The following is a 115,343-nucleotide window of genomic DNA, read 5'->3' on the forward strand; positions in this document are numbered from 1 at the left end:
GTCGAAACCGGCTATTATTTTGGCCGACGAACCAACCGGCAACCTGGACAGCAAAACTAGCCTTGATGTTATGGGACTTATAAAGGTTTCCAGCCAACAGTTCGGCCAAACGATCGTAATGATAACACACAACGAGGAAATTGCCCAAATGGCCGACCGTATTATCCGCATTGAGGACGGTAAAATGGTTAGCGGTGGCAACAGATGATCAAAGTCAATAGTAATAAAGCAATCCGTAATCTATCGACTAATATTTTGAAGGCGAATAAAACCCGCAACATCATAGCGATTATCGCTATCGCCTTAACCTCGTTGTTATTTACCACCCTGTTCACTATGGGACTCGGCACGGCGGAAAGCCTGCAGCGGGCAATGATGCGGCAGGCAGGCGGAGATGGTCATGCCTCACTCAAATATCTAAACGAGGAGGAATTTAATCAGATCAAGGACCACCCTCTTATTAAGGAGCTGGCTTATGACCGCTTACTAAGCAAAAAAGTAACAAACGGGGAATTGTTAAAGCGTCATGCGGAGTTTTGGTATTATGACGATATTGGTCTGAAATTCGGATTTATTGAGCTTGAAGGCGGGCATAATCCGGTAGCAGAAAATGAAGTCATCATGGACTCCAAGACTGCGGAGTTACTAGACGTTCCCCTGAAAGTGGGGACACCATTAATCCTGAAGCTTGAGATACATGGCAAAGAGGTTCAGCGTGACTTTGTGCTCTCAGGCTGGTGGAAAAGTGACCCCGTGTTTAACGTGGGGCAAATCTTTGCTTCCAGAGCTTATGTAGATGCCAATTCCGAAGAATTGCGCAGTACATATAAGCAGGACTTTGATCAAACCGGAGTTATCAATGCTCTGTTAAAATTCGATAACAGCTTTGATCTCCGGGGAAAACTTGACAAAGTGATAACGGAAAGCGGTTTTTCCCTTGATAAAAATGCATCGAACTATCTCGACGGTAATGTTAACTGGTCATATCTCTCCACTAATTTCGCCATGGACACGGGAACCATCCTTGCACTAACTGCCGCTCTCCTGTTGATAATGTTGACCGGCTACTTGATTATTTATAACATATTCCAGATATCAGTCATGCGCGATATCCGCTTCTACGGACTTCTAAAGACTATCGGAACAAGCAGTAGGCAAATCCGCCGGATCATTCGCAGGCAGGCATTATTCCTCTCCTTGCTCGGGGTCCCTATCGGCTTACTCATAGGTTTTGTTGTCGGGAAATCACTTGTACCTTTACTTACGGAAAGATCAATGCACGCAAATGCTGAGATATCTGTATCCCCGAGCCCATGGATTTTTATCGGTTCCGCTCTGTTCGCAGTTATTACCGTCATCATCAGTACGTTAAAACCAGGCAGAATTGCCGCGAATGTTTCTCCTGTCGAGGCTGTAAGATACACAGATGGAAGTGCTAAGAGAACGAGTGGCGCCCACCTGAGGAAGTCAACCAATGGCGCTAAAATGCCTCTCATGGCTCGTGCCAACCTAGGGCGCAATAAGAAGCGGACAGCTCTGGTGGTGATCAGCCTTTCTTTAAGTCTGATCCTCCTGAATACTACATTCACGTTATCTCAGAGTATGGACATGGACAAATACTTATCAAAATTTAATGATACTGACTTTCTTATGGGGCATGCTGAATATTTTCAAGAACACTTCACCGGTTCTGATAACGCGACCACGGAAAGTTATATTCAAGCCGTACAGGCACAACCAGGTTTTAAAGAAGGCGGCCGCTTGTATAGTGGCAGTGATGTACTCACTATCGAGCATAAGGACAATAGTGAGGGGTATGAAGCAGATGCTCGCGGCAACTTACCTACAGTGGCTTATGGATTGGAAGAATTACCTCTTCACCGGCTGCAGTTGGTTGATGGCGAGCTGGATTTTAACAAGCTCGCTTCAGGAAAGTACATTCTGGAAGGAGTGCCGGCGGATGATAATAACAAGCCTGAGATGGAATACACTGAATATCAAGTGGGTGATAAGGTAACCCTTCATAACTATATGGGTTCAGTCAATAATCCCCAGGCTCAAGAATATACCAGTCATGAATTCACCGTACTTGGTCATGTAAGCATGAAAAGCACGAATTCTGGTACAAGTGCCGCATCCTACGCTAGCTTCTACCTGCCTGCGGATATCTATAAATCACTTGTGCATCAGCCTGCTGTGATGAGTTACGCCTTTAATGTATCCAGCGGTCACGAGGACACGATGGAAAGCTTTTTGAAGAAGTACACTGAAACTACTGAACTGACGATGCATTACAGATCCAAATCTATTGTAATGAATGAATTCACAGGTATGCAAAATACAGTAGTAGTGATTGGCGGAACACTTAGCTTAATTATTGGTTTAATTGGTGTGCTGAATTTTGCTAATGCGATATTAACTAGTATTTTGACCCGACGCCAGGAATTTGCCATCTTGCAAAGCATTGGTATGACCAATAAACAATTGAAAACAATGCTTATCTATGAAGGACTATACTATGTGCTTGGTACCAGTGTATGCACAATCTTATTAGGAAGTTTATCCTCACTCTTGATTGCAAAACCCTTCACTCATTTAATGTGGTTTATGAGTTATAAATTCATTATCTGGCCCTTGCTCGCTGTACTGCCTATTCTATTATTACTTGGAATCTGTATTCCACTCACCAGCTATTCTCTGAGCGGCAGGAAAAGTATTGTGGAACGGCTTCGGACAGCTGAATAACTAGCTAATTTCTCTTATTATTTTTTTATCTTAATACAAACAATCTATCATTCACTCTCATAAACTGTATTAGCCAAATGAGAGGATAGGTGAAATATATGAGTATTCAATTTTTAGATATGCGTATTGCCCAAGATAGCACGTCTGATACACCAGCGTTAGGGCTAAGTTCATCTTCTTTTCCCTACACTTTTGGAGATATCGGATTACAGACAACAAGTGTTTCCCCTGAAAATGTTAGCTTGGTCCGGGTGACACTAAATGCGTATGCCCGGCTAACGTTATCCGCTTCTTCAAGTTCAACTGTCGTCCCTAATGCTACCTTTACCATACTGCGAAACGGTACTCCGATCTTTTCTACCGTCTACCAAAAGCCAGCTACGCAATTTGAGACTATCTATGAAATGAGCGGACTGACCGCCGTTGACTACCCTCCTGCTGCAGATGTACTTTCAGGTCAAATCAGATATACCATTTATGTAGTCACTAATTATGGCATCACTTTAGGCGCAAGATGCTTCAGTGGGAGCGCAGTAGCAGGTAATGGGTAAAATGATCTTTTAGTTTGTATCCCCGGAGACTACGGGGATATTTTATTTAGTCACATCAATAATCTTATCTATCTTGATCCAATCCCAATCATCCTCTGAGACCCGCAGCTTTATACCGCGGCGCTCCTTGTCTACTCTCATAAAGCTCATCACAATCCCCCGGTACAATGGCAGCATATTTCTCCTTTAGAATAATCGTCTGACATGAGTAGCTTCTGCGCAGCATGGTTCAATTGTGCAAAAAAAGAACGTCCGCTATGGACGTTCTCTAATTTTCTTTATTCGTCTACACCATTCCAGCTAATTACGCATTACACTTTCTGTTTTACGCTCTTGACTTGCATGTAATGTTTTCATTGCAAATCTTGCTATCGGCTGCGCAACCAACAGTTCAATCCAAAATGCTATCCCAAAGTTTCTTGGCCAGATGTGAAGGAAGTTTTTAAACGGTTCTAGGCTTATTTGTTTGGTCCCAACCCATGTGCCGATAATCGATAATACAATAGATAACACTGTGACATTCAATAAAGTATTCAATAGAACCCTAGCATTAAATCCATCGGTTTGTCCCATGAATTTTGGCATTACTTTCCCAACCACTGGTCCTGCAACTAATCTTACCAATAAAACTACGATTATCCACATGAACGGAATAATCTTTAGTGTATCTATATACACTTCCTTACTGAAACCAAGTTCCAATCCCACAATAATAGGAGCAATAGTATTTACTGAAATAATTGAAATAATCAATAAAAATAGTATACCTTCTTTTGCGTCTCTAGGCAGTCTTGTGTCTCCATGCATGGTTTGTCATCTCCGTGAATAATATTTCAGATGGCAGACGTATCATGAGACATATATTTTCGGTCAATAAAAAACCGATATCTCTACACACTGATCTAATAATCATAACATTTTCCTCAAATGAATGTAAGACGTTCTACTTAAAATGTATTAAATCCCCCTGCTGGTTAGTTCAATAATAAGCATTCGCAGTATGGTTATTTAATTATCCCTCGTACATTTCGTCAGTGGATATTGTGGGGATGGATCATTTTATTTTTTATTGCCGGGTATAAATTCGGCTGGTTTAATTGGGGTTGATACGACCTTCATCAGTATTCAGAAATGCTTCAGCATTTTTGAACTTGTCTATCCTGCGGATTTCCCACTACTCCTTGAAGGCGATACAGAGCAGCACTCCTAATACTTTCCGTTTAGTCATATACCTCATATACTCCGGCCTCAAATGGACCGACGGTTGCTGAGCATGATTCTTAATGCAATGCCTTAATATCCCTCCCTAGGGCTATGACAGCCCTCTATTAAACTCAAATAAATACCGTCCTGTGGACGAACCTTTTTACATAGCTTCATGCCAAAGTTTCTTGATGCCTGAATCTCACAAAATGCAAGCTTTGATAATACGATCTCTATCCCTTTACCAGCCAATACCCCTGTAGTCATCGGGCAGGTTGGCCTCGAAGTAACTGCTGCAAGTGGAACTATACGAGTACAATTTTCAGGAATTGCCGAGCTCGCATTTTCAGATACTCCACATTTGACTCAGTCATTGCCTTCTCCATTGTAAGAAGTGCAGAAGTTTCGCCGGTCTTTTACGCCTTATACTCCGTAAGTGTCTCTGAAGCAAACCCAAATGCTGTACAGGTCATTAATATTACCGCAGCAGATTTTGATGTTCCCTTTCCACCGTCAAATGAATTAGTTTATACCCTATTTCTTTTTTGCACAGCAGATGCGACTCGGATAGGTATCGAGAGCTTTAATGCCGTTGCCTACTCAGATTAAGCAGTCTCTTTCCCACTCGTGAACCTGGGTACGGTTAATGACTTAGGTTACTTATAATGTTCTGAACACTACTTAATACCTTGCTAATAAAGGTTTTATTAAATGTATTTTATTCTTTCTATTATATGTGGGCGTTTTGTGGGCACTATTGTGTGCATATATTATGATGTCACTTCCCATTATAAGGAGAGTGAACTATAGATTCTATAACCCCGCCAGTATACTGACGGGGCTTTGATTATGCAGACCGACAAACTCTTTTTAAATATGCACAAGCATTTAATCCTTCCTCTCATAAAATATGGCATCTACTAAGAGAGGTTAGGTGAATAAGATGAGTATTCAGTTTTTGGATATGCGCATCTCACAGGATAGTGTAGTGGATACACCAGGTATTAATTTGGTCCGTTCGGGTGCGATTTTCGGTGACATTGGACTTCAAACCTCAAATGTTACACCTGCAAATGCAAGCTTGGTAAGGGTCACTTTAAATGCTTATGTAAGGCTTAGTGTTGATGTTAGCGTTATAGTTCAGAATGATGTTACTTTTAGCGTCTACCGCAATAATACATTAATCTTTAGTACAACGTACCCGGGAAACATCAATAATACAGTGACACAATACGAAATGGTAGGAATAACCGCTGTTGACTTTCCGCCGGCTAGTGATGTGCTCACAGGCCAAATTCAATATACCATTTTAGCATCTGCCATTAGGACTGCAACTCTAGGAGCAAGAAGTTTCAGTGGAATTGCAGTAGCAGGTAATGGATAATGATCGTTCAAAGTAGTGTCCCCGGAAATTTCGGGGATTATTTTTTTATCACATTATTTAAGATGATCCTTTAACACTTCTCCGAGCTCAGTTGTATACTTGTTCAGCCGCAGGCTAATCTCAGTCCGCATAACATCACGAGTTATGCCAAAACGTTCCTGATAGCCTCTATTATAGATTATACTGTAAGTGATGAAATCGTCCTGAGTATCCTCCACGACTTTAATGTTCCGTTGCTTCAGCGCTTGCCGCAGTTGGTAGACCTCCTGAATGATTCGCTTTTGAATATACCTGCCGGTTAAAATATACGACCTGCTGAGTAAATTACCAGAATGTTCGACCTCTTTCAGGCTTTTGGCAACCAACGTGTCTATGTAAGGGAGCAGTATAAGATCCCGGACCATTTCCCTTTCTTCATTTGTGAGCATTTTCCCGTCAGTGTTTACGCTCATAACTATCGCCTCCTAGCTCTAGTATATGCGAACATACGTTCTTTATCCTACAGTAAGATATTCAATAGTTGGGATAAAAAAGAAAACGCCTTTGTTCACTCACTTTATTGCAGATATAGACATATATGTTTAGACAATCCTTGTTAAGTTTTGTAAAGTGTCTATCTATAATACATATTAGGGGTGTAATAATTGAGAAGATTAAAACTATTGTTAGTGTTAGTATTAATGTTTGCGGCTTTACCTATGCGGGAGGCTTTTGCTAATTCTGATGGTTTGTTACGGGGTAAATTAATGAATCTTGGAGCAGACAAGTCTAGCATTTCACTATCATTGGATAACTTTACGGATGGAAGAGAAGATTATGGCGCTTCCGTAGGTGCAAGTGGTTCAAGCACAGATACTCTATGGTATGAGTTTTCTACACCTGCAGAAATATCATCATACCAATTCTTAGCATACCAAGTAAGCATTAAAAAAAATGTTGGATACCGTTTAGAATTATTTGATTCATCAGGGATTTTACTTTGGAGTACCGAAAACGTAATTGCTACTGGTGTAAAAACTGACATCGCTAGGTTTACAGATGTTAAAAAGTTAGTTTATACAAATACGAGCGCCGAACCAAATTCAGTTTTTGAAATTGAGGTTTTCGGTGGTTCCACACCTACAACGCCCACAACTCCAGAACAACCAACTGGTGATAGAGCGATACTTGTAATAACTTTAGTTACCGGGACAGAAAAAGAGTATGATCTTCCAATGAATGAAGTTAACTCCTTTTTAACTTGGTTTGATGCCCGTGATGCAGGTAGAGGCCCTGGGATGTATGCAATTGATAAACATAGCAACAACAAAGGCCCCTTCAAAAAGCGTAAAGATTATGTCGTATTTGATAAAATACTTACCTATGAAGTAAGTGAGTACACAGCAGCAGAATAAACAAAAAAAGTCCGCCGACCGATAAGGTTGACGGGCTTTCAATTTTCCGAAAGAGATGCATTTAGATAAAGCACGTACTAAGAATAATAACCAACAAGATAAACAGAACCAGAATTGCAGTGGTAGAAGTAAAGCCACCATATCCCCCAGCAAATTCACCCATTACAGTCTCCCCTTTGTAATTGAATAAAATTTAGAATATACAGGCTTTTGTAATGATGACCAACAAGATAAAGAGTACCAAGATTGCACCTGTCGACGTAAAAGGACTTATACATTTAACTTCTTTTTCATGTTCACAGCCATATCCTCCAACAACTCCACTCATTCGTTATTCCTCCTCTGCAATTGGATACAACTTATAATATGTGGGATTTTTATCTGTGCTTGGGTAAATAGGAATCAAATTATGGGGGAATGAACACAAAACTGGCTTGTTGCGGAGTCCAGTGTTTACAGAGTATTTTTATATAAACAGAAAAAAAGCTCGCCGACCAGTTAAGGTTGACGGGCTTTTGAAACTCATCCAATCGATATACCAGAATAGGTAACCGGTCCAGTAACACTGGCAGTATTCAGTAAAATATTGAGACTGTTATTGGCCACGCCTAAAGAATATGCATGATACCCTTCTGGAACGCTTCTATCCAAATATGAAATAGTAATAGGTTGAATTGCTGAAATCGAAAGTCCACTAGCTCCCACATTGAAAATAGGTTGTCCATCTCTGTACAAAGTGAAAATCACACTTGGAACACCCAATGTCGTTTGAAAACCAATAGTTGCATCCAGTTGAACACTTCCACTTGCTACGGTAGCTAGTCCAAACTCAGCTAAGATTAAATTTTGAGCCGGCGCGAGAATGGGAATGGATACCGTTTGGCTTCCTGTTGTCGCAGTACTACTTCCTACATCTATGATTTGTGCCATGTTAAACCACCTCCTCTTTATTTATACTCATAGAGTATGCAAAGAGAGGAATTTTGATTGGACAGACAATGATAACTTCAACCTATTTTATGTATGCTCTAAATTCAAATCGTTCACGCATAAACCAACTGCCGGCAATCTTAATCGTCTCTGGGGAATACCCCCCAACGATGCCGCCATAATCCATCAAATGGCCTGTTGGGTCCGGATCTTCCCGGTACCAGACTGAGGCCTTGGATTGCGCAAGGGCAGCAGTCAGGAAGTCTGTATTGTTCTCCATGACTTTGTATGTGTTGTTCAATTAAGTCACCCTCTATTTCAAAACGAAAACTGAGTAAATGAGACTATTAAAAGTATAATACCAATAATCGAAGATAAGGCAGCCATTTTATCTTTAGTTTTAAAATAAGAAGCCCCTCCATTAAAAATCAATGATCCGCACATCCCCATTATTGTCCATGACATTGTCACTTGATCCCTGTTACCGAAAAATGTTATTGCCAGAATTATTGTTACTGCACTAAATAAAATACCAACCACTCTTAGTACTTTTAGCAAAACACTCACCTCCATAAAAGTAAAACCTGCTCATTGGCAGGGTTAGTACTTGAATTCATTATAAACTATACACATTATATATAGAACATTATGTATATGCACTCTATATCACTGGTAAGGAAAATTTTCCTGAACTCAAAGAAATACCCCACCATTGCTGGCAGGGTACGGTGCTTCCGTTAAATCTATTTTATCGTGACTGTACTACTTCTTGGTAGAATATTCGCTTACTTCAAAGGTTAATATCTTATCGAAGATCACATATTCAGTACGCTTAGCAAATGGACCTTGTTAGAGTGTTTATCAATCGCGAACTTGGCAGGACCCGAACCGGCATCTTTAGTATCGTACCATTTTAGGGAGGCATTCACTTCTTCTATTGAGAGGTCGAATTCCTTCTCTATACCTGTTGTTAAAGTACTAAGCGTGATATATGCCGCCTCTACCCTCTCTCTATGGCTGGCGGTGAGCAAATCCGACACCGGACATATCCGCCTGCATTTACCTCTATAGCCTTTGGGGCGGCAGGGTTATTACAATAGTCCGGTGCTTCATACAAGCCTCTTCTTCCGTGTCCCTTTCTTCCCTGTCATACACTCCATCAGGTATACAAGCATGTAATAAGTGTCGCCCGGTACAACCGACGGTATGATTAACTGTTTGACTTTCTCCTGAATCTTCTTCTTGGTGGACATTTTCACTTTGCTCATACAACTTATCATCGTGCTTATGTAAGAAATGAATGGGTAAGAACTGTGCTGTCAATAACATCCGCTGTACTGGGATTTTTTGTTATCCGTTAAATTAATAAGGATAAGGAAAAGAATTCAATAGCATTTTTCTTTGCGCGCCCCGTAACAGCTGTGCATGATTACCTGATCGCCCGATTCAGTCCGGTCTTCTTCACCTTTGATTGTTTTGGCATGTCGTGTTCTCTCCTTATAGGGGCTATGCCCTTTCGAAACTAAATTAGATAAGTCGCGTATAATTGGTAAATAATTGTATTTGGAGTGTGACATATGGATAAAAATAAAAAGTCTTACGGCTTGGGAGTAGGAATCTGCTTTGCTGTTGCTTTTGGATTTGCTTTCCACAACATCGCATTAGGTATCGGATTAGGAATTGTTTTTGGTGTTGCCTTGTCTCAATCGGGAAGACCTAAGACTCCTAAAGATAAGTGAGTTCACCCCTCCCTTGAGCTATGATAGCCCCAATTAACCTACAAAATGTTTGTCATCATGCGGACGAATTAGTTTGAGTAACTGCATAGCATATCTCAAAAAACAATTGGAGGTATGTTATATGGTTCGTACACTTGACGCACGATCTTCGCAAAATGGAAATGGTAATGTTTATTACGAAGCCCTCCCCACTGATCCAACTATTTTTGGACAAGTAGGTCTAAACATAGTGAATCCGGGCGGGATAATACGAGTACAATTAGTTGGATCTTTTGTTGTATCTCCTATTTCTACGCTTACAGGAAGAACATTTATTTATGTCAAATTGGTTAGAGGATACAATTATGATGACCCTCGAGTTTACTTATCTTCCTGGGCTATACAAATAGAAGACAGCTTTACTAACAAAAATTTAAGTTTTTCCTGTTGTGATTACGTTACTTCTGCCCCACCGAACAACCAACTTGTTTATACATTATTTGTAAATTCAACAATTTCGTCTTTCGTTAGAAAAGGTCCTGAGAATTTAAATGCAATCGCTTTTTGTGACGAGTAACCTTTTTTTATTTTTGGATACCCCAGTGGTACGGGATTAGGCGGTCCTGGCTATAATTGACTACGAGGACTGCTTAATGATTTAGCCAAAGCCTTGACCTCTCCCTGCCAGCGGTCATATGCCTCTCTCCCAGGCCCTAAACTCTGTACACATGCAGGTCGGAGTGGGCAACGCCCGCAATTGGATGTGTAATTGTCATCGCATAATTGTATATAAAGTTTGGTATTTGAGCTTCCTGTCGAGACAAAAGTTGATAACGAAGTCTATTTTGCCCCAAACCGCCGGCTTCTCCAAGATTGTGGTTTGCTCTCATGTCTACTTTATAGCCATATTACCTCTGCTTAGAATACGAGGAACATTTTCCATATGAATGAAAGCTGGTAGTTTTCCGCTGTGTCTAAGCATGCGTGGAGAATCAATTCTATTCCGGGGCTGAAATGAAAACTGTTCAAGAGAGTTTAGGCCACGGGAATGTGCAAATAACTTCTGATATTTATGCCCACATCTCAAAAAAATCGAATCCGATCACACGGTAAGGTTTGATTTACAGCTTCAAAATATCCTAGAATAAATATTCGCGGTAATTTTGTGGTAACCCATCTTCTCCAAGAGAAATCGCCCTTCTTCCCACAAAAAAAGAAAAGCCCTCAACGCTTACGCGTCAAGGGCTGCTGTATTCTAGTAAAGAGTCATGTACTGGTCTCTTTCCCACTCGTGAACCTGGGTGCGATAGATATCCCACTCGATTTCTTTCAGCTCATAGAAGTGAGCCAGTGCATGTTCGCCGAGGGCTTCGGTGATGACATGGCTGCGGATCATTTCGTTCAGCGCTTCCTTCAGATCGGATGGCAAGCTAGGGATGCCTTCTTCAATCCGCTCTTCTTCGGACATCACATAGATGTTACGGTCGATTGGAGCCGGAAGATCCAGTTGGCGTTTGATGCCGTCAAGACCTGCCTTCAACATTACAGCAAGTGCAAGGTAAGGGTTAGCTGCCGGATCCGGATTGCGGACCTCGATGCGAGTGCTCAGCCCTCTGGAAGCAGGGATACGGATCATCGGGCTGCGGTTGCTGGCGGACCATGCTACGTAGCAAGGGGCTTCATAACCGGGAACCAGACGTTTGTAAGAGTTCACTGTCGGGTTCGTGATTGCAGCAAACGCACGGGCATGCTTCAGAATACCTGCCATGTAGTAACGGGCTGTCTTGCTCAGGCCAAGTGTGTCGCTCTCATCGTAGAACACATTCTCTTTGCCTTTGAACAGGGATTGGTGAGCGTGCATACCGGATCCGTTCATACCAAAAAGTGGTTTAGGCATAAAAGTAGCATGCAGGCCGTGCTGGCGGGCTACCGTCTTCACGACAAGCTTAAAGGTTTGAATTTGGTCAGCAGCTTTGATGGCATCAGCATATTTGAAGTCAATTTCATGCTGGCCGGAAGCAACTTCATGGTGGGAAGCTTCAATTTCAAAGCCCATCTCTTCAAGAGTCAAAACGATTTCGCGGCGGCAGTTCTCTCCAAGATCCATCGGCGCCAAATCGAAATATCCGCCTTGGTCATTCAATTCCGTAGTCGGGTTCCCTCTCTCATCAGTTTTGAAGAGGAAAAACTCAGGTTCAGGACCAACGTTCATCGCGGTATAACCCATTTCTTCAGCTTCTTCCAGACAACGCTTCAGAATACCACGCGGGTCTCCGGCAAACGGTGTTCCGTCAGGCATGTACACATCACAAATCAGACGGGCAACCCGGCTGTCCGTCACCCAAGGGAAGATTACCCATGTGCTGAGGTCAGGATAGAGATACATGTCGGATTCTTCAATCCGTACATAACCTTCAATGGAGGAACCATCGAACATCATTTTATTGTCGAGCGCCTTTTCGAGCTGGCTAACAGGAATCTCTACATTTTTGATCGTTCCGAGCAGGTCGGTAAATTGCAGGCGAATAAAACGGACGTTTTCTTCCTTGGCGATGCGCATAATATCCTCTTTAGAAAAGCTCACTATACCCTCTCCCTTTCATGTCTCTTTATGTTATTTATTAAAAAACCGGGAAAGTTCGCCTTGAATAAGAGAGACTTGTCCCGGTCTTTTACCGGAAACCAGTTCCTGCTTCAGCAAACGATGAAGCTGTGAATCGGACAACTCTCTACGTCTAACCTCTGTATCAGGGGTAATAACCGTAGCTTCTTCGGATTCCTTCGTGACTGGGTTCATCACCTGCTTGATGCCGGCAATGTTAACACCCTTCTCGATTAATGCTTTGATTTCCAACAGGCGTTCCACATCATTGAATGAGAACAAACGCTGATTGCCGGAGGTACGAGCGGGCACAATCAGACTGTGCTGCTCATAATAACGAATTTGTCTGGCAGATAAATCGGTTAGCTTCATTACAATACCTATAGGAAATAGTGCCATATTTCTGCGGATTTCATCACCCATGACTCATCCAACCTTCCAATGATCTTTTTCTCATCTCATTGTACATTTCCTGGTTTCGCGTGTCAATGGTGTGTGAGTTTTTCTTACAGAAGATTTCTATCCCGCATACTTTGCAGCGCCATCAACACACCGTACTTCACATGAGAATAGGTTAATCCGCCTTGCATATAGCCAATATAGGGCGCCCGGATCGGCGCATCCGCAGATAACTCCAAGCTGCCACCCTGAATGAACGTTCCTGCCGCCATAATGACAGGATGTTCATAACCGGGCATATCCCAAGGCTCAGGCACGACATGGCTGTCAACGGCTGCAGCACGTTGAATCCCCTGCACAAAGGCAATCAGATGCTCCGGCCCGTCAAAAGCAACCGCCTGGATCAGGTCCGTACGCGGTTCATCCCAGGCTGGTTTGGTCGTAAACCCGCAGCGCTGAAAGACAGCAGCTGCAAAGATACTCCCTTTGAGCGCTTGCCCCACTGTGTGTGGAGCCATAAAGAGCCCTTGGTAGAGTCCGCGTGTTGTTCCCAGCATCGCGCCTACTTCTCCGCCTATCCCCGGTGCTGTGAGCCTGTAGGCCGCCAGCTCAACAAGATCGCTGCGTCCGCAAATATATCCGCCTGTCTCAGCGATACCCCCACCCGGATTCTTGATAAGTGAACCTGCGACGAGGTCGGCTCCCACCTGGGGAGGCTCAAGCTCTTCCGTAAATTCTCCATAACAGTTGTCTACGAATACGATGACATCCGGTTTCAACGTTTTCACTTTTGTTACCATATCGCCGATTTCAGCGACCGTAAAGGAAGAACGCCAATCATAGCCCCGGGATCTTTGGATTCCGATAACTTTTGTTTGGTCATTTATAGCGAGCGCTACTTCGTCCCAATCCACTTTCCCTTCGGCAGTTAAAGCGGTCTCACGGTAGCCTATACCAAAATCGGCCAAAGAGCCTGTCCCGTCACCGGGCTTGCCAACTACTTTATGCAACGTATCGTATGGGCGTCCTGTGATGTACAGCAATTCGTCTCCTGGACGCAGTACGCCAAAAAGCGCCGTAGAGATGGTATGCGTACCAGAAGCAAAATGAGGCCGAACCAGCGCCGCCTCCGCACCGAATACCTCAGCATACACAAGATCCAGCACTTCACGGCCCCGGTCATTATAGGCATAGCCGGTAGAACCGGCAAAGTGAAAATCGCTCACCTGCTGCCGCTGGAACGCCTCAATAACCTTCCACTGATTGTGATCCACTATCCGGTCCAGCTTTTTTACCGCACTTTCAATTTCAAGTTCTGCAGCCTCCGCCGCATGTAAAATATCCTCTGCAAAAACAGCCATTTCCCCTTGTTCTCCCCTTACATTACATTTACTTAACATCAAGAATTAACCCCACACAGTAGGATTCGGCTTCGAAGACCGAAGGAGATATCCATGCTTTGTGGGGACACTCAATGCATTCCTTAATTTATTTTGAGACTTGCTCAAAATGATGGTTTATTCCTGCACTACGAACTCCGCTAACTTGTAGCCCCATTTCTCATAATCCTCTTTGTTTAAGCGGACATTGTAGAGCACATCATTCTCGTCGTACTGCTGCTCCAACACCTCGCCTACACGGTAGAGCAATGAAGACAGGTCGCCACGGTCACCTGGAATCCGGAAGGTTAGAGTATCCCCTGCCAGCGAATCTTCAATGATCTCCCGGATCAGGGTTAGATCTTCAGGGTTAAAAGCACTGATCTTTAAATATCCCGGACCTGCAGGAAGCATCTCCAGCTGTTCCGGCTGACAGATATCGCTTTTGTTGAACAATGTAATTTGCGGCTTCCCGGCAGCACCCAGATCCGTGAGTATGGCTTGGACAACCTCCATTTGTTCCTCACGCATTGGAGAAGAAGCGTCGACTACATGCAGCACCAGATTCGCTTCATTCACTTCCTCCAGAGTGGCACGGAAGGACGCCACCAGATCATGCGGCAGATTCTGAATGAATCCAACCGTATCTGTTAACACAACCTCTTTGCCTGACGGAAGCTGCAGTACACGTGAAGTCGGGTCAAGTGTGGCAAACAGCTGATTCTCAATATATACATCTGCATCCGTGAGCTGCTTCAACAGCGTCGATTTGCCTGCATTTGTATATCCGACAAGGGCCACCTGTACGGCACCGCTCTTGCGGCGGCGTTCTCGATGCAGCTCACGGGTCTTCACCACTTCGTCGAGCTGGCGCTTCAGCTCATCAATCCGGTTGCGGATATGCCGGCGGTCCGTCTCCAGCTTGCTTTCCCCTGGTCCTCTTGTGCCGATACCGCCGCCGAGTCTGGATAGGTTCTTGCCCTGCCCGGAGAGGCGCGGCAGCAGATAGGAGAGCTGTGCCAGCTCTACCTGAATAATACCTTCCCGCGTCTTCGCCCGTCCGGCAAAGATATCCAGGATCAGCTGGGTGCGGTCGATAATTTTCAGATCCAGAGCTTCCTCCAGATTGCGCACCTGCGCTCCGGACAGCTCCTGGTCAAAGATTGCCGTATTTGCACCGAAACCATCTGCAGCCATCCGCAGCTCTTCTACCTTCCCCTTGCCGATGAACCATTTGGAATCAGGAGTTTCCTTGTTCTGGCGCAGCACGTCCAGCACTTCGACACCGGCTGTCTCCGCTAGCTGCACCAATTCTTGCAGGGAAAGCTCCGGGTCAATGCCGGTGCGCTTAATTTTGTCCGTCACCAAACTGACTAATATTGCCCGGTCCTGGATATCTGTTTGTGTATCATGTGTTGTCGTCATGCATTCAATGCTCCTTATCTCCATACCCCACTGAGGTATATCATCCGTTAATCATATTTTGTTTTACAGCTTAAAATCTTCAGTCCGCAGTGTCATCAGCTCCTGCTTGCCGGGGCTGTTGCTCTCGTACTGGTTCAGCAAGCGTACTGCTTGTGCACGCACGGCTTTCTCAATCGAATTGCGCACAAAGCGCGCATTGCTAAAGGCATGAAGGCTCTCCGTCTTCTCCACCAGCAAATGCTGCTTTAACTTGAGTATCGCCTGCGGCATCAAAATATAATCGCGCTCTTTGGCCATAAGTTCGGCAATCTGCAGCAGCTGATCAATCGTATAGTCGGGAAATTCAACCTGAATGGGAAATCTTGAAGGCAGCCCCGGATTGCTCATCAGAAAATAATCGATCTCGCCGGAATACCCGGCCAGGATCAGCACAAACTGGCTGCGGTGATCCTCCATGGATTTTACCAGCGTATCGATGGCTTCCTTTCCAAAATCTTTATCGCCACCGCGGGCAAGACTGTAGGCTTCATCAATAAATAGGATGCCCCCGAGCGCCTTTTTCACCAGGTCACGCGTCTTCTGGGCGGTATGTCCAATATATTCGCCGACGAGATCCGCTCGCTCTACCTCGATCAGATGCCCTTTGCTTAATACACCCATCCGCTGGAACAGCTTGGCGACAATCCTCGCTACCGTCGTTTTACCGGTTCCGGGATTGCCCTTGAAGACCATATGGTAAGCCTGGCCGCCACTGGCAAGCCCAGCCTCGCTACGCATCTGGGCGATCTGCAGAAGCGCATATATCTCAAATACAAGCTCCTTGATATTATCCAAGCCAACAAGACCATCAAGTTCCCGGCTTAACTCCTGGAACAGTCCGCTATGGCCGTGATTTTTGGGGAGCGCGGCTCCACTGCTGCTGTCGCTCACCGCACTGCTCATCGGAGGGGGATCTTGATTCCGCAGCACAATATTGATTTGCCTTGACGGTCTGCCTTCCTCCCGCCCGCTTGCTGCCGCTACGCGTCCGTTCACCTTATTCACCTCATTATCCAGGGCTGACTGCTCTAAGTAAGTCTATTCCGGTACATGAGGTCTTATTAGCAGTTTCAGGATTTTTATACTTGGCAAATGATTTACAGAAATAACTGCTGCAGCTTCCATTTGGTGTAGGCCAGGATTTCACGGGATTTATACTTGGCCATCGACATTACCTTTGACTCGGTAAGCCCCAGCTCAGGTGCAGCATAGCCCAATTCTCTGGCAATTTCCTGCGCCCGCCGTCCATGGAAAGTATGCGTAATAATAACGGAAGACGTCATCCCCTCACGCTTCATAATTTCCTGGCTGAACAGCAGATTCTCGTACGTGCTGGTAGATTTGTTCTCCATAAGGATATCTTCTTCCGGCACCCCTTGCTCCACCAGATAATTCCGCATCCCTTGACCTTCGGTAAATTTGTAGTCCGGATCGTCCAGCCCCCCCGAAACAATAAAGGTGCTGAACATTCCCTCCCGGTAGAGCTTTAGCCCGTAATCCAGCCGTTCCTTCAGGCCGGGGCTTGGCTTATCCCCCCACATGGACATGCCGAGAATAATCCCTGCATCCGCTTTCGCCATAGGTGATGTTGTAGCCGCACTGTTAATGTTATTAAACACAACCGCACACCATAGGAGGCCTGCTGCCACAATCGTTATACCTGCAATAAACAAGTTGCGCTTACGCCGGGAACGGCGTTTTCTGGACACTTTGCGTATTGGGGATGAACCTCTTTGGTAAACGTACCATTCCATTTTTTATTTCCTCCTGAATTCTCCGTGATGGAACAATTCGGCACGATGCTTCAGTGAGAGAGAGAAATAAGGAAAGGCGTGCGCGTCAATACTGCGTAGAATGCTCTTGGCTGTTGCCCAGGCCAGATTATAGTCGCTGTCCGTAATGTCTTCCCTTTCCAGCGCTTCCTCAAGTTCATCCTCATCCAGCAAAAACACCTCTCCGTTCCAAAGCACCACAACGTCCAGGTACAAATCATCAAACCATGGAACGCCTTGATCCGTGACGCCTTGAACTTTGCAGGTGTCAATGTACCATTGTACGATATTCTGTCGTTCGTCGAACATAGCCGTCACAATATAGTGGCTATCCTTGGGAAAATATTGCAGCCAAGAATATCCTTTGTCCGCTATGCGGTATGTATGCCTTCCATAGCTCTTCCACAGTGGTTCCTTCAGCCCGTAAATCGTATAAAGAGTGATATAACCGCTGAATTCCCGGGTTTCCACATAGCGGCAGGCGAAATGTCGGCGCGTAATCCGGCGCCAGTTGGCCCGGTCTCCGAATTTACGTTTCATATGAATTACCCTCTCAAGAAATGGTGTCTTCAGCTTAACACATTTAAGAGACACACTCAAAACATCCCGTAAAAAAACAGAACTGCCGGCAACGTAATCAAAGGTTACAGCTTCTGGATTAAAGCAAATATTTAAAGGTCCATTCAAAAAAAAGGACTATCCTTTCCCATCTTGGATGGGTAAAGGATAGTCCTTTGGATCAAAGACAATCTCCATTGTTATTGAGGAGATTGGCCCTCATTTGAAAATCCGTTCTCCGGAACTGTTCCCGCCTCAGTACTGTTATCCGTACCAGCATTTCCTGAACCGGAGGTTTCAACAGGTGTAATAGTTGGCAGCGGGGTTGGTGGAAGCGGAGTAGCCGTTGCTTCCGGCGGGGTTACAGCTCCACCCCCATTACCGTTGCCACCTCCATTGCCATTGCCATTGCCGTTCCCATTACCATTTCCATTCCCGTTGCCGTTCCCATTGTTTCCACCGGGATTGCCGTTGCCTTCGCCGTTTCCGTTACCCTGTCCGTTGCCTTGATCATCTGTCGGAAGATTCGGATCAGGCGTTGCTTCCGGTTCTGGTGTCTGCAGTTCATCCTGAACCATTACGGTAACGGTGCCCGATGGCTCGCTCTCCACATCCAGTTCGGGATAATAAGCTGTTACATAATATTCGTAAGTCAGCCCAGGCATGGCGCTAATATCACCCATTGTGAGTGACTTTGTGCTGAGAAGTGAAGTGAACTCCGTCTCCGAGGTTTCCCGGCGGTAAATCCGGTATTCCACTCCTGCAACCTGAGCCGCTTCCCAGCCAAGGTTCACGGTCAATGTTGAAGGATCATATTCAGCGGATAGACCCGTGACAGGCTGTACCGTTTCCGGAGTAGCCGTTGGTTCAGGCGCACTCGCACCTTCCGGTTTAGGGAAAGATTTTTCCGGAATCCCCTCCAGAGCCTTCTCCATAACTTTACCCCAGAACGCCGCTGCAAGCGGACTGCTGTTCTTGAGCAGATGTGTCTTGCTCGGCTTGTCATATCCCATCCACACTGCTGCGGTCCATTCCGGTGTATAACCGACAAACCACACGTCACGGTTGGATTTGATCCCGTCGTACCCGCTCTGGGTAGTACCGGTCTTGCCGGCAACCGGACGGTTGATTTTCGCTTTTTTACCTGTACCGTCCTGTACAACTTCCTGCATCATTTGGGTCATTTGGTAAGCTGTATCCTTATTCATCACCCGCTCAGGCTTTGTATTGGCCTTATAGACCGTGTCCCCGTCACTGTTGGCAATCGATTTAATCGAATACGCCTCACGCAGTTCACCGCCGCTGGCAAAAGCACTGTATGCCTGAGCCATTTCCAGCGTATTGGTTCCTTTGCTCATCCCGCCGAGGGCGAGTGACAGGTTCTTGTCTTCATCGCTGAGGCTGATCCCCAGCTTCTTCGCAAACTGGAAGCCGGTATCCACACCAATCTCATTCAGCAGCCAGACCGCCGGGATGTTTTCCGACTTTGTTATCGCCTGACTCATGCTGATCGTTGATGAGTAGCCATGTAGATTTCTCGGACAGTATTTGCCGAAGCACTGCTTTTCATTGCTGAGCATTGAGGAGCTTGAGAATTTCCCCGACTCCAGAGCAGGAGCGTAAGAAACCAATGGTTTGAAGGAGGAGCCCGGAGAACGCCGGCTGCCGTTAACACGGCTGTAGCCCTTCTTCTCATAATTCCGTCCGCCCATCAGCGCAACGATGCTGCCATTCTCCTGATTGATGATGGTCATCGAACCCTGCACCAGTTCCTCATCCACACTTTTTTCGAAATTGTCGCTATCGGCAAAAGCCTCTTCTACCGTCTGCTGGGCGTTTTTATCCATCGTTGTATAAATTTTGTATCCGCCGATGTTGAGATCATCTTCGGTTAATCCAAACTTGTCTTCCGCCTCGTCTATAGCATAATCAATAAAGGCCTGATAGCGCTGTTTGCTTTCGGGCGGCTTATAGTTGTAGTTGACCGCAGCGGCTTCATCCCGCTCCTGTTCAGTAATTTTCCCCTGTTCATACATCAGCTGGAGCACTACGCCGCGGCGTTCCTTGGACAGCTCTGGATTACGCAGCGGATTGTAACGTGACGGCCCTTTCGGCATGGCAGCCAAAGTGGCGATTTGCCACAGCTTGAGTTCGTCAAGATTACTTTTGCCAAAATAACGGATAGATGCTGCCTTGATGCCGTAGACTGTGCCACCAAAGTTAATCCGGTTCAGGTACAACGTAATAATCTCATTTTTGGTTCTCTCATTCTCAAGTGCTACAGCAATGGAAACCTCGGTCGCTTTGCGGAAAAACGTTTTATCGCGTGTCAGGAAGATATTCTTCGCAAGCTGCTGGGTGATCGTACTGCCGCCTTCAACCATGCTGCGTGCTGCGATATCTTTGACGGCCGCGCGGCCGATCGACCATAAATCCACACCTTTGTGTTCAAAAAAACGTTTATCTTCTGTAGCAACAAAAGCCTCGATCAGTTGTTTAGGAATATCTTCATACTCTACCGGATCACTCTTTTCGAGTGACAGCTCGCCGATCAAATTCGCATTGCGGTCAAAAATCTGTGTCGGCGGGTTCACTGTTAATTTGTCCTGGTTCTCATTCAGCAGTTTCTGGCCGTTCAACATAATAAACAGGTAGCCGCCAAGCGCACAAAAAATCGCCAGCGCCGTTGCAAAAAATAAACTCCACAGTACGCGTTTCTTGGTTAGAAACTTCTTCTTTTTCTTAGGCTTCCCTTTGGGACTCGCAGGGGTGGTGCCCCTGTCTCTATTGCGGTTCGTCCTGGAAAAATCGTCTCTAGACATGCTGCCTCCTGACTCCCTTTCGGAAACATCTTGAAATTGTATACACGAATGAAAAGAACAACCTTCACAGGTTGCTCTCTCGCACTCTCTATTCAAACGCTTTATAAACAAAAAGGTTTCACTACAAGGTTGTAAAAAATGTTATTCTTCGCTTCCACTGTCCTGCATCAGCGATACGCTGCGCTGTGGCGTAAAGGTGGAAATGGCATGCTTGTACACCATTTGCTGGCGTCCGTCACTGTCGATGACAATTGTGAAATTGTCAAATGCTTTGATGATTCCCCGGATTTGAAAGCCGTTGGTCAAATATACTGTGGCAGGGATATTCTCTTTACGCAGCTGGTTCAAGAACGTATCTTGGATGTTAATGGACTTGTTCATATGACGTACCCCCAATGGTTCAATTAGATTGTTCAGAAGTATATTCAAGACCTGAGAGAAACTTTCCTGCTATTATAGCACGTATTTTTGCAAAATTCTCTGAAAAGTTTTGCTCGTTGAAATCGTCGATCCACTGGATTTCCTTCATGTGGCGAAACCATGACAATTGTCGTTTGGCGAATCGGCGGGTATCGCGTTTCAGCAGTGTCACAGCCTCGTCCAGCGTCGTTTCTCCCGCGAGATAAGCGGCAATTTCCTTGTAGCCCAATCCCTGCATGGACACAAGAGTTCTGCTGTAGCCGTGATCCAGCAGTCCTTTCACCTCGGCGACGAGACCTTCCGCCAGCATCTGATCAATTCGGTCTTCAATACGTTTATATAGTATTTTCCGGTCCATTGTCAAACCTATGAGGCATAACTCATATGGAGACTCCTTCTTCTGAGCCTCATGGGACGCCGAAAGCGTAACTTTTGTCTGGTGATGAATTTCCAGCGCACGGATGATTCTGCGGCGGTCATTCGGATGCAATCTGGAAGCGCTGGCAGGGTCCACAGCCGCCAGTCTGGCGTGCAGGGCTTCTGCTCCATGCTCCTCGGCAAAGGCGTCCTGCTCGCTGCGGAACGCCTCATCCGCCACGGCCTCAGAGAAACGGAAACCGTAACACAGGGATTCAATATACAGTCCCGTTCCGCCCACAATAAATGGAAGCTTCCCCCTGGTGCTGATCTCCTCGATCAGCCGGACGCCCTGCACCTGAAATTCAGCGGCAGAATAGGCATCTTGCGGATCATGGATATCAATTAAATGATGCGGAATCCCCTTCATCTCCGCTGGTGTGATCTTGGCTGTGCCGATATCCATTCCGCGGTAGACCTGCATGGAATCACCGGAGATGATCTCTGCACCGTACGTCTCCGCGAGCTCCAGGCTAAGCCTTGTTTTGCCGACTGCGGTCGGCCCCAGCAGTACCAGAACCTTATGTTTAGTCTCAGTTGTCAATGTGTATCACCCCGTACGATGTTTTGGAGCTGCTGCGCAGCTGTTCGGTAAAGCCCAGCCGTGAGAATTCGCCGCTTAAGGCCTTCTCTTTGAGCAGGACAGCCTTGCGTGCTACTCTGACTGCCTCAGCGACACTCTCCCCGGTCAATGCTGCTGTGTTAGCGAAACGGCGCAAGGGGGATATTGCCGCAGAATCCGTCAAGGGAACCCGGAACATCGGGTCGAAGTAAACGATATCGACACTATTGTCCGGCTGTTCCCGCAAGTACCCCAGATGTTCGCTGTGCACAACCTGGATGCGGCGCAACGCTTCGTTTACTTTCTGCTGGCCGGAAATGTACTGGCTCATGCCTTCAAGCAGCAGCGCATACAGCGGCAAGGAGCTTTCCAGCGCAGTCACCACAGAATCTTCTCCGCCATGGACGGCAAACAGCAGAGAATCGCTGCCAAGACCCGCCGTGCAATCCAGCACGCTGTCTCCCGGCAGCATTCCGGCAGCTTCCAGCATGGGATCAGATTCGCCCTTCAGAATGCGTTTCGCCCGGACAAAGCCCATACTGGGATGAAACTCCATCGGTGGCAGACCCGGCGAGATCAGCCGTACCGCCTCCTGCAGAACTACCAGAATCTCCTCGTCCCCGTAACGTTCCGCCAGCTTTGGCATGGAGAACCTAGCCCTAAGCACATAAGGTGCACCTGTGCGCTCGGCAAGCTGCTGAGCCCGCAGCACAATTTCCGGTATCGGGTCAAAACCCGTTGTTATAATCATGATGCCTCCGATCTGGTACGCATTAGAGCGCTAAAAATAGAAATGAACAGATTGCAGATCAAGAGCTGTAAGTGAGCTGGCTTACCTCATATGCAGTGCAGCTGCACTTACATGACACGTTTGAACAGCTTCTCCAGGTCATAGGAAGAGAAAGAAACCACGATCGGCCGTCCATGCGGACATGTATATGGCTGGCGGCAAGCTGCCAGCCTGGACAGCAGAGCCTCTACCTCCTGTTCTGTAAGCTTCTGGTTGGCCTTGATGGACGCCTTGCAGGAGCAGAGAATGGAGGATTTCTCACGCAGTTTGGCCAGGTCGATGTAACGTTCGCTCAGCACCCATTCCGCCATTTCCTCAATGACCGCCTTCTCATCTCCCTCAGGGAACCAGTAAGGCAAGGAACGTACCAGAAAAGTCTGCCCTCCGAAATGCTCAAGAAATACACCTGCCTGTTCGAACCAATGCAGCCTTTCACTAAGCTGGCGGCTCTCCGAAGGGGTGAATTCCAAGGTGATCGGCAGGAGAAGCTCCTGCGAAGCATCCTCGGGACGACCGAATTTCTCATAATAATATTCATAATTAATCCGTTCATGTGCCGCATGCTGGTCAATCAGATAAAGCCCGCTGTCATTCTGGGCAATAAGATATGTCCCGTGATGCTGGCCGATATAGTTCAGCTCAGGGAACTGAGGGAGCGCAGGATCTTCACTGCCGGTTGGAGCGTACAGCTCCTCTGCTGAAGGCATCCCTCCCCGGGGCGGCATTGCCCCGGCAGGCTGGCGGTAGCTGCCGCCAGCCCCTTCACGCGGCAATGAAGAAGTACTGCCGCTGTATGCCGCAGCAGACTCCCGGGCCACCGGCATTGCGCTCTGAGGCTCTCCCGTCCGCTGCTGTGCGTTGCCGGAGTAGCGTTCTCCTGCTGCAGCCCCGTTGCCGAAGGGAGAAGCACTGCTGATTCCACTGTTCCAGGCGTCCGGTCTCTCTACAGGACGGTTAGCATCCGATGTACCCGCTTGCTGCAGATCACTCTGCGGAGCAACACCGGAGGGCATATCACTTTGCGGACCAGCGGTCCGCGGGTCTGGACCGTCTTGATCATTGCGGGCCATGCCTGGCAAACCATCGGCTGGCTGAGGTATGGCTCCTTTCGGAAAGGCAAACTGCTCCTGGATAAAGGAACTGCTGCCCTTGGCGCCTATTATCTCTTTGCCCGGCCGCGGAATCAGACTCTGGCCCAGCAGAACCTTGCGGATCTCCTGCTCAACAAATGCGTACAGTTCGATCTCCTTACTGAACCGCACCTCCAATTTCGCCGGGTGTACATTGACGTCGACGAGTGACGGATGCATGTCCAGCTGCAATACGAGCAGCGGATAGCGGTTAATCGGCAGCAGCGTGTGATAAGCCCGCATAATAGCCGCATTCAGCCCGTTGCTGCGGATGTATCTTCCGCCTACAATCGTGGTGACCGCATTACGGTTGGAGCGGGTCCACTCCGGCCTGCTGACAAAGCCGGTAATCCGGTAATCCGGATCTTCTGCTGAGATCGGCAGCATCGCCTTGGCCGCTGATGTACCGTAAACGGCAGCAATCACCTGCAACAGATCGCCGTTGCCAAGTGTATGCAGCAGCTGATTGCCATTGTGATGCAACGTAAAGGAGATGGACGGATGAGCCAAAGCCATCCGGTACATCGCATCCGAAATATGCCCCAGCTCGGTTTGGATGCTCTTCATATATTTCAGCCTTGCCGGTGTGTTGAAAAATAATTCCCTTACTGCAAGATCGCTTCCCTTACCGGAAGGTGTATCCTCATTGCGGATTAGCTTCCCGCCTTCGATATCAATCAATCTGCCTTTACCATCATCACTGCTGGCAGTCAGAAGGGATACCTTCGAGACAGCGGCGATACTGGGCAGAGCCTCGCCGCGGAAGCCAAGGCTCGTGATCAGGAACAGATCACGTCCATTTGCAATCTTGCTGGTCGCATGCCGGTAGAAGGCTGTCTCGCAGTCCTCAGGCTCAATACCTGAGCCGTTGTCTTTGACGCGGATGCTCTGCAGTCCGCCCTCTTCAACAGAAACCTCAATTCGGGTGCTGCCGGCATCAATCGCGTTCTCCACCAGCTCCTTTACAACGGAAGCCGGCCGCTCCACAACCTCACCCGCTGCAATCTGGTTGGCAATATGCTCGTCCAGTACATGAATTTTAGCCATTTTGTATTCACCTCGCCAATAGTGATGTTTGTTCTTCGCTAGAATTACGCTTTCTTGGAAATACCCTAAATTACAGTTCCTTGGCTTTTTGCTTAAGCTCATTCAGCAGGCCCATTGCCTGCAGAGGGGTCATATTCATCAGATCTGCACCCTGAACAGCGGCAACCAGCTCTTTCAGTAGCGGATTTTCTTTAACAGGTGCAGGTGCGGAAGCCGCTCCACCTTTACGGTTCCTGCGCGGCTCTTCTTCCCCAAAGATCGACAGTTGTACGACTTCAGCGTCTGCTGCATCCGGCAGGGAGGCCAGCGAGACGGCAGCTTCGGTGTAAGCTGATCCGCCTGATGTGCTCACGACGGCTGCATTGCCCGCATGCATGTAGGCAGCATCATCTCCTGATGGCAATACATCCGTGTCTTGCGTTCGGCTTGCAGATAGTCCGCTTGCCTGTTCCTTCACACCGTGACGGCTCTCATAAGCAGTCCCGTATTGCAGCGCAGGCGAGCCCGGAGGCGCAGACTGCTCAATGCTCTGGAGCAGACCGTATGCCCGGTCAATAATACCTTCCGGCAATCCGGCCAGCCGGGCGCAATAGATGCCATAGCTGCTGTCGGCAGCTCCCGGCACAAGCTTGCGCAGGAAGTTCACTTTGTCTCCACTCTCTTGCACGGCCATAGAATAATTCTTCAGCCCTTGCAGGCTCTGCTCCAAATGGGCCAGCTCATGAAAATGCGTCGAGACCAGTGCTTTGCAGGCAATGGTATCATGCACGTATTCAATTACCGCCTGGGCAATCGCCATGCCCTCGCTTGTCGAGGTGCCCCGGCCCAGCTCGTCAATAATAATAAGGCTGCGCGATGTTGCTTTCTCAGTCATGACCTGAATATCAGCCATCTCCACCATAAAGGTGCTCTGTCCGCCAATCAGGTCATCCGCCGCTCCAATCCGTGTAAAGATCCGGTCTATCAGCGGAACCTCCGCGCTTTCTGCCGGAACGAAGCAGCCGATTTGGGCTAGAATGCAGATCAGTGCCACCTGGCGCATGTAGGTGCTTTTGCCAGCCATGTTAGGGCCGGTGATGAGCAATATATTGCCTTCATTCTTGCTCAGTGTACTGCCGTTTGCTATAAATGCAGAATCTTTCAGCACCGCTTCTACTACCGGATGCCGTCCACCTGTAAGACGCAGGTCATAACCGTCGGATAGCTTGGGTTTTACAAACCGGTGCTCGGCGCTGACCGCAGCAAGACATTGATACACATCTATTTCTGCAACCTTCTCTGCCAAGGCCTGCAGCCGGGGGATTTGTGACCCGATACGGTCCCGCAGCTCGGTAAACAGGCTGTATTCGAGATCGGTCATTTTGTCCTGGGCTTCGAGAATCAGTGCTTCTTTCTCTTTCAGCTCAGGGGTAACATAACGCTCTGCATTCGCCAAGGTCTGCTTGCGTTCATATCTTCCTTCCGGCAAGGAAGCAAGATTGGAGCGGGTAATTTCTATATAATAGCCGAAAATTTTGTTGTAGCCGATCTTCAGCGACTTGATGCCTGTAGCCTGGCGCTCCTTCGCCTCCAGCTCGACGATCCAGCGTTTGCCGCTGCTGCTCGCTTCCCGCAGCTCGTCCAGGCGCTCATGATAGCCTGTCCGGATAATTCCCCCGTCCCGCACAGATACCGGCGCATCCTCGGTAATTGCCCGCTCGATATCCTCACGCAGCTCTGCACATTCATCCATGGTGGAACCGATCTCTCTCAGGGTCTCTGAACCCGATGTCAGACACATATCTTTCAGGGCCGGTATTTGCGCCAGTGACTGCTTCAGGGCATTCATGTCGCGTCCGTTGGCACTGCCGAAGGCGATGCGCCCGACGAGCCGCTCCAGATCATAGATTTCTTTCAGCGCCCCGCGCAAATCCTCACGGACAATAAACTGGTTATAGAGATAATCCACAGCCTCCAGACGACGCTCAATCGGGGCCCGCTGCAGGAGCGGCTTGTCGATTCTGCGGCGCAGGAGACGCCCGCCCATCGAGGTTTCGGTGCGGTCCAGCAACCAGAGCAGCGAACCTTTTTTGGAGCGCTCGCGCACCGTTTCAGTGAGTTCCAGATTGCGGCGTGTGAACGGATCCAGAATCATATAGTTGCCAGGCTCATACGGCGAAATCTGGCTTAGCTGTCCCAGGGAACGCCGCTGGGTTTCACTCAAATAGGAAATCAGCATCGCCAGACATTTGCCCCGCTCACTCTCCAGACGCACCCAGGCCGCTTCGCCGAACTGGCGGCGGGCCAATTCCTCTTCGCGTTTCTCCCAAGGAGTGTACACGACCGGCTTCGCCAGCAGTGAGGCCTCACTGCGCAAACTCTCGAGCAGGTTAGCATCTCCGATAATCTCGGCTGGCTCATAAATGCCGATCTCGTCACGCAGCCATTCCGAACCTGAGAGAACGGAAGTGACATACAGCTCACCCGTTGTCAAATCGCAGGCAGCCAGAGCCATCATCCCGTCCTGCTCGGTCACGCAAACGAGGTAGTTGTTACTTTTGTCCGTAATAATTTTGCCGTCCATTACTGTACCCGGGGTGACTACGCGGACAATATCCCGGCGCACCATGCCCTTTGTTACAGCGGGATCATCCAGCTGCTCGCAAATCGCAACCTTGTAGCCCTTTTCGATCAAACGCTGTATGTAACCTTCCGCGGCATGGTATGGCACTCCGCACATCGGAATGCGCTCTTCGCCCCCACCCTCACGGCCGGTTAAAGTAATCTCAAGCTCTTTCGAAGCCAGAACCGCATCCTCGAAGAACATTTCATAAAAATCGCCCAGCCGGAAAAAAAGGAAAGCGTCCTTTGCCCCTTCCTTTACCTTTAAATACTGTTCTATCATCGGCGTATATTTTGCCATCATTGACCTCCATACCTATCTTCTGTGTTCTCTATTATAACAGAAACCTGCAAGGCAAAGTCACCCCGGGAAGTCACAATAAGCGAACACTAAGAGAACACCAGAGCTGGAACGCTGCCTGCATCGGATGCATTACAGATATTGTTAATTATAGCCATTGAAGATCAACATGACCATATGATGTGCTTTTTCAATAATTTGCTGTAAAATTATAAAGGAATTATTATACATTACTGAAACTGAAGGAGGTACAAGCTTGATACGCAAACTGAATGAAGCCGACCGGGAGGATTTGATGGAACTGGTAGGCAAAAATCCGGCTATCAATTTATACATTATCGGAGACGTGGAAAATTTCGGGTTCGAGCAGGATTTCATGGAGCTTTGGGGAGAAAGCGACTCCGTAGACGGGCCGTTAAAGGCGGTGATACTGCGTTTCTACGGAAGTTATTTGCCATATTCAGAGGGGCCTTTTGATGCGGAGGGTTTTGCGGAACTGCTGCGCAGAAACAAAAACGCCGAAATGATCTCAGGCTCTTTAGAGGTCGTGCGGACACTCAGTAAATGGTTGAATATCCGGCAGGAAAAAGAGATGCTTTTCGCCGAGCTGACAGAGATGAATGAGGAAATCCGTACAGCGGCATCCGCTCCTGTGCCCATCCAAAAAGCCACGACACAGGATGTGGATGCCATTTGTACATTGACGGATGTTATTTCAGAGTTCACCAGCAGTCCGGAGGACGCGCGTAAAACCCTGCATAAAACGCTGGAAAGCGGAACCGGCCGCACCTACTTCGTGGAACAGAACGGGGAAGTAATTGCAACCGCGTCAACCGCGGCGGAAAATTCGCGGTCAGCGATGATAGTCGCCGTAGCCACCCATCCGGAATACAGAGGACAAAAATTAGCTTCACGGGTAGTCGCACAGCTTTGTGCCGATATTCTGGCCGAGGGAAAATCGCTATGCCTTTTCTATAACAATCCTCAAGCAGGCTTAATCTACAAAAAGCTCGGCTTCCGCGATATCGACAAATGGTCCATGACTTATTTACATAAAGAAAATCAACTTACAGGCGCAGGTATATAAGCCTCAGGGCGACAGAATTCCCAACCGACTACCGCTGATTCCTCATGGACTCTTTCCCGGTCCACAGCGGACGGATATCCCGCGATTCATCCCAGGTCTGTTCCGCGGAGATGCAGCGGAACAGCGGTTCTACGTAAGGGGCGGCGCGCGCGTAGCCGTCCAGTGCGCGAAGCTGGGCCTGCAATGGAGCCCAGGCGGCGCGCAGCGGATCTTTGCTGCCGCTGTAATAGGCGGCATGCAGCTCTTCCCGGTCCAGCGGGCGCTGCGTCAGGTCTTCATAGCGGCTCACGATCAGGTGAGCCAGGAAGACCGCGCCTTTGGCGATGACCGGGGACACCAGGAAGCTCGGCAAGGTCCGGTATTCAAAGCCGCCATGCGGCTGAATACGGAAATCGCCGAGCACCCCGTAACGCGGACGCCGCGCCGCAGCCCGGGCGTCCTCCAGCAGCAGCAGCGGCAACGCCAGATAGTTGTCGAGCGCGCGCAGCAGCGGCGCCGTCAGCCGGACGCCGCTGAAGTGCAGGTGGCCGCCGAGGGCCCAGCCCCGCAGCGGCATGCCTCCCGCCCGCCAGCGGAGCGAGCGGTCGGATACCATCCGGTCCGCCGTGGCTGCGGCGGACATCAGCTGCGCCAGCAGTGCGCGCGGTTCCCCGCGCGGCGCAGGGCGCAGCTCGGCGACCGGGAACATGCCGCGCGTTCCCGGAGGTCCGGCGTCGCAGCCCGCGACGCCGTCTACGGGCAGGAACCGCGACGCGGGCACGACGCGGCCGGAGGTTTCCCGGAGCAGGAGAAACTCCGGGTCCATGCCCATCAGCATGCCTGGACGGCCAGGCAGCTCCCGGGCCAGGTCGCGGGCCAGCGCCAGCGACGCTGTACAGTAAGGCTCCGGCAGCGGCTTGCCGGCAGGTTCTGCGAGCGGGAGGATTTGTTCCACAAGGTATCTCCTTCCGCCCATAGCCTTTAGCCGGACTTCACCGCTGTCCAGCCCCAGGCTGTATAAAGCTCTAACAGCAATTCCCCTCACCAGTCCGGCAGTTCCGCGCCGCTCCGGGCCGGGACTGTAATGCGCCTGTTCACCGAGTATTCCGTAATCTCCGGGATTTCCAGGGTCTCCATGATCTCCATGGTTATCAATTTCACCCTCATCTAGCAAGCTAACACCGGTACCCCCGGACACACTATCTCCACCGATTGAGGTAGCTGGGCGGGAATTCCCCGCTGCAGCACTCATGGCCCGGCCGGTACCCAGTGGTGTGATCTCAAGCACTGCCAGATTGAATACCTTAACCAAGTATTGCTGTTTGTGTCTGTCCATATCAGGACCCTTCTTATATGTATGGCCATTTGCAACAGCTATTCTTCCGGCTTGCCCTGCATCCCTCTCCAAGCGATTCCCGCCGGCAGACAGAGCAGCCTCCAGTCCACAGCGCCGCAGCCGGAGCTCTTGTTGCTCCGGAGTTAGCTGCAGGTACTCCTTTAACCCTTCATTCACGCTGGCTCCTCCCTAGTGGTTCGTTCCCCTAACTTTAGATCTTCCAGTTCTTGATGCTGAAAAATAAATAAAAAATAAAAAGGAGGGCATTCGCCCTCTCGCCGCCGCCCTCACTACATATAATGGATTATAACCCACCCGATATTCAGTTGGCGGCGGCGCATTCCTTCCTTACAGCTCATCATCCAGGGCGTCAGGATCCAGATCATCGAAATCAAAGCTTTCACCGTCGAAATCGTAATCCTTGTCTTCCGGATCATCCGTTTGATCAGTGACAAACACGCGAACCTTGGTCTCAGCCACCAGTTCCGCTTCGAATTCCCGCTCTACGCGAAGTGTCACACTGCCGCCGCCCGGAGAGACACCGGCTTCCACACAATTTGGTTCCTGCGTTGCCTCCGCAGAGACCTCTACCGTGGAAGCACGGTGTCTCGGATCCAGATACGACAGCGGAATGAGCTCCACGTAGGAGACCGTTTCCTTGGCTACCTCGGTCTGCTTGTTTTTGTCGTACGAATACCAGATGTTCACATCGTAAGTACCGATTACTTCGATTCCGTTTCCGGCGGCAACCGCTTCGTACTGGTGGTTAATAATCCAAGCCCCCAGAATACTTGTCGGATGATGTGGCGGAGTCACGGTATGAGTTGCGGTAGAGAACTTACGACCTTTGCCGCAAATTGCCTTCGTAATGATCTCCCTTGTTTGACGTTTATGACTTAATGACATCTTTAAACCTCCTCCATACAATCATTCACTATCAAGTGTATGCACGTTCTGGGCATTTGTTGATTGTTAGAGTAGAAATAAATTTGGGTAAGCCCTCCATGCGCCCCGTTATAAGATTCATAGTTCATTTTATTGCAATAATCCCCTGGTTATGAGTACATAGCAAAAAACGGACAGCCCACAGGCAACCGTAGACCTTCCGTCAAGTCGTAACTCCACTCCTGCTATTGGAGCCCGTTATTCTTCTTACCAGAAAGGCAAAGACACCCGCAGCAACCGCCTGCGGGTGTCTTCATACGAGGTGTTATAACGGTATTACCCGCATAATCCCCAAATCTCGGTGCCTGCTGAGATCAATGAAATCCTCATCAATATTAACCAATGGCCGCAGCGGATCATGCGCGAGAATCATGATGATTTTGCCTATCCGCCCATCCGAGAGCACTACTTCATTGCCTATCATTGACTGCATCAGCTTATTGATAAAGACACTGCAAATATAAGGATCAAGCTTGCCGTAGACATTATCCTCCATCTGCCTCAAAACCTCATATAAAGGCGAGGCCTTCCGGTAGTAGCGGTCAGAAGTCATCGCATGGAAAATATCCACCACAGCAACTATTTTACTGAAATCAGTAATTCGGTGGCCCAGAACACCAAAAGGGTATCCGCTGCCATCCATGCGTTCATGATGCTGCAGCGCAACGAGTGCCTGCATATGATTGGTTCCGACCGTATCCCTGATCATCTCGTATCCGATAGTGGTATGCTTTTTCATCATCGCAAGCTCTTCTTCATTCAGGGGTCCGGGCTTGGACAGAATTTCAGCAGGTATCATAATTTTCCCGATATCATGAAGCGTTGCGGCAATGGTCAGCATACTTAGTTCTTCCGGTTTCAGCTTGAGCCACTTCCCCAGAAGTGTAGACAAAATTCCGACTGCAACATTATGTCTGTATGTATAATCATCCTTGGACTGCAACGCAGCCAATATTCCGTAAAAATCGTTTTTCTCACTAACCCGCTGGATAAAGGGAATGACTTCATTGCGCAGCTCAATCATGGGCAGCCGTTTGCTCTTGTTAAAACGTAGTTGCTCAAAGATACTCTCCATCGCAGACGTACACTCGTCAACCGCAATCTGATAGAAAGCTGCACTGTCCACTTGAACCACATCATGCGGCTCGAGAAAGATCTTGTGCTGACTGATCAGACGGATATGATCACTGCTTAACAAAGTCAGTGCGGGCAGAACAAACACGCCATTATGGTTGAAGAGATTCTCAACAAGCTGTTTACCGATATATTGTTCATTGCTGTTGTTCAATAGTCCTCACCTACCTGCGCAGAAATTCACCTATGCGAACCGTCTGCAGTAATTGGAACTTTCACTGCCCCATCTTCTAATGAATAACACATTAATCCTGTTGCCTGAACAAAAACTGAACGACGGGACAATTACCAGCTCACTTTTAGTTCTTACATATCTTATCGTTATTTTACGCAGCAATGTTAATACCTCACTGACATTTACATTTTATAGATTACGAGGGGCCACGGAAAGCGGCCGGTCGTTTCAACGGTTTGGCTTCAACCGGAACCTTATGGCGTTTGGCAATTTTCAGATAAAGTGCCAGCTCCCGGCAGAGCTGCAGAATCGCAGAACGGACCTCGAACTCTTCACGGGTTTCCGGCAGCTCCATCCGCTCGAACTCCTGCTCAAGCGCATCCAGCAGCCGCTCCGTCCGTCCGGTGTATTCCTCTGCCAGTACATCATTAGAAAGCTGATCGAACAATTCGGCAACCATATCTCCATGCGGCAGCTGACGGTACACCTGGGAGAGCAATTGCATCATATTCTGGATCGACTCCAGTTGCTCCTTTCGCATATAGAAATAAATATTCCAGGCCTCATCGGGATGAATCACATGATTTTCCATTTCCCTGGACGCAGCCGTAAGTCCCCGCTGCACGGCCTCGTTCGCGCCGATAAGCTCCTTACCGTCCCATACATAACCCGGGTCCCGCAGCGTCCTTGCCATTTGTACAAATATGATCGAAAAGTACTTGTCGACCTCCTTGCGGATACCCGCAATTACCCCGCCAGTCTGCGGCATATAGATCAGATTGACCAGCCCCGCCGATCCCAGACCCACTACCAGCAGCTCAATCTGCTGCAGCAGAACATGAAGTGACAGCTCAGCTTGTCCGAACACGCGGAACACGATTACCGAGCTGGTAACGATGCCCTCCTTAAAGCCCGATTTAACGATCAGCGGAAAACCGAACAGCACATACAAGCCAAGTACCCAATAATGAAAGCCCAGGGTGAAAAACAGAATACAGCCTAAAAAGAGTCCCACAAGCGAGGCTGAGAAACGCGCCATTATCGTTCGGAGACTCCTTTTACGCGTAGTTTCCACTCCGAGGATCGCAAGCAGGCCCGCGCTTTGCGCGTTGGGTATACCTATAGCTGCTGCCAGCAGAATGGACAGCAGCGTTGCCGCCGCTGTTTTGATAATTCGAAATCCCATGTAAATACCTCTCCTTGGCGTTTCATCGTTCAGGTAAAGATATAAACATGGTACAAGATTTTCTGGGGAGACACAATATGACATGTTTCTCACCGCCTCGACAACAACAGCTTCTCCACATAGACGACCATCTGGTACATCGCCGTAGCCACCGCTGCAATAATCAGCAGACTGGACATGACAAGAGTGAAATTGAACACCTGAAAACCATATATGATCAGATATCCAAGCCCCGACCTTGCGACTAAAAATTCACCGACAATTACACCCACCCAGGACATGCCAACGTTTACCTTCAAGGTTGAAACAACGGTAGGAAAGGATGCCGGCAGGATAACCTTAAAGAACTCCTGTACCCTGGTCGCCCCAAACGACCTGACCACCTTCACGAGATTCGGGTCTACGCTGCAAAAGCTGTTATACACAACAAGTGTCGTAATGAGAACAGTGATGGATAAAGTAGTGATCACGATTGCGGTAAATCCGGCACCGAACATCACGATAAAGATAGGCCCCAGCGCCACCTTAGGCATACTGTTAAACACGACCATGTACGGGTCAAGCACCGCTGATAAAAAAGGCGACCACCAGATGATCACTGCCAGCAATGTTCCAAGCAGCGTTCCGAGTACAAAGCCAACCACGGTCTCCCCTACGGTAATCCCCAAATGCGGCCAGAGGCTTCCGCTGATCATGTCTTCCCAGATCTGACGGAAGACCTTCGTCGGATAGCTGAACAGCAGTTCGTCAATCCAACCCAGCCGGGCTCCTGCTTCCCATAGCAGAAAAAACAGCAGCAGCAGACTGCCCCGCACGGCCATGACTCTGCTCTGCCAGCGCCGTTTTTTCTTCCTGTAATCGCTATGCTTCTGCTCCAGCCATTGTGCACGGGAAGCGGTTATTTCGCTTTGCTGACTTGATTTCACACGTCTTCCCTCCCAGCCGACTCCATTTCCTTCCAGACTCCATGAAAAAGCTCCGCGAAACCGGGCAAGTCCCTCGCATACAGCGGGGGTGTATTGCGGATTTCCTCCGGAACGGTAAATATTTTACGTATTCTTCCCGGGTTCCGCTGCAGCAGAATCACCCTGCTGCTGACGGCGATTGCCTCTGACAGATCATGGGTAACCAGAACCGCCGTGGTTCCGCGGCGGCGCAGTGTCTCCGATACCAGATCCTCGAGCTGCAGCTTGATCTGATAATCAAGCGCAGAGAACGGCTCATCCAGCAACAGCAGCCCCGGGTCGGTGGCCAGTGTCCGTACCAGTGCCACACGCTGGCGCATGCCGCCGGACAGCTGTGACGGATAGGCTTGCTCCTTGCCCTCCAGCCCCATATCCTTCAGCAGCTCCAGCGTCTTTTGACGTGTGTTTTCGTTCAGATTTCCGGTGAGCTCCAGTCCAAGTAGCGCGTTGTCCAGGATCGTCCGCCATGGAAAAAGGTAATCTTGCTGGAGCATATACCCTACCTCCGGGGAGGGTCCCTTGAGACTATGTCCGTTAACGAACACTTTGCCGCGGGATGGACTGAGCAGCCCGGCAATGATCGACAGCAGTGTCGTCTTGCCGCAGCCGCTAGGCCCGACGAGACTGACGAACTCCCCTTGTTCAACACTGAGGCTGAGGTCCTCAATGGCCAGAGAAGCCTCGCGGTCACCCAGATAGGCATGCGTCACTTCCTCCAATTGCACTACTGGCAGCATATCAGCCCCTCCTAACCCTTAATCAATTTGACGAAGACAACGCCTACTTGACGTTGTCTTTCGCTTTTTCCGCAAAGCTGTTGTTCACAATTTTCTCCGCCGGAACCCGCTCTTTCAGCTCTCCGGCATTATCCATCACATCCAGCAGATTGTTCCACTCTTCGTTGTCCACGACCGGATCCACGGCATAGGTGTCCTGCTCTTTATAGCGCTTGATCGCGGAGATCACAATCTCACGCTCCGTTTTATCAAAATACGGAAGTACCGCATCGGCAATCTCTTCCGGACTATGCTCTTTCACCCATAGCTGTGCACGCTGGATTGCATTGGTAAATTTTTGCATTGTATCAGTATTTTTTTTGATATAACTCCCCTTGGACATAAAAGCCGTATAAGGAAGATAACCGCTCTCCACCCCAAAGGATGCCACCACCTGGCCCCGGTCTTCACTCTCAAAAATGGAAGCCTGCGGCTCAAACAGCTGTACATAATCACCTGTCCCGGAGGCGAAGGCACCGGCAATATTGGCGAAGTCGATATTTTGAATCAGCGTGAGATCCTTTTCGGCATCAATCCCTTTGTTAAACAAAGTAAAGGCACCCGCCATTTGCGGCATTCCCCCTTTTCTTTGTCCGAGGAAGGTCGACCCCTTTACTTTATCCCAGTTAAAGTCCGCATCCGGTTTGCGGGCGAACAGGAATGTACCGTCCCGCTGGGTCAGCTGGGCAAAAGTGATAACGGGATCATCCGCTCCCTGCTGATAGACGTAAATTGAAGTTTCTGGACCAACAAGCGCCACGTCAATGGCTCCTGAGAGCAGTGCAGTCATTGTTTTGTCACCGCCGGGTATGGTCTGAAGCTCAACATCCAGCCCTTCTTCCTTGAAGAAGTTCTGGGATAATGCCACATATTCGGGCGCATAAAAGACGGATCGGGTGACTTCGCCGATCTTCACTTTTACCGCAGCCGAGTCTCCGCCGCAGCCGGCGAGCACTGAAAAACACAAGGCGAGAATCATGAGCGACAGCGACAGCTTTTTCTTGTTTTTCATTCTTCATTCTCCTTTCTTCCCGGGTCTTTTGCCCTTGCTTGCAGCATATGCGAATGCCTACGAAAAGGTTAAAGAGTATGTGTAGTATCGTTTGCGCTTCATTATAGAACTTCAAAGTGAAAGAACTGGCGAATATTTCGGTTCCTTGTATGAAATTATTTTAATGAAAGTACGATTTTCCGCATAAACACGAGATATCAGAAGAATACAAACAATAATCAATGATATATCACTATAAATCTTCATAAATCGCTTAATTCGTTAATTTTTCGTTTGTGCAAACGTTTTACCAAAATCATGCATTCGACTAAGATATCAATAAAGCGCTTATCACATCAACATACTAATGAAGCTATTTATTGGAGGGGTCCGCAACAGATGCAGCGCCAGCCTTTAACCTTGACTAACCGCCGCATGATGTGCACTTTGGCCATCGCAGGCATAACTGCTGCCCTGCTTGCCGGATGCTCTGACAACAACAGTACAAGCGCCGTCCAGCCTACCGCTTCTACGGCACCAGAACTTTCACTCGCGGCGCGTATATCGTAGGGGAGGTATGGGAGAATTCAGCTGTTTCCGTAGGGGCCTATCTGGATCAAGCATTTGATTCGGGGTTTAATTTCGGCCTGGCCGAAGCAGTGCTGAATTCTGCCAATTCAGAAAAAGACAGTGGGATTGCCTTTACTCTGGAGCGAACTTATAAGCTATATTCGCAGATTTCAGGGGGAGCCTTTACAGATGCCACTTTCCTGAATAATCATGATAAGAACAGAGTTATGAGCCAGCTTGCGAACAATCCGGATCATGCCAGAATGGCCGCCGCTATTCTGCTGACCTTACCGGGCAACCCGTTTATTTATTATGGGGAAGAGATAGGAATGCTTGGAGTGAAGCCCGATGAAGGCCTCCGTGAGCCTATGAAATGGACTGCCGATGGTCAAGGAGATGGCCAGACCACCACTTGGGAGCAGGCGAAGAATAACGCCGCTAATTCCGGTGCTGATGTGGAGAGTCAGCTGCAGAACAGAGGTTCTCTGCTGGAGCATTACCGTCAGCTTATTTCCTTGCGCAATGAAGTACCTGCACTGAGAGACGGTGGAATTCGCGAATATTCTTCCGGAAACAGTGGCATTATGGCCTTCGAACGGATCACTGCCGGAAAGCAGGTATTGGTGGTTCACAATTTAACTGACGGGACACAGAACATTCCGCTACATCCCGGCACGAACACCGTTACTTATTCTTCTATACTCAAGACGCTCCGGGGAGAAGCGGGTCTGGCGGACAGCATGCTTACACTGCCTGCTTATTCCACAATCATTCTGGAGTAAACACTGGAGATGTTTGCTGTACCCACTCATAGAGAGCAGAGCATATCTGCGCTTTCGTAACTGGAATGGCAACCATCCAGTCCTCCGCGGCTTCGCAGCTCATACGCAGCAGCCAGCCGCTGGAAGTATCTTCAATAAAAAAGGCATGCTGAAGCTTACACTCCTCTTTACTGCGTGAACACAGCTTAAGCTCTCCTTCAGCCGTTTTGTTCTTCATGACCTTCGCAAGCTGTGCGGATTGCAGCAAATCCCCTGTTTCCGCTGTCAGACATTCTGCCAAAAAACACAAGCTGTAGGTTGCGGCGCTTTCCTTTAGCTCCTCATATCTCCGTCTGGACAGATGCAGACACGGTACATCCTCTACGCTAAACTCTTCAGGCTCAAAGCAATTAAACAGATAATAACAAGCGCGCTGCACCTTCTGTGGATCGCTCAGTCTATAGACGAAGGAATCTGAGGGCTCAATGCCTGCGATCAATGTTATATCCTTATGTACCTGCAGGCAGATATCCTGCACTTGATCACCTTCACAGTATTTTAACCGGCATATTCGGTCCGCGGATGCTGCCATTTGCATCAGATCCGAAATTTCCTTCCCCGCTGGCTTATCTGGGAACAGAAAATTAGCTAAATATACCTTATCCTTTTTATTCACATTGATATATCCTTCCCGGATCCCGCTAACATTGGAATCACACTGCAATAAAAAAAGTCCCAAACTATAAAACTTGTAATCTTTATGTTATCATAAGCTAATTTTAAGGTAAAATTAAGAAACGAGGGGTATGATCTATATCATGAAATACTTGTAGCGAGGTGATTTCAAAATGAGAATGCTCATCACATTTCAGAACAAGCTTGTACCTGTGTACTTCACTACAGAAAACAAACAGCCCACCCAGAAGGTTATCCGGTTGCTGAACAGCACACTGGAGCTAAAAATCCAGAAGGGCAAAAGTGCGCTGCAGAAATGCTTAAATTCTCTGATTAGTATCGAAATTAAAGGCTCTGAAGCTATATTGCACAGTTATAGTGAAAATGATTCATTGGCGCTATCCCTCTATTAATTAGAGGGGTAGTTTTTTTGTGCAGAAAAAAAGCACACCCCTTCATTAAGATGGGATGTGCTCTGCTCGCTCTATATGTTGGCCGGGTATCTGTACTTCAGCGGCATATCTTCAACTAATCCGGTGATTTCTGTTCTCTTCCTTTTCTGCCTTCTGAATCCGCAGTTTGAACAACTTCACTAAGTTGCGACGAGTCTGCTCTTCGTGACAGTTGTCCAGTTTTTTAATGATAAAACGGTCGATGGACATGTCAATCGCTCCTTCTTCAATAAGTTGTATTGCCAACCTGAGGTGAGGAAATCATTTCCTTTAATCCTTGTAACACCTATATAACCGGGTCCTGTATTCCTTAAACTTTGCCCAAAAATGAAAAAAAAGCTGAGTCAAAGCGGTTTCACTACATATTGATGTTCTGCCAAAAAAACAATTCGTCCATTAAGAGATGTAGTAGCCCTGCAAAGAAAAGGCCTTTGCTGTCGAGCAAATAAAAATTTGTTTCGACTGTTATTTACAAACTAAATATTAAATGCTATATTATTGATAGTAAGTATTAAATATATATCTAAGGAGAAATCATAATGTCTAATGTACTTTTCATCAAAGCCAATAACCGCCCTGCAGATCAATCCGTAAGCGTTCAGCTTTACAACGAATTCCTGGCAAGCTACAAGGAGTCCCACCCGCAAGACGAAATCACTGAACTGGATTTGTTCGCAGAGCAACTTCCATATTATGACAACACACTGATTACCGGTGTTTATAAAGCTGCTCAAGGCTACGAAGCTACTCCTGAAGAAGCTGCCGGCGCTGCACTGGTTAAGAAATACCTGAATCAGTTCCTTGCCGCTGACAAGGTAGTATTTGCTTTCCCGCTCTGGAACATGACTGTTCCGGCTGTACTTCATACTTACATCGACTACCTGAACCAGGCAGGCACCACATTCAAATACACTGCTGAAGGTCCAGTTGGATTGCTGACTGACAAAAAAGCTGCTGTACTCAATGCCAGAGGCGGCATCTATTCCGAAGGACCGGCAGCAAGCGCTGAAATGGCTGTTAACTTCATCATGGGCAACCTGAACTTCTGGGGCTTCAAAGATACTACTCAAGTGATTATTGAAGGCCACAACCAGAACCCTGCACAATCCGCAGAAATCATCGCGAGCGGTTTGCAACTGGCCAAGACTGCTGCTGCATCGTTCTAAGAACACACCAGTATTAAAGGTCCGGTTCTAAAGATAGACATCCGCACTTTAATTAGGTATATGCATTGCAATTAGCCGGACTTTTATTTATATATAGCAAGGGCGCAGCTTCTCTGGAGCTGCGCCTTTGCGTTACAAGAGGGTCTCCTTACAGCCATTCTAAGGCTTCAAGGGACCCTCTTGTTCAGGTTACTGTTGCTTAATTATACTGTTCCTCAATATTCCTCCAGCTCCCGGCGCCAGCCGGAATTTCTGGAACGGGAAGGCGCTGCCTTGGTCGCAGCGGCTGCTGTTTTCCGCTTCTGCTTCACCTCTTTGCTGCTCTGGTATAGCAGCTCCTTCTGGGTTTTGCGGTAATTCAGCAGCCGTTTCTCTTCCAGCGCACCGTTTGATACTGCCGCAAGAACTGCGCAGCCCTCTTCGCGTTCATGTCTGCAATCGCTAAAACGGCAATCTGCTGCCAGACTGCTGATATCCCCGAATGCGAGATCAAGTCCGCCTTCATCCTCCCACAGCTGCAGCTCGCGCATTCCCGGGGTATCGACAATGATACCGCCGTCCGGGAGGATGAACAGTTCCCGGTGAGTGGTTGTGTGCCGCCCCCGGCTATCCCCTTCCCTGACATCCTGGGTGAGCTGCAGGGTTGCTCCGCTAAGCCAGTTAACCAGCGTTGACTTCCCGCAGCCCGAGGAGCCGGTCAGGGCCACTGTCTGACCGCTGCCAATATAGGGCAGCAGTTTATCCCGCCCGTCTCCGAGCAAGGCGCTGACTGCGTACACGGCCACTCCGGGTGCTGCCCGCTCCATCTCTGCAATTTTGCTCTCTGCATCATCACACAAATCCGCTTTGGTCAGCAGGATTACCGGGTTTGCCCCGCTGTTCCAGGCCATGATCAAATATCTTTCCATCCGCCGGACATTAAAATCGTCATTTAACGCACTGACAAGGAATAAAGTGTCTACGTTGGAGGCCACAATCTGTTCCTCATTTGTATTTCCCGCCACCTTCCGCGAGATCACACTTTGCCGGGGCAGCACGCCATGAATAACGGCATGTTCTCCACCATCCATCATCGCCAGCGACACCCAGTCACCGATTGCCGGATAATCCCCGGAATCGGTTAAGGTATGTCTGAGCCTGCCTGCCAGCTCACCCCAGGTTTCTCCCGTTTCCGTCATAACCCTGTACTTGCTGCCGAAATCGCCGACAATTCTGCCGGGTACAAATGTTTTGTTTTCCAGACTTTGATGCAGTTCGTTCCACTTGTTCATCCAGGTTTCATTCCAGCCATATTGTACTATTGTCATCTAAATCCTCCTGATTGTTTAGTTCGTACACTCCCGGCCCGGCTTCGAAAGAAGCCGGCGGCGGAAATAAATCACTTCGTTTCTTCTGACTAACGTGTATTACGGGAACACAAAAAGCCGCCGGAATCCTCAATCCGGCGGCGGACTTCACAGAAACTCTCCCCTGCACTATGGCAAGGGACAATTTCTGTGAAGTCAAGATCAGAGCATGCTATTCCTCCCCCAAAGAGGAGAACCAGCACATTTCTGAGCGTGAATCCGGTATGCACGAATACAATAACCGTATCCGTACTTACCGATCCACGCAAAAAAGCCGCCGGAACACATACGGTTCCCGGCGGCTCTAAAAGGCATCGTAGAGCTTACCCGCAAAGCTGCGTGTTACTTACACTGCAGCTGCTGTTCCCGGAAGACACGTATCCACAACAGTTGTTACCAATCGCGCAATTGCAATATAAACTGTCATATAACATCGTCTCCTTCCGAACTAATATGCTGTAATAATAAACTTGCCGGCAGCATATTGTCAACAGCAAAGCTAAAGAATCCCCTTCAACTCATCAAGCTCATGGATGGTTTTCCATGGATGCACATCCAGCTTGTCATCCCATTCATGATTACGCTTCAGCCAGATTGTTTCCATACCTGTCTTGCCTGCACCCCAGATATCGTTCACCGGATGATCGCCGATGAACAGCGTCTGTTCCGCTGTTGTGCCCAGACGCTCCAGTGCAAGACGGTAAATAGCCGGATCCGGCTTGCTGATTCCGGCTTCGCCGGAAATGACTATCGTCTTAAAGAAGCCGCGCAGTCCAAGAAGATCGATTTTGCCATATTGGATCTGTTTCTTGCCGTTCGTAACCAGACCAAGAATATACCCCTGCTCCCGGCAGTAGTTCAAAATATCTTCGGCGTACTTCATAAGCGCTCCGTGCCCGGTGTAGGTCTCATCATAATAGGCCCGGATGTCCGCAGCCGACACAGCCTTCTCCCATGGCAGCACCTCGCTGAGCTCGGCAAAAAAACCGTCCTTGTCCCGGTACCCGTCGGCATCACGCACAATAATATCCTCAACTACCCGCCGTGCTTCTTCCGGCTGCAAATGCCCGAGGAAATCACTTACAAATTGTTCGCTGAAACTGCGGAAGGTTGAATCACGGTCCATGAGCGTGTTATCCAGATCAAACAGAAGTGCTTGTACTTTGTTCATGCAATAATTCTCCTAATCTATGAATTCTTCCGGAACGTGTTACCAGAAATTCATTGTACTATGCCAGCATGAACAAAGAAAAGACCGTTCTGCTGACAGGCGCCTCAGTGCCCCTCAACTGAACAGTCTTCCTCGTGTTAAGTGTAAATCGTTCATTCATTCAAAATGCTCCGGCCGATGGGTCAGCATCATCTCTTCCTCCGTGATGTACAGGGGAAATGGCGGTGTTTCTTTCAGATAACGTTCAGTGTGCAGCAGGCGGTAATGAACCTCCGGCAGCCAGGTGTCCTCAAGCAGCGGCAGCTTGCCTGTGTCGTTGATATAATTATCCACAGCCGACTGAACCATATCAATATAATAAGGCACCATCTTGTCAGCTTCCTCAAAAATTTCGAACGTTTCCCGCGACATGTAAAACTTCTGATGAGGCACTCCGCCCAAATATCTCTTGAGCCGGATAAGGTCAATGCTCTTATCCTCCAGAATCAGTGCGGTACGGTTGATCGGAGCAGGCATATCTTCTTCAAATTGCCTAACAGCTTGCTTGATCTGCGGCAAAGTAACAGTGAGATGAACGGGAGGTGTATTTTTTTTCGCGCGTTTGAATATCATACTGAAAGTCTCCTTTCGAAGTATATGTCAGATAACGCTTACAATTCCAGTTTATTCGTTATTCGGACATTTAATCAGTCGAACCTTCAATTGTCACAAAAAATCCCCATATATTAGATCATTATTTGACATTTTCCCAGTGAGTCCACATCTCCGGCGGGTTAAGCTCGTATTTGTCATTTTCCCGGTACATAAACTGGTGCATGATGAACTCCCGGCGGATCGTGGCATAATCCTCATGGAATGGTTTGATAAACTCGTTGATTTCTTTTTCCGTATACACCACACCGGGTTCAAGCTTCTCAACCATATATTGCAGTGCGATCAGCTTCTTCTTGTATTGTGCGGGAATCTGGCGCAGCCGGCCGTCTTTGGCAAAAAAGTTGCGCAGCACTGAGTCCTTCAGACTCTTTTCTGTAGATAACTCGTCCATATCTTCTGCCCCCTTGGCAAAAATAAATTTAAGCGATGCCTCTGAACCGGCCTTGATAAACTCGGGGTTCAGCGAAAAGTAAACCGTATTCTTGTCTCTGCGCTCCTTGATCATTGCGGCCTCACGGAGCTTGGCGGCATGATGTGTTACGGTAGGCTGTGATAAATTAAGTTTCTCCGCCAGCGCCTGTCCGTGCACCTCCCCCTTGGACAGCAGCAGCAGCATGCGCAGGCGTGTCGGGTCGGATAAAGCTTTATGGTAATTCACAATTTTCTCCAGCTGCATCGGGGTCACTCTCCTATAACATTTGCAAGCAATTTTTACGATTAAACTATGTTTAGATATATATCTAATTATACTCTAATCCAATCTCCAGAGCAATAACGATTAGCTGAATATGCTGCACAGATAGCAAAAACATTAAATATAAGGTACGATTTAGAGAAAAGAAAGTATACACCAGGAGGTTGCCATCCATATGAAAGACGTCATTATTATCGGGGCAGGCCCGTGCGGGCTTTCGGCCGCAATGGAATGCCAGCGCCAAGGGCTGTCCAGCCTGATTATTGAAAAAAACTTTATTGTCCACTCCATTTATCTGTATCCGACCAGCATGCAGTTCTTCAGTACAACCTCTTTATTGGAGATTGGCGATGTGCCTTTTACCTCACCCAATGACAAGCCTTACCGCCATGAAGCACTCGTCTATTACCGCCGCGCCGCCGAGCAGCATGGACTCGATATTGCCGCTTACGAAGAAGCGCTCTCAGTCGAACGTCTGGAGGACGGAAGTTTCGCTGTACATACGATCACTAAACGGGGGGAACAGCTAACCCATGCAGCCTCAAACGTGGTGATCTCCACTGGTTACTTCGACCAGCCCAATATGATCGGCATCCCCGGGGAGGAGCTCCCTAAGGTCACGCACTATTTCGGTGAAGCCCATCCCTATACGGGGATGAAGGTTACTGTCATCGGCGGCAGCAATTCTGCTGTGGATGCGGCACTTGAGTTAATGCGGGTGGGCGCTTCCGTAGATATGGTCTACCGGGGAGCCAGCATTTCGCAGAACATCAAACCGTGGGTACGGCCTATCTTTGAAAGCATGGTAGCTAAAGAAAAGATAACGCTCCATCTGGAATCACGGGTAACCGAAATTACACCTGGTTCAGTCATTGTTACTAAATCAAACGGTGAGACGCTTGAACTCGACAATGATTTTGTACTCGCCTTAACCGGCTTCCGCCCCAGCAGGACACTTTTGTCTTCCGCAGGGGCAATAATGGACGACGAACAGGATAAACCTGCCTATAACCCGTCCACGATGGAAACTAACATCCAGGGACTTTATGTAGCCGGTGTTATCGCCTCCGGACGCAATGCCAATGAGGTATTCATCGAAACCGGCCGGGGCCACGGGAAGCTGATTGCAGATCACATCATTTCAAAACGGCTTACTTAGGATAAGGAGTGTTTCGTTACGATGGATATCACCTCGCTCCTCCTGCTGGGCCTCGCAGCCCTCGGCATTATCAGCAGCAATACGCCGGTAACGATCGCAATGGTTGTGCTGCTGCTGCTGAGGGTGCTTGGACTGCAGCAGGCTTTTCCGTGGCTCGAAAAGTATGGCCTGACTGTCGGGATCATCATCCTCACCATCGGCGTGATGACTCCGCTGGCGAGCGGTAAAATATCGCTGCAAATGATCTGGCATTCGTTTTACCACTGGAAATCGCTGCTTGCCATTGGGATCGGTATCCTTGTTGCCTATTTGGGTGGGCGTGGAGCAGTGCTTATGGGCAGCCAGCCTACGATCGTTGCCGGCCTGCTGATCGGCACGGTTATCGGTGTCGCTTTTTTCAAAGGCGTACCCGTAGGTCCGCTGATCGCGGCAGGTATCCTCTCCCTGCTGATTGGACGTGGATAATGGTTTAAAGATGGAGACAGGCAGGCCACTCTGCTCACTATGAGCGGAGTGGCCTGCCTGTTTGGTATGTCGGGATGCGGATGAAGCTTATAAACCTGTTCCCTCAACCCGGTATTTTTCCTCGAGTTCTGAGCGGTAATGGGGGTCATAGCGAATGAGCTTGGGAAGTGAGCAATCGACCATTCCGCTGTCGCTGCCGTCCGGATGAGTGCTCGTTGGCTCAGTTAGGGCCTGTTCTTTGACTCTTCTAATGACCTCCTCGTCTATTTCTACCGTTTCCTCATCCACACTTTCTGCATCAACAATGCTAAGCGGGACGAGCACTGTTTTACAGATCTCCATGCCACAGTGATCTATGAATGACACATGAATGCTCAAGCTGACTAAGCCGCAATCCATAGGCTGGATTGTATAGATCCCTAATAAAAGGTCATTTGGTATTTCGGGCTGCTCAATAATGACTCTGCCACTGGTATCCTGTGGATAGCCCTTTGCTTTCCCGTCCCAATGGATCCCTGATGGAAGCTGCAGTTCAAGTACCGCTTGCTTCCCTCCGCCAAGTGGCTCCAAATGGACCCAGAGGTGATTCATTCCCTCTTCATTCTCCAGCACAGACTTTGCAAGACGCACCTCGATCGTGATTGCCGCTCCAGTCATGGGGTGTTGCCTCCCTTCAGCAGCCGGTTCACCGTTTCAACCAGCTCGGACTTTAGTTCTGCAGATATGCGCGGACTAACCATAAGCATCACATCTTCATTAATGACTAGGGTCTCATTGCGGAAAATATGCTCCGTTTGGTAGAAACGCAGACGATCGCCAATCTTAGCCACTTCCTCCTCAGGCAATCCCGCAAGCTTCTCTTGAATATCTGCCAGACTCTCCCCGCTTTTGGACAAGGTGAGGATCGCCCGCAAATATTCCAGATGCCGGTCGGTATAGACCCGTTTGTTGCCGGATAATTCCAGCGGTGGCAGAAGCCCGATTTGCGTATAGTACCGTATCGTTCTTAGATTCATATCCGGCTCTTCTCTCTGAAGAAGTTCGGCAAGCTGTTTGCCGGTATAGGTATTCATCCAACCATCCTCCCGTTCGCAAAAATGATTTAAACTTCCGACATCAGTTACACTTCACTGTTATAGTTACAGTATACTGTAACTTAAATTCAAATGCAAAGAAAAAGCGGTTCCCGAAGGAACCGCATAGCAGTAAACACTATTCAAGCATCCAGCCGTTGTACATTGAACAGCCGGGCGTAACTTCCGTCAAGCGCCATAAGCCCTTCGTGGGTCCCCCGCTCGGTGATCTCTCCATTCTCCAGCACAACAATCTGGTCTGCATGGGTAATCGTGGACAGTCTGTGGGCGACAATCAGCGTTGTGCGCTCGGATGAAAGCGACTGGAGCGCCTGCTGGATCAGATGCTCCGATTCCAGGTCCAGTGCCGAGGTAGCCTCGTCAAGAATAAGCACCTTCGGGTCCTTGAGAAATACCCGCGCAATCGCCACGCGCTGTTTCTGGCCTCCCGACAGCTTCACCCCCCGCTCTCCTACCTCAGTATCATAGCCATCAGGAAGCTGCATGATGAAATCATGCGCGTTAGCCGCCTGTGCTGCGGAGACAATTTCCGCCTCACCAGCCGCCGGATTGCCGAAGAGAATATTCTCGCGCACCGAACCGCTGAACAGGAAATTATCCTGCAGTACCATGCCGACAGTCCGCCGCAGACTCTCCTGCGTCAGCCCCCGGATATCATGCCCGTCCATTCGCAGATTGCCTTCACTGATATCATAGAACCGCGGGATCAGACTGATTAGAGAGGACTTTCCCCCGCCGCTCATCCCTACAAAGGCCACCGTCTGTCCGGGGTTTATCCGCAGATTAATATCCTTCAGCACATATTCGTTCTCATCGCCATATTTGAACCATACCTGATCGAACTCTATATCTCCTGTCGGATTGTTCAGCGGCTTTGCTCCAGGCTGATCGACGATATCGTAAGGTTCGTCCAATAGCTCCATGACCCGCTCCAGCGATGCGGAGGCCTGAGTCAACACGGTGGAGGAATTAATCAGCCGCCGCAGCGGGGCATACATCCGGTCCAGGTAACCGAAGAAGGCAACAAAGGTACCCAGCGTCAGATTGCCGTGTATCACCTGATATCCCCCATAACCGATCACAAGCAGCGGGGCGATGTCCGTTAAGGTATTGATAATAGCAAAAGTAACGGCGTTCCAGCGCGTTTGGGCCATCGCCTTTTCCAGAAACTTGCCGTTGATAGCCTCAAATTGCTTCTGGTCCACCCGCTCCATCGTGAAGCTGCGGATAATCGCAATGCCCTGAATCCGCTCATGCAAATAGCCTTGAATCGCTGCCAGCGCCTGGGAACGGTCCTTGGTCAGCAGCTTGAGCCGCTTATAAAGTGTGTTCACGGCAATGCCGTACAGCGGCAGGATGGCTATGGATACGAGCGCCAGCACCGGATTGAGGTAGAACATGAAACCTAGTGCAAAGACGAGCGTGAACATATCCAGCCAGACGTTCATCATCCCGACTTCCACGAGATTCTTTGACTGCTCCACATCATTGATGAATCTGGATATGGCCTCGCCTACCTTTGTATTCTGATAGTAACGCAGTGACAGGCGCTGCAAGTGGCTGTACAGCTTGTTGCGCATGTCGAACAGCACTTTGCTTGTGATCAGCTGTGCAAAATACTGACGGAAATACTCAACAGGACCTCTGACAATGACAAACAGGAATAATGCGCCTCCGAGGATATACATCAGTTTCGAGACGCGTTCCGCGACAGTCAGTACGGAGTTGCTCAGAAGATCATCCACCACATATTTCAGAATCAGCGGCAGTGTTAGCGGAATGCTAAATTTGATCATGCCGATAATCAGCGTCAGCACAATCCATTTCATATAAGGCCGGACAAAAACAAAATAAGATTTCCATTGTTTCACAGATGGTTACGCCCTTTCTCTTCACCTTGTTGACTGGGTACTGTTGACATTTGCGCTCCACAGTGTTTTTATATTTTTAAGTCCATAAGTACGATTGCAGTACCTGAACTTCAGGAGGATAACGATGTCTAGACAATTTGTGACAGAAGCGGTCATGATGGCAATTTATGGCCAGCTTCTCATCCCGCAAAGCCCTGTAGAATATATAGTGCCCTATACAACCATCATGGAATTGTATGAACTGCGGGACAGTGACGAGCCGTTAATGAACCGGGCGGATGATGATCAGCACGTCAAATTGAAGATCCGTGAACTGATCGCCTATTTCGAGGAACCGCTCAATTCCAAGAAGATCAACCGCTGTCTGGCTGTTCCATGGGCCAAGAGCTCCGGCATTCTGCTCGGAGGGCAGGCACAGATCACCATCATCAACAGCATTGATAATGCTACATACGGAGAGCTGTTTGATCCGATCGAAACCGAGCTGCTGCTCTCTTCCCAGCGTGAGAAAGTACCGATTCTGACCGACCAGTTCGAGCTTATTCAGCGCATCATCGAAGGCGGAGTCCCCGTCCAGGTGTATGACATTGATGACTTTGATTTCGCTATGGAGGAAGAGACCTTCCGCAGCTCGCCCTAATGACGTTTTAGGATTTATAGGCCCAACCTTATAGATTCTTGTATCCGTAAATTCTCTTTCTGAAAAAGCCCCTGCCTTTTGGCAAGGGCTTTTTCAGATAGTAACCTGTGCTGTAGCATAACCAGTCTGCACTGGGTAGAATTACTGCTGCACTCCACCGGCCACCGGCAGTAACTCATACTGGTAGTCGATATCATCCTCAGCCTCCACATAGACAATGGATAGGCTGTATCCCTCCATATACCACAAGTCCTGCTCTTCCATATAAAAAATCAGGTCTCCCTGCTCAGTCTGCACAGCAGGACGTCCCGGCAGTTCGGTGGCGATTCCCAGTGAAAACCCTGGATGCAGTCCTCCTCCTGAACTGTAACGGGGAAATAACCGGATATGCGCCCCTGTCTGCAGATCTAATTCCCGCTTAAACCAGGCGGCGGCTTCTGGGCTGATTACCATCTTCATGTCTTTTAGCTCCTCCCGTTTCTTCTTATCATACTGAAAAAAAGTCCTCATTCCAAATTATCGCAACGTATTTTATCATACTGCTAATTCGAAATTTGTTCAAAATTATATTTGACAATTCTTAACGGCGGATGATAAACTCTGAACATAACGAAGCGTCTTCAAGTTATTACCAAAACTAAGGAAAGGGTGAGCGCGGTGTTTAACCTTGTTAAAGTTGATTTTTATACTATTGTCGGCAACTGTACACAACTGAATACCAAAGCAGCCCAAGTAGTGGAAAGCACCTGAAGAATCATGTATGTAACGCGTACATCTTGATTTCAGGTTATGCAAGTCTCTTCCATGTCTCTGTGCTGTCTTAGCACCGTGGACATGATAACTGCTGTATATCACAGGCATATCATCCGTTTTCGGATGATATGCCTTTTTGTATGCTGTTAAGAGCTGAACCACTATTCGCACCATTCCAACAGCCGGCAATCAATTCAATACGAAAGGAAGGGATTTCCCTTGTTCTCCGTTCTCCGAAATCTCGGTTGGTTCTTCCGCCGGGAGAAAAGGCGCTACACAGTAGGCCTGATTTTATTAATTGTAGTTGGTGTGCTTGAACTGCTGCCTCCTCGTCTGCTCGGCAATGCCATTGACGAGATCGTACGCGGCTCGATAACCGCCGGTTCCCTAATGAAGTATATTGGCCTGATCGTCCTCATGCTTCTAATTATTTATTGGATCACCTACATATGGATGCATAAGCTGTTCGGGGGTTCCAACCTTGTGGAGCGTCTGCTCCGCTCCCGCTTTATGAATCATCTTATGACGATGACGCCTTCCTTCTTCGAGCGCAACCGTACCGGTGACCTCATGGCCCGGGCAACCAATGATATCCGTGCCGTATCGGCAACCGTCGGCTTCGGGATGCTGACTCTGGTGGATTCAACGGTTTACCTTACCGTTGTGCTGCTGGCCATGGGCTTTCTGGTCAGCTGGAAGCTGACACTCGCGGCAGTGCTGCCGCTTCCGCTGATCGCCATCGCCATGATTTACTATGGCAAGGCCATTCATGACCGGTACAGCCTGGCACAGGATGCCTTCGGAGATATGAACGACCAGGTACTGGAATCCGTATCCGGTATTCGCGTGATCCGGGCCTACGTACAGGAACGTATGGACGAGAAACGATTCTCCGACATTACGGAGGATGTATACCGCAAAAATATGGCGGTAGCCCGCGTTGATGCCTTTTTTGAACCAACGATCCGCTTTTGTGTGGGACTAAGCTATATTATCGCGCTTACCTACGGCATTTATCTTGTATTCCGCAATCAAATTACACTTGGAGATTTGGTTTCCTTCAATATGTATCTGGGGATGATCGTGTGGCCGATGTTCGCGATCGGTGAGCTGATCAATATTATGCAGCGCGGCGGAGCATCCCTTGAACGGATCGATGAGACGCTGAATTCCCGTCCTGATGTTGAGGATATTGCTCATCCGGTTCCGGTTGAATACCCGACCCGTATTGAGCTAAAGGATGTAACGTTCCGTTACCCTACTTCGACCATCGACAATCTAAGCGGCGTCAGCTTCTCCCTCTCCCAGGGACAGACGCTCGGGGTAGTCGGACGCACAGGCAGCGGCAAATCAACCTTGCTGAAACAGCTGCTTCATGAATATCCGTCCGGTAAAGGTGACATCCTGATCTCCGGTGTGCCGATTGGGCAAATTGCCCTCGACCGCCTGCACGGCTGGATGGGTTATGTGCCGCAGGAGCAAATTCTGTTCTCCAAATCGGTTCGTGAGAACATCCAGTTCGGGTACAATAATGCCAGCGACGAACGGATTATGGAAGCCATCACGGCAGCGGCTTTCCAGAATGACCTCGGTACCTTGTCTGACGGCCTGGATACCTTAGTGGGTGAACGCGGTGTCTCTCTTTCCGGAGGCCAGAAACAGCGCGTCTCGATCTCCAGAGCCTTTATCGCAAATCCCGATATTCTGATCCTGGATGATGCGCTTTCTGCCGTTGACGCACGTACAGAAGCCAAAATTATCGAGAACATCCGCTCGGAGCGTGCCGGCAAAACCACGCTGATCTCCACTCACCGTCTCTCTGCTATTGAGCATGCCGATCTGATCGTTGTACTGGATAACGGACATATAACAGAGCGGGGCACGCATCAGGAGCTGCTGAACATGAACGGCTGGTATCGTGAGCAGTTCGACCGCCAGCAGGTGGAGAACAATTTAACGAATGAATAAATGATGAGCATAGGCTTTTTGAAGCTCCCTAAAAACGTTTAGGAGGTGTCACCGTTGACACAAAGTACGGGCAAACGCCTGCTGCAGTACGCATTAACTGCCAAAAAAACATTTATCGCAGCACTACTGCTGCTTACTATCGGAGTGGCAGCCGAGCTGGCAGGGCCTTTTATCGCCAAGAGCATGATCGACAATCATCTGCTGGCCATAGAGAAGCCCTACTTCCAGACGGACTCTTCCAAGGATGCCGCTGAATATAATAATTCCTTCTACAAACGCGGTGACCGGTTTGCCGAAGGCGAAGCCAAAGGCCAGGAAATCCGCCTGCTACAGGTCGGAAAAAGCTTCTACTTCATCAATGAAGCCGTAGCGCAGCCTGCAGGCGAGCGGACCTTCCGTGACGGAGAGATGCATATCCAATACGGAGACACTCTGAGTGTCTATCCTGCCGAGAAGCTCTCGGCAAATGAATTATTCGCTTTTTACAAACCTGAATTCCCCGGCATTTATAAACTGGTAGGACTGTACGCGATATTCCTGGTCATCTCGATCATAGCGGAATTCGGTAAAACCTACTGGCTGCAATCGTCGGCCAATCAGGTCATCCGCAAGCTGCGGACCGATGTGTACGCCCATATCCAGCGGCTGCCTGTTTATTTCTTCGACAATCTGCCTGCCGGTAAGGTCGTCTCCCGGGTTACGAACGATACGGAAGCGGTCAAGGATCTGTTCATAGCCGTATTATCCAACTTCAGCACAGGGATTATCAATATCATCGGCGTTTATGTCGCCCTGTTCCTGCTGGATATTCACCTCGGACTGGTCAGTCTGTTCATTGTCCCGATTGTGATCCTCTGGATCGTGCTGTACCGCAAAGTTGCCACCAAATATAATACCATCATCCGTTCGCGGCTTAGTGAGATCAACGCCATCATCAATGAATCGATTCAAGGGATGTCGATCATCCGCATTTTCCGCCGCCAGAAGCAGAGCAGTGAAGAATTCGAGCGCCTGAACGATGATTATCTGAAATATCAGAATAAAATGCTCAACCTGAATGCCTTCACTTCCCACAACCTGGTGAACTCGCTGCGCAGCCTCTCCTTTGTACTGGTATTATGGTACTTTGGATTCGGCAGCCTGGATGGCTCTACCTTTGTGTCGCTGGGTGTGCTGTACGCCTTCGTCGACGTGCTCGGACGGATGTTCCAGCCAATTACCGGGATGGTCAACCAACTGGCCAATCTGGATTCCTCGATGGTCTCTGCCGGCCGCGTATTTACACTTATGGATGAACCCGGCGAACCGGTGACCGATGGTTCCATGCCGCGTTACAAGGGAGATGTGGTGTTTAAAGACGTTTCCTTTGCTTACAAAAAAGACTTCGTCCTGCGCGACATTTCCTTTGAGGCCCGCTCTGGTGAAACTGTCGCTCTGGTGGGACATACCGGCTCCGGTAAAAGCTCGATCATCAATCTCCTGTTCCGCTTCTATGATCCGCAGCGCGGAAGCATTACCATTGATGGTCAAGAAGTTAAAGATCTGCCGAAGCAGTGGCTGCGAAGCCATATGGGAATTGTGCTTCAGGATCCTTACTTGTTCACAGGGACCATCGCTTCCAATGTCAGTCTCGGGGACGAGCGGATCACACGGGAGCGGGTGGAACGGGCACTGCGGGAAGTCGGTGCGGATAAGCTGCTGTCTCATCTGCCCAAGGGCTTCGACGAACCGGTGGTGGAGAAAGGTAGCACGCTTTCGGCCGGCCAGCGTCAGCTGATTTCATTTGCCCGGGCGTTGTCCTTTGATCCGGCCATTCTTATCCTGGATGAAGCGACCTCCAACATCGATACGGAGACAGAAAGCATCATTCAGGAAGCGCTGGAGGTGCTGAAGAAAGGCCGCACCACCTTCATCATCGCTCACCGCTTATCCACAATCCGCAGTGCGGATCAGATTCTTGTCCTGCATCACGGTGAAATCGTTGAGCGCGGCAGCCATGATGAGCTCATGGCGCTGGGTGGTCGCTACTTCCGCATGTACCAGCTTCAACTCGGTGCCGGTGCGGAAAACGGAGCTGCGGCCGGCTCGGCTTCCGCATCTTCTTCCGCCTCTGCCGCAGCCCTGCAGCCTTCGTTCAAGCAGGGCTAGTGATTCAACTGCTTCTCCCCAAAAAGAGACAGTTCCTCATATATTGAGGAGCCTGTCTCTTTTTAATTTACTTAATAGTAATACTTCCTGATTTACTTTTGACTTGCAGTAAATTCTCCCCATTGCCAATAGTTCCATCTACATTCTTGTCTGTATTCTTCGTGGGCAAGAGCTTCTTCAAGTGAACCGTCGTATCTCCTTTTGCATTATCCACTGCTACTTTCAAGTTGGATGGCTCAGTTTGATACCCTACTTGAATATCTCCAGTTGATGTTTCGACTCTCATTTCACCTTTTTCCACAACCCCGCCAAGAACGATTTCGCCACTTTTAGAATAAAGATTCATAACAGAACTGGTTACATTTTTAAAATAAAGGTCATTCCCCCTGGCAGCTACGTCTATTCTATCAAATGAGCTATCCTTTACATTCAGGTCCCCTTCTATGAGATTTAGGTCCCCTGAATCTGCTTCAACTTGATTAAATTTCACACTGCCTGCTTTATTTTCAACGATTAAATTATGGGTTGCCAACGTTCGAATATTGATATCTCCATCATTGTTGACCATTCTGACTCTTTCTACTGTATTTTTGGGAATTAAGACTGTGATAGTTCCCTCTTTATGAAAAGAAAAAGCTGAAAAGGCCCCGCCAATTTGCTTATCTTGTTGTATCACCAAGTTATTAGAATTACGTGTCACTACAACAGGAGCCTTCTGCTTGTCCGTCTGATAACCCACAATATCTACATGAACTTGATTGTCTGTTGATTCCTTCACTACAAGATCCCATGAATCATTATTCATTTCAATACTCTGAATTTCATTCGCCGGGAAGTCTTCTGTCAACTCAAAATCTTGAGCTCCACCTTGCAAGCCAACAACAAGGATTCCCACCAGAACAACCGCCATCGATATCCAAATCCACTTATTAGTTTTCATGGTTTATGCAACATCCGTTCTGTCAATTTTTCGATAGGATAAATAAGCTAGGGCCAACCCTAACAAGCAGAAAACTATAGGTACGCCGATAAATTGAAACATGGATACAGAACTGCTGCCATCAGAAATCATAGAATTTAGCAGAATCCCTAAGATTACTGAACTAGTAATTGTTGTGGCTGTAGATTTTTTACGCATCCCGAAAGACAATGGAATAAGACTTAAGCCAGCTGTCATTGCCGAAGCCATAAGAATGGCTGGGAAGGTAGCCAGCACATCTTCTTTTGATGCAGCTGTTTCAAAAAAATGAGCTGCCGGATTTAATAACACTGTCAATACTTCAATGATGAAGGTGGAAATCACTAGACATGTGAAACAGAAGACTAATACGATCATCAACTTTGCTTGCATCACTTTTTTGCGTTGGATGGGATAGGTAAATAACAATTGAATGGTCTTATTCTTATATTCATCAATCACAAGTCTGGAAATAATGATGCCTGAAAAAACAACAAAGGTAACGCGAATAAAGATGTTAGCCAGTGACATAAAGGCTGTAAAATCTAAAAACATTGGTTCATCCTGAGCATTTGACATGACAGCCATTCCTGCAACCATTCCAAATATAATCATCATACTAATCACGGCCCTAATACTATATCCCGCCAGATTATTTCTCTTCCATTCAATCTTCATTAGTCTAAGCATGTTGTCTGCCTCCATGAATAAGATCCAGGAAATACTCTTCTAAGTTGCTTTGCTGTGTTCCGATACGATTTACAACGATATTATTGAGCACCAGCTCTTTATTAATGACCGATTGAGATACATCTTGTTGATAGACCCGGATGGTTTCCAGATCAACCGCTTCATAGTCATGGATGTTTAATTTTCTCTCCAGCACAAGTGAAGCCTGCTTACTGTCAGTCACTTTTATCTCCAGGTATTCAACATTTTCGCTGATGATTTCACTCATCTTAACTTCCTTAATTAATTGTCCATGATTAATGATTCCGATCGTATCTGCAATCGATTCAATCTCTGAAACAATATGGCTGGAGACTAAAATTGTCATACCGCACTCCTTCTTAAGCTTCAGCAAAAGCATGCGAATATCCTTAATTCCCACAGGGTCTAAACCATTAATCGGTTCGTCCAGAATCAAGATCTCAGGCTTTGTGAGGATGGCTCTGGCAATACCCAATCGCTGTTTCATTCCTAAAGAAAACTCATGTACTTTTTTATCCTCCACACCGGTTAAGCCAACCGTTTCTAAGACCTCATGAATCCGGTCCTCAGCATGAATCTGCGTATAATCACAATGATATTGTAAGTTTTCGGCAGCTGTCAGCCGTTCATAAAAAACGGGATATTCAATGATACTGCCGATATGTCCTAAGTATTGAAAAGAGGTTTGTAACACAGGTTGATTGAGTACAAAAATTTCGCCGGATGTTGGCTTCACCAAATTAAGAATCATTTTCATAATTGTTGTTTTTCCCGCACCGTTTGGTCCTAAGAAACCGTAGATTTCACCAGATTCAATATGCATGGTTACATTTGACACTATTTCGTTTCCCTTATAAGCCTTTGATAGTTGGTTAATCATGATCATGGTCCCCATTGTTCCCCGCCTCTCGTTCTATATAAGTTGAACTTTAGACTTACCAAGCCGGCATAGAACGCAACTCCGGTGAATGTTTGGACTTCCGGCCGCTGTTGTCTACAGATTTCTTGATTTATACCGCTATTTGCGGTTGAAATCCGTAGACAAAGGCGGTCGCTATCGCTCCTACAGTTCCAAACTTCCCCTCCGCTGCTTTTGCCTCTAGGTAGTTCTTTTGTTCAACTTATATTGATAAAATTCCACAACTCCAAACCACGATAACGATGGAGTGTAGTTTATTGTTGTAGCACTTTTACAGCATAAGGCTTTTGCCCTCCATTCAAGAGCCTCATCGCACCAAATGTCCTTTAACCTTCATAGACGGTACTTTTTCATACAAAAAAAAGCGCTAACAGCCATATAAGATATAGCTGCAGCACTTCGTATGTAACTCAAAACTCATTTTTCCTTAACGCTTCCATCTTTTCAAGGGTTTCCTTTTGCAGTCTTCTTGAAACTGAACAACTTTCATCATTATCAAACAAGACCAGCTTGTTCTTTTTATCCACGGATCTAATATTAGCTAAATTAACTACAAATGCCCGGTGGCAACGGAACAGACGTTCATCATAACCTGCAATTTCATTTAATTCAGCGTAAAAATCAAGAACTTTGGATTTTGTTATTAATCTTATTTTATGTGCAATTTCCATGGTCTCAAAATAAAGGATATCGGAAAATGGAATTTGGAAGCTGGTATACTTATTCTCAAATGAAAAGTTATCAGAACTTACCGGAATCGTCCGGCGCGAATCAGCAATCAAAAGACACTCTGTAACCTTTTCAATAAATTCTGTTTCCGGTAAATCCTTTTCAATAAAATCTAAAGCAGCCACTCGATATGTAAAAGTTATTGGCGCTAACTCGGAATGTGTGGTAACAATAACAATCGTCCCAAAAGGATCTTTTTTCCGGATCTCCTTAGCAACCTCCAACCCCTTCTGATCCTCATGATTGATCTGCAAATCAAGAAAATATAATTGATGGTCAGCCACTTTCTCGATCTGCGATAACAGATCATCAGGTCTTGCGGTCGAAATTAAACTCCGGTAACGGATCTGATGCTTCAGCGCTAATGTTTTGATGAGCCGTTCTAAACGCTGCTGCTGAATTAAATTATCTTCTAAAATAAATATATTCATTTCTGTTCTCCAGTCTTTCTTAATGTAAGCGTCTGTGAGAATAGGCCAGATTGGAGCGCTGTTTCTAATGACGCAAAGTTATTTTCTTTTATAATTTGCTGCACATTATATAAACCTAATCCGCGTCCCTTGCCTTTTGAGGAATATCCGCGTTCTCCCAACCGTCGCAAATTGACTTCCTCACCGCAACTATTTTCAATTCTTATCAGTTGTATGTCCGTATCCTCCAATAACACAATGCCAATCTTTGATTCTTCCGTATCTGTTGCTGCTTCAATCGCATTATCCAGTAGTATGGAGAGAATCCTTGTAAATGAAATCAATTCCATTTGAATGGCATGAACGGGATCTTCAATTTCCAAAGCAACATCAATTTTCATTTGCTGGGCGATTAAAATTTTGGCGGCGAGAATACTTTTGATCTCTGATACATGCAGGTTGCGCAGCTTGACAAAGCTATACTCATTCTTACGCATCAATTGCCCCGTTGGCTTAACTGTTTGTTCATATACCTGCTTGACTTGATCCCAATCTTCCCGATGAATCCCTTCCTCCAGAGTCAATAGGATATTCGCATAGTCATGACGGAAGCTTCTGAATTCATCATAAATTTTTTCGAGCTGCGTTGCATAATCCGTTAGTTGTATCAATTGCTCACTTTTAGATTTTTCAATTTCTCTTTTCCGGATATGATTGTATTGAAACTGCATATACAGCAAAGCAATGATAAATAGCAGCCACATCCCTAATAATAATGTTCGATGAAACGAGTTGAAATCACCAGTCTTATTACCAATGGATAAAATCGGATAGACCGAAAGGATAATGATGATTAAAAGAATGATCACCGGAAAAAGAATCACTTTGCTGGATTCCCGCAGAATTTCTTTATTGAGCTGTGGAACATAGTGGCGTACCACTCTTAGGCCGATCTCATTCATTATGGGTGGCGCCATAGCTGTAAAAAGATAAGGAAGATAGTCTATATTAACCGATGATTGTCTAAAAACAAACTCAATTAAGTTTGTAATCGGATCTGCTGCGAGATAACCTAAAAATGAATTCATGACCAAGGCATACGCCCCGTAAAACACACCTAAAGAGGTAAACGTTTTTTGATTTTTAAAATAAGACATGCCCACAAAACAGAAAAATAGAGCAACGGCCCCCCATACTCCGATAAAATATGTAGAAACAACTCCAATGCTTATGAATATCATTAGCCAGATTGTTATTTCTTTGACACTAAAGTGATAGCGGGAAACGGATTGATAAATAAAAAAGAAGCTTACGATTTGAATTATCATTATTAAATGAATCATTTTAAACACCACCAGTCTTCACACGAAAAATCCCCTTTACCACCAATTGCCATATTAACTTAATGATACTCTCCAGTCTATCACTAAACTTCCCTTACTCCTGCTAAATTGTATTTGTGTACAGAACATTTGTTCTATATAATGGAATCTAATACATATGATTGGAGTGATCGATAATGATTACCTACAACATAAGCAAGAAGCAGGCTAGACTTTTTTTGCTGCAGCATCAGGGGCTGATCGCCGGTGGTCTTCCTGGCGGCAAGACAGGTATTTATGAATTCGTTCGCCATGTAGGCTGTATTCAATATGATCCGCTGAATATTGCCGGGCATAATCATGAGCTTGTGCTTCAGGCACGGGTTCCCGGCTTTATTCCCGCTCAAGCCAATGAGCTTCTGTACCAGGACAGGCTGCTGATCGACGGCTGGGACAAGAACATGTCGATCTATTGCACGGAAGACTGGCCCTGCTTCCAGCGGCTGAGGGAAGCAGCCTCCGGGCATCACCAGGGAAATGAACCTTTGGAAGCAACGGTGCTGCAAGTCCGTGATGCGCTGAGTCAGCGCGGCCCCCTCTCTTCTCTGGACCTGGAAGGCAAAGAGAAAATTAACTGGGCCTGGGCCCCTGCCAGATTGTCTCGGGCAGCTCTGGAAACCATGTACTTCCGGGGTGAAGTGTCCATTCATCACCGTGTGCATACCCGCCGCTACTACGATTTCACGTCACGCCTGCTGCCGGAGCAGGTCGTTGCAGCAGCCGATCCCAATCCCACGACTGAACAATACCATGACTGGTACGTGCTGCGGCGCATTGGCAGCATCGGACTCCAGTGGAATAAATCAGGTGATGGATGGCTTGGCATATCCGGTCTGAAGAGCAAAGAGCGGACCGCGGCAGTGCAGCGCCTGCTGCAGAATGACAGCCTGCGCGAGGTGCACGTGGAGGGTATTAAGCTGCCGCTTTACATGCGGACAATGGATGCGCCCGAGCTTGAAGCTGTGCTGCAGCTGGGGGAAGAGGCAGAAGATCCCGGAAGTAGATTTTCTCCGGGAAGTTTCGCCGCTGCTCTGGCTCCCTTGGACAATCTGTTGTGGGACAGAGAACTGATCCGGCAGCTGTTCGGATTTCATTACCGCTGGGAGGTATACAAACCTGTGGTGGAACGGGAATATGGTTACTACGTGCTTCCGCTCCTGTACGGTGACCGTTTTATCGGCCGGTTTGAGCCGGTCATGAACAGAAAAAGCGGCATCCTTACCATCACCCGCTGGTGGTGGGAGCCTGAAGAGGTGCTTACTGCAGAGAGGGTACCCGCACTGCGGCAGGCTCTGTCTTCCCTAGCGCGCTGCACAGGAGCATCCGCTATCCAATTTGCCCCGGAGGTGATCAAGGCATGTGGACTTGAAGCGCTGGAGACAGCAAATCTGTAGCACAGCTCCTCATTAAACACAAAAGAAACTCTCCTATGGACAGCATTTCTGTTATCCGGGAGAGTCTCTTTGCTCTACTATGTATACATGTTAGCGAAGCGGTTTCTGCACGATATAATCTACAAAACCCTGGGTGATCAGTTGACCGTCATATATTCGCTGCAGCACCCTGTCTTCCTTATACAGCAACTTCATCCCGCTGAACAATTCATCCGGTTCTGTAGCGGTATAGTAAGAGTGGATCACCGGCAGATCATCGTCAAACTGCTCGTATTGATTCTGTCCAAGATCGCCGCCTTCACCGCAGCGGAAATCATTCACCGTCAAAAAGTTAACAAACATGATCCCGCCAGGCTTCAGCACTCTCTTCATTTCTTCTATGGATTGTGCGACCTCCAATTTCCTCATATGAAAGATAGAATTATAGGAGTAGACGAAGCTGAATGACTCATCATCAAAGGCAAGCTGCCGCATATCACCTTGCTGTATTTCCAGTTCATAGCCCTTTTCTGCAGCCCAGGTCTGAGCTACATCTATTTGCTCCGGATTACAGTCTATGCCGCTGGCCACATACCCATACTGGGCGAATAAGCCAAGTGGAGGGCTGTCTCCACCTGCTCCGCAATCCAGCACAGTCCGTTCGAGGTCACTTTCATTACAGAAACTAAGGTATCTGTACAGTGGAATTTGCTTATAAACTTCATTCACATTAAATCCTCCTCCTCAAGTCCCAATTTCGTGTACATCTCCGTACAGTAGCCCTGCAGCTTGATTTCCAATCTTCTGGCCTTGTTCTTGAAACGCTTCAGCTCACGGATCATGTGGGCCCTGCCGGCCGGAGTGAAGGTCTCCTGAATACGCTCCTTGAAATAGTCATGGACAATATGGTTGCGCTGCTTCCAGACTGCTTGCAGCTGCACCGTCTCCTCTTCCGAGAATGGAAAATGATGCTGGATTTCTTTGATGAGCTGGCCGAGTGAATTGCTGAGTTTGCGCTGATACAGATCTGCGAGATCCGCTTCAGTAGGTGTCTTCCCCTGAGACAGCTTCGTAAGCAGCAGCAGATTGGTCAACTGCTGCTCCAGAGCCTGACAATAATAGACTGCCAGCCCGAAATAAGCAAATAGCTCTTTGGATTGTTCACTCTCCGGTATTTGTGTATCCTTCATCTTTCCTCCCGTTTCTCTCTCTCTTCGTTTTTCAGAAAATGAATTTAAATGGCTTCACGCCAAGTCTGTTTCTCACAAGTTTTTGTTAACATCCATTCGGCTGGTGCGGTACAAATAAAAGCCGGTCAGCACAGAAATGTAGGCCAGCGTGTGGGCGAAGGAACCCAGCAGTGCTGAAGCAGGCAAATCATCCGCGTTCATCAAAGCATCCATAACCGGTGACACCGGCGGCAGCAGGATAGGCATGACAGGACCCGGGACAAGCTCCTGCAGTTGGGTACCCCCTATAGACAGCGTGATGATGATCAGCATTGATCCCGCAGCATAGCTATTTTTGGAAACCCAGGAGGACTGCAAATAGAGCGAGATTGCAATTCCCAGGAACCCGAGCAGCGCATGTCCGGCTAAAGCAAGAAATAAACGGTACCCTCCCACGGGATCGCTAAAATTCCCCGTAACTATAGGATACATCACAATCACGAAGCTGAGCAGCAGAGTAAGCACCCCCATTGTCAGCATTTCCCCAATGCTGTGCTTAACCGCACTTCGCAGATGAACCACAGCTACCTGCCGCTGCACCGCCTGCTCATGATTCAGAAAGCTCAGTCCCAGCCAGGCACAACCGACGAACAACATCACTGCCGACGCCGCATAGCTGTTCATCACCGGGTTAGGCTTATAGGAGTAGAGAATCAGCACAGCGATCAGAGTTCCGGCAACGGGAGCGAAATACCGCTGAGAAAAGGTATAACTGCGTAGAAAATACGCGATCAGCGATCTCATAAAGGTTGTACCTCCTGGACAGTCTTCGGGTCCATCCATTGCATAAGCCCTGATAAGCCGCGGCGCCGTTCTACAGAAATCACCGATCCGCCCGCATCAAGCACAACCCTGAGACATTGATCTGTCCATTCCCTTTCCACAGTTAAACCGGAACATTCCATCCCGTACTCATCCCGAACCGCTTCTATAGAGATCAACCACGGCATCTCCGCCAAAGCCGATTTTTGTTGAGGAGCAATAGCTGTGCACATTATGTATGTGGAAGGCTTATCCTGCAGACTCGCTGTTTCTGATACCTTCATGACCGTTTGGCCTGCTTGAAGCACATGTACGCCATCGGCAAGGGTTTCCACACAAAGCGGCTCATGAACGGAGAATACCATCGCTGTACCGCCTTGCTTCAACTCTTGAAGAAGTTCAATCAGCGTATGCTGTGCCGGAAGATCCAGGCCGGACATAGGCTCGTCAAGCAGCAGCAATTCTGGCTTCGGAAGCAGACTTTGAATCAGATTCACCTTTTGCAGCATTCCTTTAGAGAAGCTGGTCATAGGATACGTCCGGAACTGCTCCAGATGAAAAGCCTCCAGCAGCGCTGTTATGCGCTCTTGCAGTCCCGCCTCCGGCATCCCGCCGATCCGGCCCATACTGCGTAAGTACTGTTCAGCAGAAAATTTAAGACCCGGGAAAGCCTCGGGTGCATAACCAATCGAAATCGTCCCCTTGCTGCGTTGGATTGTCCCGGAAGTAAGCTGGGTAAGTCCAGCTAAAATGGAGAGCAGCGTACTTTTGCCGGAACCGTTACGTCCGATCAAAGCCAGAGCCGTTCCACTTTCCACCGTGAGTGAGACTTCACGTAAAACTGGGCGTCCTCCATAAACCTTGGTAGCCCGGGTAAGTTCAATCAAAGGACCGCTGCGGTCCGTCAATCGGTGTTCACTAATACTTCGAAACGCCATTCGGCTGTCTTCCCCCTTAGCCAGAAGCCAAGCTTGCTTAGCGCATCTAATGGACAACTGGTTCTTCCACTCTATAATTCGCCGGAACTGCACTAAATTCCTTTGAGAAAGAACAGATTGAGGAGCCATTCTATACAAAAAAACCAGAACCCTCAGTATAATTACTGCGTTGGTCTGGTCTTGTATAGTCTGCTGCAAAACAGCAATTTTAAATTTACGCGTATACCTCAACGACATCGCTGATTAGACGGCAAGCTAATGCGGCATTGCGGCAGGAATCGATGCATTCCTGGCAATGAGTATGCTCATGTCTGCTGCTCTCGTCGGCACAACGTTCGCAGATTTCAGCACATAAGCGAAGGATTTCCGCTACAAATGGACTTTGGCGGGTCATTGCCTGAACGGCGAAGGAACAAATGTCCGCGCATTCCCGGTCAAGCCGGATGCTCTCCCGCAGTGATGCTAGATCATATTCTTTCAGGCTTGAGACATAGCTGTAGTTACAGGCGTTCATACATTTTATACAAGCGTCAATGCACTCCTGATATTGAATTCGGGTCATAGCCTAAAACCTCCTGCAATTATTATAGGGTATGCCTATCTATTAACCTGCAAGAAAAGGAACGAACCAATTCCCCTGTCAAAGGAAGCTTGATTAAAGGCTCCTCTTCACTGTACCCGGCCGGATCAATGTACGTTTCTCCAACTGAAGCAGCCTGCTGCGCAGCTCGCTTGATGAGAAGTGTTCACCGATAAATACAGCAACATCAGGGACATCGCCCTGAGGAGTTATTTTCATGAAATCGGCTTCCCTGTAGGCATATTGGAACAGAAAGCGGCTCGCAGTGTCATTAAAAGTTACGATCCCCTTAGCCCGGTAAACATCCCGTGGAAGCTCCTTAACGAACTGCTCGAACTCCTCACTGTTCACTGCACGTTTAAAATAATGGGTATATGCCATTACATGGTCATGGGTATGATGGGATTCTCCCCCATTCTCCGTATTCAAACCGCCGACCGCCGGACCGGCTGCTTCATCCTCTGCATCCTCCTCTGGACGGGCCTCCGAATGAACTCCGCCGACGCTGCCAAGCAGCACTTCCGGATCCAATTCACAGCGCACCGCAGGCATGATCTGGGCGTAGGCGTTCCATTTGCGCAGCACAGCGGATATCTCTTCCGCTTCCTCTGTGGTTACGCGGTCGGTTTTGTTCAGTATCAGCACGGACGCGCAGCGGATCTGCTCCTGCATCAGCCTGTAGGTAGCGCCCTGCTGGGAACGGTACAGCTCCAGCAAATGTGCGGTATCCACAACGGTAATCAGCCCTTTAAGCTCCACCAGCTGGTACAGCGAGGTTTCGGTAACGGCATCTACGATTTCCAGCGGGTTCGCCGCACCTGTCGCTTCAATGATAACAACATCGGGTGATTCTTTCTTTACCAGCGTAGTCAGTTCCGTACTGAGATCACCGCGGCTTGTGCAGCAGATGCAGCCACCCAGCATTTCTGCCATCGGTACGGATTGTTCGACCAGCAGCCCGTCGAGGTTCACCTCGCCAAGCTCGTTCATGATAACTGCCGGTCTGAGTCCCTGTGTCTTCCAGTGATCCAGCAGCCTTTGCAGCAGAGTCGTCTTGCCGCTCCCCAGAAATCCTGACAATATGTAAACTGGCAATGCCTGTTCCAAGTTTCATCTCTCCCAACAAAATTCCGTTATGGTAGCGAGTGTACTACAAGTGCCCATATGCACGCAAGGAGGCCGGAGTCGAGCGGGGGATTTCGACTTCGGTCAAGGCCGCAGCTTGTCTTTGACTAATCCTTCCCCTAATATGGGGTAAAGAAGGATTAGGCTGAGCCCATGCCGTCTCGTTGGACAGCTGTCCGCCATAATGAATGATGAAGGAGTTGGTCTGCATGTCATCTGTAGAGGAACACCGGCGTGAAGCGCCCCAAACGGTGGCCTGCCATATTATAACGGTCTCGGACACGCGTACCCTGGAGACCGACACCGGAGGCGCCCTGATAGAATCTATGCTTAAAGAGGCTGGATTTGTAGTCACAGGCCGCGACATCGTCAAGGACGATTACGAAGATATCCGCGAGCTGGTCTACAAAAGCTCCGTGCACTCCGGCATCGAAGCTGTACTGCTGACCGGGGGAACAGGGATTTCACCGCGGGATACCACTTACGAAGCCGTCGCTTCCCTGCTTGACAAGTCGCTGCCGGGCTTCGGTGAGATTTTCCGGCTGCTGAGCTTCACGGAAGATATCGGCTCCGCTGCGATCCTCAGTCGGGCTATAGCCGGGACGATCGGCAACACGGCTATCTTCTCCATGCCCGGTTCCACCGGTGCAATTAAGCTGGCCATGGAACGGCTGATTATTCCCGAGCTGCGCCATGTCATGCGTGAAATATATAAACAGCCGTAACTGGAATATAGGACAGAGTAATGGAATGCCCATATTTACTGGAGCATGGACAAATGAGCAATCCCATATTTACACTTACTCTGTCAGAGATGAGATGTGCACTATCTCCGGCTCCATGCGCGGCAAGAAGCGATAACAGCTCTTCCAAATCATAATAATGCTGCCCTCAAAGGTGAAAGAACAATGCGTGCACGGTATTCACGCGGTGTTCTTTCGCCTTTTTCAGCTGTGGAAAAATCCATTGACAACCGGGGCTGTGAAATTTATAATATTGAACACTTTACGCGAAAGTGGTTTTTGATTAACCAAATGGTTAATCGGAAAGGAACGAGATGAGCTCACTCTTAACCTTGCAACGCAAGATCAAAACCGTCATCAGTCCGTATCATGAACTGCTGTGCAGTCTGCATGTGCTGCATCAACCTCAGCATCATCCGAAACGGCTGCATTGGGCCAGGGAACTTACAGCGCAAATGCCGCACTCGTTGTGCGAGGAGATTCAGACTATCGGGAGGATATCGGACGGATGGCTGTCCCTGATGACACCAGTTCGTCCCGGCTCCTCCTTGACATGCTCAGAAGGCATCGCACTGCTCAAGAGTCTGCCCGATGCAGAATTTATGCACCTTTTGCTGAACAGCAAGGTCTCGCTTGGAACGATTCTTGAATGGCAGCAGGGCAGGTTAACAAACCCTCACGGAGAACAGCCGGATGAAGCCGGGCTGTATCTGCTGAAGAATCTGAAAGACGTCCGCCACCTGCTGCTTGCTGTGCTGGAGACCTACGAGAGGGAGTATTTCCGCAAGGAATGGGATTACATCGCCCCGTGGATCAGCACAGCCGCCACACAGTTTCAGGCAGATGTAATCCGCTCGGCCGAAAAGGCACTGAATTCGCTGCACCCGCGCCTGCTCGCCGGGAGCGGAACCTTTACCGCCCAGAAGGCAGTCACCTACTATTTCCCCTATGATCGTCTGCAGCAGGTGTATGTATTGCCTTCAACCTTCATCCACCCGCATCTGCTAATGGACTGGAGCGAGGATACACTGACCCTTCCGCTGGCCGTGGATATTCCCGGCCTGCCTTACAGCGAAGCACCTCCGGAGGATCTGCTGCGCCAGTTGAAGGCGCTCGGTGATGGAAGCCGCCTGCGAATTCTAAAGCTGCTGTGGCAGGCTCCGCATTGCACGAAACAACTGGCCCCGCTTCTCGGCATCTCAGAAGCGGCTGTATCGAAGCAGTTGAAGCAACTGGTTGAGGCCGGACTGGCGGGTTCCGAGCGGAAAGGCAATTACTTGTTCTACTTCTGCAACAAGGAAGCCTTTGACAGTCTGATCAACTTGCAAAGGCAGTTTTTCGAACAATAACGCCGATTACTGAAAAAGGAGTTGTTTCTTTGTGTGGCAAACCGCAATCGCAACCGCAGTCAGGAACCAGAGATCCAATCTGAGAGCTTACCCCTGGACCTTTACCTTCGGTCATATTATTGAAGGAGGCTATCTTGTCCTAATTTCTTATTTCTCGTATTACTATTTGATCCGGGGCGAACTGGATGCACAGTTCTCTGTTTTTGCAGGCAGCAGCAACTACCTGGCCTATGTAATCATCGGAGGGGCACTAAGCATTTTCTCCACCAGCATGATCATGAATGTCTCCCGCGCGCTGATGACAGAATGGCGGGAAGGAACCCTGGAAGCGCTGCTGCTCTCCCCCTCCAGACGGAACGGATATTTTCTGGGCAACGCCGCCCAGCAGCTGTACCGCAGCGGTTTTGAACTGGTCACGATCCTGTTGTTCGGATATCTGGCAGGCCTTCGGCTCCCCACCCCCCATCTGCTGTCGGTATTGACCAGCGGACTGCTTTTCTTGCTGTCCTGCTATGCGATGGCTCTGGTGCTGGGAAGCATCATGCTGTACACAAGAGATACATACATCGTACAAAACACTTTTTTTGCGGTAACTACGCTTCTCTGCGGATTTCAGTTCCCGCGGCAATATTTGCCCGGTTATCTGCAGCAGGCAGCCGAGATTTTTCCGCTGACCTCTGCACTTGAGCTTCTGCGCAGCAGTCTGCTTACCGGGGAGGAAGTTGGACTGAGTGATGTTCCCCTGGTCCTGCTGCTGTCGTTCCTTTACATCGCAGTAGGCTTATGGTGCAACCGGCGCGTGGAGCGTGGAATGTTTGAGCGATTTTAGCCAGTGAAGGAGTGAATAGCAAATGATTCAAATGAATGAGGTTACCAAAACGTACGAAACAAGGAACAGAACCGGCTTATTCCGCTCCGAGCTAAAGAGAGTGACTGCCGTTAAAAACCTGTCGCTGAACATTGATAAAGGGGAAATTGTCGGATTGCTGGGACTGAATGGTGCTGGCAAAACGACAACCATCCGCATGTTATCCACCCTGCTTGATCCCACCTCAGGGGATATTCAGATTGACGGCGTCTCTTTGGCCGGAAACCGGCGTGATGTGCAGCAGAAGGTCAACATGATAGCCGGTGGAGAACGGATGCTCTACTGGAGACTCACAGGAAGAGAAAACCTGCAATATTTCGGCAAATTATACGGTCTCAGTGCTTCCAAAATTCGTGTGGAAAGTGATCGACTGCTTGCTGAAGTCGGCCTGACTGAAGCCGCAGACCAGCCTGTGGAGCAATATTCCAAAGGAATGAAGCAGCGCCTGCAGATTGCCCGCGGTCTAATCAATGACCCGCAATATTTATTTCTCGATGAGCCGACACTCGGGCTGGATGCGCCTATTGCCAGGCAGCTGCGCGGCACTGTGCGGCAGCTTGCCAAAGAGCAAGGCAAAGGCATCCTCCTGACCAGCCATTATTTGCAGGAGGTTGAAGAGCTCTGTGACCGGGTGTATGTACTGAATCGCGGAGAGCTGCTGCTGTGCGACAGGCCGGAGGCGATTGTCCGGCAGGTTGCCGGATCGCAGACCGCCCATCTCGATGTCACCGGTTGGGATGAAGCCATGCGCCCGCAACTGCTGGAGCATCTGGGCCAGCTGGGCCATCCGGCAGAGCTTGCGGGCAGCTGCCGAAGCGATGAATCCTCATTTGGGAGCGATGCCTTCTACCGCATCTCCGTGCAGACCCCTTCCGCCGACAGGCTGATTACGGAGCTGCTGCCTTGGACCGCAGCAAACGGTCTGGTGATCACCGGTTTTTCCTGCGACAAGCCCAATCTGGAGGATGCGATCATTTTGCTCTCGGAAGGAAGGGTGTCATGAGGCCCGGTGGTTTATGGCTGACGGTTGCAGCTGAGCTGCGCAAGCAGCACCAGAACCGTACGAAGGGCCGGACTGTGTTTTTCTCCCTGCTGTTTTGGCCGGCACTCGCCTTTTTGACTTCCTATTATTCGATGAAGCCTTATCGCAGCGGAGAGGGTTCCATGCTCTCGCAGGTTATCCCTGATGGCAGAATCCCCCTATTTTTGCTGAGCGGTTATCTGGTCTTTCAGCTGTTCTGGACAGCGGTAGAATCAGCATGGCTGTTCGAATTGGAGCGCAAAGGCGGAACGGTGGAGACCGTCTTCCTGACCCCGTCCTCGAAGATGGGTTTTCTGTACGGGCGTTCTCTGTATTCTCTGCTTCACGGCATCTGGATGTTCGCCTCCTTTTCACTGCTCACCTTCATCTTTGTAGCGGATATGTCCTCTGTAAACTGGCTCGCGCTGCTGATGGTCCTCCTGGTAACGCTGGCAGCGGCCATAGTCTGGGGAGCCTTGCTCTGCGCGGTATCCTTGTTCTCCAGGGAATCTTCGTTTCTGTACTATATCTTCCAGGCACCGATGCAGCTGTTCGGGGGCGTGCGCATACCGCCTGCGGTCTTTCCGGCCTGGGCTACAGGATTATCTGCACTGTTCCCGGTCACCTACAGCTTGATTCTGGTGCGCGGGGCACTATATAACGACATCGGCACAGGCTGGTGGTGGTCGCTCGTCATCCTGATTATCGGCAGCCTCGCGCTGATCGGCTGCACCCGCTACACACTGTACCGGGCAGAAAGACATGCCAGAATGAAAGGCAACTGGACTTTATTTTGATACTATCGAAGCATTACACGTGATAGTGTTTAGCTCACCTCATACACAAGAAATACAGATAGAAACAGGCCAGCCGGGAATCGGGCTGGCCTGTTTCTATGCGTTGCGGGATCTTCCTCAGTTTGAGGTTTATTGCATTTCACCACAGATTCAATGGGCACCCATATGTCCCCAAAGTCCGTTAAAGAACGCTTTTACCTTTTTAGAATATTTGCCCCTCTCTTTATCCATCGAGGTGTACACAATTGGAATTCCGGCTTTGTTGCCCGTTTCTGATTCTGTCACAGACGTTTCTCCTGGTGCGACCGCTCCATATACGTCCGGAATATTGCCTCTTAGCTCTGCCCGGATGGTGAATGATTGATCTGCATCATGTTGTGAAGGCTGGTTAGCGCCTGTCAGCACAGTTCCTACAGTCCAAACGGCAGCAAGCCATCCAGTAATATAGCGCTTCATATCCGATACCCCCTAAGCCAAGTATTCTTAGATCCTGTTAACTATAGGATGGCTGGGGGTTCAAAAAATATACAGCAGGATTAGAGCAGCGGGGGATCCGTATGTACATCCTTATCGGGATCCGTGGTAATCCAGCGTGTGAAGACAACCTTTAATCCCGCTCTTGTAGGAGCGCAGACGTGAGGACCTGCCTGTACACCGGACTCATAAGGAAAACGGGCGACCCGCAGGGTCCGCCAGGGATGCGACTGCGTTCTGGCTCTGATGATAACTGCATCCTTCATGCGCGAAGCGCGGAAAGTTACGGTCTCTCCGGCCCATTCTGCCACGGGAGACAACGACCAGTCGGAGTATCCGTCAGTTACAACTGCACCGGCATGAGGCACGCCATCATTCATCTCTATGCCTGCTTTAATCCAGACTGTAGGGCTATGCCACAGCATAATTCCCGCCTGATCGTATAGTTCTGTGATGCCCTGCAATGAAAAGCTGATTTCAACCGCTTCTCCATCTTTCCATGGAACCAGCAGTGCATGCCCGTTGTCATGCTGAAATTCATACATCGTTTTTTGCCAATAATCGCTGCCCTCTACTGCTTCGACAATCAATTGATCGCCCTGTACAGTACAGCTCTTCGGTTCATTGGTCCATATCCCATCCTGCCAGTTGTTCGTCTTTACCATTTAGGCACCTCCACTTTCCGTTTTCACATCAGCCATTAACTTGCTAGGCACAAATTACCATAACAACAATATAACCTAACATTGCGGCGGTATGAAGCTTATAAATGCTGTGCGCTGAAATTAAGCCGGGTGTGGTGGCAAAATAATACCTAATTTATGCAGGAACGACGTTGGTTAACTACTGGCTTTTGGGTCTTGCCCAATGTTATCCGCCTGTTCAAGCCCTTATTTCTTGTAGTCTGCCTGTTGCTGTTCGTAAATCTTATAGAAATCGCTCCATACCAGAACATTATCTTTTTCCTTGCCCCACCATTCCTTGTACCAGTCTTCTATTTCCTTGCCGCCTCCGTTTTCCCACTTCTTTTGCGCATCCGCCGCTGCTTGTTCGACGGTATATTTGCTGCCGCTGATAATGGACCGGGTGAAAATATCGTTTACCTCAGTAGTGACATTGTTGAATTTCACCTGCAACCCTTTGGGCAGCTGCGGCATATGCTCGGAATGGGTGAGGCCTTCACCTACCTGCAAATGGTTCATGTAGACATCGCGGGCCTCTCTGAACAGGCGCAGCCCTTCTTGTTGTACCGGAATATCCTCATTAAACAGACTCTCTGTATACCCGGCCTTGCCTTCCTCAAGACGGCTGTAAAGCATTGCATAGTCACTCGCCCAGCTCACTTCATTTTTGTATTTCTCCTGATCGGTAATCACCATCCGGCCATCGGCTTCTACTTTATAATGAGTGCCTTCGAAACCGTTTTTAAACGTTCGTCCAGTCTCGGTTTTAGTCATAAAATCTATATATTTCATGACTGCCTCCGGGTCTTTTGCTCTCGCATTCACCACAGCCGTCATTTGAACCGGATTGTTCCATACCATCGTATACTGTCCTACACTCGTAGTAGGTAGCGGTATCACTTTAAGTTTTGCACCTGGAACATTCTGCGTCAGCGTATCCAGCTCCTTAGCTGCAAAGCCAGTGTAATCGCCGGTCATAAAGGCATACATGCCTATTTTCCCATTCAGGAAATCCTGTTTGGTTTTAGAGCCATCCTTATCCGTCAGAAAATCCTTGTCCACCACTCCCGCTTCATAGAGGCTGCGCTTAAACGCAGTAGATTCTTTCATATTGTTAAGCCCCACGACGATATCATTATTTTTATCCACATTCACCCAGTTAGCGTTAAACATATAGCGGAACAGCCCCGCTGTGTCTCCAAACTGCAGGCCGCCGATCCCATACGTATCCTTCTTGCCATTACCGTCCGGGTCCTGATCGGTAAATGCCTTGGCCACCTCAATCATCTCTTCTTCGGTTGCCGGAGGCTGGAGTCCAAGCTTGTTCAGCCAGTCCTCACGAATGAAGAAGCTCATTAATGGATATACCTCATTTATGCGCCCTACTTCATACAATTTGCCATCCGTCTTGGTACCGGCTTTTCTTAATTCCGGATATTTCACAAGCAGCGCCTTATATTCGACACTGGTATTTTCAATCAGATCGTCGAGCGGCAGAAGCTGCTTCTGATCAAACAGCGTATTGCGGATACTGGTGCCGAACTCAAAAATTAAATCCGGTGCACTTCCCGATGCAAGCAGCACATTGAGCTTGGACTGTGATTCCCAGCGCGGGACTGCGGTAAACTTCACATTCGCTGGGCCGTTTTCGTTGATCCACTTTGACCACATGTTATCTTCGATCGTCCCCATACCGCTGGGTACTGCTCCCCGGTCATAGATGGTAGATGAAATATTGCCCCGTTTTTCCCCACTTTCCACCTTCGCTTGCTTGCCGTCTGCCTCTCCGCCATTACCGCCGGAACATCCGGCCAGTAGTCCAGCTCCCAATGCCCCAACCATCAAACCTTTCATCCATTTCTTGAATCCGTCAGCCATACATAAGCCCCTCTTTCTTATGGAATTTATAACAACACTCAGCCTTTAATGGAGCCAAGCATTACACCTTTCACAAAGTATTTCTGCAGAAATGGATATACGGCCAATATCGGAACAATCATAACAATGACCGCCGCTGATCTTACACCCTCAGGTGTCAGGTTGGAAACCATCGTAGGATCGGAGAAATCCTGGACCAGCGAAGTAGACTTGATCATATTCTGGACCAGTACCGTCATATTGAATTTGACAGTGTCGTTGATATAAATCATCACGCTCATAAATGAATTCCAATAGCCCACTCCATAAAATAAGGCCAGCGTAGCCAGCATCGGTTTGGACAGCGGGAGGACAATCCGGAATAGCAGCCCCAGCTCACTGCATCCATCAATTCGTGCCGCTTCGTCCACTTCCTTCGGTAAATTCTCAAATGAAGAACGCATAATAAGCATGTTGTACGTACTGACCAGTCCAGGCAGCCATAATGCTCCGTAGCTGTTGACCAAGCCGAGCTTTTGGACAACCAGATAAGTCGGAATCAGACCGCCGTTAAAAATCATTGTAAATACCATAGCCATGGTGAAAAATCTTCTGCTGTAGAATTGTTTTCTGGAAAGCGGATATGCAGCCATGATTGTTACAGCCATACTGAGCGCAGTACCGATCAATGTAATCTCCACACTGTTCCAGAATGAACGCACAATCGGCGTTCCCTTGAACAGGCTCTCGAAAGAGAATAAGCTGAAGTCGACTGGCCACAGTCCTACACGTCCCGCCATCACAGCATTAGCACCACTGAGAGATAATGCTGTGACATTCAGCAGCGGCAGTATACAGCTTAAGGCAATCAGGGACAGGACAATATAGTTGAGCGTATAAAAAACTTGTTCACCTCTTGTATCTTTCACAGCTATCCCCTCCTCACCATAATCCTTCGTTAAATTTGCGGGCGATATAATTCGCACTGAAAATCAGGAGGAACGCAACCAGCGATTCGAACAGCCCCATGGCGGTGGTCAGACTGAATTGGGCGCCCTGCAGACCGGTCCGGTAAATGTATGTGCTGATTACATCCGCGATCTGGTTAACGTTTGAATTCTGGAGCATGTAGACCTGGTCAAAGCCCACTTCCATGACACGCCCCATCGACAGGATCAGCAACAGGATAATGGTCGGCCGGATGCCCGGAATGGTTACATGCCAGATCTGGCGCAGCTTGCTTGCTCCGTCCATCCCTGCGGCCTCGTAGAGGCTCGGGTCAATGGTTGTTAAGGCCGCCAGAAAAATGATGGCATTAAACCCCATATCCTTCCATATGCCGGAGCCGACAAATATCGCGATCCAAGAGCCTTTGCTGTACATGAAGGCAAAAGGTTCACCGTAGATCTTTTCCACCAGATTGTTGACTATCCCATGCTCCATAGAGAAGACTGTCGTGACCATCATGGCAATGATGACCCACGAGAGAAAATGCGGCATATAGACAATCGTCTGAATTGTACGTTTGAATCCCATATTCCTTACCTCGTTAAGCATAATTGCCAAAATAATCGGAATGGGAAATCCGAATACAACGCTCAACAAACTCAAACCCACAGTGTTTCGAATAATCTCAAGTGTTCTAGAATCCTGAAACAAAGTTTGAAAATGCTGAAATCCCACCCACGGGCTGTTCAAAACTCCATCGTAAAAATTGTAATCTTTGAACGCAAGAACCAACCCTCCGATTGGCGCGTACCGAAAAATCACATAAAATAATATGACGGGCACAAACATGATCAGCAGGGGAATATTTGATTTGAACCGTCTTAACGCTTGCTGTCTTGTTCTGTGCTTCGCGACCTTATCTCCCGGCCGGAATACCGGGCCTCTCACTGTGCGTGCTGCCTTCATCTCTTCTCTCCTCTCAAGGCTGTATCCATCTGTAATCTATTCTAGTGACATCTGCAAACGCAATCATTTGATATTTACCGATGATTTATTGAAATTCTACACAAGTAGAACAATCTGCCGTCCTCTGAACGAGGTGTACCTCATTATTTGAGAAATATAAAACGGATTGATTACAGAAATATTCAATCTCTTGCATCCCAAAAAAACCCAGCCAATGGCTGAGTTTTGGATGTTATTGTCTGGAGTCCTTTATACTTTAATCAATCAAACCTTCACCTGTTTGTTTGCGGTATTCGCTGGGCGATTTCCCGGTAAGCTGTTTAAAAACGGTCGTGAAATAACTGGAATTATCAAATCCGCTCTCCTCGGCAATTTCCAGCATCCTTAGTTTAGTTCCAGCCAAAAGCGATTTTGCCCGCTCAATCCGCAGCTGGCTAACATAGCTGGTAAATCCTATGCCTGTCTCCTTTTTAAACAGGTTACTGAGGTAATTCGGTGTCACATGCACATGCCCGGCCACTGTCTGCAGCGTGCATACCCCGCGGTAATGAGAGTCAATGTATTGCTTGGCCCGTAAGACGACATTATCCTGCTTCTCCTGCAGCCACTGTGCGAATAAGGCGATGAAATCCCTGCCCTTGCCCTCGGCCCATTCCATAAGCTCGGGCACTGAGCGAAGCATCAGGATCGCTCCGGGATCCAGGGCTTCATATCCGGCAGCTTTCAGATGCCTGAAGTCATCCATTAGAATATCCGAGAAAGCGGTCATCATCGTGTAGACCTCCGTTTTTCCGGACTGAAGGTCCATGATTGATGCTTTTTGAAGATAAGCTGTTATCCTTTCCCTTACCCCCTGCAGGTTGCTTGTGATCAACAAGGACAACAATTCTTCCTTGAACGGGTAGGAGCGCTGCGGATTCATCCCGTCGGGGGGAGTTTCCCCGCCGGCTGTTATTCCGATTTTTTGGTATTTTGCCGCCAAGCCGTCAAGCTGCCGGAGAATCCCTCCATCCAGCCAGCAGACCTGAATACCAGTATAGCGGCTTACCGTGCTCCGAACTGTCGATTGATAAGCGGCGGCAACCGGTCCCGGCTCCAGCAGGAAGGCAAACTCTTCACTCCTCAATGGAAACCAAATTCCCCGCACACCATGCCTCACCATCAACTCCGCAATAATGTTGGATACCGCATAATGCAGAAGTCCTACATCCCGCAGCGTATAAGTTTTCTCATGCGGATAATAGCTTTGGACTCTTAGAATACAGAAGGAGAAGCCTGCCCACTCCCTGCTGCAGGCCTCCCCCGCCTCAAGGTCGTGGGGGCATCCGTAGAGAGCCGCCCGGAACAGATTGATCTGCCGTTCTTTTAGCCGGACCTTTTTTTCCAGCATGTTCAGGCGGAACTTCTCATAGGCCTTGCGCAGTACGCGGTAAACTTCATCCAGAGAAAACGGTTTCAGAAGAAACTCGACTGCACCGTACCGGACCGCCCGCTGTGCGTACTCAAATTCCCGGTAACCGGTCAGAATAATCACCATGACGTTTGGATTGCTGTCCGAGAGCCTTTCTGTCAACGAAAGACCATCCATAACAGGCATATTAATATCCGTAATGACCAAATCGGGCGTGCACAGCTCCATTGCAGCCAGAGCTTCCTCCCCGTCTGCCGCTTCGCCGACTACTTCCCATCCCAGCTCATTGGTGCTGATCAACTTCATCAGCCCTTCGCGGAACCAAGCTTCGTCATCCACGACGAGCAGCTTTCCGATCATATCCGTTCTCCCCTCCCGCAGAATGATATGGAAGACGCAGGCGTACCAGCGTCCCCTTCCCTATTGCTGAGTGAATATCCACGCCGTAAGGAGCGCCATACACCAATTCAATGCGGCGGATGACGCTCCTGGTGCCGATATGCCGGCCGCCATCGTCCGCGATGCCTGGCAACTCCAAAATGCTCCGGATCAGAGCTTGTTCCATGCCGCTGCCGTTGTCGGCGATTTCCAGAACCAGCTGCTCCGGATTTTCTTCGGCCGCCAGCATCCGATATCCGCTGATCGTTAGGCGGCGGTCGTTTTTTTTGTTACGAAAAGCATGCACAAACACATTTTCCACAATGGGTTGAAGCAGCAGACGGATAACCTGGCAGTTCAACAGCTCGTCCGGAAGATCAATCTCTGTTGAGAGCGCCTCCTGATAACGCGCCTTCTGAATTTCAAGGTAGTTGTTAATCTGTTTGATTTCATCATGCAAGGTCGTCAAATGCTGTACCGGCTCCAACGTATACTGCAGCATCTCCGACAAATTATTGACAAGTTGCGCTGAATTCTCATCGCCGTGCATATAGAACTTCCAAAAAAACATACCTAATGTATTGTACAGAAAATGGGGGTTAAGCTGTGCCTGAATAGCTTTCAGCTCCGCTTCCTTCTCACTGATCTCCCGTTCATAGACTTCATGTATCAACGTTTCTATCCGGGAAGTCATCCGGTTAAAGCTGTCCCCAATAAAAGCCAGCTCATCACGTGTCCTGATGCTGACCCGGGTGTCGAACTTCCCTTCACGCACCCGCCTCATTCCTTGCACAAGGCTTCCCAGCGGGCGGAGCAGCCTTCTGCTGATTACGGTGATGATTAACCAGGAACAGAAGAGACTAGCCAGGGCGGAAATAATGGCCACTTGTAAAATCACTTTACTCCGGCTTTGGATCTGTTCAAGCGAAACCTTGCTCACCAGCGAGAAATTCACCTTGTCCGCTACTTGATTCGTATATAAATAGGAGATTCCGCCCTCGTTCTGGATCAGATTCGCATCAGTGCCCAGTTCCGGCAAATCCGGAACAGATTCCGCGTCCCCGTTCAATGAATACAGCAGCTTACCGTCACCATCGAACAGATAAGCATTCGCATCCTCATGCACGCGCAAATCTTTAAGATGAGACTCAAATAAGGAGGTATTAAACAGTATAAGCATCATTCCATAGGTCTCCAGATCAACGGAACGCATCAATCTGCCCGCCATTACCCAATTTGAAGGTTCCAACTGGCTCCCGGGATCAAGTTTGACCCGGCTCCAGACATATTCCCCAGCGGTTCCTTCCAGCCTGTCTATCATGTCTTCCAAGCAGGTTGGGTCCAGACGCTGGAAAGAACCGGATAAAGTTCCCAGGTTCATAATATTACCCTTGAGATCATAGATTCGCATACCTATCATTTCCGGAGCGTCTAGCCGGACCTGGTATAACTGTTCATCCAATACTCTCTCAACCTGCATTCTTTCAAAAGAAGTTGCCCCTGCCGTCTGATTAAGAATCGCTGTTTTCACCGAAGGATTAAGTGTGATATAGTCTGTAATCCTGTACATGTCCTTGACCCGGGAATCAAGCCGGGCCAGCACCTGTTTTGTGGTCTGTCTGTATTGGCGGCTGATCTCCTGATTGAACAGTGAGAGATGCACCTTGTATGTAATCAGTCCGGTTATACCCGAGATGATAAGTGTCGCCACCGACAACGCGGCTATCAGCTTGGTGCTAAATTTAAAGCGGTTACAAAACAAACGACTGAACCTCCTCAAAAATGAATTCCGAGAGAATACTGCCATCTTAACGCACTGCTGTCGTCTGTTTCAATTACATTTAACAAAAAATAAAAGAACAGTCCCATAACCATCTTGGGAGATGATTATAGGACTGTCTATACCCTCATATTGACTTTGACTGGACGTAAACTCCTTGGCTTAACATTGTTTACAAGTCTGGATGCTCATGTTTCGCTTTCAGGCGGTTCCAGCGGCGTTGTACTTCGTTCTCGAAGCTGCGCAGCGCAGGCTCGTTCTCAGGCTTCAGCAGATGGCGGGTTTTGCCCATCGTCTTCAGCCAAACCGAGACCTCTACCCGTTTATTCTTGTCTTCCGGATTGTACGTAATATTCGTCGCTCCTTGCTCTACTTCGTAGAGCGGGAAGAAACAAGACTCGACAGCCAGGGATACGATGTCGGTTCCATCCTTGTCTTCGGACATCCAGTTCAGCGGGCAGGCAATCAGAATCTTGCCATAGACCAGACCTTCATTCTGAGCATACCATTGTGCTTTGGCCGCTTTCTTCAGCAGATCCTGCGGGTAAGCCTCACAGCCGGTGAACACATAAGGAATGTTCGTAGCCGCCATAATTTGCGCGGTGTCTTTATGCTGTGTTACTTTGCCCTGCTGGGTTTTCCCGATGCTGGATGTCGAAGTACGGTGTCCGAGCGGTGTAGAATACGATTGCTGTGCGCCTGTATTCATATAACCTTCGTTATCGTACTCCACGATGATCATCTTGTGGCCGCGCAGCGCTGCACCGATGGCCGGTCCCATACCGATATCCATCCCGCCATCGCCGGTAACCATGACAAAGGTAAAGTCCTCTTGCAGGCCCAGTCCATCCAGCTCGCCGCGGCGTTTGCGTTCCCAGAACATTTCCACGACACCGGACAGCGTAGCTGCACCGTTCTGGAAGAGGTTATGAATAAACGTCGATTTGTGGGAGGAGTACGGATAACCTGTTGTGGTTACCATTGCGCAGCCCGTGTGGTAGAGAGCTACGATATCTCCTTCAATCCCTTTGAAGAATAGCTCGAGGCCCGAGAAAATACCGCAGCCTGGACAAGCACCGTGACCCGGTGACAACCGTCTAGGCTTCTTCATCAGGCTACGGACCGGAGGCACCTTCACACTCAGCTTGCCGGTCACTTCATCCTGCTTCACTGTAATCAGGCCGGTCTTGAGCGACTCGAAATTCATCGGTTTCAGCAAACGTTTCGGAGCTTTTTCCGCTTCACCAGGATTATGTCCATAATAATCGAACGGCACTTCTACGCGATCCGCGACCACAGCGTCCATGGCGAGCTGGAAGAAATGATGTCCATCTTCAGCGAAGAAATCCTTACCACCCAGTCCATAAATGCGGCTGATTACCTTGGTAGTGGTGTTGCCGTAAGTGAACAGGGCCGCCTTAATTTCGTTGACCATATTGCCGCCGTGTCCGCCAACAGAGTCAGCACGGTCCCCGACAGTGATCGCTTTAACGTTCTTCAACGCTACGGCAATTTGCTTCTGCGGGAAAGGACGAATCATATTCGGCGAGATCGCACCGGCTTTGATGCCTTGCAGGCGAAGCTGATCTACCACGTCCTTGATAATTTCGGAAGCGGAGTTCATCAGGAATACCGCTACGTCGGCATCCTCCATCCGGTATTCCTCAATCATAGGGTAATGGCGTCCGGTCAGCTCAGCAAATTCCTGGGCGATTTCCTCGAACACTTCACCAGCATTGTACATCGCTACCGATTGCTGGTAACGGTTGTTGATATAATCCGGTTCATTCATATAAGGACCTACCGTAACCGGATTGTTGCGGTCCAACGTATCGGTAAAACCGGTTGGCGGCTGTTCGCCTACGAACTTCTGAACATCCTCGCGGTGGGCGAAAGCCTGCACACGGCGTTTCTGGTGGGAGGTGAAATAACCGTCAGAAGCAACCATAACCGGAAGGCGGACCTTGGCATGCTCTGCCAGCTTCAGCGCCATCAGGTTCATGTCGTAGACGGACTGCGGATCACGGCACATCAGGATCGGCCAGCCGGTGTTCAGGGCAAAATACAAATCCGAATGGTCGCCATGAATATTCAGCGGACCAGAAATGGAGCGGCAGACCAGGTTCATGACCATAGGCATCCGCGTACCGGCTTGTACAGGCAATTGCTCCAGCATGAACATATAGCCTTGAGCACTGGTCGCGTTGAATACGCGTCCGCCTGCTGTAGAAGCACCATAACAAATCCCTGCCGAGCTGTGCTCGCCATCCGAAGGAACCAGCATAATGTCATGCTGTCCGCTTGCTTTCATCGTATCAAGGAACTGGGCAACCTCCGTCGACGGGGAGATCGGGAAATAACCCATGACATGGTAATTAATCTGATGTGCGGCATATGCCGCCATTTCATTTCCTGATTCATACAGGAATTTCTGTTCCACCTTGGCGGAACCTACTTCTTTTTCATAATCAATAGCCACTGTTCATTCCACCTTTCTTCAGAAGATTAAGACTGCGATATAAGATCGAATTGATGGTGCACCGTGTGACTGTCCGCATAGCCTTCCTTCTCACGCAGAATGGACAGCGCAGAGGTCGGACAGGCGCCTACACATTTCAGGCAGCCCTTGCAATATTGATAGTCAATGCCCAGCAGGAACATTTGCGAGCGGCCTTTGCGGTCGAGCCGTTCTTCCCAGACAAAACACTGATCGGGGCAAACAGTATCGCACTGTGCACAGTGGATGCAGGATTCATTCTCATATGCAGGAATCATTCCGGAACGGGAAATACTCAGATTCTTGAGGAAGCTGCTGCCCGGGTTAATGATGGTTCCCCCCATCGGCTGGGTCTCATAGCCCAGCGCTGAAATGTCGGAACGTACATATTCCGGCATGCTTTCGCCCTCCGGCAGCTCGAAGTCCATAAACTTCACTTCATTGAAGCCCCGTTCAAAGGTGGTAATTGCCGATTGTACAGCTTGCGGATATTTTTTGCCAAGAGATTTCTCAATTACGCCCTTCATGGTTTCGGTATCCAGGAAAGGACAAAGCCGGAACAACGCACCCAGCATCGCCATATTGACCCGGTTCTTTTCTTTCAGGGCAATGCTTGTCGCATCGATCACCGCGATCGTGCCTGCCTTCATCTTGAGCAGCTCTTTCAGCTCCTCCGGCGTCTTGGCCGAATTCACAAGAACGGTACTGTGCTCATAAATGCCGCTTGTCACATTGACGGTTTTGGCTAGTGCTTCATGAAAAACCCCAACGACGTGTGGACGCTCAACCGGCGAAGTATCGCGGATATGTGTGTCCAAATCACAGAAACGGATATGGGCCTTTACTGCTGACCCCTTCTTCTCCGAGCCGTAAGACGAAAAACTGACGCCGTTCAGACCTGCGCCCACTACACCCGCTTCCGCGAGCATCTTACCGGCCAGATTCGCTCCCAGCCCTCCAATGGACTCCAGACGAATCTCAAAGAAACCGAGATCGTTCAATTTTGGTAATTGTACCACCGACATAACCCCTTCCTTAGTGTCAAGTAGAATAACATCCTTTTGACTTTTTCAACGATTGTAACTTGATTTTGCAAGTCGCGAAGTGACATATCTTGCATTTTCCACGCTTTGGGAATCACATTTATTTATGGATTTTAGATGATTTCTTTATACGCGACAGAGTGGCGTTACTTTAATAGAAGGTAATCTGCCATACAAGCAACAATATATGAAAATTGTGTGAAAAATCCGTGTTTCCCAAGGTTTTTGTGGATACAAGGTCACCCTTAATTTAGCAATAAAATTAAAAATTAAGATGTTAAATTTATCACATTAATCATGATAAATATCACAGTTAGCATACTCTTCCCCCCACGACAAAAAGAGCAGCCTCATAGCTGCTCCACCTCAAAGCGTCAAATTATGCCCTGTTTATTTTGCTATAACAAGCGGCAAAAAAACATCATCAACAATCCCTATGAGGGTCTCATCCGTTACAGGCTCATGGGTTGTAAGTATTTCATACCGCAGTAAATCAGCGGGAAGCGCAATGACCCGGGCATTGATTGTCTCCAGACTAAGCTCTCCCCGTTTCTCAGCATTTTTCAAAATCGACTTCATGGCTGCTGTCAACTTGTCTTCACTTCTCGGCCGCATCAACTCCGGCAAAGAAGAAATTAAATCTTTGCCGTGGTATTCGACCATCAGACCATGCATGGTTTCAGCGCCAATCGTCTGCAGGGGTTTCGCAATTCCTTGAAGCAGGATAAACACATCCTTGCGCAGATCGCCGGTATCGGGAGTGAAACTGGCAAGTTCAGGTTTGGGCACATGTTTGATTATAGCTGCCACAACAATCTTCGCTTTATTTGGCCAGCGGCGATATACGGCTGTTTTGTTGGTCTTAGCCCGAGCTGCGATTTTTTCCATCGTCAGCAGGGCATAACCAACCTCGCCCAGTTCATCCCAGGCAGCCTGCAATATCGCATTTTCGAGAATATCACCACGGCGGCGTGCGCCTGAGAGCTGATCATCATCACCCGTAACTTGGCTAGGTTGAGACACAGGGTCATTCTTTATTTCATCCATGTAGATTCCCTTCTTTCACGTTTTCATCATTTCTTTATTGCTTTTATTGTGAGTATAATATATCTTATACACATTAGGTACGGTACGTACCGTACCTAATTATCTCATGAGAGGAGTCTTCATATGGTAAGAAATACTGCAAATAGCCAAAAGTCTCATAAGCCTCAGAAAGAAAAAATGGACCCGGTCATACTTAAGATAACCCTCATTCTGGTGTTTGGTGCGCTCGCACCGCTATTTGACTCGACAATGGTCAATGTGGCCATAAATACACTTACAGTGGATTTAAAAAGCACAGTCTCGCTCATCCAATGGGTTATAACAGGATATGTACTGGCCATGGGTATGACGGTGCCGGTTTCAGGCTGGGCTGTCAATCGTTTTGGCGGCAAAAAGGTATACATGTTCTCACTCGTTATATTTTTAGCCGGTTCCATTCTATGCTCTCTGTCGTGGAATCCCGGCAGCCTAATCGGCTTCCGGCTTCTGCAGGGGGCGGGTGCGGGAATCTTGATCCCGACTTTGCAAACAGTGCTTGTTCAAAGCGCTGGCGGCCGCAATCTTGGTCGTATAATGTCGATTATCGGCATTCCAACAGTGCTGGGTCCGATTCTCGGACCAGTACTGGGCGGCATTATCATCAATAGCTGGAGCTGGCGTTTTATCTTCTATGTTAATATTCCGGTCACTCTTATTGCTCTGGTGCTGGCGTGGCGGGGAATCCCGGCTGACGAACCTTCCTCAGACAAACAGTCCCTCGACATAATCGGTCTCCTGCTGATGTCACCCGCATTTGCCATACTGATTTACGGCATATCCCAGATCAGTGCTTATGGGGGTCTAAACAGTAGCAGAGTTGCGGTTCCGCTGTTGGTTGGCCTGTCCCTCATGACTGTGTTTATCGTCTACGCTTTGCGTACAAAAAAAGCACCGCTGCTTGACCTGCGTCTGTTTACATCCCGCGTTTTCTCCGCTTCGAATGTTACGGTCTTTCTTGCAGGCATGATCATGAACGGAGCCTTGCTCCTCCTGCCATTATACTATCAGCAGGTGCGTGGTGAAAGTGTACTGTTTACCGGACTCCTGTTGATTCCTCAAGGAATCGGTATGTTGTTGACCCGAGGTTGGATAGGTGGATTGGCCGATCGCATGGGATCGCGGCTTATTGTTATACTAAGTCTGGCGGTTACAATAGCTGCAACGCTTCCTTTTGCCGTAGCCGGCTTCGAAACCAGTCCGTTCTTGTTGGCAGCATCGTTGATGATACGGGGTGCGGCTTTGAACGGACTCCTGATTCCGGTCATGGTTTCAGCCTATGTAGGATTAAGCAAAGCACAAGTGCCTCATGCCAGTATTTCGTTGAGGATTTTCCAGACCATCGGGGGAGCATTCGGAGCAGCTATTCTGGCAACAGTCATCCAGCATGAACTTGCAGCTCACCCCGCACCCAATGTCAACACAGTTGCAGGGGCATATAATACTGCCTTCTGGTGGTTGATTGGATTTGCTATTATCGCATTTTTGCCCGCACTGCTATTAACAACGCGTAAGGATAGATCGGTGTCCAAACAAATATGAACTTTGCCAAACTTATGTAAGAGAATGTTAGAATATAAATCTCCAGGTCTGAAAATTACAAAAGCCCATCCGGAGATGGGCCAGGATTGCTGTAATTCTCAAAGGTTTAGTAAGTCCACCAGTTACCCGACATCACAATCATCGAGAACAGCTTGATGCTGTCTTCATAGTAATCTTCCGCTGCGCTGCCTGCCGTATGGCTCCAAAGTGAATTCAGCCAGCTCTGGTTAGCCGAAGAGGTCATGGCACTTACCCCGAACGGAGCATAAAAAGCACCGCTGTTGTAGCTTCCGAAAGTGGTCCCATTGAGCTTGTAGCCATCCTTAATATTGCCCGGCGTATTGCTGACTTTAGTCTTGATCCAGCTGTTGAGCTGGTTAAGCTGGGATAAGGCTCGGTTGTCTCCCGAGATCAGGTAATCGGTTGTAATCCGCCATGGGGTACGACAGGAATTATAGTTATAGTGCCCGTCGTTGGCATCTTCAAGGAAGTTGGCTGGCGCCGGTTTGTATACCCCTCCAGAGTAGACCACGAAGTCGGGCAGCAAACCGGTGGTAGTGCTATAGCCTGTATACAGGCTGTTGATGATCGTATAGGTTTTATCTGCAACGTTTTGCCAGCGGGTATCTCCGGTTGCTGCTTGAAATGCCTTTAAATGACCCAGCATAAAGTCCGATGGCCGGGTAGCGGTATTGTACGAGCCGCTGTTCGCCCAATCGCCGAGACGGATGGTCCACTGCGTCTGATTGATTTCATCGTCCATAATTGCATTTATAATGTGATTGGCTGCCTGCAGATAGTTAACTGTGCCGCCGCTGCCCCACTGTTTGTCTGCGAGCAGGAGCGAGTAGGCGATATCCATATCACCGTCCGTAGCAGAATCTTCCCCCTCGATATTCTCAAAGCTGCTGTTCTGCTTCCACGACATCAGGTAAGGATTAAGAGAGCTGGGATGTTCGGTGTAATAATTATACAGTCCGTCAAAATAAGTCTGTGCGTTGCTGTCATAACCACCCATAAGTACCGTGAACAGCATACCGTAGCCATGGGCTTCGGATACAGTTTCGCCAGCCGAATTATATTTTACGTAATATTTTCCTGTGCCTGCCGGTTTCAGATAAGCCGCTTTCCAGGCATTCCATTTGGTTTTTACCGAGTTGTCCATACTTGTCTGTGTGACATGGTTAGGCTTGATTGTGCCGCTCGTATAAGTCGTATGCTGAGGGAAAGGTTTGTTTACAGCAGCAAATGCGGAACCAGCCGGCAGGATAAGTAGCGCCAGACAGAGTAACAAGAAGCTTTTCCAGCCAAGTTTATGCTTGCCTCGTCTTTTCATAAATGATTCACTCCTCAATAGTAGAATAAGAATCAATTGCGAAAATTAACCGGCGAAACCAGAGCTCCCCCCTCTCAAATGGATCAATGAAACTTTCCGGCAGCAGCAGTGAAAGTTAAAGCGTTTTAACTTTCACAACAAAAAAGATAATTCAGTTTCCTGAATTCGTCATGAAAGTAAGAACATCTTTAATATATTATCCCTGTTATTTTCTGTCAATCAGTATTGTGTCTTGGATACCGAAATCAAAAAGCTGCCCCCATCCGCAGATTGCCTGCAGGGGACAGCTCGTCCATCACATTCTATTTAAAAAGCCTCTTCTACTCGATATCCTGTTGCATATGCTCAGCGATCAGCTGCTGCTTGCGGTCCCACACCTGCTCGCTGAGATTCACGCGGTACACCTCAGGATTGAGTATGCGCAGATACTCAGGCCAGAACAGGTCGAGCTGCTCCTGATGGTAGCGGCGGATCTCATTCAGCTCCGGTAATTTATAAACCTGGAAACCATTGACGTAGATTGGCTCCAGCATCGGCAGCGCCTCGTAACGGTCCACATGCTTCTTCATATACGGATGCAGCGGATTAAACAGCTTCAATCGGGCACCGCTGCGCGGGCCAGTTTCTTCAGGGAAGCTGATATAATCGGCCAGCGCCTTGCCATTGGTGCCGACAATCCGGAACACTTCCTTCTTGCCCGGCGTAGATACTTTTTCGGGGTTGGAGGAGATTTTGATCGTCGGTACCATTTCACCGGAAGGGGACTCAATCTCCACCAGCTTGTACACTCCGCCGAGGGAAGGCTGATCGGATGCCGTAATCAGCTGTGTTCCCACACCCCAGGTATCTATGGCAGCTCCCTGCGCCTTCAAGTTCATGATCGTGTTCTCATCGAGATCATTGGAAGCGACGATCTTGACATACTGCAGTCCGGCTTCATCGAGCATCTTGCGTGCCTGGCGTGACAAATAGGCCAAGTCTCCGCTGTCGAGCCGGATGCCGTTCATGCGTTTACCCTCTGCCTCCAGCTTCTTCGCGGTGTTAATCGCATGCGGCACACCGCTGCGCAGCGTGTCAAATGTATCCACCAGCAGCGTAACGCCATCCGGCAGCACCTTGGCATAAGCATCAAACGCCTCCTGTTCGCTGGCGAAGCTCTGCACCCATGAATGGGCATGTGTGCCCTTCGTGGGTATGCCGAACATTTTGCCGGCCAACATATTGGAGGTGGCATGGAAGCCGCCGATATAAGCCGCACGTGCTCCCCACACCGCTGCGTCGGCTTCCTGAGCACGCCGTGTGCCAAACTCAAGCAGAATATCATCCGGCGCCACCTGCTTGATACGGGAAGCTTTGGTGGCGATCAGCGTCTGATAGTTCATGAAGTTCAGGATGGCAGTCTCCACAAGCTGAGCCTCCATGATCGTTCCTTCCACACGAATCAGCGGCTCATCGGGAAAGACAAGCGCTCCTTCCTTCATGGAATGGATGCTGCCCTGGAAATGAAACTGCAGCAGCTCCTCCAGAAAAGCAGGTGCATAATTCTCCTCCTGCTCAGACAAGTAACGGATGTCTTCCTCAGTGAAACGCAATTCACTGATGTACTGAGCGATCCGCTCCAGGCCCGCGAACACAGCAAAGCCGTTCCCGAAGGGAAGCTTGCGGAAATAGGCTTCGAATACAGCCTTGCGTTTATGGCTTCCATTCACCCAGTGGGCGTACATCATATTAATCTGATATTTGTCCGTATGTAGAGCAAGCTCTCTCCTCAAATCCTCATCTCCTAGTATCTTCACTGCTGCATCTGCAGGTGCTATAGTTTTCTCTATTTTGCAGTAACTACTTTTGCTCCAAGGCTGCCCCGGAAATGGCCCAGCGCCCAGACATGCCCATCGGCATTAAAGCTCGCCACAGCGTCTTCGTGTATGATGATTTCAAAACCTTTGTTATATGCATCCACTGCAGTATGCAGCACACAAATATCTGTACATACCCCTATCAGATGAAGCTCGGCAATCCCGCGTTCACGCAGTTTCAGCTCCAAATCCGTGCCGCTAAAGGCGCTGTAACGGGTTTTGTCCATCCAATAGATGTCTTTCTGGTTCGCTTCATATACGTTATGCAGTTCCCCATACAGCTCACGCCCCCGGCTGCCGCGCAGATTATGCGGTGGAAACAGTTTGCTCTCCGGATGATAGGAATCATTGGCTTCATGTAAATCTACCGCCATCACCACGAAATCGCCACTCTTCACAAATTGCTCCGTCAACTGGTTCACTCTGGACGCAATGTCTATGCCGGGCTGTCCAACAGGCAGGCTGCCGTCAATAAAATCATTGGTGAAATCGATCACGATCAATGCCTTCATTTAGTGACCTCCTAAAAGTTTTGTGAGCATCTACTCCATTGAATAGCTTCGTACAAAACTGCTTCGAAAGCATACGCTAAGTCTGGTGAGCATCTACTCCATTGAATAACTTCATACAAAACCACTTCGAAAACATCCGCCTGGTTTTGTAAGTATCTGCTTTAAGTATAAATTGATAATAATGGCTCGTGGTCCGTAAACATATAGAGCTGGGCAGGGCGCTGGGAGTATTGGTTGGAGCTGAGCGGATTGCCTGCTTCATCGCTTACTTCCTTTAATATACCCTGCCGGCTGCGGGTTGACGTAATTTTGCGGATAAAGTTCGGTTCTTTAAATTCCGGCACTACGGTCTGAATGACCTGATACAACTCGCTCAGCGTAAAATGCCGCGGTAAAAACTGTCTGGCTATCGTCGTCTGCAGCATTTGCTGCTGAATCCGCAGATAGGCGTCGTTAATAATATCACGGTGGTCAAAAGCCAGCTCCAGCTCTTCGAGCGCTTCCTGCAGCGTAAACAGCCCTACCTCACCCGCGTCATCGGAGGCTTGTCTCTGCTCCAGCATCCACTCCTCCACCAGTGCGAAAAAGGCGTGGCTGATAATCCAGCCGCGCGGATCCCGGCCTGGTGTACTGTAGACACCAAGGTATTCCAAATGTCCGCCGTCCACACCGGTTTCTTCCTTCAGTTCACGTGTGGCTGCATCATATATAGATTCATCTTCCTGGCAGAAGCCACCCGGCAAGGCCCACATGCCCTCGCAAGGCCATTTCTTCCGACGGATCAGCATGACTTTCAGTTCGCGCAGCGGAAGCGTCTTCGTGACCGTCTTCCGTTCCCGTTTGGTCAGGGTAAACATGACAATATCGGCCGGAACTCCGTCCGGTGTACGGTACTTTTTGGCGTTATAGTTTTGTTCCGCGTTCTCGCTCACTCTAGATCATCCTTTGCTGCAGCTTTAATTTAACTGTTCGTATCTTTTAATGTACCAAACCTGAACTTCTAAAATCAATTAATTATGATGTCCTAGCTGAAAAAAGGGACGGATCTGCATCCGCCCCCCGAAATTTATTTAATCACCGCATGTGGACGGAGGCGCTTCAGTGCCGGCTTCCACATTGATTTTTTCCGACACGGTGTCTCGGATTACAGAAATAACGAGCTGCAGCAGATAGTTAATATCGCTCTGGCTCTGCTGAAATTCGTTCACGACCGGTATGCCGTCAATTTCATCCTGCAGCACTTCAATTTCACGCTCAATCTTGGCCACCATCTCTTTATTCTTGAAGCTCTCAAAGGCCACAATCTCCTTCTGCTTCTTCTTGATCGTGGCGATCAGTCCCTGCACCCGTTCATGATTCAGAATCTTTTGCTCGGCCTGCTGGAAATGCTGCACCTCTTCGCTGGTCGAAATGAGTGAAGCGAGCTCCTTGGCTTTGCCCATAATATCCTCGCGCACGATCAGATCGCGGGTATTGTAGGTCGGCATGCCGTATTCGTTCAAACGCGGTTCTTCCTGGCTCACTGACATCGCTCCATTCCTCTATAATTAGAGGACAGCCGCGGCTTCCGCCACGCAATCCCCTTTAATGTACCATGTTTTCGTATCGGTAATTCTGACTTGCACCAAACTGCCGATGAGATCCTTCGAACCTTCAAAATGCACCAGTTTGTTGGCGCTGGAACGGCCTGAAAGCACTTGAGCGTTATTCTTGCTCTCCCCTTCCACCAGCACCTCGACCAGTTCACCGAGCATCCGGTCATTGCTGATCCGGCTCTGCTCTTTAATGAGGTCATTCAGCCGCTGCAGGCGCTCGCTCTTCACCTCAGCGGGTACATTATCCTCCATCGCAGCCGCAGGCGTACCCTCGCGCGGTGAATAAATGAAGGTATAAGCCATATCATATCCTACTTCACGCACCAGCGACAGTGTTTCTTCGAACTGTTCCTCGGTTTCACCGGGGAATCCCACGATGATATCCGTCGTCAGCACGGCAGCCGGCACACTGGCCTTAATCTTGCGGACAAGCTCCATGTACGCCTCACGTGTGTATTTGCGGCTCATCTTCTTCAGAACGGCAGTACTTCCGGACTGTACCGGCAGGTGAATATGCTCTGCGAGATTTCCGCCTTTTCCCAGTACTTCAATCAATCTATCGTCAAAATCGCGGGGATGCGAAGTCATGAAGCGGATGCGTGGAATGTCGATCTTGCGCATATCGTCCATGAGGTCCCCGAATGTATAATCCAAATCCGTAAAATCCTTGCCGTATGCATTCACATTCTGCCCCAGCAAAGTCACTTCCTTAAAGCCCTGACGGGCCAGCTCCCGAACCTCGGCGATGACATCCTCCGGACGGCGGCTGCGCTCCTTACCCCGCGTAAACGGTACGATGCAGTAGGTACAGAACTTATCACAGCCGTACATGATATTCACCCAGGCACGCATCCCCTCCCGTTTCTTCGGCAGGTTCTCGATGATGTCGCCTTCCTTGGACCAGACTTCAACTACAAGCTCCTTGCTATAAACCGCTTCCTTAACAAGCTGCGGCAGCCGGTGGATATTGTGCGTGCCAAAGATCATGTCAACGAAGCCGTATTTGGACATGATGCGGTTAACCACGCCTTCCTCCTGTGACATGCAGCCACAGACCCCAAGCAGCAGACCCGGCTTCTCGAGCTTCAGCGTCTTGAGATGGCCCAGCTCCCCGAACACCTTATCTTCGGCATTCTCGCGGATCGCACAAGTATTCAGCAGAATAATATCAGCCTCATTGCGGTCTTCGGCAGCGAGATAACCCATTTGCTCCAGCATGCCTTTCATCGTTTCCGTATCATGCTCGTTCATCTGGCAGCCGTAGGTGGCGATGAAATAATAATGCTGTTTGTGGCGGTTTATCTCCCGGAACTGCTCCATGGCCTGATTTGTATCAGTATCTTCAAAGTTTATAACTTCTATTTCCTGCTTGCCCCTGCGCTTGCCCTCTTTGTAGTCCGGGTTGGAATTGATCTGTACGGTACGTCCTTTGATTCTATACGTAGTTTTGCCTTCTTCTTCACTGATGACTTTGGCATCAGAAAAATCAAAATACTTCGAGTAATCTTTCGAACCACCCTTGCCGAATTTTAAGTCCGGTGAGTTATTCCCCATTGTCATTATTCCACGTCCTTTATATTGAAGCTTTGTAAAATAAACTCTAGAATTTTATTCTTGCTAATAAAAAATTATAGCATAAGGATAAAATGCAATCCAAGTTTTACAATTTTAAAAGGCAATCTGGTAGAATAAACTATATCCCCTGATACAATTAAAATTCTACATACTAATAAACCCTCCTACTTTAATAAGTAAGAAGGTTCGTCTAAAGTTATTATTTCGTACATTTATTATCTGCGGATATACATCCGTAAATAGACCAAATCGAACTTGGAATCCTTGACGCAAATACAGTAAAACATCTTCATAGCTGCACATCATCTCCCCTGAAAAGTATTGCTTGTTCCAAGTTTAGCAAACCACCGCTACACATACGTTACACATTTCTACAAAAAACCACATATTACGATAAAATATTATATTTTTTTCAGATATAATCATTATATAATGCAACGTAGAGGGGTACAGTAATGGCTTATATTTCAAGACATGACATCGATATCCATTATGAATACGAGACGGCAAAAAACACCAGTGACCGCACAGAAACCTTGGTACTTATCCATGGTCTGGGGTTTGATCTGAGAAGCTGGGACTTTATGGTTCCATATATGACTGACAACTACCATATTGTAAGATATGATCTCCGGGGTCATGGATTAAGCGGAAGCTCCAAGACTACCCTTGATAAACTGGCCGCATTATTTGTCGAAAATTTGCGAATGCTGCTGGAAGATCTCCAGATTCAAACCTTCCATATCATCGCCCATGGGGCAGGGAGCATTATTGCCCTGTATTTTGCCAAAGCGTATCCGGATCGAGTAAGAAGCACTGTTCTTTTGTCGCTTCCCTTGTTCAATTCGTCGGGGACAGCCAATAAATATAAGGACTACCGCAAAAAGCTGATGACTTATCAATCCATGCTGGCGCTTGCAGACCACGTGATTCCTAACGCAACCCTTTATCCGCGCCATAGCGCAGAAACGGAAGCGCTGTACAGCGCTTTTGCCAAAGTCACCTTTGACGTTTATCTGGAACTGCTGGATTTCTTTGCTTATGCACATAACGAGATTATGGATCTGTTCAAACAGCATACTCATCCGACATTAATGTTGACTGGGGAACAGGACCCGATGTATCCTCCCTATCTGTCCAGCCTGATTGCATCCGCCAATCCGAATTGCCGGTTTATGACCTTATACAATGCATCCAACATGGTTTTTTATGATCAGCCGGAGGAAACCTTTAAACAAATTGAAGTCTTTCTGAACAGTAAGTGGATAAACAGGGCTCCTTTGGACCCTTTGCTGTTGAATTTGCATTCCGAATTTCTGGACATGGTTAACAATAATCCGGCCGGTAACGCCCCATCCGTACAATTGAAGATCAATTTACTCAACAGATTTACGGTTGCCGTAGATGATATTCCGATTATTAGTGGCTGGGGAAGGAGAAGCGCCAAGGATTTGCTGATTTATTTGCTGCTGAATCCCGTCGTCACCAGAGACCGGCTCTGTGAAGAATTATGGCGGGATATGGATCTTGTCAAAGCCAGAGGTCAGCTTCGGGTATGCCTCACCCATCTGAAGCAGTTGCTGAACAATGAGGTCACGAAACTGATCTACAGCGATAAACAGCAAATTTCCCTGCAGACTGCTGTGGACTCCGATGTGCTGACTCTGATGGCGGAGATTAACCGGGCTAATGAGGAAACTAATCCTGAACTGAAGGAACCACTGATTCATTCTGTTTTTGCGCAGATCCAGCCTGACCTATTCAGAAATCTAAACCAGGAATGGAACCTGCACCTGAGAGTCAAAATGGAGATTCAACTGGTTACACTTGCCCATCAGCAATCAGATTATCTCGCGTCTCAAGGCAAGTTCACTGCGGCTATAGCGTTTTTAAAATATGTACTTTTATTTAATGCGGAAGAGTTCGATGCCTACGAGCAAATCGCTAACCTGTATGAACAAAACCATCAAAAGCATGAAGCGAAGAAATGGCGGCTCAAGGCGGAACAATTGCAGCACACCAAAAGTATGTAAATTGTTAAATCATCATTGCTTCGTTAAATAGACACAGGCATTGTTGCCTCCGTATCCATGACTTGTAATCAGTACTTCGGATGTGGCTTTCGGGAGAGTCTTTGTGATTAATGGAAGATGCTCATAGCCAAGTTGATCTGTCCGGATGGTTCCGGGAATAAAATGATGCTGAAAGCCGAGCAAGGAGGCAATAATCTGCGCCAGGCCGCTGACGCTGAACGGATGGCCGATCAGCCCTTTGATCGAGGTCAGCGGTACTTCATGCTGAAAGATATCCCTGGAGACTATATCCTCGATTCTGTCATTAGCGTCGTAACCCAAGGCCTGGCTGTTAAAATAGTCAGGTCTTCTGTTGCCCAGCACATCATTTACCGCCCGCTTCATATTCCTTCCGGTTTTGTCCTGGCCATTCACCGATTCAGCGTCATTATTCGTAGACACGGTGTCTACATAGCCATAAATAGTTGCATTGCGGCTAAGCGCATGTTCCTCGGTTTCCAGAACCAGGCTGGCAGCCCCCTCCGACAGTATGAAGCCTTTGCTTTTTTTGTTGAACGGCGATCCGGAATTCCTGATGTCTTGATTGAATGGCAGCGCTCTTATTTTTCCGAACCCGTACACCGTCACTTTATTGTTGCTGCTATCCGCTGCACCTATAATCGCCGTGTTTATCTTTCCACTTTGCAGATACAGCATGGCGTCCTCCAGCGCTTCAAGTCCGGCAGTGCAGCCGGTCGTTACCGTCTTCGATATTCCTGTCAGATGAAAAAAGCTGGAGATGGAGGAAGCCAGACTGTGATAATGCACCAACCCGCAGCAGTAAACGGGCATTTCTCTGAACTTGCCGGCAGATGCGTAATGGACCATTTCCTCCAGCGGAGTTGTACCGCCCATGGTGGTTCCAAAGAACACCCCCGTCTTATTGCCAGGGTCCGTCAGATCTAGTCCAGCCATCGCTAGTGCTTCAGCGCTTGTACTAATGGCCAGCTTGGAGATTCTCGGCAGAACCCGGTACTGCTTATCCTCCAGCGTCCCCAAATCCCCAAGAACTTCACCAACCCATAAAGGCTCCTGATTCGGTGTAATATCATTTCTGGCCGTGAAATCATACTCGCCGCTGATCAAATGATCCAACAAATCGTTATTGTTCTCTCCGTTAGGAACCTTCACGCCAAAACCGGTAATTGCTATTCGCTTATTCATCGTTCCCCACCCTTTTCCTGATAATTAATAAAAAGAAAACACAAAGAGGACTTCTCCCACCTGCGCGTTTTGGATGCTCCGTCCAAAACTCTCCAATGCGGTTGAAGCCCTCTCTGCTCATAATTGCCTTCCTCCTAAAGTTAGCCGGCTGCCGTTCAGTTCAGTGTCTTTGTGGACTCGGACGTAAACGGAATGATCTCATCCATTCTGCCGCTTTGCACTTTGGCCGGCCACTGCGGATCACTGATCAGCGCTCTGCCGACCGCTACCAGATCAAATTCCGCTTGTTCCAGCTTTTCCAGCAGGCGTTCGATGTTATCTTCCTCATTTTCCTCCTTCACCGCACTGGTGAACTCGCTGTTGAGACCTACAGAACCTACCGTGATGGTTGGTTTGCCGGTGATTTTCTTCGTCCAGCCGGCCAGATTCAGCTCGGAGCCTTCGAACTCCGGCAGCCAGAAGCGGCGTGTGGAGCAGTGGAAGATATCGACTCCGGCATTGCTGAGCGGTGTCAGGAAACGGGACAGCTCTTCCGGTGTTTGGGCAAGCTTGGCAGAGTAATCTCCGCTCTTCCATTGCGAGAAGCGCAGCACAATCGGGAAATCCGGTCCAACCGCACGGCGGCAGGCATCAATAACCTCGACCGCAAAGGTAGTCCGCGCTTCAAGATCACCGCCATATTGATCGGTGCGCTGATTGGTCTTCTCCCAGAAGAACTGGTCGATCAGATAACCATGTGCCCCATGCAGCTCAATGCCGTCAAAACCGATCCGCTTGGCGTCTACGGCCGCCTGGGCAAAAGCAGCGATGATACCGTCGATCTCCTGCTGCGTCATCGGCTCTGTAATCTGCTGGCCGGCCAAATTCAGCCCGGATGGACCAATCGGCAGCGCTTCGGCATTCGGCAGCTCGCCAATGTTGCGGGCCATGCCGACATGCCAGAGCTGCGGAATGATTTTGCCGCCGGCGGCGTGAACTTCTTCCACAACCTTAGCCCAGCCGGCCAAAGCAGCCTCCCCGTGAATATTCGGAATATTCGGATGGCTGACGGCTGACGGATGGTTGATCGCTGTGCCTTCGGTTACAATCAGGCCTACTCCACCCTCTGTCCGTTTGCGGTAATACTCGGCAACCGCTTCGGTTGCTACCCCGTTCGGTGAATATGCCCGGGTCATTGGCGCCATTACGATCCGGTTTTGAAGTGAAAGCGTTCCAACCTGAAAAGGTGTAAACAATTTATCGGTATTCATATACTACCTCCATTTAATAATATAATTACTTTAAGTAAGGATATTATGACGCTAGTTGAAGGCAATTGCAAATCCTGGCAGCAGATCTTCAGGACAGCCGCTGCTGCGCAAAAAACCGGACAAAGGCAGATAATCTGCCCATGTCCGGTTGCCCTTCGCTATGATGTGTATTTTATAACTCCAGGATGCCGGCTTTGGGTGTAACATGGAAAGCCGCCGCCAGATCCGCCAGCTGGCGGTCGGTAATCTTCTGTTTGATTTCTCTGCCACCGATCAGGTTATAGACAATCGCCGCCTTCTCAATCGTTTCCACCAGACCAAAGGTAGCATCCATCGTGCCGCCGGTCACAAAAATGCCATGCTGCGGCCAGATAACTACCCGGTACTCCTTCATTTTATCGGCTGTGGCGCGGCCGATTTCACTGCTGCCGGGAACGATCCAAGGAATAACCCCCACGCCGTCTGGGAAAACCACCAGACATTCGGTGCACATTTCCCATAAGGTTTTGGTGAATTTCAGCTCATCCAGATCATGCGTGAAGGTCATGGCAATGACATTGGTAGCGTGGGTATGCAGTACGATCCGGTGGTTGGGGTCCACCTTCAGGCGCTCAATATGGCTCATGAAATGGGAAGCCAGCTCGCTCGTCGGCACGGCGTTGTTGCGCAGACCCCAGAGCACTTCTACGCTCTCGCCGCTGTCCGTGACACGCAGCACCCCGAGATTGGCTTCCGGGTCTTTGATTACATTCCGGAAATATTTGCCGGAGCCGGTGACGATGAAATATTTGCCGGCCAGCTCAGTGACCGGGAAGGTCAGGTTAATCGTCCGCAACGGTTCCCGTACGTTAATGTATTTAGCAACCTCATCCTCTTCCAGCAAATAGCTGACGTTACCGCCGTTCAGCTCATCCCAGCCGAGCGACCACATGTGATGGGTAATCTCCGACATTTCCTGAATAAATGGCGCCTCGATGCCGGCAATGTATCCTTTGGACTTCATTACAGATGTACTCATATGTCTTCTCTCCTTTATATACACTGCTTAATATAGTCAAGTCTTGGTTAGCCGTTGCCTATCTTGCCGCCAGCACTTCCTGCTCGTAGCTCTTGACCTCAGCCAGCCATTGTTCACGAACCGGTGTATTCTGCGAAGCGCAGTAATAATCCCAAACCGCGCCAAATGGATAGGACTTAAATTCTTCGACAAGTGCGAGCCGGGAAGTGTAATCACCGGCCAGTTCAACAGCCTTCAGCTCCGCTACTGGTTCCAGCATCGCACGCAGCAAGGCTTTGATCGTGTTGCGTGTGCCGATGACCCATGCCGCAATATGATTGATACTGCCGTCGAAGAAATCCAGACCGATATTCGTGCGCGGCAGCAAATCTCCGCGGACCAGCTCCCGGGCAATCTCCAGCAGTTCATCATCCATGGTCACCACATGGTCACTGTCCCAGCGGACCGGTCTGCTGACATGCAGCAGCAGCTGCTCGCTGAACATCAGAATGGAGGACAGCTTATTGGAAATCACTTCAGTCGGATGGAAGTGACCGGCATCGAGGCAAATCGCTTTCCCCCGGGTCAGCCCGTAGCCCATATAAAATTCATGCGATCCGACTACATAGCTCTCCGAACCGATGCCGAACAGCTTGCTCTCCACGGCATCAATATTATACTGTGGATCAATCTCTTCGCTGAACACTTCATCCAGCGATTCTTTCAGCCGCATCCGCGGCGCCAGCCGGTCCACCGGGGTATCCTTATAACCGTCAGGCACCCAGAAGTTGGTGACGCAGGGTTGTCCAAGCTCACGCCCGAAATGTTCGGCGATCCGCCGGGAAGCCTTGCAATGCTTAATCCAGAAGCTGCGGATGGCTTCGTCTGCATGGCTCAAAGTGAACCCGTCTGCCGCATTCGGATGGGAGAAGCAGGTCGGATTAAAATCAAGTCCAAGCCCCTGCTCCTTGGCCCAGTCTACCCACGATGCAAAGTGGCGCGGTTCCAGTTCGTCCAGATCCACCTTTTCATCTGTGTCGGCATAAATCGCATGCAGGTTGACCTTATGCTTGCCCGGAATCAGCGATAAGGCCTTCTCCAAATCCTGACGCAGCTCCTCTGGTGTGCCGGCGCGGCCGGGATAACTTCCGGTTACGGCAATCCCGCCGCTAAGCTCCTTATCCTTAAACAGAAAACCTCTAACGTCATCTCCCTGCCAGCAGTGCAGTGAAATCTTGATCTGTGCCAGCTTCTCCAGTACTTCATCCACATTAATGCCATGAGCGGCGTACAGTTTCTTGGCTTCGTTATAGCTGTTCATGATGCTCTGATCCATGGCGCATCCTCCTAAAAGTTTTGTGAGCATCTGCTCCATCGGTTTACTTCGGGCAAAACTCGCTTCGAAAGCATAGGCTTAGTTTTGTGAGCGATACTTCCGGGAATATTCTTCGAGCAAAACTTGCTCCGGAAGCATACGCTTAGTTTTGTGAGCATCTGCTCCATCGGTTTACTTCGGGCAAAACCCGCTTCGAAAGCGGAGCTTATGCGCCTTCACTTGTAGCCGTTTCCGCTGCATTCAGCTCCTCCCAGCGGACCAGCAGCTCGCCAAGCTGCGGCATAGGCCGGGGTAGATAGGATTTGATCTCAAACGATTGCCCGATCAGTGTTCTGGCCTCGTGAATGTCCGCGACCTTGCCCGACTGAATCAGCTGCACCGCAATATTCCCCAGTGCGGTGGCTTCAGTGGGTCCTGCAAGGACCTCCTTGCCGATTACGTCTGCGGTCAGCTGGCACAGCAGCTCGTTGTTTGCTCCACCGCCGACGATTTGCAGCACTTCGATGGCTGTGCCAGTAAGCGCTTCGAGTTCTTCCAGATAGCTGCGATAGGACAACGCCAGACTGTCAAAGATGCAGCGTGCCAGTTCACCCGGCGACTGCGGAACAGGCTGGCCGCTCTCGGCACAGAATAGGCGGATTTCTTCTATCATATTATCCGGATTCAAAAAACGCGGATCATTGCAGCCAATCAGGCTGCGGAAGCCTTCAGCGGCAGCGGCCTGTTCAGCCAGCTCAGCAAAGCTGTAGCGGCTGCCGTCCAGCCTGCGCACCTCCTGGATCAGCCACAGTCCCATAATGTTTTTGAGGAACCGGTAGGTGCCATAAGCACCCCATTCATTGGTATAGTTAGCTTCCCTTGCACTCCGGTTATTAATCGGCTGATCCAGTTGAGCGCCAAGCAGCGACCAGGTGCCGCTGCTGATATATGCTGACGATCGCCCGCTTTGCGCCGGGATGCCAAGGACGGCGGAAGCCGTATCATGGGTTGCCACGCAAATGAGCCGGCATTCCGGCAGATCATACTGCAGCATCAGTGAATCACTGATGCTGCCTAGATCTTCACCGGGCTCGGTCAGCCCGGCGAACTGCGCTCTTTCAAGCTGAAGCAACGCAAGCAGCTCAGGATCGAAATCACGGCTTGCGAGATTGAGCAGCTGAGTGGTCGAAGCATTGGTGACCTCGTTGATCTTCCGGCCGCACAATCTATAGTAGAGATAATCGGGCACCAGCAAAATCTGATCCGCCTTAGCCAGCTCCTCACGGTCATGGACATACAGCTGATATAACGTATTAAATGTTAACTGCTGAATCCCCGTCTTGGCATAAACAGCTTCCGGAGAAATGAGCTTCGCCACCTCTTCCATGACCCCATCCGTTCTGCGGTCCCGGTAAGCATATACCTCCTGGATTCGGTTTCCCTCAGCATCCAGCAGGACGTAATCTACCGCCCAAGTGTCAATCCCGAGGGTGCATTTCGTCACACCCCCTGCTTTTGCTTTTTGCAGCCCGGTAATGATTTGCTCCAGTAAATAATCCACATCCCAGAAGCAGGAATCGTCGCGCTCGGTGAATCCATTGCTGAAGCGGTGAATCTCCTCCAGGGTGAGACTCCCGTCCACGATGGTTCCGAGCACTAGCCGCCCGCTGGAGGCGCCGATATCGACGGCGATATGATTGTTCATAGGGAATCTCCTTATTAAAAGATGTTCTAGAGGATTTTGCGGAACAGGGCAATGACTTCTTCTTTGGTAGGAATGAATGGATTTCCTGGTGCACAGGCATCCTTCATCGCATTTTCAGCGAGCAGGTCAAGATCGACCTCATCTACACCCAGCTCGGATAATTTGGCCGGTATGCCGACTTCCTTGGACAGCGCCTTAATTGATTTGATTACGAAATCGGCACATTCCTTGTCGCTTTTGCCGTTCACCTGCAGGCCGATCGCCTTGGCGATACTTCTGAATTTCTCCGGTACATATTTGGCGTTTTCTTCTTCTACATATGGCAGCAGCATCGCATTGCACACCCCATGCGGCAAATCATATACTCCGCCAAGCTGATGCGCCATGGCATGCACATATCCGAGTCCGGCATTGTTGAAAGCCAAGCCTCCAAGGAAAATTGCGTAAACCATCTGCTCACGCGCTTCAATATCATGGCCATCTTTCACCGTGCGGGCCAGATTGGCAAATATAAGCTCCACCGCAGCTAATGCCGTTGCATCGGTGACCGGATAAGCTCCGGGCGTCACTAATGCTTCAACGGCATGAGTCAGGGCATCCATTCCTGTTGCCGCAGTAAGCGCGGCCGGCTTGTCGACCATCAGCTCAGGGTCATTCACCGAGATGGTGGCAATGCTGTTCTTATCCACCATAACCATCTTCACCTTGCGTTTCTCATCCGTAATGACATAGTTGATCGTCACTTCGCTTGAAGTTCCGGCGGTAGTGTTCACCGCAATAATAGGCAGCGATTTATGCTGTGACTTGTGTACACCTTCGTACTCTGCGATATGTCCGCCATTGGTAGCAACGATGCCGATGGCTTTGGCTGTATCCTGCGGCGAACCACCGCCGATGGACACCAGATAGTCGCATTCATGCTGCTTCAGAAAATCAACGCCGTCGTGGACATTTTTACAGGTCGGGTTAGGTTTGACTTCATCATATACGACATAATTAATTCCCGCTTCATCCAAAACAGCCAGCAGCTTACCGGCGATTCCGCTCTTGACCAGAAACTTATCGGTGACCACAAGCGCTTTCTGCAAATTCAGCTCTTGAATGTACGGCCCGATTTCCTTCAGACAGCCTTTTCCCATAATGTTGATAGAAGGAACATAATAAACATGAGTACTCATTGATTGACCAGCCTCCCAGGCAATTTATATACAGCGTTTACAAGTTAACACTCTTTCCTCTGCAAGCTTGGTTTCATTCGGCTGTGGCACTTCAGGCTGGTCTCTGAAGATTCGCAGCGGACCGGCTCTGGCGCTCCTCTAAGAGGCATGCGCTTTCAAAGGAATAATGATATCCTCATCGTATCGCCTTGAATCTTTGTTGTCAACATTTAAAATAATAATTATGTTGTTTTTATTTGTTTATTGTTTGTTTCGCGAAGGTTATAATAGAATTAATGTTGTTTCTCCTTAGTTTATTGCAAAACACAGATCGTTAGGTCTATATTTATAAAATAGTTCTATATAGATTGAACTTGAGAAAATACACTTAGGGAAAAGTGGCGGAGGAGAATTTTGGAACTGTAGGAGCGATAGCGTCCGCCTGAAAGCTTTCCGCAGGAAAGCTCGCTTCGAAAGCATAGGCAAGGTTTGGATTTCTACCGCGCGGTCTATTTCAAGAAATCCAAACCTAACAGCGGCTGGAAGTCCAATCATTCTCTGGAGTCACTGCCAACCCCAAAATAGAAAATCACAAGTTCAATCTATATAACTCCGGAAAGGTGATTATGATGCTCGCAGCTGAAAGACGCAAAAAAATAATAGATTTAGTGCATCAGGATAAAAGAGTTCTGGTCTCTGATTTAAGCCGCATGTTTGAAGTAACGGAAGAAACGATCCGCAGGGATCTGGAGAAGCTGGAAAAGGACGGCATTTTAAGCCGCACATACGGGGGGGCTATGCTGAATAGGCATACCAATGAGGATCTGCCGTTTGTCACCCGGGGTGCCATCAATACTGATATCAAACGCAACATCGCGCTTAAGGCGCTTGAGCTGATTAATGACGGTGACACGTTGATGGTCGATCCCAGCTCAACTTCCTTTGAATTTCTCAAGCTGCTGGGCAACAAAAACAATCTGACGGTCATTACGAATTCCATCAATATTTTGCATGAGTTCGCCAGCTCCGGTATGAATATCCTTTCCTCCGGCGGATCCTTGCGCCACCGTTCACTCTCTCTTGTGGGTCCTGTCGCCCATGACACGATCCAGCGGTACAACGTAGATACTGCCGTGATCAGCTGCAAGGGAATTGATATGGAACGCGGTATCACCGATTCCAACGAACCGGAGTGCGAGCTTAAGAAATACATGCTGCGCCAGGCCGAAAAGGTTGTGCTGCTCGCCGACCATACCAAATTCGACAAAACTGCCTTTACACAGCTGGTCCAGCTTAACCGAATCGACGTGCTGATCACGGACCGCAAACCGTCAGAAGCCTGGCTCAAGCGGCTCGCGAAGGAGAATGTTGAGGTGCTGTACTGACCTCTGCGGAAGGGCCTGGTCACTGAAAAAGATAGTTGTGGCAACAGGAAACGTATAAAAGCAATGGAAGGGCAAAAAGAGGCGATACGAGGATAATACTGGTGCAATTACAGAGCTGCAATAGGAGTGTTATAAAAAATAATTGCGGCACTTCCCTCCTTTAAGGATGAGAAAGGCTGCTCTTATTGGGATAGTTCATGCTTAGAGTCGGTAGTCTGTACACGGTAGGGTTTAGACACGACAGAGCGGAGCTTCATTTGCCGCATGTACACACTCACGGTGCGTTCAGTAACGGTATAGCCCTCTTTGTGCAGCAGACGAGTGATCTTCGGACTTCCATAACGCTTTTTATGATCGGCAAAATGATACTGGATTCGCTCCATGATCGCTGCTTTGCGGAGTTTCTGTGTGCTGGTTTCTCCCGTCCGCCACTTGTAGTAACCGCTCCTTGAAACGTGTAGGGTGTCGCACATCTTCTCCAAGCGAAACTCGGAGCGATGGTCCTCCATAAACTGGAATCTTAGTTCCTTGGTTTGCTGAAGATGTGCACAGCTTTTTTTACAATCGCCAGTTCTTCTTCTGTATCGGCAAGTTTGAGTTCTTTCTCCTGGAGCTGACGGGTCGCCTCTTTCAACTGTGCTTCGAGTTCCCGTACCCGGTCCATACTCGCCGCCGGTTCATTCTTTAGCTCCCGATATTGACCCATCCACTGATGCAGCGTACTTTTCGGGATGTTAAGCTCTTCCGCTAAGTCACCTAAGGTCTTCGTCTGTTCTTGAATGAACTTCACGGTTTGCTTTTTGAAATCTTCGTTATACCGTTGTCTTTGTTCTCCCATGTGAACACACCTCCGTTGCTATCATTATCGGTCCGTCCGTTAACGGGTGTCCACTATTTATTCTAATTGCAGCGCAATATGTGCATGGCGGCGGTTCTATACAATATGCATCGGACTCCAGTGACGTTATTTCGGAAAATACCCTGTTTCCGGTCACAAAGCGGACTCCAGAGATGTTATTTTTCATTCCCAGCGCCATTTCGCCGTTTTTTCCGTGAATAACGGCTATACGGTCCGTAAGAAAGACATTACAGCCTATTATTATAGAATAGCGGCTTTACGGTCCGTTAGCCGGTCTGGTAACGCAGAATGCTAAATCGTTTGAGCTTAGACAACAGTCGCATGTGTTGCATGTGTCGCGTCAGTCGCATCAATTCACGTCAGTCACGTCGGTCACATCAGTCTCATCAGTCACGTTGGTCGCATCATCCACGTCAGTCGCATCAATTCACGTCAATCACGCTTTCACATCAGTCTCATCAGTCACGTTGGTCGCATCATCCACGCCAGTCACGTCAATCGCATCAGTCGCATCAATCCACGTCAGTCACGGACGCCTTTCACATCAGTCACATATTCGCAGCATCCATAACATCAGACAGCAGCCTCGCTTCACTATCTAATCTGCCTGATTACATTACCTCTCCCTTAGACAGCATGATGTTAAGAATTGTCGTATCCGTTGCGGCAAGGCCTTCCTGGACTAGCCTCTCCATGTTGCGGATCGTATCTTCCACCTCTTCAAAAATCACCCCATCCCTATCGGTGGGCGAAATATTGTTCATGGCCAGTGTAGCTGCCTGAATTGCTGCATTAGTAGCCGTGGAGATTTTCAGCGCGCAGGTGGATTTCGCACCGTCGCAGATCATGCCTGACAATGAGGCTATCGTATTCTGTATCCCGTGCTTAATCTGCTCCAGGCTCCCGCCCATCAGATAGATGATCCCGCTGTTGGCCCCTACTCCGCCTGCGATGCCCGATCCGCATAGCGGGGACAGACGCCCGATATAATGTTTGACATGGACGGTGATCAGGTTGCTGAGGGCCAGTGCCCGCGCCAGCGTCTCCTCGTCTTTGTTCATGAGCCGGGCGAGCTCAATCACCGGCAGTGTACAGGCTATGCCCTGATTCCCGCTGCCTGCCGTTGTCATCACCGGCATTGCACTGCCGTCCATCCGCGCATCGGAGGCTGCAGCTGTAGCAGCGATAACCTTGTTGGCCACATCATTGCCAAACAGATTGACCGCCGATTGCTGCAACATTTTTTTACCAACCTGCAGCCCGTAATCTCCCCGCAATCCCTCATCGGAGATGGCCTTGTTCATTACCGCACCTTCCAAAAGAAACTGAAGGCTGGAGAAATCGACAGTCCGGACGAACTCAAAAATCCCGTCCAGGGAAACCGCATAAACCTCAGGGTCCATTTCCTCGGATCCCTCACAATCCGCCTTGTCTTTTGGCAGATCAAGTGCGATCCCATCCTTGGACAGAAAGATCACATGCGTATGCTCTTTGGCAATAATCGCTGTAGCTGTGTGGCTCTCACTGTGTACCCGCGCCTCAATATACAGTTTCTCGGGCGTGTTTTTCAGCTCCACTTCAAGCAGCTTCCGGTCAATGATCTCGTTGGCTTTACTAAGCTCTGCCTGGGACAGCCCTGACAATATCTCGAGCTTCTTATGGGAACGGTGAATCACCGCCCCCAAGGCAGCTGCAATGGGCAGACCGTTTTGTCCGGTACCCGGAATGCCTACACCCATAGCATTTTTAATAATATTCCCGCTAAGAAACAGCTGAATCGACGTGATTTCTTCCTGAACCAGCTCCGCTGCTAAGGAGACTGCATAAGCGACGGCGATCGGCTCCGTACATCCCTCCGCCGGAACTACTTCCTTTTTCAAAACATCCAATAAATTAACCATGTTCGATATCACCATTTCCTCTTGTTGTCGGAGCATTTCTTATATAGTACAGGAATATTGCCGAGAGATCGACCCTTCTTCTCTGGAAATTGTCCGTTCATGCCATTTCTCTGGCGGGTTTAACCTGTTTGGCATTACAAAAAAGCAGCAAGCCCCAATACCACGATGGTATTAAGTCATGCTGCCTATTGTTATCCTATGTGTTTCCAGAACTTCTTATTTGCTCTCCACTGCATGGCCGCCGAATTCGTTGCGCAATGCGGCGACCACCTTGCCGGTGAACGTATCGGTTTCAAGCGACCGGTAGCGCATCAGCAGCGCCATGGCGATGACCGGTGTCGCAGCCTGCAGGTCAAATGCCGTTTCCAGCGTCCATTTGCCCTCACCCGAGGAGTGCATAATCCCTTTGATCTCATCCAGCTTGGCGTCTTTGGAGAAGGCGCGTTCTATCAGCTCCATCAGCCATGAGCGGATGACGGAACCGTTGTTCCACACGCGGGCTACTTCTTCAAAGTTGAAGTCATAACCGCTTTTCTCCAGCACCTCAAAACCTTCGCCGATCGCAGCCATCATGCCATATTCAATCCCGTTGTGCACCATCTTCAGGAAGTGGCCGCTGCCAGACTTTCCGGCGTACAAATACCCGTTCTCCACAGAGGTATCACGGAACAGCGGTTCGACCACTGCCCAGGCTTCCTCGTCTCCGCCAATCATATAACAAGCGCCATTGCGGGCGCCTTCCATTCCTCCGGAGGTTCCTGCATCCAGGAAATAGATCCCCTCCTTGCTCAACGCCTCATGGCGGCGGATCGATTCCTTGTAATGTGAATTTCCGGCCTCGATAATGATATCGCCTTTGGACAGCAGCGGTGTAAGCTCAGCAATAACAGAATCGACAAACTGATGCGGAACCATAATCCAGGCAACCCGCGGGGTTTCCAGCTTATTAACAAGCTCGGCGAGACTTTTCGCCATAGCCGCACCTTTAGAACCCATCTCCTCCACAGCAGCGGCATTCACATCAAACGCTACAACTTCATGATCATGCTCCAGCAGGTTCTGGCCCAGATTGAAGCCCATTTTTCCTAAACCGACTAATCCTACTTTCATTAGATATCCCTCCGAAAATTATTAATTGGATCTTATAAAACCAAGTGCGCTAGTAGTTACAAAGGGCTTAATCAAGCACCCGGCCGGATGGCCACAGGATCGGTCTCATGAACATCATTCGGCTCATGCTGCTCCGCAGGGAGCTCTTCATCCAACCACCAATGATCCTCTCCAAGCAGCTCATCGGCCGCATCCGGTCCGTAGGAACCCGCAGCATACGAATGAAGCGGCAGAGTGCCTTCCTCAGTGGCTTCAATAATCGGCTGAACCCACTGCCAGGACAGCTCGACTTCCTCCCAATGGGCAAAGAAAGTAGCATCTCCAAGCAAAGCATCGTAAATCAGGTTCTCGTAAGCTTCCGGCAGATCCGGATTACCGGATTCATGCTTAATGCTGACCGGCTCCAGCTGCCCGTGCTGGCGCGGATTTTTGGTGTTCAGCTGCAGTGAGATACCTTCGCCGGGACCGATTTCGATCACCAGCAGGTTAGGATCAAGATCCAGCTTCCCTCTGTTTTTGTTATGCAAATCATTAAACGGTTCTTTGAACTCTATAACGATTCTTGTTGATTTCTCTTTCATCCGTTTACCGGTACGGATATAAAACGGCACCTCACTCCATAATGGATCATCAATCCAAAGGCGGGCCGCGATATAAGTCTCATTCTGCGAAGAAGCTTCAATTCCCGGCTCGGAAGTATAGCCGGCTACCTTGCTGCCCCGGATTTCACCGGCGGCATATTGTCCACGGACCACATGCCGGGCCACGTCTTCTTTCAGCAAGGGGCGCACCGAGCGGATCACATGCCGCTTCTTGCTGCGGACATCTTCCGGCGTACTGCCCTTGGGAAGCTGCATCGCCATCATCATCAGCAGCTGCAGCATATGGTTCTGGAACATATCGCGCAGAGCACCGGCTTTGTCATAATAACCTGCCCTTTCCTCTACCCCAACCGTCTCAGCGGCTGTAATCTGAACATTGGCGATATAGCGGTTCTGCCACAACGCTCTCAGCACCGGATTCGAATATTTCAGCACTTCAAGATTCTGGACCATCGGTTTACCCAGGAAGTGGTCGATCCGGAAGATTTCCTCTTCTGTAAAAGCTGCATTCAGGCTGTCATTCAGCTCCCGCGCCGATTTCAAATCTCTGCCGAACGGTTTCTCGATGATCAGGCGTTTCCAGCCTTTGGTGTCACCTAGTCCGCTTGTGTTAATGTTGCCGGCAATTGGCCCGAAAAATTCAGGACCTACAGACAAATAAAACATCCGGTTCTCCGGAATGTTCAGCAGTTCCTCACGGCGCTGCACATGCGCCAGCAATTTCTTATAATCCTCCGGACGTCCAACGTCCAGCACGCTATATTCAAAAGCCAGCAGGAAATCCTGCAGCTCCGCCGATTCTTCTACCTTCCGCCGGGAAAAGGTGCGCAGCGAATCCAGCACTTGCGCCTGGAAGGTTTCGTTACTGAGCTCTCTTCTGCCGAGACCAATGACCGAGAGAGGACCGGAAAGCTTGCCATCTGCGAACAAGTTATATAATGCAGGGTATATTTTACGTTTTGCCAAATCTCCTGTGGCGCCAAAAAGTACAAAGGTTGATGATTCCACTTTCATTCCTCCCGTTGTTGTCAAATGTTTATGAGGTTACTTATTATTACTCGCAAACTTTTATAACACCCATCATACGACTGCAAAAAGTATTCGTCAACCTCATTCTGACATTTACGAAAAGTACTTATTTTCACGAACTCTTCACTATGCTATAGTAAGGAGGATATTAATAATAACTGTGAGGGGTGGGAAAGGCAATGAAGCAGGATTTCAAACCGTTGCTCGCCAAGGTGGAACATGCCTATCATATCATCGGGAAGAAATGGGTTAATCTTATCATCCACGTTTTAATGGAAGGACCCAAGCGCTTCAGCGAGCTGCATGCCATCATCCCGGATTTAAGCAAACGAATGCTGAATGAACGCTTGAAGGAGCTTGAAGAGTGCGGGTTGCTAAATCGTGTGGTCATCCCGGACCGCCCCGTAAAAACGGAATATTCGTTAACGGAAAAAGGGCAGGAGCTTGGAGCAGCACTCTGCCATGTGGAGGTATGGGCGATGAAATGGTTATAGCTCCAGCCCCTTACCGTAAAAAAGAGGGAGTACCCAAGCCTTAACGGCTTCCGGTTCTCCCTCTTTTCGGGTTACTATTGTTTGCAAATGTCTGTTTCTTTTTAATTAATGTTCAGATTGTACTCTGCCAGCACGTCTTCCGCCGAAAGCGTATTGCTATAGACCTTCAGTTCGTCGATCAACCCTTTGAACGGTGGATTCCAGTAATTAATGCCCAGAGTGAATACGGCATTCTTATTGATAAACACATCCGGGAAGCCCGTGCCGGAGAATTTCTCCGATCCGTTGATGTACACTTTGACTTCACCTTCACGTACTGTAAAAGCAACATGTGTCCACTCATTCAGCGGGATTAGCAGACCGGTTAAAGCATCATACCAGGCCGTTCCTGACCATAGCAGCGTCTGGCCGCCGGCATTTTGCAGAACCAGGCTGATCCAGCTGTCCATGGTGCTTGCACCGAAAAAGGTGGTCGTGAAATCCGTCAGCTGCGCTGGATTTAACCACATGGAGACAGAGTAGGTGCTGCTGTTCAAAAGCCCGTCAGGCAGCCGGATACCGGATGTACCATCGAACACGGCCGCCTGTCCGGCAACACCTGTCCCATAGGTAATACTGCCGACCGTCGCACTGTCCACTTTGTCACCGGTTGCCTTGCCCGCCGCAGACAGCTGCAGCGAATCCAGTAAATTGCCGTCAAACGCATAATAAGCTATTTTCCCATCTGTAACCTTCACTTGATAGCTGGAAGTAACCGCGCTGCCATCTGTCGCCTTTGCAGTAATACTTGCATCCCCGACCTTCAGAGCCGTTACTACACCTGTCACAGCATCGACAACTGCGACCTCGGGAGTGCTTGAGCTCCACTCCAGCTGCTGGTTGCCGGCATTGGCAGGCAGTATGCTGACCACCGGGGTATAACTGTTGCCTGCAGCTACTTGTTGGACTGCTGTACCGAATGATATCGAAGTCACCTTCGTATCCGTTTCCGGCTCACCATTCACCAGCCAGCCCACGGCTTCCGGAGACAATGCTTTTTCATAGACCCGGAACTTGTCAACCAGGCCTTTGTACGGAATATCCCAATAGTTGACGCCGAGGGCAAACACGCCGGAATCATCTGTAAATACGTTGGTAAATCCGCTTTTCGTTGATTTCAGCACACCATTCACATACATTTTGACTGTGCCGGCATCGTAGGTAAAAGCCACGTGAGACCATTCACCTGCCTTAATCTGCAGGCCCGTATCCGCATCCATCCAGGCCTCACTGCCAAACCACAAGCGGGTGGTTGCGACACCGTTGCCGTAAGGAAGCAGGCTGATCCAGTTCGTATCGGACTTTGCTCCGAAGAACGCAGTCGTAAAGGCGGTCAGTTCATCCGGATTCAGCCACATGCCCACGGAATAGGAGCTTCCGGAAATCAGGCCGTTTGGCAAACGGATGCCGGATCTGCCATCCAATTGCGCTGCCTGTCCGTCTTCACCGCTTACATAAGTGATCGTACCGCCGGTGTTGTTCACCCGGTTCCCCGTTTCCGTCCCCGCTTCAAGCCGTCCGCCGCTTTCCTCGAGATTGCCCTCAAAGTCATAGGCGCCAACTAAACCGTCCTCCAGTTGACTGCCGCTAAGTGCTACAACACCTACTGTGAAGGTTTTGGTAGCGCTCGCCTGGCCAAGCCGAATCGTAGCCGTCAGTTCCACAGACGTGTCACCGCTGCCAACCTCCGGCCGTGTTACCTTCCCGTCATTTCCAACAATCGCTTCATTGGATGAAGACCAAGTTATCGCAATACCGCGTACGCCTTCGCTCGGCAGGGTTAGATCCTTATACACTTTACTTGTGTTGCCAAGTGTCAGGCCGCTTGTAGCATTGGCCACCAGCTGCTCATCGCTCAGCGTTTCCAGCGCGCTGCCCCAGACGGCAATCCCTTGATCCGACATGGCAGTGAAGGTCATGACATGATCTTGGCGCGTGGAATCCCACAGCTTGACGAAGACACCTTTGTACAGCCGTTCAACGGCAGTGCCATTTTGTGTCTCGTTGATGAGCAGGTCAGCATAATAATCGTCTTTCAGTTTCCAGGTCCCGGTCACCGATCCTGCAATGGTTCCGTCTGCCAGGAGTTCAATATCGGCGCTTGATTTGATTTTGGCGCTGATATCCTTGCCATGGTTGATGAACTGATAGGCACCGGCGATGTCTTCCGCCGCTACTTTGCCGATAGTTTCGCCGGAGTAACGGTGCGGCGCGACCACCGGCCAGCCGTCCTCGTTCATGAACATCTGGTGTACGCGAAGCTCATGAGCTTCGCCCCGGTAAGGGAACCGGGTATGGAAGAAGTTGAACGTCTTCCCGCTGTCTTCATCGTAATATACCGAATTATGGCCGGATGAGACATAGCCATAGACCGGGAACTCCGGATCGCCGTTCACGTTCGTGAACAGGAAGTTGCCCAGCAGCTTGTTGCCGTATGCCGAGTGGTCACCATCCGTGGTGAGCACCGCATCCTGCCCTGCTGCATCCTTGTAAGGACCGCTTGGGCTGCTCGAACGGAACTGCCGCATACTGTAGCCGCCATCTGCCGCAAGACCGCCATAGGTTACATATAAATAGTAGTAGTCCGTATTTTTGTCGTACATTACATACGGGCCTTCACCGGATTTATAATTGCCTCCCGAGATTTTGGTTCCAAAATAGCGGTCGATGATTCTGCCGTCCGCTGTCGTCCCGTCTTCTCCGGGATACTTGGGCCCGCCGGTTGCAGGATCAACCTCCAGCACGAAAATCCCGCCCGACCATGATCCGTAGGTCATCCACAGCTTGCCGTCCTTGTCATAGAACAGAGTAGGGTCAATTGCGTTTGTATACATTTTATTGTTATACGTACCATCGGTATTAAACCAGGCCGGATTCATTGCCTCCAGTGTTCCATCATCAATCAACGCCTGAATGTTGGTATTCGTCCATTTTTTGTTGACATCACTGTTCGCATCATAAGCTTCGCCTGCCGTGAAGCCGGAATACAGCACGGTTCCCCCGTAGGTGTAAGGTCCTTTAATATTTTGCGAAACGGCGTAGCCAATGGCTGAACGAATATAGGTGGAGGAAGTGGAATAATACATCATATAAGTGCCCTTGGTTCCATCCTCGTTAACATAGTCCTCATTCCAGAAAACATCCGGTGCCCAAACGGAGAAACCGCCTTTGCTGTCGGAATCGTTCTCCCCGGCCCAGGCGAAGGATTCCGCCAGATTCGCGGAAAGATCACCGTAGAGTGTATTATCCGGCGTTTTATAGCCGTTGGTGAAAGTGCTCCAATTCATCAAATCTTGCGACTCAGCCGCCTCGATATGCGAACCGAAGACATAATACGTATCGCCGTCCTTCACAACTGAGGGATCATGCACAGATACATTGCTGAACACCGGCGCGGTCGCTTCCGGCGAAACCACCGGTGTCGCCGTTGGTGACGGCGTTGGTTTCGCACTTGGTGTCGCACTTGGCATCGTACTTGGTGTAGCTGTCGGTGATATCGGGGTCCCTCCCCCGATGCCCGCAGTCGCTGTAGCAGTAGCCGTTGCCGCTGGTGTTTCCAGCTTGATCAGGGAGCTGTAGGCCGGGTCAAAAATCACCTTGCCGCTGCCTTGGACAGTAATCTGCTCCTTCACGCCGACCTTCAGATTTTTGATCTCCGTGCCCGCTTCCACACGCAGTCCCGTCTTACGGTTAAGCGTCATGTCAGTGATGCTGCCTCTGTTTAATACCAATGTCGGCTCACCCAGTGCATTCACGACTACCGAGTCGAAGCTGCCGCTAAGCTGTACCACCGAATTTTTGGACAATGTCTGTTCCAGTGTAATTTTACTGAAGCCCGTCCCGGTTGCAGCTGCATCCTCCTCAAGCTTGACGCCAGACTGAACAATGACGTCCGTTACAGCACTGCTGCCTTTGGCTATGACGCGCAGCTTCCCGTTCTTTTTGTTCACCACCAGCCTGGAAGCCGTCGAATTGCTCATGACAACGCTGTTTTCACCACCGCCAGTGACAACTATTTTGCCTGCAACCTTTACGTTGTCGAGGGTAATGTCCCCTTCAGCAATTCCTTCCGTGAGATACAAGTTGCCCGCGATGCTGGCGTTCTTGAGCTCCACTCCGGCGGTGCTGACAATAACGTTCCGGGCAGTCAAATCGCTGTAGGTTCCGCTCTTGAGGATGATTTGCCCGGACAGCTTGCTAATTAACCGCAGTGCCTCAGCTCTCGTTACCGCTCGTTTCCCCTTAATGCTGCCATCCTCGTACCCGCTGAGGAAACCGTCTCCCAGCAAAGTAAGTACAGCTTCCCTGCTCCACTCCGGCAGCTCCACGGCATCCTTCGGCGCGGCAGCGGCGGCTGAAGCATCAAGCTGGAACAACCGATACAGCATCACGGCCGCTTCCTGGCGGCTGACCGTTTGGGCGGGACGGAAGGTACCGTCGCCGTAACCCGACACAAAACCGGCTGATACCGCTTTCATAACCTCGTTATAATAAACGCTTCCTTCCGCAACATCACTAAACCTGCTCTCGCTCAGAGTCTGCAGATTAAATACTCTGCCTACAAGTGAAACCCACTCTGCGCGGGTGATATTCTGCTCCGGTTTATAAACACCGTTCCCATAACCCGTGAGCAGACCATTATCTACCCATGTCTGAAAATCATCCTGTGCCCAGTGGCCTGTATAGTCAGGCACTGAGATTTTGGTGGTAAGCTGCCCCGCCTTGTCATTATCTTTCACAGTCCCGGAAGCCGCCATGATCGGCGAAAGCACAAGCAGCAGCAGCGCAAGAAACGAAGACGTTAGCTTGCCAGTCATCTTGTTCAAATGTGAGATCCTCCGATTCTAAAAAATAGTCATGCCTGGTCTTGCGATTACAATATCAGGAAATTAGCGGACTTCTTTCTGGTATGCAGCACCTCCCCTTTTATCGCCCATAAATAAAACGCTTTCATGTAGTCATTAAAAAAATGTTCTGCCGTAAGGTTTTGTTTATTTCATATAAATAAAAACTAAACCATCATAAATCGGCTTGAACGGTTTTATTTTAACGGCACAATCGGCAATTAGTCAATTAGAATTTTATATTAAAATAAATCGTTTTATATTTATGTTGATTATAAACTTCAGCAAAATAAAAAATTGAAATGAAACGCTGTGATCCGCTTCAGGCTAGCAAATGTATGTATATCACTGCTACAGGAGTCGTTGACGAGGGAGTGCCTATGATACAATAAGGACACTAACGAAAGCCAAAATGTGGAGGTGAAAGATCGTGTCAAAGTTTGAAACAACCGGGGTCATCACGGCGAATGTGTACAAGGTAAGCCCGGAGCAGAAAGAACAGCTTGATCTTCTGGAAGAGGAACGACTTCAAAAGGCATGTGAGGAGGCAATACCGAATATTCTCAAGCGGTACGAACAGCGGCAGGAAGAGATCCGGCAGTTAAAGGATTCATCGAAGAAATAAGCAAAAACCGATGACTATTATAGATCGAGTCGGCATTAAATGATAACGGAAACATTTATTTCGTTGCTATATCAAAGAAGCCTGCAGGCACAAATGCGCATGCAGGCTTCTTTGATAACTATCCAGTACAGAATCAAAAAAACGCGATGATTGCACTCACCTTGCTTACCGCAAGCAATGGAAGTCCTTGAGCTAATTCACTGCGGTGATCCGCAAGGCCATATACTGCTTATCGGGCAGCTCGATGCGGTAATCTCCTCTTACTAACTCCTGCACAGCAGTGATGGTCATATTCCACGTATCGATAATTTCAATCCGGTAATCATGATCGGGTGGCAAAATCAGCTTCTTAAAAGCCGGCCGCTGATTGCCGTGCCCATTTCCTCTTATTGCCTACGCCATTATCCTTCCAGAGCTTTATATTCAAAAAAGTCAAAATACGCCTTTTTACTCTGCTGGTCCAGGTCCTGGGCGCAGACTCCTGCATAGGAGCCGGTAAACCCAAGTTTGCCGCCGAATTCATCGGACAGTGTGCCGAAATCAAGCGGTGTGCACATCGCTGTCCAGACCTCTCCATCCGGGGAAGCGTAAAACACGATATCCCGCCCGTTGATCTCTGCCTTGAGAAAATAGCGCTCCCAATCCTTCACCGAGATTTGCATGGAGGAGATTTCATCGTATTTACCGGCTCTGCACAGCACAACGCCAAGGCTTACGCCACGGATCTCATCGGCAGTTACCCGCAAATAATAATAGTCACTGTCATCGTAATAAAGTACCAGTCCCGCCATTTCCATCATGCTAACAGGCTTGAACTCCATACAAGTGGACACCCTGCAGGCAAAATGCTGGATCGGGCGGGCGATCATACTCTGATTATGCAGGGAAGCCAGCGATTCTCTGCCAGTCAGACGCAGAAAACCCGGACGCTCCGTCAAGCTGACCCATGAAGGATCAAAAGGAATACGAAGTCCCTGATAGGGATATCCCAGCTCTTCGCTGTCGAACTCATCGT

At 48.9% G+C, this 115,343-nt stretch carries 106 protein-coding genes and 3 pseudogenes (2 of these 109 cut by a window edge); 28 read left to right on the forward strand and 81 right to left on the reverse strand.

Annotated elements, in window-relative coordinates; all coding sequences use genetic code 11:
• From H70357_RS19555 to H70357_RS35945, 3 genes are all read left to right on the forward strand, one after another.
• Positions 1–208 carry the 3' end of an ABC transporter ATP-binding protein gene (locus tag H70357_RS19555; protein ID WP_038592989.1) on the forward strand. It extends 470 nt beyond the left edge of the window, so the window shows 208 of its 678 coding nt (coding positions 471–678); the start codon falls outside the window, past its left edge; its stop codon occupies positions 206–208.
• Positions 205–2,745: an ABC transporter permease gene (locus H70357_RS19560; protein WP_038592991.1), complete on the forward strand. Its 2,541-nt coding sequence runs from the start codon at positions 205–207 to the stop codon at positions 2,743–2,745. The genes H70357_RS19555 and H70357_RS19560 overlap by 4 nt, the downstream gene beginning before the upstream one ends.
• Positions 2,746–2,843: 98 nt before the next feature.
• Positions 2,844–3,296 carry a hypothetical protein gene (locus H70357_RS35945; protein ID WP_156130899.1) on the forward strand — a complete coding sequence of 151 codons (453 nt, stop codon included), beginning with the start codon at positions 2,844–2,846 and terminating at the stop codon, positions 3,294–3,296.
• Positions 3,297–3,596: 300 nt separating this feature from the next.
• Here the strand turns inward: H70357_RS35945 and H70357_RS19565 are convergent, their stop codons facing one another.
• Entirely contained in the window at positions 3,597–4,103 is a 507-nt protein-coding gene (locus tag H70357_RS19565; protein ID WP_038592993.1) for a DUF2798 domain-containing protein, read from the reverse strand.
• Between the two features lie 1,330 nt (positions 4,104–5,433).
• On the opposite strand from H70357_RS19565, the gene H70357_RS19570 reads away from it, so the two are divergent.
• Positions 5,434–5,883: a hypothetical protein gene (locus H70357_RS19570; protein ID WP_038592996.1), complete on the forward strand. Its 450-nt coding sequence runs from the start codon at positions 5,434–5,436 to the stop codon at positions 5,881–5,883.
• A gap of 53 nt (positions 5,884–5,936) precedes the next feature.
• On the opposite strand, the gene H70357_RS19575 is transcribed toward H70357_RS19570, so the two are convergent.
• Entirely contained in the window at positions 5,937–6,335 is a 399-nt protein-coding gene (locus H70357_RS19575) for a YhjD family protein (RefSeq protein WP_052092140.1), read from the reverse strand.
• Positions 6,336–6,527: 192 nt separating this feature from the next.
• Here H70357_RS19575 and H70357_RS36700 point away from each other — a divergent pair, with 192 nt between their 5' ends.
• Entirely contained in the window at positions 6,528–7,277 is a 750-nt protein-coding gene (locus H70357_RS36700) for a hypothetical protein (protein ID WP_231578287.1), read from the forward strand.
• 193 nt (positions 7,278–7,470) lie between these two features.
• Here H70357_RS36700 and H70357_RS36340 read toward each other — a convergent pair whose 3' ends face one another.
• The 6 genes and pseudogenes from H70357_RS36340 to H70357_RS35950 all read right to left on the reverse strand — a co-directional run bounded on the left by H70357_RS36340 (position 7,471) and on the right by H70357_RS35950 (position 9,475).
• A complete protein-coding gene (locus H70357_RS36340) occupies positions 7,471–7,605 on the reverse strand; it encodes a sporulation protein YjcZ (protein WP_197073739.1) in 135 nt (44 codons plus the stop codon).
• A 194-nt stretch (positions 7,606–7,799) separates the two neighbouring features.
• On the reverse strand, positions 7,800–8,207 hold the full coding sequence (locus H70357_RS19585) for a hypothetical protein (protein WP_038592998.1): 408 nt from the start codon (positions 8,205–8,207) through the stop codon (positions 7,800–7,802).
• 82 nt (positions 8,208–8,289) lie between these two features.
• The gene (locus H70357_RS19590; RefSeq protein WP_038593001.1) at positions 8,290–8,508 is read right to left on the reverse strand and encodes a hypothetical protein; all 219 of its coding nucleotides are present in this window, start codon (positions 8,506–8,508) and stop codon (positions 8,290–8,292) included.
• Positions 8,509–8,525: 17 nt separating this feature from the next.
• Positions 8,526–8,765, reverse strand: a complete 240-nt coding sequence (locus tag H70357_RS19595; protein WP_156130900.1) for a hypothetical protein — start codon at positions 8,763–8,765, stop codon at positions 8,526–8,528.
• Between the two features lie 204 nt (positions 8,766–8,969).
• Positions 8,970–9,184 (reverse strand): annotated as a pseudogene (locus H70357_RS19600) (ran-binding protein 10); the annotation flags it as partial.
• Between the two features lie 132 nt (positions 9,185–9,316).
• Positions 9,317–9,475, reverse strand: coding sequence for a hypothetical protein (locus H70357_RS35950; RefSeq protein WP_156130901.1), 159 nt, complete (start codon positions 9,473–9,475; stop codon positions 9,317–9,319).
• A gap of 309 nt (positions 9,476–9,784) precedes the next feature.
• Between H70357_RS35950 and H70357_RS36345 the strand changes: the two genes are divergently transcribed.
• A complete protein-coding gene (locus tag H70357_RS36345) occupies positions 9,785–9,946 on the forward strand; it encodes a glycine zipper domain-containing protein (protein ID WP_197073601.1) in 162 nt (53 codons plus the stop codon).
• Between the two features lie 121 nt (positions 9,947–10,067).
• Entirely contained in the window at positions 10,068–10,502 is a 435-nt protein-coding gene (locus tag H70357_RS35955; protein ID WP_156130902.1) for a hypothetical protein, read from the forward strand.
• Positions 10,503–11,180: 678 nt separating this feature from the next.
• On the opposite strand, the gene glnA is transcribed toward H70357_RS35955, so the two are convergent.
• The 13 genes from glnA to mutS form a co-directional block, all read right to left on the reverse strand.
• Positions 11,181–12,509: a type I glutamate--ammonia ligase gene (gene glnA, locus H70357_RS19605; protein WP_038593006.1), complete on the reverse strand. Its 1,329-nt coding sequence runs from the start codon at positions 12,507–12,509 to the stop codon at positions 11,181–11,183.
• 30 nt (positions 12,510–12,539) lie between these two features.
• The gene (locus H70357_RS19610) at positions 12,540–12,950 is read right to left on the reverse strand and encodes a MerR family transcriptional regulator (RefSeq protein WP_036656080.1); all 411 of its coding nucleotides are present in this window, start codon (positions 12,948–12,950) and stop codon (positions 12,540–12,542) included.
• A gap of 83 nt (positions 12,951–13,033) precedes the next feature.
• Positions 13,034–14,287 carry a methionine gamma-lyase family protein gene (locus tag H70357_RS19615; protein WP_038593008.1) on the reverse strand — a complete coding sequence of 418 codons (1,254 nt, stop codon included), beginning with the start codon at positions 14,285–14,287 and terminating at the stop codon, positions 13,034–13,036.
• 156 nt (positions 14,288–14,443) lie between these two features.
• Positions 14,444–15,730: a GTPase HflX gene (gene hflX / locus H70357_RS19620; protein ID WP_038593011.1), complete on the reverse strand. Its 1,287-nt coding sequence runs from the start codon at positions 15,728–15,730 to the stop codon at positions 14,444–14,446.
• Between the two features lie 63 nt (positions 15,731–15,793).
• Positions 15,794–16,765 (reverse strand): AAA family ATPase, encoded by a 972-nt coding sequence (locus H70357_RS19625; protein ID WP_038593013.1) that lies wholly within the window; start codon positions 16,763–16,765, stop codon positions 15,794–15,796.
• A 101-nt stretch (positions 16,766–16,866) separates the two neighbouring features.
• Positions 16,867–17,523, reverse strand: a complete 657-nt coding sequence (locus tag H70357_RS19630) for a YdcF family protein (protein WP_038593016.1) — start codon at positions 17,521–17,523, stop codon at positions 16,867–16,869.
• Between the two features lie 3 nt (positions 17,524–17,526).
• The gene (locus H70357_RS19635) at positions 17,527–18,081 is read right to left on the reverse strand and encodes a ribonuclease FAU-1 family protein (RefSeq protein WP_038593019.1); all 555 of its coding nucleotides are present in this window, start codon (positions 18,079–18,081) and stop codon (positions 17,527–17,529) included.
• Positions 18,082–18,299: 218 nt separating this feature from the next.
• Entirely contained in the window at positions 18,300–20,921 is a 2,622-nt protein-coding gene (locus H70357_RS19640; RefSeq protein ID WP_038593022.1) for a transglycosylase domain-containing protein, read from the reverse strand.
• Positions 20,922–21,062: 141 nt separating this feature from the next.
• On the reverse strand, positions 21,063–21,302 hold the full coding sequence (hfq, locus tag H70357_RS19645) for an RNA chaperone Hfq (protein ID WP_019910673.1): 240 nt from the start codon (positions 21,300–21,302) through the stop codon (positions 21,063–21,065).
• Positions 21,303–21,321: 19 nt separating this feature from the next.
• Complete coding sequence (miaA, locus tag H70357_RS19650) at positions 21,322–22,302, reverse strand: tRNA (adenosine(37)-N6)-dimethylallyltransferase MiaA (RefSeq protein ID WP_038593027.1); 981 nt, start codon at positions 22,300–22,302, stop codon at positions 21,322–21,324.
• Positions 22,292–23,071 carry a class I SAM-dependent methyltransferase gene (locus H70357_RS19655; protein WP_038593029.1) on the reverse strand — a complete coding sequence of 260 codons (780 nt, stop codon included), beginning with the start codon at positions 23,069–23,071 and terminating at the stop codon, positions 22,292–22,294. The genes miaA and H70357_RS19655 overlap by 11 nt, the downstream gene beginning before the upstream one ends.
• A gap of 107 nt (positions 23,072–23,178) precedes the next feature.
• A complete protein-coding gene (gene mutL, locus H70357_RS19660) occupies positions 23,179–25,287 on the reverse strand; it encodes a DNA mismatch repair endonuclease MutL (RefSeq protein ID WP_038593031.1) in 2,109 nt (702 codons plus the stop codon).
• 70 nt (positions 25,288–25,357) lie between these two features.
• Complete coding sequence (mutS, locus tag H70357_RS19665; protein ID WP_038593033.1) at positions 25,358–28,189, reverse strand: DNA mismatch repair protein MutS; 2,832 nt, start codon at positions 28,187–28,189, stop codon at positions 25,358–25,360.
• 256 nt (positions 28,190–28,445) lie between these two features.
• On the opposite strand from mutS, the gene H70357_RS19670 reads away from it, so the two are divergent.
• Entirely contained in the window at positions 28,446–29,276 is an 831-nt protein-coding gene (locus tag H70357_RS19670) for a GNAT family N-acetyltransferase (protein WP_038593035.1), read from the forward strand.
• Between the two features lie 28 nt (positions 29,277–29,304).
• On the opposite strand, the gene H70357_RS19675 is transcribed toward H70357_RS19670, so the two are convergent.
• The 7 genes from H70357_RS19675 to H70357_RS19705 all read right to left on the reverse strand — a co-directional run bounded on the left by H70357_RS19675 (position 29,305) and on the right by H70357_RS19705 (position 36,784).
• Positions 29,305–30,768: a putative amidoligase domain-containing protein gene (locus tag H70357_RS19675; RefSeq protein ID WP_052092141.1), complete on the reverse strand. Its 1,464-nt coding sequence runs from the start codon at positions 30,766–30,768 to the stop codon at positions 29,305–29,307.
• 171 nt (positions 30,769–30,939) lie between these two features.
• Positions 30,940–31,497, reverse strand: a complete 558-nt coding sequence (locus H70357_RS19680) for an outer spore coat protein CotE (protein ID WP_038593037.1) — start codon at positions 31,495–31,497, stop codon at positions 30,940–30,942.
• Between the two features lie 304 nt (positions 31,498–31,801).
• Entirely contained in the window at positions 31,802–32,824 is a 1,023-nt protein-coding gene (locus H70357_RS19685; RefSeq protein ID WP_038593039.1) for an HD-GYP domain-containing protein, read from the reverse strand.
• 217 nt (positions 32,825–33,041) lie between these two features.
• On the reverse strand, positions 33,042–34,031 hold the full coding sequence (locus H70357_RS19690; RefSeq protein ID WP_038593041.1) for an aromatic acid exporter family protein: 990 nt from the start codon (positions 34,029–34,031) through the stop codon (positions 33,042–33,044).
• An 89-nt stretch (positions 34,032–34,120) separates the two neighbouring features.
• Positions 34,121–34,909: an ABC transporter permease gene (locus H70357_RS19695; RefSeq protein ID WP_379140429.1), complete on the reverse strand. Its 789-nt coding sequence runs from the start codon at positions 34,907–34,909 to the stop codon at positions 34,121–34,123.
• Between the two features lie 44 nt (positions 34,910–34,953).
• Positions 34,954–35,733 (reverse strand): ABC transporter ATP-binding protein, encoded by a 780-nt coding sequence (locus H70357_RS19700; protein WP_038593043.1) that lies wholly within the window; start codon positions 35,731–35,733, stop codon positions 34,954–34,956.
• Positions 35,734–35,776: 43 nt separating this feature from the next.
• Entirely contained in the window at positions 35,777–36,784 is a 1,008-nt protein-coding gene (locus tag H70357_RS19705) for an ABC transporter substrate-binding protein (protein ID WP_038593046.1), read from the reverse strand.
• Between the two features lie 378 nt (positions 36,785–37,162).
• Between H70357_RS19705 and H70357_RS35960 the strand changes: the two genes are divergently transcribed.
• Positions 37,163–37,333 (forward strand): hypothetical protein, encoded by a 171-nt coding sequence (locus tag H70357_RS35960; RefSeq protein WP_156130904.1) that lies wholly within the window; start codon positions 37,163–37,165, stop codon positions 37,331–37,333.
• Entirely contained in the window at positions 37,327–38,115 is a 789-nt protein-coding gene (locus H70357_RS19710; protein ID WP_442950477.1) for an alpha-amylase family glycosyl hydrolase, read from the forward strand. The genes H70357_RS35960 and H70357_RS19710 overlap by 7 nt, the downstream gene beginning before the upstream one ends.
• Here H70357_RS19710 and H70357_RS19715 read toward each other — a convergent pair.
• The gene (locus tag H70357_RS19715; RefSeq protein WP_144024245.1) at positions 38,102–38,770 is read right to left on the reverse strand and encodes a hypothetical protein; all 669 of its coding nucleotides are present in this window, start codon (positions 38,768–38,770) and stop codon (positions 38,102–38,104) included. The genes H70357_RS19710 and H70357_RS19715 overlap by 14 nt on opposite strands.
• A 172-nt stretch (positions 38,771–38,942) precedes the next feature.
• Between H70357_RS19715 and H70357_RS19720 the strand changes: the two genes are divergently transcribed.
• Positions 38,943–39,182: a hypothetical protein gene (locus tag H70357_RS19720; RefSeq protein WP_038593052.1), complete on the forward strand. Its 240-nt coding sequence runs from the start codon at positions 38,943–38,945 to the stop codon at positions 39,180–39,182.
• A gap of 111 nt (positions 39,183–39,293) precedes the next feature.
• Here H70357_RS19720 and H70357_RS36350 read toward each other — a convergent pair whose 3' ends face one another.
• Positions 39,294–39,431 (reverse strand): hypothetical protein, encoded by a 138-nt coding sequence (locus H70357_RS36350; protein WP_179091687.1) that lies wholly within the window; start codon positions 39,429–39,431, stop codon positions 39,294–39,296.
• A gap of 329 nt (positions 39,432–39,760) precedes the next feature.
• Here H70357_RS36350 and H70357_RS19725 point away from each other — a divergent pair, with 329 nt between their 5' ends.
• Positions 39,761–40,387: an FMN-dependent NADH-azoreductase gene (locus tag H70357_RS19725; RefSeq protein ID WP_038593055.1), complete on the forward strand. Its 627-nt coding sequence runs from the start codon at positions 39,761–39,763 to the stop codon at positions 40,385–40,387.
• Positions 40,388–40,602: 215 nt separating this feature from the next.
• Here the strand turns inward: H70357_RS19725 and rsgA are convergent, their stop codons facing one another.
• The 4 genes from rsgA to H70357_RS19745 form a co-directional block, all read right to left on the reverse strand.
• A complete protein-coding gene (rsgA, locus tag H70357_RS19730) occupies positions 40,603–41,694 on the reverse strand; it encodes a ribosome small subunit-dependent GTPase A (RefSeq protein WP_038593058.1) in 1,092 nt (363 codons plus the stop codon).
• Between the two features lie 538 nt (positions 41,695–42,232).
• On the reverse strand, positions 42,233–42,904 hold the full coding sequence (locus H70357_RS19735; protein ID WP_038593061.1) for an HAD family hydrolase: 672 nt from the start codon (positions 42,902–42,904) through the stop codon (positions 42,233–42,235).
• Between the two features lie 156 nt (positions 42,905–43,060).
• The gene (locus H70357_RS19740; RefSeq protein ID WP_038593064.1) at positions 43,061–43,516 is read right to left on the reverse strand and encodes a DUF3939 domain-containing protein; all 456 of its coding nucleotides are present in this window, start codon (positions 43,514–43,516) and stop codon (positions 43,061–43,063) included.
• Between the two features lie 121 nt (positions 43,517–43,637).
• A complete protein-coding gene (locus H70357_RS19745) occupies positions 43,638–44,234 on the reverse strand; it encodes a DUF2087 domain-containing protein (protein ID WP_038593067.1) in 597 nt (198 codons plus the stop codon).
• A gap of 193 nt (positions 44,235–44,427) precedes the next feature.
• Here H70357_RS19745 and H70357_RS19750 point away from each other — a divergent pair, with 193 nt between their 5' ends.
• The gene (locus H70357_RS19750) at positions 44,428–45,411 is read left to right on the forward strand and encodes a YpdA family putative bacillithiol disulfide reductase (protein ID WP_038593070.1); all 984 of its coding nucleotides are present in this window, start codon (positions 44,428–44,430) and stop codon (positions 45,409–45,411) included.
• A 21-nt stretch (positions 45,412–45,432) separates the two neighbouring features.
• Complete coding sequence (locus tag H70357_RS19755) at positions 45,433–45,876, forward strand: DUF441 domain-containing protein (RefSeq protein ID WP_038593073.1); 444 nt, start codon at positions 45,433–45,435, stop codon at positions 45,874–45,876.
• A gap of 87 nt (positions 45,877–45,963) precedes the next feature.
• Here H70357_RS19755 and H70357_RS19760 read toward each other — a convergent pair whose 3' ends face one another.
• The 3 genes from H70357_RS19760 to H70357_RS19770 form a co-directional block, all read right to left on the reverse strand.
• Positions 45,964–46,533, reverse strand: coding sequence for a hypothetical protein (locus H70357_RS19760; protein ID WP_038593076.1), 570 nt, complete (start codon positions 46,531–46,533; stop codon positions 45,964–45,966).
• The gene (locus H70357_RS19765; protein ID WP_038593079.1) at positions 46,530–46,949 is read right to left on the reverse strand and encodes a MerR family transcriptional regulator; all 420 of its coding nucleotides are present in this window, start codon (positions 46,947–46,949) and stop codon (positions 46,530–46,532) included. Before H70357_RS19765 ends, H70357_RS19760 begins: the two co-directional genes overlap by 4 nt.
• Positions 46,950–47,092: 143 nt before the next feature.
• A complete protein-coding gene (locus H70357_RS19770; protein ID WP_038593082.1) occupies positions 47,093–48,841 on the reverse strand; it encodes an ABC transporter ATP-binding protein in 1,749 nt (582 codons plus the stop codon).
• Between the two features lie 124 nt (positions 48,842–48,965).
• On the opposite strand from H70357_RS19770, the gene H70357_RS19775 reads away from it, so the two are divergent.
• On the forward strand, positions 48,966–49,481 hold the full coding sequence (locus tag H70357_RS19775; RefSeq protein WP_038593085.1) for a hypothetical protein: 516 nt from the start codon (positions 48,966–48,968) through the stop codon (positions 49,479–49,481).
• 141 nt (positions 49,482–49,622) lie between these two features.
• On the opposite strand, the gene H70357_RS19780 is transcribed toward H70357_RS19775, so the two are convergent.
• Complete coding sequence (locus tag H70357_RS19780) at positions 49,623–49,940, reverse strand: HesB/YadR/YfhF family protein (protein ID WP_038593088.1); 318 nt, start codon at positions 49,938–49,940, stop codon at positions 49,623–49,625.
• 513 nt (positions 49,941–50,453) lie between these two features.
• Between H70357_RS19780 and H70357_RS19785 the strand changes: the two genes are divergently transcribed.
• Together H70357_RS19785 and H70357_RS19790 are read left to right on the forward strand one after the other, a co-directional pair.
• Entirely contained in the window at positions 50,454–52,202 is a 1,749-nt protein-coding gene (locus H70357_RS19785; protein ID WP_038593091.1) for an ABC transporter ATP-binding protein, read from the forward strand.
• Positions 52,203–52,256: 54 nt separating this feature from the next.
• The gene (locus H70357_RS19790) at positions 52,257–54,350 is read left to right on the forward strand and encodes an ABC transporter ATP-binding protein (RefSeq protein WP_156130905.1); all 2,094 of its coding nucleotides are present in this window, start codon (positions 52,257–52,259) and stop codon (positions 54,348–54,350) included.
• Positions 54,351–54,417: 67 nt separating this feature from the next.
• On the opposite strand, the gene H70357_RS19795 is transcribed toward H70357_RS19790, so the two are convergent.
• From H70357_RS19795 to H70357_RS19815, 5 genes are all read right to left on the reverse strand, one after another.
• Positions 54,418–55,290: a DUF4097 family beta strand repeat-containing protein gene (locus H70357_RS19795; RefSeq protein WP_038593096.1), complete on the reverse strand. Its 873-nt coding sequence runs from the start codon at positions 55,288–55,290 to the stop codon at positions 54,418–54,420.
• 3 nt (positions 55,291–55,293) lie between these two features.
• The gene (locus H70357_RS19800) at positions 55,294–55,998 is read right to left on the reverse strand and encodes an ABC transporter permease (RefSeq protein ID WP_038593099.1); all 705 of its coding nucleotides are present in this window, start codon (positions 55,996–55,998) and stop codon (positions 55,294–55,296) included.
• Positions 55,991–56,914, reverse strand: a complete 924-nt coding sequence (locus H70357_RS19805) for an ABC transporter ATP-binding protein (RefSeq protein WP_038593101.1) — start codon at positions 56,912–56,914, stop codon at positions 55,991–55,993. The genes H70357_RS19800 and H70357_RS19805 overlap by 8 nt, the downstream gene beginning before the upstream one ends.
• Positions 56,915–57,348: 434 nt before the next feature.
• Positions 57,349–58,098, reverse strand: a complete 750-nt coding sequence (locus H70357_RS19810; RefSeq protein WP_038593104.1) for a response regulator transcription factor — start codon at positions 58,096–58,098, stop codon at positions 57,349–57,351.
• Positions 58,095–59,420 carry a sensor histidine kinase gene (locus H70357_RS19815; RefSeq protein ID WP_038593107.1) on the reverse strand — a complete coding sequence of 442 codons (1,326 nt, stop codon included), beginning with the start codon at positions 59,418–59,420 and terminating at the stop codon, positions 58,095–58,097. Before H70357_RS19815 ends, H70357_RS19810 begins: the two co-directional genes overlap by 4 nt.
• Before the next feature lie 176 nt (positions 59,421–59,596).
• On the opposite strand from H70357_RS19815, the gene H70357_RS19820 reads away from it, so the two are divergent.
• Positions 59,597–60,853: a winged helix-turn-helix domain-containing protein gene (locus tag H70357_RS19820; RefSeq protein ID WP_038593109.1), complete on the forward strand. Its 1,257-nt coding sequence runs from the start codon at positions 59,597–59,599 to the stop codon at positions 60,851–60,853.
• Between the two features lie 90 nt (positions 60,854–60,943).
• Here H70357_RS19820 and H70357_RS19825 read toward each other — a convergent pair whose 3' ends face one another.
• The 6 genes from H70357_RS19825 to H70357_RS19850 all read right to left on the reverse strand — a co-directional run bounded on the left by H70357_RS19825 (position 60,944) and on the right by H70357_RS19850 (position 65,448).
• Positions 60,944–61,561: a class I SAM-dependent methyltransferase gene (locus H70357_RS19825; protein WP_038593112.1), complete on the reverse strand. Its 618-nt coding sequence runs from the start codon at positions 61,559–61,561 to the stop codon at positions 60,944–60,946.
• A complete protein-coding gene (locus tag H70357_RS19830) occupies positions 61,558–62,022 on the reverse strand; it encodes a hypothetical protein (RefSeq protein WP_038593114.1) in 465 nt (154 codons plus the stop codon). The genes H70357_RS19825 and H70357_RS19830 overlap by 4 nt, the downstream gene beginning before the upstream one ends.
• Before the next feature lie 72 nt (positions 62,023–62,094).
• Positions 62,095–62,805 carry a hypothetical protein gene (locus tag H70357_RS19835; RefSeq protein ID WP_038593117.1) on the reverse strand — a complete coding sequence of 237 codons (711 nt, stop codon included), beginning with the start codon at positions 62,803–62,805 and terminating at the stop codon, positions 62,095–62,097.
• The gene (locus H70357_RS34425; protein ID WP_052092143.1) at positions 62,802–63,761 is read right to left on the reverse strand and encodes an ATP-binding cassette domain-containing protein; all 960 of its coding nucleotides are present in this window, start codon (positions 63,759–63,761) and stop codon (positions 62,802–62,804) included. Before H70357_RS34425 ends, H70357_RS19835 begins: the two co-directional genes overlap by 4 nt.
• Before the next feature lie 214 nt (positions 63,762–63,975).
• Entirely contained in the window at positions 63,976–64,323 is a 348-nt protein-coding gene (locus H70357_RS19845) for a four-helix bundle copper-binding protein (protein WP_038593119.1), read from the reverse strand.
• A 93-nt stretch (positions 64,324–64,416) separates the two neighbouring features.
• Positions 64,417–65,448, reverse strand: coding sequence for a CobW family GTP-binding protein (locus tag H70357_RS19850; RefSeq protein WP_038593122.1), 1,032 nt, complete (start codon positions 65,446–65,448; stop codon positions 64,417–64,419).
• Positions 65,449–65,675: 227 nt separating this feature from the next.
• Between H70357_RS19850 and H70357_RS19855 the strand changes: the two genes are divergently transcribed.
• The 5 genes from H70357_RS19855 to H70357_RS19875 all read left to right on the forward strand — a co-directional run bounded on the left by H70357_RS19855 (position 65,676) and on the right by H70357_RS19875 (position 70,244).
• Entirely contained in the window at positions 65,676–66,191 is a 516-nt protein-coding gene (locus H70357_RS19855) for a MogA/MoaB family molybdenum cofactor biosynthesis protein (protein ID WP_179091686.1), read from the forward strand.
• A gap of 332 nt (positions 66,192–66,523) precedes the next feature.
• Positions 66,524–67,558, forward strand: coding sequence for an ArsR/SmtB family transcription factor (locus H70357_RS34430; RefSeq protein WP_052092144.1), 1,035 nt, complete (start codon positions 66,524–66,526; stop codon positions 67,556–67,558).
• Positions 67,559–67,589: 31 nt separating this feature from the next.
• Positions 67,590–68,387 (forward strand): ABC transporter permease, encoded by a 798-nt coding sequence (locus H70357_RS19865; RefSeq protein ID WP_038593125.1) that lies wholly within the window; start codon positions 67,590–67,592, stop codon positions 68,385–68,387.
• Positions 68,388–68,409: 22 nt separating this feature from the next.
• A complete protein-coding gene (locus tag H70357_RS19870; protein ID WP_038593127.1) occupies positions 68,410–69,429 on the forward strand; it encodes an ABC transporter ATP-binding protein in 1,020 nt (339 codons plus the stop codon).
• Positions 69,426–70,244, forward strand: a complete 819-nt coding sequence (locus H70357_RS19875) for an ABC transporter permease (RefSeq protein ID WP_038593130.1) — start codon at positions 69,426–69,428, stop codon at positions 70,242–70,244. Before H70357_RS19870 ends, H70357_RS19875 begins: the two co-directional genes overlap by 4 nt.
• 150 nt (positions 70,245–70,394) lie before the next feature.
• On the opposite strand, the gene H70357_RS19880 is transcribed toward H70357_RS19875, so the two are convergent.
• The 10 genes from H70357_RS19880 to H70357_RS19925 all read right to left on the reverse strand — a co-directional run bounded on the left by H70357_RS19880 (position 70,395) and on the right by H70357_RS19925 (position 83,328).
• Complete coding sequence (locus tag H70357_RS19880; RefSeq protein ID WP_038593132.1) at positions 70,395–70,700, reverse strand: hypothetical protein; 306 nt, start codon at positions 70,698–70,700, stop codon at positions 70,395–70,397.
• A gap of 80 nt (positions 70,701–70,780) precedes the next feature.
• Positions 70,781–71,383, reverse strand: a complete 603-nt coding sequence (locus tag H70357_RS19885; RefSeq protein ID WP_038593135.1) for a DUF1349 domain-containing protein — start codon at positions 71,381–71,383, stop codon at positions 70,781–70,783.
• Positions 71,384–71,608: 225 nt separating this feature from the next.
• Positions 71,609–73,279 carry a type 2 periplasmic-binding domain-containing protein gene (locus H70357_RS19890; RefSeq protein WP_052092145.1) on the reverse strand — a complete coding sequence of 557 codons (1,671 nt, stop codon included), beginning with the start codon at positions 73,277–73,279 and terminating at the stop codon, positions 71,609–71,611.
• 38 nt (positions 73,280–73,317) lie between these two features.
• On the reverse strand, positions 73,318–74,187 hold the full coding sequence (locus tag H70357_RS19895; RefSeq protein WP_038593138.1) for a carbohydrate ABC transporter permease: 870 nt from the start codon (positions 74,185–74,187) through the stop codon (positions 73,318–73,320).
• A gap of 13 nt (positions 74,188–74,200) precedes the next feature.
• Complete coding sequence (locus H70357_RS19900) at positions 74,201–75,172, reverse strand: ABC transporter permease (RefSeq protein WP_038593140.1); 972 nt, start codon at positions 75,170–75,172, stop codon at positions 74,201–74,203.
• Between the two features lie 256 nt (positions 75,173–75,428).
• On the reverse strand, positions 75,429–76,943 hold the full coding sequence (locus H70357_RS19905; protein WP_038593146.1) for a response regulator transcription factor: 1,515 nt from the start codon (positions 76,941–76,943) through the stop codon (positions 75,429–75,431).
• Positions 76,915–78,723, reverse strand: a complete 1,809-nt coding sequence (locus tag H70357_RS19910; protein WP_052092146.1) for a cache domain-containing sensor histidine kinase — start codon at positions 78,721–78,723, stop codon at positions 76,915–76,917. The genes H70357_RS19905 and H70357_RS19910 overlap by 29 nt, the downstream gene beginning before the upstream one ends.
• A 190-nt stretch (positions 78,724–78,913) precedes the next feature.
• Positions 78,914–81,220, reverse strand: a complete 2,307-nt coding sequence (locus tag H70357_RS19915) for a thiamine pyrophosphate-dependent enzyme (protein WP_038593149.1) — start codon at positions 81,218–81,220, stop codon at positions 78,914–78,916.
• Positions 81,221–81,246: 26 nt separating this feature from the next.
• The gene (locus H70357_RS19920; RefSeq protein WP_038600037.1) at positions 81,247–82,257 is read right to left on the reverse strand and encodes a 2-oxoacid:acceptor oxidoreductase family protein; all 1,011 of its coding nucleotides are present in this window, start codon (positions 82,255–82,257) and stop codon (positions 81,247–81,249) included.
• Between the two features lie 414 nt (positions 82,258–82,671).
• Positions 82,672–83,328 (reverse strand): TetR/AcrR family transcriptional regulator, encoded by a 657-nt coding sequence (locus H70357_RS19925; RefSeq protein ID WP_052092147.1) that lies wholly within the window; start codon positions 83,326–83,328, stop codon positions 82,672–82,674.
• Positions 83,329–83,451: 123 nt separating this feature from the next.
• Here H70357_RS19925 and H70357_RS19930 point away from each other — a divergent pair, with 123 nt between their 5' ends.
• On the forward strand, positions 83,452–84,906 hold the full coding sequence (locus H70357_RS19930) for a DHA2 family efflux MFS transporter permease subunit (protein ID WP_038593152.1): 1,455 nt from the start codon (positions 83,452–83,454) through the stop codon (positions 84,904–84,906).
• A 106-nt stretch (positions 84,907–85,012) separates the two neighbouring features.
• Here the strand turns inward: H70357_RS19930 and H70357_RS19935 are convergent, their stop codons facing one another.
• The 6 genes from H70357_RS19935 to miaB all read right to left on the reverse strand — a co-directional run bounded on the left by H70357_RS19935 (position 85,013) and on the right by miaB (position 91,765).
• Positions 85,013–86,242 (reverse strand): family 8 glycosyl hydrolase, encoded by a 1,230-nt coding sequence (locus H70357_RS19935; RefSeq protein ID WP_038593155.1) that lies wholly within the window; start codon positions 86,240–86,242, stop codon positions 85,013–85,015.
• A gap of 320 nt (positions 86,243–86,562) precedes the next feature.
• The gene (locus H70357_RS19940) at positions 86,563–88,014 is read right to left on the reverse strand and encodes a nicotinate phosphoribosyltransferase (RefSeq protein ID WP_038593158.1); all 1,452 of its coding nucleotides are present in this window, start codon (positions 88,012–88,014) and stop codon (positions 86,563–86,565) included.
• A 53-nt stretch (positions 88,015–88,067) separates the two neighbouring features.
• Complete coding sequence (locus tag H70357_RS19945) at positions 88,068–88,610, reverse strand: cysteine hydrolase family protein (protein ID WP_038593161.1); 543 nt, start codon at positions 88,608–88,610, stop codon at positions 88,068–88,070.
• A gap of 161 nt (positions 88,611–88,771) precedes the next feature.
• The gene (locus tag H70357_RS19950) at positions 88,772–89,542 is read right to left on the reverse strand and encodes an NUDIX domain-containing protein (RefSeq protein ID WP_038593164.1); all 771 of its coding nucleotides are present in this window, start codon (positions 89,540–89,542) and stop codon (positions 88,772–88,774) included.
• A gap of 138 nt (positions 89,543–89,680) precedes the next feature.
• A complete protein-coding gene (locus tag H70357_RS19955; protein ID WP_341380381.1) occupies positions 89,681–90,097 on the reverse strand; it encodes a YlbF/YmcA family competence regulator in 417 nt (138 codons plus the stop codon).
• Between the two features lie 60 nt (positions 90,098–90,157).
• Positions 90,158–91,765, reverse strand: coding sequence for a tRNA (N6-isopentenyl adenosine(37)-C2)-methylthiotransferase MiaB (gene miaB / locus H70357_RS19960; protein ID WP_038593167.1), 1,608 nt, complete (start codon positions 91,763–91,765; stop codon positions 90,158–90,160).
• A gap of 470 nt (positions 91,766–92,235) precedes the next feature.
• Here miaB and H70357_RS19965 point away from each other — a divergent pair, with 470 nt between their 5' ends.
• On the forward strand, positions 92,236–93,813 hold the full coding sequence (locus tag H70357_RS19965) for an alpha/beta hydrolase (protein WP_038593170.1): 1,578 nt from the start codon (positions 92,236–92,238) through the stop codon (positions 93,811–93,813).
• Positions 93,814–93,825: 12 nt separating this feature from the next.
• Here the strand turns inward: H70357_RS19965 and H70357_RS19970 are convergent, their stop codons facing one another.
• The 6 genes from H70357_RS19970 to H70357_RS19995 all read right to left on the reverse strand — a co-directional run bounded on the left by H70357_RS19970 (position 93,826) and on the right by H70357_RS19995 (position 101,461).
• Positions 93,826–95,016: a beta-ketoacyl-[acyl-carrier-protein] synthase family protein gene (locus tag H70357_RS19970; RefSeq protein WP_038593171.1), complete on the reverse strand. Its 1,191-nt coding sequence runs from the start codon at positions 95,014–95,016 to the stop codon at positions 93,826–93,828.
• A gap of 155 nt (positions 95,017–95,171) precedes the next feature.
• On the reverse strand, positions 95,172–96,266 hold the full coding sequence (locus tag H70357_RS19975; RefSeq protein WP_038593172.1) for an NADH:flavin oxidoreductase: 1,095 nt from the start codon (positions 96,264–96,266) through the stop codon (positions 95,172–95,174).
• A 172-nt stretch (positions 96,267–96,438) separates the two neighbouring features.
• Positions 96,439–97,284, reverse strand: a complete 846-nt coding sequence (rhaD, locus tag H70357_RS19980; protein WP_038593177.1) for a rhamnulose-1-phosphate aldolase — start codon at positions 97,282–97,284, stop codon at positions 96,439–96,441.
• Positions 97,285–97,342: 58 nt separating this feature from the next.
• Positions 97,343–98,599, reverse strand: a complete 1,257-nt coding sequence (gene rhaA, locus H70357_RS19985) for an L-rhamnose isomerase (RefSeq protein WP_038593179.1) — start codon at positions 98,597–98,599, stop codon at positions 97,343–97,345.
• Positions 98,600–98,804: 205 nt separating this feature from the next.
• Positions 98,805–100,283 carry a rhamnulokinase gene (rhaB, locus tag H70357_RS19990; protein WP_038593182.1) on the reverse strand — a complete coding sequence of 493 codons (1,479 nt, stop codon included), beginning with the start codon at positions 100,281–100,283 and terminating at the stop codon, positions 98,805–98,807.
• A 26-nt stretch (positions 100,284–100,309) separates the two neighbouring features.
• The gene (locus tag H70357_RS19995) at positions 100,310–101,461 is read right to left on the reverse strand and encodes an iron-containing alcohol dehydrogenase (protein WP_038593185.1); all 1,152 of its coding nucleotides are present in this window, start codon (positions 101,459–101,461) and stop codon (positions 100,310–100,312) included.
• Positions 101,462–102,069: 608 nt separating this feature from the next.
• On the opposite strand from H70357_RS19995, the gene H70357_RS20000 reads away from it, so the two are divergent.
• Positions 102,070–102,825, forward strand: coding sequence for a DeoR/GlpR family DNA-binding transcription regulator (locus tag H70357_RS20000; RefSeq protein WP_038600046.1), 756 nt, complete (start codon positions 102,070–102,072; stop codon positions 102,823–102,825).
• A gap of 182 nt (positions 102,826–103,007) precedes the next feature.
• On the opposite strand, the gene H70357_RS20005 is transcribed toward H70357_RS20000, so the two are convergent.
• The 5 genes from H70357_RS20005 to zwf form a co-directional block, all read right to left on the reverse strand.
• Positions 103,008–103,334 carry an IS3 family transposase gene (locus tag H70357_RS20005; protein ID WP_081965862.1) on the reverse strand — a complete coding sequence of 109 codons (327 nt, stop codon included), beginning with the start codon at positions 103,332–103,334 and terminating at the stop codon, positions 103,008–103,010.
• Positions 103,335–103,345: 11 nt separating this feature from the next.
• Positions 103,346–103,663 (reverse strand): transposase, encoded by a 318-nt coding sequence (locus H70357_RS20010; protein WP_038593188.1) that lies wholly within the window; start codon positions 103,661–103,663, stop codon positions 103,346–103,348.
• Positions 103,664–104,295: 632 nt separating this feature from the next.
• Complete coding sequence (locus H70357_RS20015) at positions 104,296–105,585, reverse strand: L-cysteine desulfidase family protein (protein ID WP_038593191.1); 1,290 nt, start codon at positions 105,583–105,585, stop codon at positions 104,296–104,298.
• A 216-nt stretch (positions 105,586–105,801) separates the two neighbouring features.
• The gene (gene gnd, locus H70357_RS20020) at positions 105,802–106,695 is read right to left on the reverse strand and encodes a phosphogluconate dehydrogenase (NAD(+)-dependent, decarboxylating) (protein ID WP_038593194.1); all 894 of its coding nucleotides are present in this window, start codon (positions 106,693–106,695) and stop codon (positions 105,802–105,804) included.
• Between the two features lie 71 nt (positions 106,696–106,766).
• Positions 106,767–108,305: a glucose-6-phosphate dehydrogenase gene (gene zwf, locus H70357_RS20025; protein ID WP_052092149.1), complete on the reverse strand. Its 1,539-nt coding sequence runs from the start codon at positions 108,303–108,305 to the stop codon at positions 106,767–106,769.
• A 200-nt stretch (positions 108,306–108,505) separates the two neighbouring features.
• Between zwf and H70357_RS20030 the strand changes: the two genes are divergently transcribed.
• Positions 108,506–108,820, forward strand: a complete 315-nt coding sequence (locus H70357_RS20030; protein WP_038593196.1) for a winged helix-turn-helix transcriptional regulator — start codon at positions 108,506–108,508, stop codon at positions 108,818–108,820.
• 101 nt (positions 108,821–108,921) lie between these two features.
• On the opposite strand, the gene H70357_RS37155 is transcribed toward H70357_RS20030, so the two are convergent.
• From H70357_RS37155 to H70357_RS37165, 3 genes and pseudogenes are all read right to left on the reverse strand, one after another.
• Positions 108,922–109,836: a LamG-like jellyroll fold domain-containing protein gene (locus H70357_RS37155; RefSeq protein WP_442950478.1), complete on the reverse strand. Its 915-nt coding sequence runs from the start codon at positions 109,834–109,836 to the stop codon at positions 108,922–108,924.
• A gap of 6 nt (positions 109,837–109,842) precedes the next feature.
• Positions 109,843–112,329, reverse strand: a pseudogene (locus H70357_RS37160) (LamG-like jellyroll fold domain-containing protein); the annotation flags it as partial.
• Between the two features lie 753 nt (positions 112,330–113,082).
• Positions 113,083–113,676 (reverse strand): annotated as a pseudogene (locus tag H70357_RS37165) (S-layer homology domain-containing protein); the annotation flags it as partial.
• A 457-nt stretch (positions 113,677–114,133) separates the two neighbouring features.
• On the opposite strand from H70357_RS37165, the gene H70357_RS20040 reads away from it, so the two are divergent.
• Positions 114,134–114,328, forward strand: coding sequence for a hypothetical protein (locus H70357_RS20040; protein WP_038593200.1), 195 nt, complete (start codon positions 114,134–114,136; stop codon positions 114,326–114,328).
• 192 nt (positions 114,329–114,520) lie between these two features.
• On the opposite strand, the gene H70357_RS35965 is transcribed toward H70357_RS20040, so the two are convergent.
• Complete coding sequence (locus H70357_RS35965; protein WP_269322570.1) at positions 114,521–114,718, reverse strand: DUF5605 domain-containing protein; 198 nt, start codon at positions 114,716–114,718, stop codon at positions 114,521–114,523.
• 11 nt (positions 114,719–114,729) lie between these two features.
• Positions 114,730–115,343, reverse strand: partial view of a glycoside hydrolase family 43 protein gene (locus tag H70357_RS20045; protein WP_038593203.1) — the 3' end only. The gene runs 976 nt beyond the window's last position; 614 of the gene's 1,590 nt are visible here — the last part of the coding sequence; its start codon lies off the right edge, out of view — the gene reads right to left on this strand; it ends in the stop codon at positions 114,730–114,732.

It is taken from the genome of Paenibacillus sp. FSL H7-0357 (genome assembly GCF_000758525.1).
Lineage (GTDB): Bacteria > Bacillota > Bacilli > Paenibacillales > Paenibacillaceae > Paenibacillus_AQ.

What these genes read in the sequence shown, in the direction of transcription:
- H70357_RS19945 (WP_038593161.1), bottom strand. Translation starts at nt 88,610, where the DNA reads ATGAAGGCATTGATCGTGATCGATTTCACCAATGATTTTATTGACGGC.
- H70357_RS19765 (WP_038593079.1), bottom strand. Translation starts at nt 46,949, where the DNA reads ATGAATACCTATACCGGCAAACAGCTTGCCGAACTTCTTCAGAGAGAA.
- H70357_RS19775 (WP_038593085.1), top strand. Translation starts at nt 48,966, where the DNA reads ATGTCTAGACAATTTGTGACAGAAGCGGTCATGATGGCAATTTATGGC.
- H70357_RS35950 (WP_156130901.1), bottom strand. Translation starts at nt 9,475, where the DNA reads ATGAGCAAAGTGAAAATGTCCACCAAGAAGAAGATTCAGGAGAAAGTC.
- H70357_RS19925 (WP_052092147.1), bottom strand. Translation starts at nt 83,328, where the DNA reads ATGGATGAAATAAAGAATGACCCTGTGTCTCAACCTAGCCAAGTTACG.
- H70357_RS20005 (WP_081965862.1), bottom strand. Translation starts at nt 103,334, where the DNA reads ATGGAGGACCATCGCTCCGAGTTTCGCTTGGAGAAGATGTGCGACACC.
- H70357_RS19845 (WP_038593119.1), bottom strand. Translation starts at nt 64,323, where the DNA reads ATGACCCGAATTCAATATCAGGAGTGCATTGACGCTTGTATAAAATGT.
- H70357_RS19810 (WP_038593104.1), bottom strand. Translation starts at nt 58,098, where the DNA reads ATGAATATATTTATTTTAGAAGATAATTTAATTCAGCAGCAGCGTTTA.
- hfq (WP_019910673.1), bottom strand. Translation starts at nt 21,302, where the DNA reads ATGAACAAGTCCATTAACATCCAAGATACGTTCTTGAACCAGCTGCGT.
- H70357_RS19955 (WP_341380381.1), bottom strand. Translation starts at nt 90,097, where the DNA reads ATGCCGACCTACAATACCCGCGATCTGATCGTGCGCGAGGATATTATG.
- H70357_RS34425 (WP_052092143.1), bottom strand. Translation starts at nt 63,761, where the DNA reads ATGGCGTTTCGAAGTATTAGTGAACACCGATTGACGGACCGCAGCGGT.
- hflX (WP_038593011.1), bottom strand. Translation starts at nt 15,730, where the DNA reads ATGACGACAACACATGATACACAAACAGATATCCAGGACCGGGCAATA.
- H70357_RS36350 (WP_179091687.1), bottom strand. Translation starts at nt 39,431, where the DNA reads ATGTCCATCGACCGTTTTATCATTAAAAAACTGGACAACTGTCACGAA.
- H70357_RS19735 (WP_038593061.1), bottom strand. Translation starts at nt 42,904, where the DNA reads ATGAACAAAGTACAAGCACTTCTGTTTGATCTGGATAACACGCTCATG.
- H70357_RS19630 (WP_038593016.1), bottom strand. Translation starts at nt 17,523, where the DNA reads ATGGAATGGTACGTTTACCAAAGAGGTTCATCCCCAATACGCAAAGTG.
- H70357_RS19640 (WP_038593022.1), bottom strand. Translation starts at nt 20,921, where the DNA reads ATGTCTAGAGACGATTTTTCCAGGACGAACCGCAATAGAGACAGGGGC.
- mutS (WP_038593033.1), bottom strand. Translation starts at nt 28,189, where the DNA reads ATGGCAAAATATACGCCGATGATAGAACAGTATTTAAAGGTAAAGGAA.
- H70357_RS19830 (WP_038593114.1), bottom strand. Translation starts at nt 62,022, where the DNA reads ATGAAGGATACACAAATACCGGAGAGTGAACAATCCAAAGAGCTATTT.
- H70357_RS19745 (WP_038593067.1), bottom strand. Translation starts at nt 44,234, where the DNA reads ATGCAGCTGGAGAAAATTGTGAATTACCATAAAGCTTTATCCGACCCG.
- mutL (WP_038593031.1), bottom strand. Translation starts at nt 25,287, where the DNA reads ATGGCTAAAATTCATGTACTGGACGAGCATATTGCCAACCAGATTGCA.
- H70357_RS19855 (WP_179091686.1), top strand. Translation starts at nt 65,676, where the DNA reads ATGTCATCTGTAGAGGAACACCGGCGTGAAGCGCCCCAAACGGTGGCC.
- H70357_RS19900 (WP_038593140.1), bottom strand. Translation starts at nt 75,172, where the DNA reads ATGAAGGCAGCACGCACAGTGAGAGGCCCGGTATTCCGGCCGGGAGAT.
- H70357_RS19700 (WP_038593043.1), bottom strand. Translation starts at nt 35,733, where the DNA reads ATGCTGCCAGTAGTGCAATTGGAGGAAGTGACGCATGCCTATCTGGGT.
- H70357_RS20010 (WP_038593188.1), bottom strand. Translation starts at nt 103,663, where the DNA reads ATGGGAGAACAAAGACAACGGTATAACGAAGATTTCAAAAAGCAAACC.
- H70357_RS19975 (WP_038593172.1), bottom strand. Translation starts at nt 96,266, where the DNA reads ATGAATACCGATAAATTGTTTACACCTTTTCAGGTTGGAACGCTTTCA.
- H70357_RS19805 (WP_038593101.1), bottom strand. Translation starts at nt 56,914, where the DNA reads ATGGGGACCATGATCATGATTAACCAACTATCAAAGGCTTATAAGGGA.
- H70357_RS35955 (WP_156130902.1), top strand. Translation starts at nt 10,068, where the DNA reads ATGGTTCGTACACTTGACGCACGATCTTCGCAAAATGGAAATGGTAAT.
- H70357_RS19890 (WP_052092145.1), bottom strand. Translation starts at nt 73,279, where the DNA reads ATGGCTGACGGATTCAAGAAATGGATGAAAGGTTTGATGGTTGGGGCA.
- H70357_RS19680 (WP_038593037.1), bottom strand. Translation starts at nt 31,497, where the DNA reads ATGTCATTAAGTCATAAACGTCAAACAAGGGAGATCATTACGAAGGCA.
- H70357_RS19755 (WP_038593073.1), top strand. Translation starts at nt 45,433, where the DNA reads ATGGATATCACCTCGCTCCTCCTGCTGGGCCTCGCAGCCCTCGGCATT.
- miaB (WP_038593167.1), bottom strand. Translation starts at nt 91,765, where the DNA reads ATGACAATGGGGAATAACTCACCGGACTTAAAATTCGGCAAGGGTGGT.
- H70357_RS36340 (WP_197073739.1), bottom strand. Translation starts at nt 7,605, where the DNA reads ATGAGTGGAGTTGTTGGAGGATATGGCTGTGAACATGAAAAAGAAGTT.
- H70357_RS19655 (WP_038593029.1), bottom strand. Translation starts at nt 23,071, where the DNA reads ATGATTATAACAACGGGTTTTGACCCGATACCGGAAATTGTGCTGCGG.
- H70357_RS35945 (WP_156130899.1), top strand. Translation starts at nt 2,844, where the DNA reads ATGAGTATTCAATTTTTAGATATGCGTATTGCCCAAGATAGCACGTCT.
- H70357_RS19780 (WP_038593088.1), bottom strand. Translation starts at nt 49,940, where the DNA reads ATGAAGATGGTAATCAGCCCAGAAGCCGCCGCCTGGTTTAAGCGGGAA.
- H70357_RS34430 (WP_052092144.1), top strand. Translation starts at nt 66,524, where the DNA reads ATGAGCTCACTCTTAACCTTGCAACGCAAGATCAAAACCGTCATCAGT.
- H70357_RS19795 (WP_038593096.1), bottom strand. Translation starts at nt 55,290, where the DNA reads ATGAAAACTAATAAGTGGATTTGGATATCGATGGCGGTTGTTCTGGTG.
- H70357_RS19880 (WP_038593132.1), bottom strand. Translation starts at nt 70,700, where the DNA reads ATGAAGCGCTATATTACTGGATGGCTTGCTGCCGTTTGGACTGTAGGA.
- H70357_RS19800 (WP_038593099.1), bottom strand. Translation starts at nt 55,998, where the DNA reads ATGCTTAGACTAATGAAGATTGAATGGAAGAGAAATAATCTGGCGGGA.
- H70357_RS19815 (WP_038593107.1), bottom strand. Translation starts at nt 59,420, where the DNA reads ATGATTCATTTAATAATGATAATTCAAATCGTAAGCTTCTTTTTTATT.
- H70357_RS19750 (WP_038593070.1), top strand. Translation starts at nt 44,428, where the DNA reads ATGAAAGACGTCATTATTATCGGGGCAGGCCCGTGCGGGCTTTCGGCC.
- H70357_RS35960 (WP_156130904.1), top strand. Translation starts at nt 37,163, where the DNA reads ATGCAGCGCCAGCCTTTAACCTTGACTAACCGCCGCATGATGTGCACT.
- H70357_RS19560 (WP_038592991.1), top strand. Translation starts at nt 205, where the DNA reads ATGATCAAAGTCAATAGTAATAAAGCAATCCGTAATCTATCGACTAAT.
- H70357_RS19690 (WP_038593041.1), bottom strand. Translation starts at nt 34,031, where the DNA reads ATGGGATTTCGAATTATCAAAACAGCGGCGGCAACGCTGCTGTCCATT.
- H70357_RS19995 (WP_038593185.1), bottom strand. Translation starts at nt 101,461, where the DNA reads ATGAGTACTCATGTTTATTATGTTCCTTCTATCAACATTATGGGAAAA.
- H70357_RS20000 (WP_038600046.1), top strand. Translation starts at nt 102,070, where the DNA reads ATGCTCGCAGCTGAAAGACGCAAAAAAATAATAGATTTAGTGCATCAG.
- H70357_RS19565 (WP_038592993.1), bottom strand. Translation starts at nt 4,103, where the DNA reads ATGCATGGAGACACAAGACTGCCTAGAGACGCAAAAGAAGGTATACTA.
- H70357_RS19820 (WP_038593109.1), top strand. Translation starts at nt 59,597, where the DNA reads ATGATTACCTACAACATAAGCAAGAAGCAGGCTAGACTTTTTTTGCTG.
- rhaB (WP_038593182.1), bottom strand. Translation starts at nt 100,283, where the DNA reads ATGAACAATCATATCGCCGTCGATATCGGCGCCTCCAGCGGGCGGCTA.
- H70357_RS19615 (WP_038593008.1), bottom strand. Translation starts at nt 14,287, where the DNA reads ATGGCTGTTTTTGCAGAGGATATTTTACATGCGGCGGAGGCTGCAGAA.
- gnd (WP_038593194.1), bottom strand. Translation starts at nt 106,695, where the DNA reads ATGAAAGTAGGATTAGTCGGTTTAGGAAAAATGGGCTTCAATCTGGGC.
- H70357_RS19635 (WP_038593019.1), bottom strand. Translation starts at nt 18,081, where the DNA reads ATGAAACGTAAATTCGGAGACCGGGCCAACTGGCGCCGGATTACGCGC.
- H70357_RS19870 (WP_038593127.1), top strand. Translation starts at nt 68,410, where the DNA reads ATGATTCAAATGAATGAGGTTACCAAAACGTACGAAACAAGGAACAGA.
- H70357_RS19930 (WP_038593152.1), top strand. Translation starts at nt 83,452, where the DNA reads ATGGTAAGAAATACTGCAAATAGCCAAAAGTCTCATAAGCCTCAGAAA.
- H70357_RS19740 (WP_038593064.1), bottom strand. Translation starts at nt 43,516, where the DNA reads ATGATATTCAAACGCGCGAAAAAAAATACACCTCCCGTTCATCTCACT.
- H70357_RS19610 (WP_036656080.1), bottom strand. Translation starts at nt 12,950, where the DNA reads ATGGGTGATGAAATCCGCAGAAATATGGCACTATTTCCTATAGGTATT.
- rhaA (WP_038593179.1), bottom strand. Translation starts at nt 98,599, where the DNA reads ATGGATCAGAGCATCATGAACAGCTATAACGAAGCCAAGAAACTGTAC.
- rhaD (WP_038593177.1), bottom strand. Translation starts at nt 97,284, where the DNA reads ATGAGTACATCTGTAATGAAGTCCAAAGGATACATTGCCGGCATCGAG.
- H70357_RS20030 (WP_038593196.1), top strand. Translation starts at nt 108,506, where the DNA reads ATGAAGCAGGATTTCAAACCGTTGCTCGCCAAGGTGGAACATGCCTAT.
- H70357_RS19970 (WP_038593171.1), bottom strand. Translation starts at nt 95,016, where the DNA reads ATGAATAAGCGAATAGCAATTACCGGTTTTGGCGTGAAGGTTCCTAAC.
- H70357_RS19760 (WP_038593076.1), bottom strand. Translation starts at nt 46,533, where the DNA reads ATGACTGGAGCGGCAATCACGATCGAGGTGCGTCTTGCAAAGTCTGTG.
- H70357_RS19885 (WP_038593135.1), bottom strand. Translation starts at nt 71,383, where the DNA reads ATGGTAAAGACGAACAACTGGCAGGATGGGATATGGACCAATGAACCG.
- H70357_RS19720 (WP_038593052.1), top strand. Translation starts at nt 38,943, where the DNA reads ATGAGAATGCTCATCACATTTCAGAACAAGCTTGTACCTGTGTACTTC.
- H70357_RS19835 (WP_038593117.1), bottom strand. Translation starts at nt 62,805, where the DNA reads ATGAGATCGCTGATCGCGTATTTTCTACGCAGTTATACCTTTTCTCAG.
- H70357_RS36345 (WP_197073601.1), top strand. Translation starts at nt 9,785, where the DNA reads ATGGATAAAAATAAAAAGTCTTACGGCTTGGGAGTAGGAATCTGCTTT.
- rsgA (WP_038593058.1), bottom strand. Translation starts at nt 41,694, where the DNA reads ATGACAATAGTACAATATGGCTGGAATGAAACCTGGATGAACAAGTGG.
- H70357_RS19875 (WP_038593130.1), top strand. Translation starts at nt 69,426, where the DNA reads ATGAGGCCCGGTGGTTTATGGCTGACGGTTGCAGCTGAGCTGCGCAAG.
- H70357_RS19705 (WP_038593046.1), bottom strand. Translation starts at nt 36,784, where the DNA reads ATGAAAAACAAGAAAAAGCTGTCGCTGTCGCTCATGATTCTCGCCTTG.
- H70357_RS19965 (WP_038593170.1), top strand. Translation starts at nt 92,236, where the DNA reads ATGGCTTATATTTCAAGACATGACATCGATATCCATTATGAATACGAG.
- H70357_RS19585 (WP_038592998.1), bottom strand. Translation starts at nt 8,207, where the DNA reads ATGGCACAAATCATAGATGTAGGAAGTAGTACTGCGACAACAGGAAGC.
- H70357_RS19725 (WP_038593055.1), top strand. Translation starts at nt 39,761, where the DNA reads ATGTCTAATGTACTTTTCATCAAAGCCAATAACCGCCCTGCAGATCAA.
- H70357_RS19575 (WP_052092140.1), bottom strand. Translation starts at nt 6,335, where the DNA reads ATGAGCGTAAACACTGACGGGAAAATGCTCACAAATGAAGAAAGGGAA.
- H70357_RS20015 (WP_038593191.1), bottom strand. Translation starts at nt 105,585, where the DNA reads ATGGTTAATTTATTGGATGTTTTGAAAAAGGAAGTAGTTCCGGCGGAG.
- H70357_RS19905 (WP_038593146.1), bottom strand. Translation starts at nt 76,943, where the DNA reads ATGATCGGAAAGCTGCTCGTCGTGGATGACGAAGCTTGGTTCCGCGAA.
- H70357_RS19935 (WP_038593155.1), bottom strand. Translation starts at nt 86,242, where the DNA reads ATGAAAAGACGAGGCAAGCATAAACTTGGCTGGAAAAGCTTCTTGTTA.